The 115,343-nt window shown below is 42.9% G+C and carries 95 protein-coding genes and 1 tRNA gene (2 of these 96 cut by a window edge); 45 read left to right on the top strand and 51 right to left on the bottom strand.

Annotation, left to right across the window (positions count from 1 at the left end; translation table 11 throughout):
- The 8 genes from D1614_RS02490 to D1614_RS02455 form a co-directional block, all read right to left on the bottom strand.
- On the bottom strand, positions 1 to 1,529 hold the 5' portion of the coding sequence (locus tag D1614_RS02490) for a sulfatase-like hydrolase/transferase (RefSeq protein ID WP_119436280.1). Its footprint begins 220 nt before the window's first position; 1,529 of the gene's 1,749 nt are visible here — the first part of the coding sequence; it begins with the start codon at positions 1,527 to 1,529; its stop codon lies beyond the left edge, outside the window.
- A gap of 36 nt (positions 1,530 to 1,565) precedes the next feature.
- Positions 1,566 to 3,026 carry a sulfatase gene (locus D1614_RS02485; protein ID WP_119436279.1) on the bottom strand — a complete coding sequence of 487 codons (1,461 nt, stop codon included), beginning with the start codon at positions 3,024 to 3,026 and terminating at the stop codon, positions 1,566 to 1,568.
- A gap of 7 nt (positions 3,027 to 3,033) precedes the next feature.
- On the bottom strand, positions 3,034 to 4,557 hold the full coding sequence (locus D1614_RS02480; RefSeq protein ID WP_119436278.1) for a sulfatase: 1,524 nt from the start codon (positions 4,555 to 4,557) through the stop codon (positions 3,034 to 3,036).
- A 39-nt stretch (positions 4,558 to 4,596) separates the two neighbouring features.
- Complete coding sequence (locus D1614_RS02475; RefSeq protein WP_119436277.1) at positions 4,597 to 6,174, bottom strand: sulfatase family protein; 1,578 nt, start codon at positions 6,172 to 6,174, stop codon at positions 4,597 to 4,599.
- Positions 6,175 to 6,179: 5 nt separating this feature from the next.
- The gene (locus tag D1614_RS02470) at positions 6,180 to 8,477 is read right to left on the bottom strand and encodes a glycoside hydrolase family 3 N-terminal domain-containing protein (protein WP_119436276.1); all 2,298 of its coding nucleotides are present in this window, start codon (positions 8,475 to 8,477) and stop codon (positions 6,180 to 6,182) included.
- Positions 8,478 to 8,560: 83 nt separating this feature from the next.
- Positions 8,561 to 8,908, bottom strand: coding sequence for a hypothetical protein (locus D1614_RS02465; protein ID WP_119436275.1), 348 nt, complete (start codon positions 8,906 to 8,908; stop codon positions 8,561 to 8,563).
- 120 nt (positions 8,909 to 9,028) lie between these two features.
- Positions 9,029 to 10,570, bottom strand: a complete 1,542-nt coding sequence (locus D1614_RS02460; protein WP_119436274.1) for a RagB/SusD family nutrient uptake outer membrane protein — start codon at positions 10,568 to 10,570, stop codon at positions 9,029 to 9,031.
- Between the two features lie 17 nt (positions 10,571 to 10,587).
- The gene (locus D1614_RS02455) at positions 10,588 to 13,764 is read right to left on the bottom strand and encodes a SusC/RagA family TonB-linked outer membrane protein (RefSeq protein ID WP_119436273.1); all 3,177 of its coding nucleotides are present in this window, start codon (positions 13,762 to 13,764) and stop codon (positions 10,588 to 10,590) included.
- A gap of 333 nt (positions 13,765 to 14,097) precedes the next feature.
- Between D1614_RS02455 and D1614_RS02450 the strand changes: the two genes are divergently transcribed.
- Positions 14,098 to 18,000 (top strand): hybrid sensor histidine kinase/response regulator, encoded by a 3,903-nt coding sequence (locus D1614_RS02450; protein WP_162304382.1) that lies wholly within the window; start codon positions 14,098 to 14,100, stop codon positions 17,998 to 18,000.
- Here D1614_RS02450 and D1614_RS02445 read toward each other — a convergent pair whose 3' ends face one another.
- From D1614_RS02445 to D1614_RS02415, 7 genes are all read right to left on the bottom strand, one after another.
- Complete coding sequence (locus D1614_RS02445) at positions 18,001 to 19,908, bottom strand: sulfatase family protein (protein WP_206609906.1); 1,908 nt, start codon at positions 19,906 to 19,908, stop codon at positions 18,001 to 18,003.
- A gap of 22 nt (positions 19,909 to 19,930) precedes the next feature.
- Entirely contained in the window at positions 19,931 to 21,589 is a 1,659-nt protein-coding gene (locus D1614_RS02440; protein WP_119436271.1) for an arylsulfatase, read from the bottom strand.
- Between the two features lie 230 nt (positions 21,590 to 21,819).
- Complete coding sequence (locus D1614_RS02435; RefSeq protein ID WP_119436270.1) at positions 21,820 to 22,569, bottom strand: class I SAM-dependent methyltransferase; 750 nt, start codon at positions 22,567 to 22,569, stop codon at positions 21,820 to 21,822.
- 92 nt (positions 22,570 to 22,661) lie between these two features.
- Positions 22,662 to 23,861, bottom strand: a complete 1,200-nt coding sequence (locus D1614_RS02430) for a site-specific integrase (RefSeq protein ID WP_119436269.1) — start codon at positions 23,859 to 23,861, stop codon at positions 22,662 to 22,664.
- 292 nt (positions 23,862 to 24,153) lie between these two features.
- A tRNA-Arg gene (locus tag D1614_RS02425) sits at positions 24,154 to 24,227 on the bottom strand.
- Between the two features lie 121 nt (positions 24,228 to 24,348).
- Complete coding sequence (gene asnA / locus D1614_RS02420; RefSeq protein ID WP_119436268.1) at positions 24,349 to 25,383, bottom strand: aspartate--ammonia ligase; 1,035 nt, start codon at positions 25,381 to 25,383, stop codon at positions 24,349 to 24,351.
- Positions 25,384 to 25,639: 256 nt separating this feature from the next.
- Positions 25,640 to 27,091 carry an acyl-CoA dehydrogenase family protein gene (locus tag D1614_RS02415; RefSeq protein ID WP_206609904.1) on the bottom strand — a complete coding sequence of 484 codons (1,452 nt, stop codon included), beginning with the start codon at positions 27,089 to 27,091 and terminating at the stop codon, positions 25,640 to 25,642.
- 331 nt (positions 27,092 to 27,422) lie between these two features.
- Between D1614_RS02415 and D1614_RS02410 the strand changes: the two genes are divergently transcribed.
- The gene (locus D1614_RS02410) at positions 27,423 to 28,622 is read left to right on the top strand and encodes an MFS transporter (RefSeq protein ID WP_206609903.1); all 1,200 of its coding nucleotides are present in this window, start codon (positions 27,423 to 27,425) and stop codon (positions 28,620 to 28,622) included.
- On the opposite strand, the gene D1614_RS02405 is transcribed toward D1614_RS02410, so the two are convergent.
- The gene (locus tag D1614_RS02405) at positions 28,619 to 29,404 is read right to left on the bottom strand and encodes an MBL fold metallo-hydrolase (protein WP_241558064.1); all 786 of its coding nucleotides are present in this window, start codon (positions 29,402 to 29,404) and stop codon (positions 28,619 to 28,621) included. The genes D1614_RS02410 and D1614_RS02405 overlap by 4 nt on opposite strands.
- A gap of 67 nt (positions 29,405 to 29,471) precedes the next feature.
- Here D1614_RS02405 and D1614_RS02400 point away from each other — a divergent pair, with 67 nt between their 5' ends.
- Positions 29,472 to 30,170: an SAM-dependent methyltransferase gene (locus D1614_RS02400; protein WP_119436266.1), complete on the top strand. Its 699-nt coding sequence runs from the start codon at positions 29,472 to 29,474 to the stop codon at positions 30,168 to 30,170.
- A gap of 3 nt (positions 30,171 to 30,173) precedes the next feature.
- On the opposite strand, the gene D1614_RS26035 is transcribed toward D1614_RS02400, so the two are convergent.
- From D1614_RS26035 to D1614_RS02385, 3 genes are all read right to left on the bottom strand, one after another.
- Positions 30,174 to 31,241 (bottom strand): NUDIX domain-containing protein, encoded by a 1,068-nt coding sequence (locus D1614_RS26035; protein ID WP_119436265.1) that lies wholly within the window; start codon positions 31,239 to 31,241, stop codon positions 30,174 to 30,176.
- A 15-nt stretch (positions 31,242 to 31,256) separates the two neighbouring features.
- Positions 31,257 to 31,799 carry an FKBP-type peptidyl-prolyl cis-trans isomerase gene (locus D1614_RS02390; protein ID WP_119436264.1) on the bottom strand — a complete coding sequence of 181 codons (543 nt, stop codon included), beginning with the start codon at positions 31,797 to 31,799 and terminating at the stop codon, positions 31,257 to 31,259.
- 133 nt (positions 31,800 to 31,932) lie between these two features.
- The gene (locus D1614_RS02385; RefSeq protein WP_119436263.1) at positions 31,933 to 32,961 is read right to left on the bottom strand and encodes a DHH family phosphoesterase; all 1,029 of its coding nucleotides are present in this window, start codon (positions 32,959 to 32,961) and stop codon (positions 31,933 to 31,935) included.
- Between the two features lie 251 nt (positions 32,962 to 33,212).
- On the opposite strand from D1614_RS02385, the gene D1614_RS02380 reads away from it, so the two are divergent.
- Positions 33,213 to 33,632: a nucleoside-diphosphate kinase gene (locus tag D1614_RS02380; protein WP_119436363.1), complete on the top strand. Its 420-nt coding sequence runs from the start codon at positions 33,213 to 33,215 to the stop codon at positions 33,630 to 33,632.
- A 1-nt stretch (position 33,633) separates the two neighbouring features.
- Here the strand turns inward: D1614_RS02380 and D1614_RS02375 are convergent, their stop codons facing one another.
- Both D1614_RS02375 and recF read right to left on the bottom strand, forming a co-directional pair.
- Positions 33,634 to 33,924 carry a DciA family protein gene (locus D1614_RS02375; RefSeq protein ID WP_119436262.1) on the bottom strand — a complete coding sequence of 97 codons (291 nt, stop codon included), beginning with the start codon at positions 33,922 to 33,924 and terminating at the stop codon, positions 33,634 to 33,636.
- Complete coding sequence (gene recF / locus D1614_RS02370) at positions 33,921 to 35,021, bottom strand: DNA replication/repair protein RecF (protein WP_241558063.1); 1,101 nt, start codon at positions 35,019 to 35,021, stop codon at positions 33,921 to 33,923. Before recF ends, D1614_RS02375 begins: the two co-directional genes overlap by 4 nt.
- 188 nt (positions 35,022 to 35,209) lie before the next feature.
- Here recF and D1614_RS02365 point away from each other — a divergent pair, with 188 nt between their 5' ends.
- Positions 35,210 to 35,896 (top strand): tetratricopeptide repeat protein, encoded by a 687-nt coding sequence (locus D1614_RS02365; protein ID WP_119436260.1) that lies wholly within the window; start codon positions 35,210 to 35,212, stop codon positions 35,894 to 35,896.
- Positions 35,897 to 35,954: 58 nt separating this feature from the next.
- Positions 35,955 to 36,437, top strand: coding sequence for a 6,7-dimethyl-8-ribityllumazine synthase (ribH, locus tag D1614_RS02360; protein WP_119436259.1), 483 nt, complete (start codon positions 35,955 to 35,957; stop codon positions 36,435 to 36,437).
- Positions 36,438 to 36,524: 87 nt separating this feature from the next.
- Here ribH and D1614_RS02355 read toward each other — a convergent pair whose 3' ends face one another.
- Positions 36,525 to 36,917, bottom strand: coding sequence for a DUF4890 domain-containing protein (locus D1614_RS02355; RefSeq protein WP_119436258.1), 393 nt, complete (start codon positions 36,915 to 36,917; stop codon positions 36,525 to 36,527).
- Between the two features lie 433 nt (positions 36,918 to 37,350).
- On the opposite strand from D1614_RS02355, the gene D1614_RS02350 reads away from it, so the two are divergent.
- Both D1614_RS02350 and D1614_RS02345 read left to right on the top strand, forming a co-directional pair.
- A complete protein-coding gene (locus D1614_RS02350; RefSeq protein ID WP_119436257.1) occupies positions 37,351 to 37,929 on the top strand; it encodes a TetR/AcrR family transcriptional regulator in 579 nt (192 codons plus the stop codon).
- An 80-nt stretch (positions 37,930 to 38,009) separates the two neighbouring features.
- Positions 38,010 to 38,681 carry a porin family protein gene (locus tag D1614_RS02345; RefSeq protein WP_162304381.1) on the top strand — a complete coding sequence of 224 codons (672 nt, stop codon included), beginning with the start codon at positions 38,010 to 38,012 and terminating at the stop codon, positions 38,679 to 38,681.
- Between the two features lie 151 nt (positions 38,682 to 38,832).
- Here the strand turns inward: D1614_RS02345 and rimO are convergent, their stop codons facing one another.
- The 3 genes from rimO to D1614_RS02330 form a co-directional block, all read right to left on the bottom strand.
- Positions 38,833 to 40,128: a 30S ribosomal protein S12 methylthiotransferase RimO gene (gene rimO / locus D1614_RS02340; protein ID WP_119436255.1), complete on the bottom strand. Its 1,296-nt coding sequence runs from the start codon at positions 40,126 to 40,128 to the stop codon at positions 38,833 to 38,835.
- Between the two features lie 146 nt (positions 40,129 to 40,274).
- Positions 40,275 to 40,643 carry a DMT family protein gene (locus D1614_RS02335; protein WP_119436254.1) on the bottom strand — a complete coding sequence of 123 codons (369 nt, stop codon included), beginning with the start codon at positions 40,641 to 40,643 and terminating at the stop codon, positions 40,275 to 40,277.
- Between the two features lie 300 nt (positions 40,644 to 40,943).
- A complete protein-coding gene (locus D1614_RS02330) occupies positions 40,944 to 42,140 on the bottom strand; it encodes a glycoside hydrolase family 18 protein (RefSeq protein ID WP_206609902.1) in 1,197 nt (398 codons plus the stop codon).
- A 94-nt stretch (positions 42,141 to 42,234) separates the two neighbouring features.
- Between D1614_RS02330 and D1614_RS02325 the strand changes: the two genes are divergently transcribed.
- From D1614_RS02325 to creD, 7 genes are all read left to right on the top strand, one after another.
- On the top strand, positions 42,235 to 44,478 hold the full coding sequence (locus D1614_RS02325) for a GH92 family glycosyl hydrolase (protein ID WP_119436253.1): 2,244 nt from the start codon (positions 42,235 to 42,237) through the stop codon (positions 44,476 to 44,478).
- Between the two features lie 33 nt (positions 44,479 to 44,511).
- Positions 44,512 to 46,752 carry a GH92 family glycosyl hydrolase gene (locus D1614_RS02320; RefSeq protein WP_119436252.1) on the top strand — a complete coding sequence of 747 codons (2,241 nt, stop codon included), beginning with the start codon at positions 44,512 to 44,514 and terminating at the stop codon, positions 46,750 to 46,752.
- A 223-nt stretch (positions 46,753 to 46,975) separates the two neighbouring features.
- Positions 46,976 to 47,614 carry a DUF998 domain-containing protein gene (locus D1614_RS02315; RefSeq protein ID WP_119436251.1) on the top strand — a complete coding sequence of 213 codons (639 nt, stop codon included), beginning with the start codon at positions 46,976 to 46,978 and terminating at the stop codon, positions 47,612 to 47,614.
- Positions 47,615 to 47,736: 122 nt separating this feature from the next.
- The gene (gene ilvA / locus D1614_RS02310) at positions 47,737 to 48,996 is read left to right on the top strand and encodes a threonine ammonia-lyase (protein WP_119436250.1); all 1,260 of its coding nucleotides are present in this window, start codon (positions 47,737 to 47,739) and stop codon (positions 48,994 to 48,996) included.
- A 90-nt stretch (positions 48,997 to 49,086) separates the two neighbouring features.
- The gene (locus D1614_RS02305; RefSeq protein ID WP_119436249.1) at positions 49,087 to 49,707 is read left to right on the top strand and encodes a hypothetical protein; all 621 of its coding nucleotides are present in this window, start codon (positions 49,087 to 49,089) and stop codon (positions 49,705 to 49,707) included.
- A 3-nt stretch (positions 49,708 to 49,710) separates the two neighbouring features.
- Entirely contained in the window at positions 49,711 to 50,007 is a 297-nt protein-coding gene (locus D1614_RS02300; RefSeq protein WP_119436248.1) for a winged helix-turn-helix domain-containing protein, read from the top strand.
- 62 nt (positions 50,008 to 50,069) lie between these two features.
- Entirely contained in the window at positions 50,070 to 51,392 is a 1,323-nt protein-coding gene (creD, locus tag D1614_RS02295) for a cell envelope integrity protein CreD (protein ID WP_119436247.1), read from the top strand.
- A gap of 128 nt (positions 51,393 to 51,520) precedes the next feature.
- Here creD and D1614_RS02290 read toward each other — a convergent pair whose 3' ends face one another.
- Positions 51,521 to 53,995 (bottom strand): TonB-dependent receptor, encoded by a 2,475-nt coding sequence (locus D1614_RS02290; protein ID WP_119436246.1) that lies wholly within the window; start codon positions 53,993 to 53,995, stop codon positions 51,521 to 51,523.
- A 270-nt stretch (positions 53,996 to 54,265) separates the two neighbouring features.
- Between D1614_RS02290 and rpsF the strand changes: the two genes are divergently transcribed.
- The 3 genes from rpsF to rplI are packed head-to-tail and all read left to right on the top strand — an operon-like array spanning position 54,266 to position 55,352.
- Entirely contained in the window at positions 54,266 to 54,622 is a 357-nt protein-coding gene (gene rpsF, locus D1614_RS02285; protein ID WP_119436361.1) for a 30S ribosomal protein S6, read from the top strand.
- 3 nt (positions 54,623 to 54,625) lie between these two features.
- The gene (gene rpsR / locus D1614_RS02280; protein WP_119436245.1) at positions 54,626 to 54,889 is read left to right on the top strand and encodes a 30S ribosomal protein S18; all 264 of its coding nucleotides are present in this window, start codon (positions 54,626 to 54,628) and stop codon (positions 54,887 to 54,889) included.
- 16 nt (positions 54,890 to 54,905) lie between these two features.
- Entirely contained in the window at positions 54,906 to 55,352 is a 447-nt protein-coding gene (rplI, locus tag D1614_RS02275; RefSeq protein ID WP_119436244.1) for a 50S ribosomal protein L9, read from the top strand.
- A gap of 195 nt (positions 55,353 to 55,547) precedes the next feature.
- Here the strand turns inward: rplI and D1614_RS02270 are convergent, their stop codons facing one another.
- The 6 genes from D1614_RS02270 to D1614_RS02245 all read right to left on the bottom strand — a co-directional run bounded on the left by D1614_RS02270 (position 55,548) and on the right by D1614_RS02245 (position 59,874).
- Positions 55,548 to 56,957, bottom strand: a complete 1,410-nt coding sequence (locus D1614_RS02270; protein WP_119436243.1) for an FAD-binding oxidoreductase — start codon at positions 56,955 to 56,957, stop codon at positions 55,548 to 55,550.
- Positions 56,958 to 57,243: 286 nt separating this feature from the next.
- Positions 57,244 to 57,666, bottom strand: coding sequence for a thioredoxin (trxA, locus tag D1614_RS02265; RefSeq protein ID WP_206609901.1), 423 nt, complete (start codon positions 57,664 to 57,666; stop codon positions 57,244 to 57,246).
- Positions 57,667 to 57,669: 3 nt separating this feature from the next.
- Entirely contained in the window at positions 57,670 to 58,092 is a 423-nt protein-coding gene (locus tag D1614_RS02260; RefSeq protein WP_119436242.1) for an OsmC family protein, read from the bottom strand.
- A 57-nt stretch (positions 58,093 to 58,149) separates the two neighbouring features.
- On the bottom strand, positions 58,150 to 59,070 hold the full coding sequence (locus tag D1614_RS02255) for an NAD(P)/FAD-dependent oxidoreductase (protein ID WP_119436359.1): 921 nt from the start codon (positions 59,068 to 59,070) through the stop codon (positions 58,150 to 58,152).
- Positions 59,071 to 59,146: 76 nt separating this feature from the next.
- Positions 59,147 to 59,497 (bottom strand): thioredoxin, encoded by a 351-nt coding sequence (locus D1614_RS02250; RefSeq protein ID WP_119436241.1) that lies wholly within the window; start codon positions 59,495 to 59,497, stop codon positions 59,147 to 59,149.
- A gap of 32 nt (positions 59,498 to 59,529) precedes the next feature.
- A complete protein-coding gene (locus tag D1614_RS02245; protein WP_119436240.1) occupies positions 59,530 to 59,874 on the bottom strand; it encodes a NifB/NifX family molybdenum-iron cluster-binding protein in 345 nt (114 codons plus the stop codon).
- A gap of 188 nt (positions 59,875 to 60,062) precedes the next feature.
- Here D1614_RS02245 and D1614_RS02240 point away from each other — a divergent pair, with 188 nt between their 5' ends.
- Together D1614_RS02240 and arfB are read left to right on the top strand one after the other, a co-directional pair.
- Complete coding sequence (locus D1614_RS02240; protein WP_119436239.1) at positions 60,063 to 60,725, top strand: Crp/Fnr family transcriptional regulator; 663 nt, start codon at positions 60,063 to 60,065, stop codon at positions 60,723 to 60,725.
- A 1-nt stretch (position 60,726) separates the two neighbouring features.
- Positions 60,727 to 61,143, top strand: coding sequence for an alternative ribosome rescue aminoacyl-tRNA hydrolase ArfB (gene arfB / locus D1614_RS02235; protein ID WP_119436238.1), 417 nt, complete (start codon positions 60,727 to 60,729; stop codon positions 61,141 to 61,143).
- Positions 61,144 to 61,535: 392 nt separating this feature from the next.
- Here arfB and D1614_RS02230 read toward each other — a convergent pair whose 3' ends face one another.
- Positions 61,536 to 64,688 (bottom strand): glycosyl hydrolase, encoded by a 3,153-nt coding sequence (locus D1614_RS02230; RefSeq protein WP_119436237.1) that lies wholly within the window; start codon positions 64,686 to 64,688, stop codon positions 61,536 to 61,538.
- A gap of 60 nt (positions 64,689 to 64,748) precedes the next feature.
- Positions 64,749 to 66,173, bottom strand: a complete 1,425-nt coding sequence (locus D1614_RS02225; protein ID WP_206609900.1) for an L-fucose/L-arabinose isomerase family protein — start codon at positions 66,171 to 66,173, stop codon at positions 64,749 to 64,751.
- A gap of 50 nt (positions 66,174 to 66,223) precedes the next feature.
- Between D1614_RS02225 and D1614_RS02220 the strand changes: the two genes are divergently transcribed.
- From D1614_RS02220 to D1614_RS02200, 4 genes are all read left to right on the top strand, one after another.
- On the top strand, positions 66,224 to 67,165 hold the full coding sequence (locus D1614_RS02220) for an AraC family transcriptional regulator (protein ID WP_119436235.1): 942 nt from the start codon (positions 66,224 to 66,226) through the stop codon (positions 67,163 to 67,165).
- 701 nt (positions 67,166 to 67,866) lie between these two features.
- Positions 67,867 to 68,388, top strand: a complete 522-nt coding sequence (locus D1614_RS02210; protein ID WP_119436233.1) for a GtrA family protein — start codon at positions 67,867 to 67,869, stop codon at positions 68,386 to 68,388.
- A 54-nt stretch (positions 68,389 to 68,442) separates the two neighbouring features.
- The gene (locus tag D1614_RS02205; RefSeq protein WP_119436232.1) at positions 68,443 to 69,267 is read left to right on the top strand and encodes a CPBP family intramembrane glutamic endopeptidase; all 825 of its coding nucleotides are present in this window, start codon (positions 68,443 to 68,445) and stop codon (positions 69,265 to 69,267) included.
- Positions 69,268 to 69,337: 70 nt separating this feature from the next.
- Positions 69,338 to 69,817 (top strand): DUF456 domain-containing protein, encoded by a 480-nt coding sequence (locus D1614_RS02200; protein ID WP_119436231.1) that lies wholly within the window; start codon positions 69,338 to 69,340, stop codon positions 69,815 to 69,817.
- A 78-nt stretch (positions 69,818 to 69,895) separates the two neighbouring features.
- On the opposite strand, the gene D1614_RS02195 is transcribed toward D1614_RS02200, so the two are convergent.
- Both D1614_RS02195 and D1614_RS02190 read right to left on the bottom strand, forming a co-directional pair.
- Entirely contained in the window at positions 69,896 to 70,282 is a 387-nt protein-coding gene (locus tag D1614_RS02195; RefSeq protein WP_147383970.1) for a hypothetical protein, read from the bottom strand.
- Positions 70,283 to 70,475: 193 nt separating this feature from the next.
- Positions 70,476 to 70,847 carry a hypothetical protein gene (locus tag D1614_RS02190; protein WP_119436229.1) on the bottom strand — a complete coding sequence of 124 codons (372 nt, stop codon included), beginning with the start codon at positions 70,845 to 70,847 and terminating at the stop codon, positions 70,476 to 70,478.
- Positions 70,848 to 71,098: 251 nt separating this feature from the next.
- Between D1614_RS02190 and D1614_RS02185 the strand changes: the two genes are divergently transcribed.
- Positions 71,099 to 73,498, top strand: coding sequence for a penicillin-binding protein 1A (locus D1614_RS02185; protein ID WP_119436228.1), 2,400 nt, complete (start codon positions 71,099 to 71,101; stop codon positions 73,496 to 73,498).
- 147 nt (positions 73,499 to 73,645) lie between these two features.
- Here the strand turns inward: D1614_RS02185 and D1614_RS02180 are convergent, their stop codons facing one another.
- The 5 genes from D1614_RS02180 to D1614_RS02160 form a co-directional block, all read right to left on the bottom strand.
- Positions 73,646 to 74,701 carry a hypothetical protein gene (locus tag D1614_RS02180; RefSeq protein ID WP_119436227.1) on the bottom strand — a complete coding sequence of 352 codons (1,056 nt, stop codon included), beginning with the start codon at positions 74,699 to 74,701 and terminating at the stop codon, positions 73,646 to 73,648.
- A 1-nt stretch (position 74,702) separates the two neighbouring features.
- Positions 74,703 to 76,127, bottom strand: coding sequence for an MBOAT family O-acyltransferase (locus D1614_RS02175; RefSeq protein WP_119436226.1), 1,425 nt, complete (start codon positions 76,125 to 76,127; stop codon positions 74,703 to 74,705).
- Between the two features lie 2 nt (positions 76,128 to 76,129).
- Positions 76,130 to 76,993: a polysaccharide lyase gene (locus D1614_RS02170; RefSeq protein WP_119436225.1), complete on the bottom strand. Its 864-nt coding sequence runs from the start codon at positions 76,991 to 76,993 to the stop codon at positions 76,130 to 76,132.
- A gap of 98 nt (positions 76,994 to 77,091) precedes the next feature.
- Complete coding sequence (locus tag D1614_RS02165; protein ID WP_119436224.1) at positions 77,092 to 77,436, bottom strand: translation initiation factor; 345 nt, start codon at positions 77,434 to 77,436, stop codon at positions 77,092 to 77,094.
- Between the two features lie 3 nt (positions 77,437 to 77,439).
- Positions 77,440 to 77,820 carry a hypothetical protein gene (locus tag D1614_RS02160; protein ID WP_119436223.1) on the bottom strand — a complete coding sequence of 127 codons (381 nt, stop codon included), beginning with the start codon at positions 77,818 to 77,820 and terminating at the stop codon, positions 77,440 to 77,442.
- A 371-nt stretch (positions 77,821 to 78,191) separates the two neighbouring features.
- On the opposite strand from D1614_RS02160, the gene D1614_RS02155 reads away from it, so the two are divergent.
- The 15 genes from D1614_RS02155 to D1614_RS02085 all read left to right on the top strand — a co-directional run bounded on the left by D1614_RS02155 (position 78,192) and on the right by D1614_RS02085 (position 95,999).
- Complete coding sequence (locus D1614_RS02155; protein ID WP_119436222.1) at positions 78,192 to 78,764, top strand: HupE/UreJ family protein; 573 nt, start codon at positions 78,192 to 78,194, stop codon at positions 78,762 to 78,764.
- 80 nt (positions 78,765 to 78,844) lie between these two features.
- Complete coding sequence (locus tag D1614_RS02150) at positions 78,845 to 81,097, top strand: M1 family metallopeptidase (protein WP_119436221.1); 2,253 nt, start codon at positions 78,845 to 78,847, stop codon at positions 81,095 to 81,097.
- A 1,734-nt stretch (positions 81,098 to 82,831) separates the two neighbouring features.
- Positions 82,832 to 83,914, top strand: coding sequence for a sensor histidine kinase (locus tag D1614_RS02140; RefSeq protein ID WP_119436219.1), 1,083 nt, complete (start codon positions 82,832 to 82,834; stop codon positions 83,912 to 83,914).
- Positions 83,911 to 84,282 carry a response regulator gene (locus D1614_RS02135; RefSeq protein ID WP_119436218.1) on the top strand — a complete coding sequence of 124 codons (372 nt, stop codon included), beginning with the start codon at positions 83,911 to 83,913 and terminating at the stop codon, positions 84,280 to 84,282. The genes D1614_RS02140 and D1614_RS02135 overlap by 4 nt, the downstream gene beginning before the upstream one ends.
- Before the next feature lie 325 nt (positions 84,283 to 84,607).
- Positions 84,608 to 84,814: a GldL-related protein gene (locus D1614_RS25520; RefSeq protein WP_147383968.1), complete on the top strand. Its 207-nt coding sequence runs from the start codon at positions 84,608 to 84,610 to the stop codon at positions 84,812 to 84,814.
- A gap of 78 nt (positions 84,815 to 84,892) precedes the next feature.
- Positions 84,893 to 85,222: a hypothetical protein gene (locus D1614_RS02130; protein ID WP_119436217.1), complete on the top strand. Its 330-nt coding sequence runs from the start codon at positions 84,893 to 84,895 to the stop codon at positions 85,220 to 85,222.
- A gap of 40 nt (positions 85,223 to 85,262) precedes the next feature.
- Positions 85,263 to 85,718, top strand: a complete 456-nt coding sequence (locus tag D1614_RS02125; protein WP_119436216.1) for a GNAT family N-acetyltransferase — start codon at positions 85,263 to 85,265, stop codon at positions 85,716 to 85,718.
- A 63-nt stretch (positions 85,719 to 85,781) separates the two neighbouring features.
- On the top strand, positions 85,782 to 86,789 hold the full coding sequence (locus D1614_RS02120) for an SAM-dependent methyltransferase (protein WP_119436215.1): 1,008 nt from the start codon (positions 85,782 to 85,784) through the stop codon (positions 86,787 to 86,789).
- Positions 86,790 to 86,934: 145 nt separating this feature from the next.
- Positions 86,935 to 88,122 (top strand): MFS transporter, encoded by a 1,188-nt coding sequence (locus tag D1614_RS02115; RefSeq protein ID WP_119436214.1) that lies wholly within the window; start codon positions 86,935 to 86,937, stop codon positions 88,120 to 88,122.
- Between the two features lie 105 nt (positions 88,123 to 88,227).
- Positions 88,228 to 88,836, top strand: coding sequence for an SET domain-containing protein (locus tag D1614_RS02110; RefSeq protein ID WP_119436213.1), 609 nt, complete (start codon positions 88,228 to 88,230; stop codon positions 88,834 to 88,836).
- Positions 88,837 to 89,199: 363 nt separating this feature from the next.
- Positions 89,200 to 90,885 (top strand): energy-dependent translational throttle protein EttA, encoded by a 1,686-nt coding sequence (ettA, locus tag D1614_RS02105; protein WP_119436212.1) that lies wholly within the window; start codon positions 89,200 to 89,202, stop codon positions 90,883 to 90,885.
- 168 nt (positions 90,886 to 91,053) lie between these two features.
- Positions 91,054 to 92,382, top strand: coding sequence for a sodium:solute symporter family protein (locus D1614_RS02100; protein ID WP_119436211.1), 1,329 nt, complete (start codon positions 91,054 to 91,056; stop codon positions 92,380 to 92,382).
- A 114-nt stretch (positions 92,383 to 92,496) separates the two neighbouring features.
- On the top strand, positions 92,497 to 94,395 hold the full coding sequence (locus tag D1614_RS02095) for a PAS domain-containing sensor histidine kinase (RefSeq protein WP_119436210.1): 1,899 nt from the start codon (positions 92,497 to 92,499) through the stop codon (positions 94,393 to 94,395).
- 10 nt (positions 94,396 to 94,405) lie between these two features.
- Entirely contained in the window at positions 94,406 to 94,813 is a 408-nt protein-coding gene (locus D1614_RS02090; RefSeq protein ID WP_119436209.1) for a response regulator, read from the top strand.
- 1 nt (position 94,814) lies between these two features.
- Entirely contained in the window at positions 94,815 to 95,999 is a 1,185-nt protein-coding gene (locus D1614_RS02085; protein WP_119436208.1) for a hybrid sensor histidine kinase/response regulator, read from the top strand.
- On the opposite strand, the gene D1614_RS02080 is transcribed toward D1614_RS02085, so the two are convergent.
- The 9 genes from D1614_RS02080 to D1614_RS02040 all read right to left on the bottom strand — a co-directional run bounded on the left by D1614_RS02080 (position 95,996) and on the right by D1614_RS02040 (position 106,899).
- On the bottom strand, positions 95,996 to 97,777 hold the full coding sequence (locus tag D1614_RS02080) for an aminopeptidase P family protein (protein WP_119436358.1): 1,782 nt from the start codon (positions 97,775 to 97,777) through the stop codon (positions 95,996 to 95,998). The two genes, D1614_RS02085 and D1614_RS02080, sit on opposite strands and share 4 nt — an antisense overlap.
- A 48-nt stretch (positions 97,778 to 97,825) precedes the next feature.
- Positions 97,826 to 99,094 (bottom strand): carboxypeptidase-like regulatory domain-containing protein, encoded by a 1,269-nt coding sequence (locus D1614_RS02075; RefSeq protein ID WP_119436207.1) that lies wholly within the window; start codon positions 99,092 to 99,094, stop codon positions 97,826 to 97,828.
- 26 nt (positions 99,095 to 99,120) lie between these two features.
- On the bottom strand, positions 99,121 to 99,657 hold the full coding sequence (locus D1614_RS02070) for an NUDIX hydrolase (protein WP_119436206.1): 537 nt from the start codon (positions 99,655 to 99,657) through the stop codon (positions 99,121 to 99,123).
- A 91-nt stretch (positions 99,658 to 99,748) separates the two neighbouring features.
- Complete coding sequence (locus tag D1614_RS02065; protein ID WP_119436205.1) at positions 99,749 to 100,651, bottom strand: alpha/beta hydrolase; 903 nt, start codon at positions 100,649 to 100,651, stop codon at positions 99,749 to 99,751.
- Between the two features lie 52 nt (positions 100,652 to 100,703).
- The gene (locus D1614_RS02060; RefSeq protein WP_119436204.1) at positions 100,704 to 101,237 is read right to left on the bottom strand and encodes a DUF8685 domain-containing protein; all 534 of its coding nucleotides are present in this window, start codon (positions 101,235 to 101,237) and stop codon (positions 100,704 to 100,706) included.
- Between the two features lie 77 nt (positions 101,238 to 101,314).
- On the bottom strand, positions 101,315 to 103,150 hold the full coding sequence (locus D1614_RS02055) for an MFS transporter (protein WP_119436203.1): 1,836 nt from the start codon (positions 103,148 to 103,150) through the stop codon (positions 101,315 to 101,317).
- Between the two features lie 27 nt (positions 103,151 to 103,177).
- Complete coding sequence (locus D1614_RS02050; protein ID WP_119436202.1) at positions 103,178 to 104,512, bottom strand: SpoIID/LytB domain-containing protein; 1,335 nt, start codon at positions 104,510 to 104,512, stop codon at positions 103,178 to 103,180.
- Entirely contained in the window at positions 104,505 to 105,440 is a 936-nt protein-coding gene (locus D1614_RS02045) for a DUF4922 domain-containing protein (RefSeq protein ID WP_119436201.1), read from the bottom strand. Before D1614_RS02045 ends, D1614_RS02050 begins: the two co-directional genes overlap by 8 nt.
- A 1-nt stretch (position 105,441) precedes the next feature.
- Positions 105,442 to 106,899, bottom strand: coding sequence for a glycosyltransferase family 2 protein (locus D1614_RS02040; RefSeq protein WP_119436200.1), 1,458 nt, complete (start codon positions 106,897 to 106,899; stop codon positions 105,442 to 105,444).
- A gap of 521 nt (positions 106,900 to 107,420) precedes the next feature.
- Between D1614_RS02040 and D1614_RS02035 the strand changes: the two genes are divergently transcribed.
- From D1614_RS02035 to ilvN, 4 genes are all read left to right on the top strand, one after another.
- On the top strand, positions 107,421 to 108,671 hold the full coding sequence (locus D1614_RS02035) for an MFS transporter (RefSeq protein ID WP_119436199.1): 1,251 nt from the start codon (positions 107,421 to 107,423) through the stop codon (positions 108,669 to 108,671).
- Positions 108,672 to 109,100: 429 nt separating this feature from the next.
- A complete protein-coding gene (gene ilvD / locus D1614_RS02030) occupies positions 109,101 to 110,930 on the top strand; it encodes a dihydroxy-acid dehydratase (RefSeq protein ID WP_119436198.1) in 1,830 nt (609 codons plus the stop codon).
- A 101-nt stretch (positions 110,931 to 111,031) separates the two neighbouring features.
- Positions 111,032 to 112,729, top strand: coding sequence for a biosynthetic-type acetolactate synthase large subunit (gene ilvB / locus D1614_RS02025; protein WP_119436197.1), 1,698 nt, complete (start codon positions 111,032 to 111,034; stop codon positions 112,727 to 112,729).
- 112 nt (positions 112,730 to 112,841) lie between these two features.
- Positions 112,842 to 113,384 (top strand): acetolactate synthase small subunit, encoded by a 543-nt coding sequence (gene ilvN, locus D1614_RS02020; RefSeq protein ID WP_119436196.1) that lies wholly within the window; start codon positions 112,842 to 112,844, stop codon positions 113,382 to 113,384.
- A 75-nt stretch (positions 113,385 to 113,459) separates the two neighbouring features.
- Here ilvN and D1614_RS02015 read toward each other — a convergent pair whose 3' ends face one another.
- Entirely contained in the window at positions 113,460 to 114,263 is an 804-nt protein-coding gene (locus tag D1614_RS02015; protein ID WP_119436195.1) for a DUF5602 domain-containing protein, read from the bottom strand.
- Positions 114,264 to 114,562: 299 nt separating this feature from the next.
- On the opposite strand from D1614_RS02015, the gene D1614_RS02010 reads away from it, so the two are divergent.
- Positions 114,563 to 115,343, top strand: the beginning of a protein-coding gene (locus D1614_RS02010) for a family 78 glycoside hydrolase catalytic domain (protein WP_119436194.1). Its footprint extends 2,027 nt past the window's final position; only the first 781 of its 2,808 coding nucleotides appear in the window; its start codon is at positions 114,563 to 114,565; its stop codon lies off the right edge, out of view.

Here is a 115,343-nt window from a genome sequence, read left to right as displayed (position 1 = left end):
ATATAATCAGTTTTTATGCCCCTGTCTCCGGTTATCTCTCCTGCTATTATGGCATATTGGGAATTCCACCATGCTTCTCCCGACTTTAAGAGCGAGTCTGCGATATTCTTATAAACCGGATTTTCAACCAGATTGATTCTTTCCAGTTGATCTGTAGTATAATCGAACAGTTCCTTGGATAAAATCCTATCACTTTTCCATTCCTGCTGATCCGGTCGATCGTCGGCACCTTTCATCCACAGTGTCAGTCTGTTTTTATTATTCCGGAAAGAATAGGATGCATGACCAGAAGAACGGTATTCCGAAACCGCAAGGCATGATTTTAACTGTTGCCCTTCGAGGAGTGGTACAAGACTTTCTCCTGTTGTAGTTTCCGGAGTAGTTTGAAACACCATGTTGGTTAGTGTCGGATACAGGTCTAACAAATCAACAGTTTCATCGCAGACATTTGCTTTCTTACCCGGCTCAAAAATAATAAAAGGTACATGAACTCCATTTTCCAGCTGTGTGTGTTTCCCCCACTGGTTATGATCTCCCAAATGATACCCATGGTCGCTCAAAAAAATCACAATAGTATTATCATCCAGGGCAAGTTCAAGGAGCTTGTCTAACAGTTTACCCACCTGTGCATCTATATACGAAATACAGGCATAATACCCATGAACCAGTTGTTTTTGGAGTGCTGAATCAAGGATTCCGTTTCCTCTGGTCACATCATTGTAGGTCCAAATATTCGGAATATCGTCATATTGTAAGGGTTCTGGTTTCGACAAACTATAATCAGGACTTCCTTTTGCCAACTGCTGAAATTCGGCCAGCGGCATATCTTCGCGGTTGTATAAATCCCAGTATTTTTTAGGAGAAATGAACGGGATATGTGGTTTTTTAAAACCTACTGCCAGAAAAAATGGCTGATCGGGTTTCGATGCAAAGTTTTCCAGTTTGGAAAGTGCGTCGAGGCAAATCTGGCCGTCAAGGTAACCATCATCACCGACACCTTCAGGTCCCATTTCTGTTGCGGTATTGTTCGTTACCCGGTATTGACCTTTAACAAAAGAGCCATATTCCTGAGGATAACCGTAATCAATACTATATGGGATTGTCCAGGACACCTGATCATGTCCATCATCAACGGTTCGCGGATCGAAAATTTTTCCAACTGCAGCAGTTACATATCCTTTGTTTTTGAAAAACTGTGGCAAGGTAACTACATCAGGACTTACATCACGCAACTGGGTACTCAGATTACGAATGCCGGTCTGTGCCGGCATTTGTCCGCATAAAATACTGGCTCTCGAAGGTCCGCAAACCGACCACTGACAATAGGCATGTGTAAAGCGCGTACCCTTTCCGGCAAGTCGGTCGATGTTGGGTGAATGAATCAGGGAATTTCCATAACAGTTCAGCCCCGTGTTCATATCATCAGAAAAGATCAACAAAACATTCTGATGTTTACTTTTGGCTTTCGCCGTTGCCGGCTGATATTGAATTATCAGTAGCGCACTGAAGATTAGAATTAACTTATACATACGACGTTTTGGTAAAATATATGAATCAGAGGTTTTTTAGTGTTCACTTTTTTCTTTCCTAGGCTTATCCTTCTTTTCTACCTTGTTTTTTTCCTTCAGCACAGAAGCACCGACCTCGTTCTTCCAGTCGCTTAACTCTTTATCCATTAATTTAACAACATGTGGCAGTTCTTCTGCAAGGTTGTGCTGCTCAAACGGATCGATATTCAGATCGTACAGTTCAATTCTGTTATCTTCCAGGAAATGCATAAGTTTATAATTTCCTTTACGGATGGTTGAACAAGCATGGTCACCTGTTTGACCGGGACGTGAAGCAGTTTCATGCCAGAAAAACGGGCGAGATTCGTTTATGGTTTTACCTTTAAGCGCGGGTACAAAACTCACCCCATCAAGATGATCCTGAGGCTGGAGTGGAAGGCCGCACATTTCAAGAATCGTTGGATAATAATCCATCCCATCTATTATAGCAGATGATTTCGATTTTTGATCTGCTACACCTGGCCAGCGCACGAAAACAGGAACCTTTATACCGCCTTCATATATATGTCCTTTCCCTGCACGAAGCGGTTTATTGGTGGTAGCCAGTTCGCGATTATTGTCGATCCCCGAATTTGACAGACCTCCATGATCGGAAGTAAAGATGATAATTGTATTATCATACAAACCCAGTTTTTTCAATTCGGCAACAATCCTGCCCAGACTTTCGTCCATACTTTCGACCATCGCGGCATAAATGGCATTATCCTGCCACATTTTTGCCCTACCATCGGGGCCGAAAACATAAGATTCTCCTTCAAAAGTCATTTTCTTCACCTTTTTCTCGTAATAGGCCAAACGATCGGCTTTAGCCTGCAATGGAGTATGCACGGCATAGTGCGCGAGATAAACAAAGAAAGGCTTCCCTGTTTTTTTCGGGTCGTTCTCATGAATGTATCTGATGGTTTCGTCTGTTAACCTGTCGGTGATGTATTCTCCCGGTTTTCCTTCCTCGAGCCCAAAGAAAGGGACATTGTTCTTTGATTTCTTGGTGTCTTGATAAGGGAAAAAGTAGGATCCGGGCGCACCTGCTGCACATCCACCTTTGTTTACATCGAATCCTTGGTTTTGTGGGAATTCCTGCACATCATGTCCAAGATGCCATTTGCCGGCAAAAAAGGTCCCGTAGCCATGTGTTTTCAGCGCTTCTGCTATTGTAACAGTTGACAAAGGCAGGATAGCACCGTCTTTCCGGCCATCGCGGGCTGGATGCTGACCGCTAACCATTGCAAAACGCGATGGAACACAACGAGGATAAGCCGCATAGGCATTTGTAAAATACATGGCTCCATCTGCCAGGGCGTCTATATTCGGCGTTTCGTATAACTCTGAACCGTTGGTGCCAATGTCGTTCCACCCCAAGTCATCAACCAGAAAAAATACTACATTGGGCTTTTCTGTTTGTGCTGCCAGTGTGAGCGAGAACAACACGAATAGACTTAAAACAAAATTTCTTTTCATTTCAGTATCATTTTAGAAATTCGAGTAATTCGTTCAACAATTCCCGGTGAATGTCGACATATTCTTTTTCATTTACATAGTTGGTGGTTTCATACGGATCAATAGAGTAATCGTACAATTCTTCCCCAATCAGATTTTCCTGTGATGGCTTTTCTGTTCCTCGGTAATCATACTGAAACCATGCCGTATAGCGGTAACGATCGTCGCGTAGCGAATAGCCCATGCGGTTGCCACGTGGATATTGACTTACAGCGAAATCTTTCACCTTCTGTTTTTTACCTGAAAGTATGGGTTTCAAAGACACGCCATCGAGATCCGAAGGGATGTCGATTCCAGCCAGATCGCAAAGTGTCGGATAAATATCGACAAACTCAACCGGCGAGGAATTCTGCTGTCTCTTTTCCATTCCGGGAGCACTGAAGATCAGAGGCGAGCGTGTTGCTTGTTCAAAATTTGAATGCTTACACCACAGGCTATGATCACCGAGGTGCCAGCCATGATCTCCCCATAACACAACGATGGTATTCTCCGCAACACCTTGTTTCTTCAGTTCATCCAGCAATTTTCCGATTTGTGCGTCAGTGTACGAAACAGCAGCCATATAACCGTGAATCAGTTCGCGTTGTTTGTCTTCGGCCAAAACGCCACTGGGCATCACATATGCTTCGATGTCTGAATACGATTTGAGTTCACCCCAGTCGTGCATGGCATAATCAGGAGCGCCAATTGGCGCTTTTTGCCATTTAGCTAACTCAATTGTATTACGGTCGTATAAATCCCAGTATTCTTTAGGAGCAACAAAGGGCAAATGAGGTTTTTTAAAGCCGACTGCAATAAAAAACGGTTTTTCTTTATTGGCCAGCTGGTCTATCATTTTTACGGCATTCTGCGCAATCTGTCCGTCCTGGTATGCTTCATCCACTACATCGAGCATTTCGGTGGAAACCTTCAGTTCCTGTAACGTTTTATTTCTTGCAGCCCCCGGCTTTTGTCCCTCAGCAATTAAGCTCTGGAATTTCTTGTTCAAACTGGCCTTCAATTCCGTATCCTGAAAATGTCCCGCAAACGGTTCTCCCAGTTCTGTCGGATAGTTCTCAATATTTACCGACGTATAAGGAATTGACCATGATTCTGTATCATGCTCTTTATCGGCCATGCTAATGTGAAAGATCTTTCCAAAGGCAACTGTTTCGTAACCCTTCTCTTTGAAATACTGTGCTATGGTCTTGTCGTCTTTTGTTGCTGTTCTCAATGGAGTCTGAAGATCCCATATTTTGGTTCTATCTGGTCGAATCCCAAACATGAGGCTTGCACGTGAAGGGGAACATACTGCCTGTTGGCATTGGTTGTTTGTAAATAGTGTTCCAGCATACGCCAGTTTATCAATGTTCGGCGACTTGATGTCTCGAACACCATAGCAGTTTAACAAAGGTTTCAGATCATCAACCGCAATAAAGAGCACGTTTTTCTTTGGTTGCGAAAAAGTACCTAACGAAACCATAATCATTATTACAACAATTATTCTTTTCATATAAATTCTGAATAAAGTTTTATTGAACTATGTTTATAATTAATGACCAACAATGCTTCCAAAGTCTTTATCGGTAATGGCGCGAAGCTCTTCCAATGATTTGCCATTCTTGTAAAGTTCCCGTTTCTCTTCCAATTGATTTTTTAGTGAATCAATCAACGATGCATATTCCGGTGTATCAATAAGATTATTCAATTCATGAGGATCATTCTGAAGGTCATAGAATTCCCAAACATCAACATTGTAATAGAAATGTATGAGTTTGTAGCGATCAGTGCGAATTCCGTAATGCGGTTGTACATGGTGCCAGAACGGGAATTCGTAATAATGATAATACATCGAAGTTTGCCAGTTGTCCGCTTTATTACCTGTCAGGTTGGGAAGGAAACTGTTTCCCTGCACATCATCAGGTTTGACAATACCAGCAGCATCAATAATCGTTGGTGCGAAGTCGATATTGGTAATAATGTCAGTATTTTCTGACCCAGCTTTAATCAATTTAGGATAACGAATCAGGAACGGCATACGAAGTGATTCTTCATACATAAAACGTTTATCGAACCAGCCGTGCTCACCCAGGTAGAACCCCTGATCAGAAGTGTAAATAACGATGGTATTTTCGGCTAAACCATGTTTATCCAAATAATTCAGAACACGTCCTACGTTGTCATCCACCGATTTCACGCAGGCCAGATAATCTTTGATATAAATCTGGTATTTCTTATTCCTGTTTTGCTCCGGAGTCAGCGATTGATCCAAATAAACAACGTCACCACGTTTGTTGCCAAATGTGTACCACCGGTTCAGCTCTTTTCCACTAAGTTCTTCGGGAGGAGTAAGTTTCATATCTTTCCTGTTAAAGTCGTCCATGGTCATATCTGTATCTCCGGCTGTTTTTTCGCGTCCCTTGTAATTGTCGTTATATGTTTCAGGATAAGGCATCTCAATATCTTCCCATAAATCCACATATTTTGTATCCGGTTCCCAGTTACGATGCGGCGCCTTAAACTGAAGCAATAAACAGAAAGGTTGATCTTTTTTTGAGGCCTGATCAAGCCATTGCAAGGCAAAATCAGTGGTAAGATTGGTAGAATAGCCTTTTTCGGTTACAGTTTCACCATTCTGATTATATACCGGATTCCAGTAAAACCCCTGCTGTCCGGCTCCTTCGTGATACTTGTAATAATCAAAACCACGGGGTTCTGATCCTAAATGCCATTTCCCAAACATGGCTGTCTGATAGCCGTTATTGTGCAATTCTTCTGGAAAAGTCCACTGATCAGGATTAAAATGACCTCCACCTTCGTTTTTATAATAGCCGTTAATATGGCTGTATTTTCCGGTGATAATACTCGCCCGGCTGGGACCACATATGCCGTTTGTGCAAAACACGTTACGCATGATCATTCCCTCGTGAGCCAAACGGTCAATATTCGGGGTTTGAGCATACTCATCATAAATTCCACCATAAGCAGTAATCGCCTGCGTGGTGTGATCGTCTGACATGATAAAAAGAATATTCGGACGCATCGGTTTTTCTACTTCTTTAGCTTTTGTGTTGCATGCTACTGTACATGCTACAACTGCAATAATTGCAAGTAACTTTATCGAATTCATAATGATCAGTTTTGAACGTTAATTGTTTCTCGGAGCAGACCCTTGTCGTTGGAGGACCCACCGACCATAAGTGTAAATTCGCCTGGCTCAACCACGTATTTCATATTGCGGTTGTAAAATCCCAATTTGTTGAACGGAATTTCAAATTCGACGGTGCGTTTCTCTCCTGTCTTCAGTGAAATTCTTTTATAATCAGTTAATTCTTTTACAGGTCTGGTTACGCTCGAATAATTATCCCGAATGTAGAGCTGTACAATCTCGTCACCATCCATATTCCCCCGGTTTTCAACGTCAATGGAAAGTTTTACCGCCTCATTTATTGAAATTACCTTGTTCGTTACCAGCAGATTACTATAATCGAAGGTGGTGTAGCTCAATCCATAACCAAATTCCCAAAGTGGTTGCCAGGGCTCATCGCGGTATTTGTGAAAAAAATGCATGGGTTTGTAATTATAAGCCTGTGTAATCTGACCAACAGAATATGGGATAGTCATGGTCAGCTTTCCTGATGGATTCACTTTCCCTGCCAGAATCTCGGCAAGGGCTATACCTCCCATCGCACCCGGTTCCCAGGCTTCAAGCACTGCCGGAATATTTTCCTTTATCCAGGGTTCCGATAATGGACGGCCATTCACCAATACCACTACAGTGTTTGGATTCGCCTGATAAACCTTTTGAACCAGTTTTAGCTGGGTACCTAACAAGTTTATATTAGCGCGGTCGATATTTTCGCCACAGGTTTTCTCTGAATTTTCGTAGCGGAGCGAATTCGACCCAACAACGATCACAACTGCATCATAGGCTTTGGCTTTTTGTGCTGCTTCAGCGGTGCGGTCAACCGGATTCAGCAAACTTTCCCCTGAATCAAAGTAATCGACCTTTGCATTGTTAAACACTTCGTTTATTCCCTCGTAAGGAGTCACCACATTTTCTTCGGGCTGAGGTAAAGTCCAATCGCCAAGCAAACGATGATTAGCGGCATTTGGTCCTGTAACCAGAATTGACTTCACTCCCTTAAGCGGCAGTAGATTGTTCTTATTTTCCAAAAGAATAATGGATTTCCGGGCTGCTTCGAGAGCCAGATGTCTATGTTCATCGTTAAAAAGAATAGCTTTCGATCGTTCGATATCGGCCAAGGGCTCGTCAAACAACCCTACCATAAACTTCGCCTTCAGAATGGCATGGCATGCTTCGTTGATGCGGGCCTCGGGCACTTCTTTTTTTCTTACCAGTTCAGCAAGCGGGACCAGAAAATCAGGACCATGCATGTGCATGTCCATTCCTGCATTCACACTCATTTTAATCGCTTCTTCTTGCGAAGCAGCTACTTTCTGGGTCTGATACAAACGTTCAATGTCCATCCAGTCGCTAACAACAAAGCCTTTGAACCCCCATTCATTGCGCAGGACATCGGTCAGCAGCCACTCATTGCCATGGCACGGAACCCCATTTAGTTCATTGTGTGCTGCCATAAAAGTGTATACCCCTGCTTCAACCTGTGCTTCGTATGGTGGCAACCAGATTTCGCGAAGCTGGTGTTCCGATACATCCATTGGTGCAGCATTGGTTCCGTTAACAGGTTCGCTTCCCGCAATAAAATGTTTGGCACAAGCCAGAATATTATCCTTGCCAAAATCCCCCTGGTAGCCCTTAGTAAAAGCAACGCCCATACGCGATACCATTTGTGGATCTTCGCCAAAGGTTTCTCCTGACCGCCCCCAGCGGGCATCTCGTGCAACATCAACGTTGGGAGAAAACGTCCAGTGCATTCCAGTTGAACGCACTTCTTTTGCAGTGGCTTTAGCTACCCGGTAAACCAGATCGTCGTCCCAGGTTGCAGAAAGTCCCAATTGTGTTGGATAAACTGTACTTCCCTTTATCAATGCATGCCCGTGAATGGCATCAATCCCAATCAGCAAGGGAATTTTCAACCTAGACTGTAAGGCCAGTTTCTGCAATTCGTTGGCTTCTTTCGCATCTTTCACATGCAAGAAAGAACCAATTTTGCCGTCTCGAATCAGTTGTTTTAGCTCATCCGTACTCAAGCCTGGGTACATACCTGCCTGGTCGTCTTCGATCAGGTTTTTACCGTTCATTCTTTTCTTGGTTTCCCTTATATGTTCTATGGCCACATACTGGCACATCTGCCCTATCTTTTCTTCCAGGGTCATTTGTGACATCAACTCATCAACTTTGTGGGTTATCTCTTGTTCGCGTAATGAGTTATTTCCCGATTCTTCTTTGGTATTGCAAGAAAAAAGAAAAACGATCAGCGAAATTCCCCAAACAATATTTTTATTCATCTATCCTGTTTTACTGTGCCAGACGGCAGACCTTCAATGAACATCGAAACCGGCTTACACTATTTACTTTGGTTTTAATGCTTTCAGTTCTGCTTTTTTGCGCGATTGTACCATTTTTTGATTTGTTCCTTGGTACAAATAGCTTTGATTTCTCCCCAAGATGCTTTGTTCAGCTTTTTGACTTTATCGTTGAACTCCGGCGAATTCTTTCCGATCTGTTTCAATATCATCTGTCGCTCGATATATTGATTTTTTTTTATCACGAGAACTTTGGATTCCTGATCTTTATTCAGCTCCATAACATCCACCATTCCCTTTACTTGTTTATTGATACCAGCCATAGCTTTCTTATTAATTTCCTGAGCGTATAATCCAAGGTTAGCAACCATTACAAATAAAACTATGATGAATATTGACCTCTTCGTTTTCATTTATTTCAATACTATGGTATTTATTAATTCTTAATTCTATGCTGAACTATATTCTTTTTAAGTTCCCGGAGAAATCTTTTCCCCGGGAGATCTTTAACAAACCATTAACCATGGTTATAGTTAATAACCAGAATTCTGATCTGATGCACTCATATTAGGATTTGCATTCAATTCATCTTCCGGTATAGGCATAACGATAATGCGCGAATTATCCGGATACATTACATCGCGTGACTTTGAAAAGTCATACATTGGATGGTTGTTGTGAACATCGATCACATTTGTTTTGAAATAATCGTAACCACGGCGTCGAACGTTAAAAAAATCATGTCCTTCACACAACAGTTCGAAATTGTATTCAAACATGATGTTAGTTCTGAATTGATCTTGAGTCAAGCCGCTCCAATCGGCAGGTTGATCAGATGTTTCTCCCCCCGACACACGTGCTCTGGCCATTACTTCGTTCACGTACTGATAGGCATTATCCGGCCCATGAAGTTCATTCTCAATTTCGGCGAGCATCAGTAACAAATCGGCATAACGGAACACCACAAAGTTCATGTCCGTGTTATAGTTTGCAACGTTCAGGTCCTTCATAAAATACTTGTAATTATATGGATAACTTTTTGCTTTATTATTTCTCCCCTTAAATGCCGGATAAGTTTTTTGTATTGCCCCCGCAGTGTTGGAGTACTCTGTCACAAAGGTTAATTTCAATCTCGGATCATTGGGATAAGTACTGACATGACGGTCATAAACTTCGAGGTTAGATTTAAAACGTCCCCAGGTAGTAGAATGGGCTGTACTTGCGGTCCACAACTGCAGCAATCTTAACGTATTTTCGACATTCCCCTGAATTTCAAAAATCGATTCTTTGCTGTTGTTACTGGTAGTTTCCTGCCACAGGTTTTTAAAATCACTAACCAGGCTGTATTTTCCGTATACTTTTATTGCTTCATCATAAGCCCTCTGCCAGTTATCTGTCGATCCGGCAGTTTGGTTTCCGGCCAGTTGCATATACACTTTGGCAAGCAGCATATTGGCGGCATATTTTGCTGGACGACCGGCTACTTCGCTTCCTTGTTCAGGCAAAAGCTGTTCTGCCATTTCAGCATCGTCTATAATCTGCTCATAAATCTTCTCTGGTGTTGACATACCATTGTATGGATTCTCACTGGTAACAGGTTCAGTTATTAGCGGGCATTTGCCATAAATCCGCACAAGATTGAAATACCCTAGAGAACGAATAAAGTATGCCTGTCCCAATATATTACCTTTCTCCGCTGCATCGTTCAATTCAACTTCCGCTAATCCTGCAATGAGGTTATTTGCACGACTGATAGACTCATAAACAGCACTCCAAACTGTTGTAACAAAATTAAGGTTTGCAGGAGGATTAAGTCCTGCGATATCAATCAAACTGGCGTCGCGATCGGTATTGTATAAACCGGACGCCATATTGGTGAGGTGGTGAAAATTAGAGCCATAGTAGTTATAACTAGCCACACTTGAGTACACGCCATTTAACACGGTGTTGGCACCAACTTCATCGGTAAAGAGGTTGTCTGAGGCCAGAAACTTGGGATCCTCATTTAGTTCGCAGGCTGAAAGCATTAGTCCAAGAGCGAAGATTACTGTCAGAAATATTCTTAAATTTTTCATTTTACCGTTTTTAAATATTAGAATGTTACATTAACACCAAACAACACTGTGCGAACATTAGGTGTTCCCACCCAGTCAACCCCCATGATTGTTCCGTCGTACAGGAAGCTGGTTACCTGCGGATTATAACCCGAATAGCTGGTAAAGTAGAGCAAGTTCTGCCCTGAAACATAGAGGTTGATGTTGCTAAGGAACCCATTTGTGAACGGTATATCATAACCGAGGGTCACGTTGTTAAGGCGCAGGTAGCTACCGTCTTCCACGATTACATCCGGGAAACCCTGATTTTGCTGACTATATCCGATGCGGGTATATGCATTGGAAGGTTGGTCAGTACGCCATGCCATATTGTAAGCGTCAGCAAGTAAATTCTTTGACAATCCTTCAGCAAAACCGACCTCAAGATTATATCCGTTGGCTATATCGTTTCCATAAACTCCGTCGAACAAGGCTTTTAGAGTGAAGTTCTTCCATGAAACGGTGAAATCAAACCCGTAGGTAAAGTCAGGATTCGGATTTCCTATAAAGGTCCTGTCTTCAATACTTATGTTTCCATCGCCGTTCTGATCTACAAAAACAAGGTCTCCAGCTTTGTTCGCTGTCCCAAAATAAGTCGGACCTACATCGGCTGCAGGCTGATCCTGATAAACTCCATTGGTCTGGTATCCCCAGAACATGCCAATTGGTTGACCTTCCATGAAAATATTTGCCGGAGCCTTAAAGTAAGTACCGGTTGACACGTTCGCTCCCAAGTAAAATACTTCATCTGATTGTTTTCCGTCAATCCAAACAGGTGAAGGTGTCAAACCAAGTGAGAGAACTTTGTTTCTGTTCACCGAAAAATGTCCACCTGCAGAAAAGGTAAAATCTTTCTTGTTCAGAAGTACACCATCCACAGATATTTCAATACCCTTGTTTTCAATTTTTCCGCGGTTAATGGTCATGCTGTTGAATCCAGATGAAGTAGGCAGAGAAATATCCTGAAGTAGATCTTGGGTGGTTTTGTAATAGCCGTCGATGGTTGCATTAAGTCTGCCGTCGAAAAATGAAATATCTAAGCCGGCATTTAACTGTTCTGTTTTTTCCCAAGTAAGATCGGCATTAGCGATACGTGCCGGAACGTTACCAATTATGGTATTCCCGGAAGCATCAACATAATAGGAGGTATTGTATGTTGAAAGTGTTTGATAGGGCTTAATAGCCTGGTTACCGGTTTGTCCCCAGCCTACCCGCAGTTTAAGATTGTAAAACCACCCCAGATCTTTTATAAAAGATTCTTCGCCCAAACGCCATGCTGCTGCAAGTGAAGGAAAATATCCCCATTTGTTGCCACTGGCAAATTTTGATGATTGGTCGGCCCTGAAACTGGCAGTGAAAATGTACTTATCAGATAGGGTGTAATTTATTCGGCCTAACAACGAGAATATCGCTTCATCAGCATACACAATTGATTGCGGCTGAGTCACGATCTGCCCTAATTGCGGAGCTTCAGAGCGTAAAGTTTTAACCGGGAAATCGGTGATTTCGTACAAACTGTTCTTGAAATTAACTGCATCATAAGTAGCTGCAGCCGTTGCATTAATTCGGTGTCCCTTGGCTATTTTCCCACTGTAGCTAAGTATGTTGTCAATGGTATACGAGTACCTTTTCAGATCGGAATAATTAGCTATACCATTTTCCTTTTCACCCTGGAAAATTTGCAAACCATACCATCTCTGGCGGTCTTTCGTACGGTAATCAACCCCTCCCCTGACTTTGTATTTCAATCCTTTCAAAAATTCATACTCAAGTGAAGATGAAACGTTGATTCTGTTCTCCTCCGTGATATCATCAAAATCCTCAAGAAATCCGTAGGGATTGGAAATTTCAAGGTCGGTGTCATCAAGGTCCTGACTAAGTCCAACCAGAGGACGATAGGTAAGAACCTGCTTGGTAAAACTACGGTTACCTCCGGATTTACTTCCGGCTTGAGCGAATGTTCCTTTTTGATACATGGCAGAAACACGGTTATCCATAGTTAATTTGGGAGTCAGGCTTGAAGTTAGGTTCAACCTGATATCGCCTGATTTGACAGTGGTTGTTTCTACAATCCCTTTCGTGTCGTGGTATCCTGCAGAAAAGTAATAATTCGTTTTTTCGCTATTCCCAGAAATCGTAATACCTTCGCTATGACTCACGGCCAACTCATATACTTCATCCTGCCAGTCGACCTGCTGAAGTGGTGTGGTACCCGGAGTTCCGACAGCTTCTCCTTCTTCGTTGGTCGTATAACTCATCGGATAAATGAGGGAACCATCGACAAGATACCTGGGACTTGATCCGTTTAACACATCGTTTTCATTCATGTAATTGGCATAGCTAATAGCATCCATTACATCAATTTTCTTCAGAATATGACTAAAATCTGTAGTGGCATAGAAGTTAATCTTTGCTTTACCCTTTTCGCTAGATCCTTTTTTGGTGGTAATCAGCACTACACCGTTTGCCCCCCTTGACCCATAAATTGCTGTTGCTGATGCATCTTTTAGTACTTCAATACTTTCTATATCGCGTGGATTCAAACCGGTAAGTCCGTTCTGGTCGGTTTGTAACTCATTAGCGTCGGATGATGCATCCAGTACATCTTCTCCTGCTGAGTTGATGATCACACCATCAATAACATAAAGAGGCTCATTGTTTCCACGAAGGCTATTAGTTCCGCGAATTCGCACGCTCACCGCACCATTAGGTGATCCCGGATTGGAAGTTACCTGTACTCCGGCAGCACGCCCCTGTAACATCGCATCAACGGTATTATACTGACGTGCAATATTTTCTGATTCAGAAACCTTGGCAACTGAACCGGTCAGGTCTCGTTTGGCAACCTCACCATAACCAATTACCACTACCTCGTCCAGGTCCTGAAAAGTCTCGATTAGTTCAACATCCAAACTTGTCCGCCCTTTTAGGTCTATAGTTTGTGTTTGAAAACCAATAAAGGAAAATGTCAATTGTGCGTTTTCAACATCAGGAACCTGAATTATGAATTCTCCGTTCAGGTTAGTTACCGTACCTGTGGTTTTACCACTTATTACAATATTTACGCCTGGAAGAAATTCTCCTGATGTGCTTTTTACTACCCCCGAGACTGATGTCTGTGCAAACAAAAGTGACGGGAATACAATAATTGTCAATAATAGAATTAGCTGTTTCATAAATATGATTTAACAAGTTTTATTCAAAAGTACGGGCATTCTTTTACTACCATCTTGATATTTTTCACATAAATCTCTATAAAAAAACCAAAATACCATCCCACTGAATTTCAACTAATTAGTTTTTCAAAATGAATCAATTTTTAAGATTCTTCCGCTCTATTTTTAAGATTTGAATAGCTCGTATCCTATAAATGAAAACTAAATATGAAAGCGATGATTCTAATCTTAACCGATTTTGTTTATTTTTATGAAAATACAGAAACATCATAGAAAAAAATGCCAGTAAAACAGGTCATAAGAACAATACTATTGATTTTTTTAGGAGTAACAATGAGCTCTGTATTCTCTTTTTCTATTGAGCGCACAAAAGCCATTTATTTCACTGACAAAGAGGGGCTACCGCGTAACATTGCGACTTGCTTTGTTCAGGACAACTATGGTTACAAATGGATAGGAACAGGAAATGGAATTTCGCGTTTTGACGGGTACAAGTTTCGGAATTATGATACATTTCGCGGGCAGTTCATTAATACCATGGAACTCGATCAGAATAACGACCTGTGGGTTGGTACTGATGCCGGACTTTATCGTTATCACCGTTTAAGCGACACTTTCGGCAAAATTATGGAAGGTTACACCAAGCAATTATCTGTTTTTAAAGAAAGCATCTACTTTTTACTTGTAAACCGGCTGATAAAAGTAGCCCCTGACGAAACAATTGCATCCTGGGAAATTGAAGGGATTAATTGCTACCAAATAACATCAGAAGGGATATGGTATGGAGACCGCGACGGATTGCACATGCTTGATACCGGATTGCACGAACTCCGGGGAAGAATAATAGCGCAGTTAACCGAAATTGACGGGGCGTTGTGGATTAGCTGTAGAAATGGTGATGTCTATATCCGTAGAAACGAACAGATTCAAAAAATCGACATTCAAAATCATTACAATGTGATGGATATTGAAAAGATCGATGACAATTATTGGATTGCAACGGACGGCGGAGGTATTTTCATTGTGGATAAAAACCTTACGTTAAAAAGCACTCTGATGAAGAATAAAGGTGATGAAGCCCTTATTCCCAGCAACAGTATTTATGATCTATATTGTGGCATTGACAATGCTGTTTGGATTTCGACCTATGGAGCTGGTATTACTTTACTTGTGCGTGAAGACAATGCCTACCACAATATTGTTCCGGTTCCGGGAAACAACAACTCACTGGTAGACAAGGAAGGTGTTTCGGTTTTAGTCGATAATAACAGTTGCTATTTGGGAACCAATTACGGATTTTCAAAGTGGAACCTAAAAGCCAACAAGTTTACCAACCTAGATGCCAAGAGTCTTGAAAATCAAATTAATGGAAGAAAAGTAACCGCTATCAATAAAGACAGTGACGGCAACCTCTGGATTGGGACCTACGATGGTTTGATTGGCAAATACTCCCCTGATCTTCGCCTGATTAAAACTTTTCATCCCTGCACCAATAATGAGGACGAAATGCAGCAAGTAATCTCTTTGTATAATTATGACGATAAATACATGCTGATAGGAACACACGCACGTAATAAAAGCCTGTTGCGATATAATTTTAAAACACAACAAACAGATGTTGTTCCATTGGATATCAAAATCCAAAACCCTATGAACTACCAAATAAATAATATCCGAAAAAATAAATTTGGAGAAACCATAGTTCTGGTTCGCAACCTGGGAATTTTCTTTTATAACGAAGAAAAGAACACGCTCGAAAGTTTTCTTCCAGAAATCAATAACCGAATTACCTTTAAACTGAACGATTTTTACCACGATAAAACTGGCTCCTACTGGTTTGCCACGCAAACTGATGGATTGGTGAAACTCTCGCCAGATGGTCGGATTTTCGAAAAATGGACAATGAAAGATGGATTGCCAACCAATACCCTGCTTTCCATTGAATCTATAAATGATAAAATACTCTGGATAAGTACGATCGATGGGCTATGTCGGTTCAACACTGAAAACAACCAGTTCCAGATCTTCAATTACCGGCATGGGTTGGCCTCAAACGAATTCCTCGCCCGTACCTCGGCAATAACCGACGACCATAAAATTATTTTTGGCAATTCAGAAGGATTTCTGTTGCTTGAACCGGACAAACTAATCCAGGATACGTCTCGATCAAAAGTGATTATTTCTGATATTGATTTTCATAACCGAAGTATCAAGAGCCTGGAAAAGGAACATTACCTTAAAACACCTCTGGAAGAGACCGATGAACTGCATTTGCCTTTCAGAAGGAATTCTTTCACAATTAGTTTCTTCACCCTCGATAATGATCTTCCGAAATACAGTAACTATGCTTACATGCTTGAGGGACTCGAGAAAAACTGGATTTATCTAGGGGTGAACAACCAGACCACTTATACTAATCTGTCCCCCGGAAAATACACTTTCAAAGTTAAATGTACAAACAAGGCTAATGTATGGAACGAAGTTCCCACCGAATTGAAATTAACTATTCTGCCCCCTTGGTACAGCTCCTGGATTGCCATTATATCATATGTGCTAGTCGTGTCAGGGCTCATGCTTGCGATATTCTACTTTTACAACAAACGTCTGCAATGGAAAAAAGAACTGGAAATATCAGCCTATAAAGTAAGTTCAGAGCACGAACTTACTGAAAAGAAACTGGCTTTTTTCACCAACATATCGCACGATCTGAAAACACCGCTCACATTGATTTCAGCGCCGGTAAACGATCTTCTTAGATCGAGTAATTTTGACCAGGAACAACATAAAAAACTGGAAGTGATTGACCGGAATGCCAGACGACTATATAAACTTATTACTGATCTTATCGAATTCAGAAAAATTACACAAAACCAGTTACCACTGAAAGCCTGTAGTATTGATCTGGCAAAGCCTGTTGAAAATGTTTACGAGGCATTTCACGAAGAATGCCACAAACGCGACATTGAATTCAATTTTCAGCTTGATGTCAATGAACCGGTTTTTGTTGATTTGCGAAAAATTGAAAAGATACTTTGGAACCTGCTATCCAATGCCATCAAATTTACCGGAAATGGTGGAAAAATACGACTCCAGATAAAACTTGAAAAACGCACTGAAGGCAATTACCTGAAAATAATAGTAACAGATACAGGCAAGGGATTCAATGAAAAAGAAAAAGAACGGATCTTCGACCGGTTTTATCAGATTAATAAAACCGAGAATCTGAAATTCGATAGCAGTGGCATAGGTCTTTCAATAGTAAACGATCTGGTTCGAATACATCACGGATCAATCAATGTGGAATCGATACCCGGAACCGGTACTAAGTTTATAATCGAAATTCCTTGTAGTGAAAACTTTTATACGATAGAAGAAAAATGGAGTGAAGACACAATATTGCAAGACCAACCGTCACAAGAACCAGTTAAAAGAAACGATGCATTTGAAGGAGTTACTGGACTTAGGCCTGAATGTAAAAAATATAATCTTCAACGACTTTTAATCGTGGACGACAATGATGAACTTCGCGATTATTTAGCCACTCATTTTAAACCGCGATTTAAGGTGTTGCAGGCATCCGATGGAACTCGGGGATATGCCCAGGCCATTGATAATGAACCTGATATTATACTTACCGATATAAATATGCCGGAGGTAAACGGTCATGAGTTCTGTCGTAAACTTCGCGCAAACTTCAACACCTCTCACATACCAGTGATTATGCTCACAGCAAACAGCGCCATAGAACAAAAGCTGGAAGGACTGATTTCGGGGGTGGATGTTTATGTAACCAAACCTTTTGAGATTGATTACCTGGATGCAGTTATCGATTCGCTTCTCGCAAATAGAAAACGGGTGAGAGAAAAATTATTGGGAATCGAACCATTGGATAAAGTGCATGAAAAAATTACAAATGCAGATACACAATTTGCTAACGACTTGAAGGAATTTATATTGATTAACATAACCAATGAGGGCTTAAATATCGATCTTTTGTCGCAGCATTTTTCAATCAGCCGCACACAACTGAACCGGAAAATTAAAGCACTGACAGGCCTCACTCCAAATAACTACATTAAAACCATCCGCTTAAAAAAGGCTTACGAACTGATTAGGCGGGAAGGCGTCAGGGTGGCCGAAGCAGCTTACCTGACAGGATTCACTGACCCGAATTACTTCACCATATGTTTTAAGAAGGAATTTGGAGAAAATCCGTCAAAACTCAGCAAAACCTGATTACTTCAGTACTCCCCATTTGGTAAGTAAGGTTTGTGCCATTAATGCATCGTAGGCATTATACCTTTCCTTGCCTGTCAAAATACTCTTTCTCTGTTTATACAATTTAAGAATATTCTTTTGTAACTCGAGAGAACGCGCATCAACAGCATCTACACTGTTTAAAGCAAAATTCCGGTCTGCCATTTTAAATGTCGCGGTATCTGTAACAATACGGTTATATGCAGCATAAGCCTCCTCTTTCTGACCTATCCTGAAAAGTGTTTCAGCAGCTATCGTTGCCACTGCCCCTGACTCATCATTTGCAGCATTCTTTATGGCATCAAGCACAGAAATTGCCTCATCCCGGTGAATTAGCAAACCCACCACCCCCCAGTACCGGATGGCAGCATTTTCACTTTGCATATTCTGAACAAATACATCAATATCTGTAGTGTAAGAAGTAGCTGCCTGAGCCGCATCAAATAGTTGCTCAAAAGGGCAGGCATCAGAACGCATGTAATCATATATAGCTCCTTCACCTGCGAAATCAGCGTATTCTGTTTCCGGAATTACACCCACATCACGTACTTCACGCATCCAGTCAGTTTCAGCTTTACGCATTCGTTCCAACACCGTGCTATATTGCGGATCATTAGCCAGGTTGTGAATTTCCCATGGGTCATTTTCGGTATCGTAAAGCTCTTCCAGGGGCTTTTCCAAAAAGAAGCGGCTTTGTACTTCATTGGTTTCCCCTGCTTTAAAAGCGTCTTCCCAGGCTTGTGCTGATGGAGCTTTAAACAGGTAGTCGAGGTGCTGCATTGTAATCCTGAAAGGCATGTAATTTCGAATGTAACGAAACCTGTTATCGCGAACAGCCCTAACCATATCGTAACGTTCATCCATTCGTTGACGGGTCATGAAAGTATATTGCGGATCAACGGTTTTCTGTTCACCCAAAAAAGCATCACCCTGCATATGACCAGGGATTTGAATGCCGGCAACGCTTAGAAATGTAGGAACCAGGTCAACAAAACTTACGATCCGATCCACTTTATCTCCGGGTGCTCCGGTAGGGAAAAGATAGCTGAATTCCTCGGGAATCCTTATAATAAAAGGAACACGGGTTCCGGTTTCGTATACAAAACGTTTGCTGCGGGCTAAAACTCCACCATGATCGCCATAATAAATTACGATGGTATTTTCTGCTTCCCCACTTTCCTCGAGTTCCTTTATAATGGCACCGACTTCAGCATCCATTTTTTGGTGAAGGTCATAATATTGGGCCCAATCATGTCGGATCTCAGGTAAATCAGGATGGTAGGGGGCAATTTCGATTTTGGCCGGATCATGTTTGAGGTCTTCTGTCGGAATCTGATTATGAATTTGGCTTTCATGTGTTGTAAAATTACTGTAAACTGCAAAAAACGGCTGGCCGGGGGCACGGTTTTTATACGTCGCCTGACGGCTGCAGTCATTCCAGATAGCATTCCAATCGCCGCTGTAATTGTAATCGGTTTTTACGTTGTTTGTGCAATAATATCCAGCTTCGCGAAAGTACTCAGGGTACGTTTTAACAACCTCTGACTTGGCATACTTACTGCGCATGTGTTCGTTACCGTTTGAAGCGGCATAAACTCCTGTAAGAATTGTATTCCTTGCCGGTGCACATACCGGACAACTGGCAAAAGCATGGGTAAATAAAAAACCTTCCGAGGCCAATTTGTCCAGATTTGGAGTATTTGCCATTTCGTTACCGTAACAACCCAGAAAGTATGCACTGTTATCCTCTGATGTTATCATTAAAATATTTGGCACCTCTCGGGCTAACATCGCTTTATTCTGACACAAAACCAGAAATGGGGTTGAAAAGACCATTGCAATAAGTACAATAATTTTTCTGTTCCAGGTATTTGTCTGTTTATTCATTAAGGTATTAGTTTTGTATTATCTATTTTCTGTATTGGCTGTAATCTTTTCGATTTTGGTTGCTACTCACCGGATTTCTGTATGGATAATCCACAAAACGAGGCTCATTTTTCAATGTTGAATTGATAGTTTGCTTTGCTTCATGATAGCTCTGGATCATCGAGTTTAGAAGTTCAGAATCTGATTTTGCCAAATCTGTCTCTTCCGACGGATCTGTTTTCAGGTTATACATTTCCCATTCTCCAATATTTTTTACGATCTTATAATCTCCTTTCAGAAACATTCTTTTTGCCTCCGAAAAACCAGAAAGAATAAATTCGGGCTCCTTTCTGTTTTCGCCTTTAAAAACCGGCAGCAAAGAAGTCCCATGTAGAGGGATTGAAGGTTCTCCACCAATTTCGGCAGGATAAGAAATACCCGATAGATCGAGTAGGGTTGGAAATATATCCACAATATGTGTTCGGGCGTCACTTATGGTACCCGGCTTTATCACACCGGGCCATGTTGCAATAAAATGATTGTGCGATCCTCCTTCATGACCATTTTGTTTGTATAATCGAAATGGAGTATTGCCAACATTTGCCCAGGGAGTGGACTGGGTGCGGTAACTGTCGGCTCCACCCGGTGGAATCGACAAATCACGGTTTCGTTCAAAAGGACAAGCTCCGTTATCCGAAAAAAACATGACGATGGTATTATCTTCTTCGCCAGCAGTCTTTATTTTTTCCAGAACCCTGCCTATATTCTGATCCATACGATCGATCATCGCAGCAAAAACTGATTCTTCCAAACTGAATGCATCCTGCTGTTCTGCAGTGAGTTCTTTCCACGGCGTATAAACTGACATTAATTTTCGTACATCGTCGCAACCATCATTTCGTGGTTGAAAAGGTTTTATTTTAAGCGTGGGATCAGGTTCGGGTGTACTTAATTTAATATTTTCAGGAACGACTCCTAGCTTTTGCATTTTGGCAAAACGGGCAGCTCGTATTTTATCCCACCCCTGTCTATATAAATCACGGTACTTTGCTATATCTTCAGGCCAAGCCTGAAGTGGCCAGTGTGCTGCGTTATAAGGTAAAACGAGTAAAAAGGGTTTGTCCTTTCCAAGCACGTCATCCAACCAATTAATTCCCATATCCGTGATAAAATCAGTCATGTAAAACGGCTTACCTGTTATTTTTTCAAGTTCACCCGGATTTATTTCATTCTTATCCAGAAACAAAGGCTGGCTAAATGTGCTGTCGGGTGGAATAAAAAAGTTGGTAGCGGCCCAAAAGGTAAAAGAATGATCACTACAGTTGGCAGCAAAACACCGCTCTGGAACCCAGCTTTCAAAATGCTCTTTCCCTGAATGAATAACCCCATAACCGTTATCGTGTAACAATCCCTCGAATGATATAGCCCGGTCATCTCCATAATACAGGCCGGTAAACAACGAGTTACGCGAGGGTTCACACTTGGCACCATTGTAAAACTGACGGAAACGCATCCCTTTTTCAGCTAGCTTATCCAAGTTGGGAGTTTTAATCTCACTACCATAACAACCTATGTCTGAAAAACCAATGTCATCAGCCAATATAATTAATATGTTAGGTCGTCTTTTCTCACTTGAATCACAAAAAAGATTAAAAAGTAAAAAAATAGTTACTGCAATTATTTTGCCCCCAATAGTATTCATCGTTTAATTCATTAGAATATAATTACGATTTAATCAATCTGATCATTTCGCTTTTATTTACTCTGTATCGTCACTTTCTTGTCAAAATAAGGGTTCCTTTGTGAATAATGCCTTTATAATAGTTCCAAAAATCTTTGTTATACAACTTTGTTTAGCTTAATTCGCCAGTAGTTACCAAAAATTGAAATCTAAATTTTCACGAGTAGCCATAAAGCAAATTATCATTCTACTTAAGAGTTGTCATTTGTTACAAATAGAAAATCATAACAATTATCGTTCGGTTCATCTAGATAATAATCTCTATCACTGATTCCCATCGTTAACTCTTTATTGTCAATTAAAATAAGATGACGACTAATTCGATTGAATAGATCGTATGGAAGACGAAGAAGCCACCTTGGCAATCTCTGGTTTAATTTTAAAATATCAAAAGATAATATTTGATTTACGCTATTCTTACTTTTCTCATAATATAGCTCTACATTATCATTCCCCAAAACGCCGTATCCGGAAACACTAAGAAAAAATAGTTGCAATAAGCTTTTAAATTCATCTCTTGTATATTCCTGAACATGATATGGATTTCGTGTTAAAGAGCGTATCTTATTTGGAGTTGAGATTAACAATTCCCCATCTTTCTTTAACACACGTTTAATTTCTTTCAGAAGCGTTAAAGTATCTTCCACATGTTCAATCAACTGAAAGCAAACAACGTAATCAAAATAGTTATAGGGAATGTTGGTAAGTGGTGGCACCTTGGCCTTTACAAAACGTGTATTCGGGTAATTGCGGTAGTCAATTGTTATATAGTTTTTATCTAGAGTCCAGAATTCGTTAGCGTTGGGGGCAATCTCACGAATTCCATAACCATTTCCGGTCCCTATTCCCAGTACTTTTCTAGATACAATACCAGCTGCCGTTTTATAGGCAATCCAGATGAAGCTACAGCAAAACAAGACCGATAAAAGTGATGCACGCATGATTGCGTTATACGGTCAGGAACAATCCGGTTTATCTCCATGAATCCCTGGCATGATACTTTTTCGTGAACATTCTTTACCCATCGAATGATTTATAATATTGCATTTAATTTCTTCATATCCTTTGATACTTTCGCATCTACAATTTTTGCATAAATCTGAGTAGTTTTAATAGAAGTATGCCCTAACATTTTGGAGACTGTTTCGATCGGAATTCCGTTATTTAAAGTTACTGAAGTAGCAAATGAATGTCTCGCAACATGCATCGTCAGATTCTTTTTAATGTGACAAATATCGGCCAGCCCTTTTAAATAACTATTCATCCGCTGATTAGTTAAAATTGGAAGTAGCAAGCCTTTATTCTCGCAAACCGGATAATCTTTGTATCGTTCCAATATTTCTCTTGGAACATCTAATAAAGGAATCCGACACTCGGTAGTTGTTTTTGTCCTATCTATCACAATCCAATCCCCTCCATCAACTCCTTTCTGAATATGGTCAGGATTCAATTTGGCCATATCCACATATGATAAACCGGTGTAACAGGCAAACAGAAAAATATCCCTGACAATGCTTAGCCTCTTAATGTCAATTTCTTTGGTTCTTATGGTTTTTAATTCATCAAGAGTAAGATATTCTCTTTTTGTCTCCTGCTTTTTAACCTTGAATTTCAGGTATGGATTTTTCAAAACATAGTCTAAAGAAATAGCAATATTGAGTATCTTCTTTAAATGTTTGTGATAGCCCCACACTGTATTTAAATTATTCCCGTATTGTTTCTTCAGATAAGTATCGAAATCTGCAATAAATGAATAATTAACATCCAGAATATTGACATCTTCTTTTTTATATTTCTTTTTTACAAATTCCTTCAATCTGTTTTTTGAAGTTTTATAATGTTTCAATGTGCCGGCAGAAAATCCGGTGCCAAGCTGATCAGAAATAGTTTTAATGTAATAATCGAATAGTTCAAAAAGCGTATGAATGTCAGATACGCCAGTTAACTCCGATTTCAAGTCGTCTAAACTATAATCCTCATTGATGGCTTCAAGACGATAGCAAGCATCCAGGGTCCTGCTATATATCTTACTCAATCGGTTATTGATACTTTTTACATCATTCGATTTCCCCTCTACCTGCTGTTTTACCGAGTTCCAGGATTCTTTATCTACAAAAAATCCTGTAGATAATTCCATCCTTCTTTTTTTATATGTTACTCTTACATAAATAGGACAATTTCCATCTTGCCTGGCTTTGAATGTTTTTAAAAGGAATACAATTGTAACTCTCATTTTAATAATTTTTAAAAACAGGTCTCGCTCGACTGTAAAAAAGCACCTTAAAATTACATTATGAGAGGGCACAAAACAACAGCAAATAAGACCAAATTAAATCAATTAACACTAACTATTTCAAAGAGTTACGCTATTTAGAGAGACCTTTTTTGTTCCAATCAACAATAGGTCTCGCAAAAGTCTCTCTAAATATGACTATGAGAGACCTTTTTCAGTTTTTCACCAAAATAAAAAAGCACTTAAATCATTGATTTTAAGTGCTTTCAACTAAATTTAGTTTGTCTATTAGTACCCCGGACGGGATTCGAACCCATGACCTACTGCTTAGAAGGCAGTTGCTCTATCCAACTGAGCTACCGAGGCAGCCTTATTTTGCGCTGCAAAAGTATAAATCAAATTTCAAACTCCAAATTCAAAACTCCAAATAAATCAGAAAATTCAAAATTTGTCGTTTTAATGTTCACTTTTTGCCGCTTCTTCTCTGCTATAACAAGTGAATTCCGCTGTTTTTGCAGATTTCAATCATTTCATCGGGCCAAATGCTCGACTGAATTTCACCAATGTGCGCCTTTCTTAAAAAGAACATACACAACCTCGACTGGCCAATGCCACCGCCAATGGTTAACGGCAATTCGTCGTTCAACAACATTTTGTGCCAAAGCAGCTCTTTCCGCTCTTCCTGCCCGCTAATCCTGAGTTGCTCCAGCAAAGTGCGTTTGTCGACCCTTATTCCCATCGAAGAAATTTCGAACGACCGTTGCAACACATCGTTCCATAGAATTATGTCGCCATTCAGCCCTTTGTAACCGTTTACAGTAGGCGTACTCCAGTCGTCGTAATCGGGTGCACGGCCATCGTGGGCTTCACCGTTTGGCATTTCGCTGCCAATCCCGATCACAAAAATGGCCCCGTGTTTCTTCGATTCTTCGTTTTCGCGCTCGCGGGGAGTCAACCCCGGGTATTTCTTAGCCAACTCTTCGGCATGCACAAAGGTGATTTCCTCCGGAAGTTGGGGTTCCAAATCCAAATAATTCTCGGTAATAAAATACTCTGTGCGTACCAATACCGAATAAATTTTACGAACAATGTATTTCAGAAAATCCAGGTTTCGCTCTTCCGCCGTAATTACACGTTCCCAGTCCCACTGATCCACATAAAGCGAGTGAATATTGGTAAGTTCTTCATCCGGACGAATCGCGTTCATGTCGGTGTAAATCCCAAAACCATCCTGAAACTGAAGATCGGCCAAGGCCAGTCTTTTCCATTTGGCCAGCGACTGCACAATCTCAGCCATTTCATCGCCCAACTCCTTTATCGGGAACGAAACCGGCCTTTCAATCCCATTCAAATCATCGTTAATACCTGTTCCCTTTTTTACAAAAAGTGGCGCAGTAATTCTTCGCAGGCGCAACTCCGAAGAAAGATTCAACTGAAAGAAATCTTTCAATTGCTTGATTGCCTGCTCTGTCTGATTTACATCCAGTACGGATTTGTAGTTTTTTGGTATGTATAAATTCATGTTGTTTAAAATAGCTGTTTTCTACTGTACAAAACCTGACTTCGCGGCTGGCATTTGGCAAACCGCTTTTCATTTTTCTAAAACACGCTTGTTTTATTTTATAACTTTTTCGTCAGTTTGAACACAAAAATATAATTCTACTTTTACTTTTAAGAATAGATTTCAAAATTCATTCAAAGTAAAAAAAAGAAGTTTGCCTGCATCAGCATTAACCTGCAGAATATTTCAAACGAATTAAGTTGTTAGAATTTGTTTTCTACGCAGTTACAAAATTTAGCCACGAACTGTTTTCTTCATACTCTTGCACTATCTGCGTTTCGTTTTTCATTGAAAAAACGGTCAGTAATCCGGCAATTTCCTGTTGAAGCATGCTGATTCCGCCCTCTGCCAGGTCTTTCCGGAAACCATTTCCCATTAACTCAACAACCTGATTGAGGGAAATAATCCGCCCCACAATTTTTCCCAAATCAACGAGATTACGTTGCGGCATCTGGAAATTGATATTGAAATTGGTTTGCTCTTTAATAAACCCGGCCGCTTTGCTGGTCAGGTCAAAACCTTTCAGGAACTGAAACAGGTTGTTTTCTTTGGCACGTTTCATAAGCTTTACAAGGCCTTCAGAAATTTGTGCATAAAGGATATCGTTCGAGCCTTCAAAAATCTGAAACGGGCGGCTGTCGGTAATGCCTCGCCCCGCAATGTGGGTTAGCTTGTAAGCTTTTGCGCCCACCAGCTGCACCAACGACTGTGCTGCTTCCTGCATTAAATCGGTTACCACACTTTTAACCGCGTTGGCCTCCAACCCGTGAGGCACCAGATCCACTTCAATCCCGGCTTTCTTGCTGCTGTTGGCACACATGGCCGAACAAATGGTATAACTGGCCTGCAGCTTTGACAAACGCTCCTGTACCTGGTCGTACGAAAACAAGCTCTTCCCTCCTACCAACCGTTGCTTACAATGCACAATGGCTTCGTCGAGCATACGCTTAATAAAGCCCATAGCCATTCCAGGAAACTGCATTCGGCTACGGTGCAGCAAATCCAGCATCATTTTTACCCCCGTAGTATGAGGTTCCAGCTTTTGTACCGAAGGCACCTTTACATCAATATGGTTTCGGCCGTACGGAATCATGTAAAGGCCAAGATTTTCGAAATACTCTTCCACCTTAATGCTTTGGTTCGGAGCACTTACATCGCAAATAAAAAAGTCGATATCGCGCTGCAAATTACCAGAATCGGCCTGTTGCCGTGCGGTTAACAGCCAAAAATCGGCCTGGCCGGTTAATCCTGCCCAGTGTTTTTTCCCTTTAATATGAAACCTGCTCTCTTTTTCGGTATAAAATGTTTGCATGTTCAGTGCGTCGCTGCCATAATCGGGTTCGGTGATCATTAAACCACCCATATTTTGTTTTTCAAGAAAACGTTTGAAAACGGGAGCTTTAGCCTCTTCTTTCGCATATTTTGCCACCGGCTGTAGAAACAAAGCCGAATTAATTCCAAAGGTTAAGGAAAGCGGCAACGATTCGTAGGAAGCCGCAGCCAGCAAGGCAATATTTTCGTGCATCAGTCCGCCACGTCCGCCATATTCTTTTGGAATCCCTACCGACAACGGATTAGCTGACATAATTTCCTGAAGAGCTTCAGCCGGAAGCCCTCTGTTTACACTTAATTCATTGATATCATTTTTCTCGTGAAATACGCTTTTCATTTTTGATTTAAGCGTGTCTAAAAAATCTGACAATGAGGGAATTCTGTTCTCCGTCTCCACGGCGTCTGCAACTATTTCTGAATTCATAAAATCACTAATAAGTTGGTTATCAATTTTTTCATTCTCGCAGTAACGAGATGTTATTTTTTTACAGATAGTCAAACAGTTAAAAAACCCGAATGTTTCACCATTCAGGTAAAAAAGATATTAAACTCCGCATAAATAAGGACTTAACTAAATTTAATTAAGCATTTTTAAGGAATGCGGGTTCTCACAAAAACCGTCTTTGTAAATCAGAATAAAGCGGATAATGTAATAATCCACTATTTTTGTGCAAAAGTTGAATTTGGCGCATTTCAGTAAAAATATTCCGCGTTTATACCTCATTAAAATTTCGAAGTGGTTTAACATGGTTATGCCGGTGGTGGTTTTGTTTTACACCGACAACGGCATGGGCATGCACGAGATATTTGTGCTGAAAGCCATTTACTCGGTGGCCATTGTTGCCATGGAAATTCCTTCGGGCTGGATGGCCGATGTTTGGGGACGAAAAAAAACACTGATTCTTGGAAGTATACTCGGAAGCGCCGGGTTTCTGGTGTATAGTTTCTCGTACGGTTTCTGGGCCTTTGTAATCGCCGAAATAATTTTGGGTATCGGGCATTCCTTTGTGTCGGGTGCCGATTCAGCTCTGCTGTACGATAGTTTGAAAGCCGACAATAAAACCGATAAATACGTTCGGGAAGAAGGCCGCATTACTTCGGTGGGCAATTTTGCCGAAGCCATTGCCGGTGTGGTTGGAGGATTTTTGGCAGCCATTAGCTTACGCTCGCCGTTTTACTTTCAGTTTGGAGTGGCTGCTATTGCCATTCCGGCTGCCCTTACTTTAATTGAACCGCGTATACATTCGAAAGAGCACATTCATTCGATGAAAAAGCTGGTTGGCAACATCCGCAAAATGTTTGTTTCCAATCCCGATCTGCGTATTTCCATCCTGTTATCGTCGGTAACCGGAACCGCAACACTTACTTTTGCGTGGTTTGTTCAGCCATTTTTCAAAGCCATTGATCTGCCCGTTGAAATGTTTGGAATATTCTGGACAGCGCTCAACCTAACGGTAGGGGTTTCGTCGGTTTTTGCCTATAAAGTAGAACTGTTTTTGGGTAGGAAATGGTCGATTTTGCTGGTGATTGTACTGCTGGCTGCTGGCTATGTTTTTGCCGGAATTACGATTTCCTACTGGGGGCTTGCTTTTTTGTTCCTGTTTTACCTGGTTCGGGGAATTGCCACGCCAATTTTCAAAAATTACATCAACCAGTACACCGAAAGCGAAGTGCGGGCCACCATGCTTTCAGTGCGAAATTTTGTGATCCGGATTGCTTTTGCCGCAATCGGCCCCTTACTGGGATGGATCACCGATAACATCAGCCTCGATGCTGCACTTTTCCTCTCCGGAATTATTTACCTGGTAAGTTCGCTTCTAATTGTTCTCCCCTGGTTAAAACAGCGTTCAGAAAGAGAATTGGACTAAAGCTCCAGCTTCAGCCCGTCGTAAGCCAGAAACACATTCCCGGGTAACTCTTTTTCAATCTCGCGGTATTTTCCAAGACCATGGCTGATGTGTGTCAGGTAAGCTTTTTCGGGCTGCACTTTTTCAATCACAGTCAAGGCTTCTTCCAGGTTAAAATGCGAAATGTGTTTTTCTTTCCGCAGCGTATTAATAATCAGGACTTTTGTCCCTTTAATTTTTGTCATTTCTTCTTCCGGAATCGAATTGGTGTCTGTGATGTAAGTCAAATCGCCAATCCGGTAGCCATAAACCGGCAGTTGATGATGAAAACAACGAATCGGGATGATTTCAACGTCATCAATTACGAAAGGAAAACCATTTACATCTTTCAGGTGCATCTTGGGTATTCCCGGGTATTTGAATTCAGCAAAAACATAACTAAAAATACGTCGGATGGCTTCCTGCACCCTTTCCTCGGCATAAATCTCCATCGGATGACGCTGAATCCAGTTGTACGAGCGGATGTCGTCGAGTCCGAAGATATGATCCACATGCTCGTGCGTTAATAAAATGGCCCGAAGTGTTGCCACCTTTTCGCGTAACATCTGCTGCCGGAAATCAGGCCCTGCATCGATCACCAGGTTTTGCCCGTTTATGTTCAGCAACAATGAAGACCGCAATCGTTTATCGCGCGGATCATCCGAACGGCACACATCGCAGTCGCACGCTACTACCGGCACTCCCTGCGAAGTTCCGGTACCAAGAAAAGTGGCGGTTATTTTATTGTTTTTGATGGAAGTCATATCGCAAAATTAGCAAAAGCAGCTGTGAAACGGCGAGATTGACTATTTTTGCACAAATCTTTTTACGATGGCTTCACTTTATCTTGTTCCCAATGTTTTGGCCGAAGGCGACTGGCAATCGGTTATGCCTGCTACTGTTTTTAGCGTGCTTACTTCTACTAAATTTTACATTGTTGAAAATATCCGCACGGCCCGCCGTTTTATGAAACAGGTAAACCGCGAGATCGATATTGATTCATGTACTTTTTATGAAATTAACAAACATACGCGGCCACAAGACCTCCCACGTTTTTTAAAGCCACTGGAACAGGGAAACGATGTGGCCGTTATTTCGGAAGCGGGCTGCCCGGGTGTGGCCGATCCCGGTGCCGATGTGGTTCGGCTGGCACACCAAAAAGAATTAAAAGTGGTTCCCATCGTTGGCCCTTCGTCTATTTTGCTGGCATTGATGGCCTCCGGATTAAACGGGCAGAATTTTGCTTTCCGCGGCTACCTGCCGGTAAAACCAAACGAACGCTCGCGAGAATTGGCCAACCTCGAAAGAAAAATAAAAGCGTCGGGGCAAACCCAGATTTTTATAGAAACGCCTTATCGAAACAATCACATGGTGGAGGAAATACTGAGAAGTTGTGCACCTTCTACCCTTTTGTGTATTGCCGCCAACATTACCGGCGAAAATGAATTTATTGCTACCAAAACGGTTCAGCAATGGAAAGGAAAGGTACCTGATTTACACAAGCAGCCTGTGATATTTTTGCTGGGATAGTTTCTAAAATAACTTGAGTTGAGCAAGCATGCGATATTCGTGCTCGAAGTTGGGAGTAAAAGTTCCGTTTCCGATTTCGTTTTCGATCTGCTTTTTGGTCCAGAACCGAAGCTCTTCCACTTCATCCGACTGAATTCCAATGTTTTTGAAATCGTGGGTGGTAAACAAATAAATGAGTTCAGCTTCCACTTCCGACTCCCATTTGTACACCTTTTGCAAACGGGCACTAAAGTCTTTTAAACCGATCTCTTCAAAAGCTTCTTTTTTAAGCGCCACTTCCAGGCTTTCTCCAGCCGAAATGTGGCCACCTACTGCGGTATCCCAGTTCCCGGGTTGGATCTGCTTATTCATCGGGCGTTTTTGGAGCAATATGGAACCATTTCGGTTCAACACATGTAAATGCACCACCGGATGCAGCAACTTGCTCCCATTGTGCACCTGGCTTCGCGGAGCTTGTCCGGTAACTTTTCCCTGCTCGTCAACCAGTGGCACCCACTCTTCGTTCTTAAATCCTTGCTGAATTTTACGCTGGCGCAGCCATTCAAATAAAAAGAAAACAGCAAAAATAATGTAGAACAAACCTCCGCTGATAAAAGCCCAGGCCTCTTTACTCATATAAAAGGCAGAATAAAAAACCAGCAGGGTATGAACAGAAAACAGGTAAAACAGAATTTTAAGGCTACGACGCATTTGCGCCATCTGTGCATCGTTAAACTCAGCACCTTTGAGGTAACGCTGGCCCATTAAGCCAATAATATTTACACGTGAAAAAGCAGAAACTGCCAATACAACAAGGAGAATCAGCTCGATAAGTCCGGGTTTTAACTTGAAGAAAATATCGTTGTCGAGCAAAATGGAAACGCCACCAAGAGCTACGAGCAGCAGCGTATCAAACAACACAAATTTCTCAAAACGTTTTTCTTTTACGGCTATCCAAACCATTTCGGCAACACCTACGCCAATAGCCACAAAAAGCCCGATTTTAGTCCCCCAAATTTCATCGGCAGCGATAAAAACAAAAAGAGGAATAAAACCGGGTAATAATTTCTTTAACAGTTGCGCCCTGTTCATTTTGCTGAGCTGAACCTATTCTTCTTCCGGCACTTCCAGCGGAATCACTTTATAGATCTCAACTTCCATCAAAACCGTTTGAAACATCCCAACCCCACCTGATCCGCTTTGTCCATAAGCTAATTCAGAATTGATAACCAGTCTCGATTTTGTCCCGGGCTGCATATAAGTAACACCTTCTTCCAAACCGGCAATGGTACCACCTGCACCTGCAATGAATTCCAGCGGCTCGTAACGGTGTCCACTCAGGTAACCGCTCGACTGATCCACTAAAACACTATCCAGTTCCTTGTCCTCGTTTCTCTTCAGTACCCAGGTTGCATAGTAGATCTGTACTTCGTCTCCCAATTTAATAGTATCGCCTTCGCCGGTTCCGGGTTCATTGAAATAATAAAGTCCCGATTTTGTTTCTTCGGCACCCGGGTGCTTGGCTGCAATATACTCGTCAAGAAGAGCCAGTTCGTTCCTTCTCAGTTTTTCATAGTCGATGCCATCGCTACACGCAAAAAATCCAACTGCTGAAATAAGAACGAACATCCCTTTTAGTATTTTCTTCATTTCTCTATTCTTGTTAATTGTTATCAATTCTTGTTACTGGTTATTTTGAAAACGTTACAAAGTTAAAAAGCTTATCCAATTATCTTTCTCCTTTGATTAAAACAGAATAATTCTCTGCGTATTCAAAGCGCATTCAGATTACTGTTTCTTCCAGAAGATGTTTATACTCGGGTAAAAGTTGCGTGAATCTTTCAATTGTTTCTTCAAAAGTTAACATCGACTCGCCGCCTGCAGCATTTAAATGCCCGCCGCCATTGAAATGCTCGCTGGAGAATTTGTTGGCCGGAAAATTTCCTTTTGAGCGAAACGATGCTTTCACATAATTCTCTTTCTCAATAAAAAGAGCACTGAATACGATATCATTGATGGAAAGCGGATAGTTTACAAAACCTTCTGTATCGCCCGGTTTAAAGTTAAATCTTTCCAATTCCTCTTTTGTTATGCAAATTACAGCTGCCCTGTATTCGGGAAACACTTTCATCTTTTCATACAAACAATACCCCATCAGTTGCATCCTGTCGGCAGAAAAATTATGAAACACAGCCGATTGAATTTTATCAGTATCAATCCCGTAATTCAACAATTCGGCCACTGTTTTAAATGTATTTTGCGACGTGTTATGGCTAAAACCCCCGGTATCGGTCAGGATTCCGGTAAAAAGCGCTTCTGCAGCCTGGGTATTGATATACTCCGTATAACCTAACTGCCCAATTACGTCATAGACCAACTCGGCCGAGGAACTGTACTGGGTTTCAGATACCGTATAGTGACAAAAGTCGCCCGGATACGGATGGTGGTCGATCAAAATCTTTGTTTTCGAAAAACGGCCGATCATTTTTGCTAGGTGCCCGGCCCTTTTTTCTTCGTTAAAATCCACACAAATCAGCACATCCGAGTCAAAAAGCCACTCTTTGGCGGCCTTCTTGTCCTTCTCGTAAATTGTGATCGGAACATCCGAAGAAAACCATTTTAAAAAATCGGGGTAATCATTTACCGAAATCACTTTCACCTCCAAGCCTTTATTGGCAAGTGTTTGCCCCAACCCAAGTGCCGCTCCTATCGCATCTCCATCCGGATTTTCGTGCGGAATAATGCTTACTTTACCTGCATTTCCCAACACTTCCCCAATGGCACTAAATATCTCTTTTCCAGTATTTTTCAAGACCTAAAATTTTTGAAGGGACAAATATACTAATTCTTAGGCGGGTGAAAAGGTTAAAATATTCTATTTTTTCTTCAGTCAGAACTATTCTATTGAACTAAATACTATCCTCACTGGTTTCATTCGGAAGTGCATTCACCCGTTTGCGGATGCCCGTAAAATTTTTTCAATCAAGAGAGTAAGATATGTGGTGAAAAAATTTTATGTTCGTTAAGTGTTATGTAAAAAGCAACTGGACAAAAACTTTGATTATGACAGGCAACCTTACTTTCACGATGATCAAACCTACCGCGGTTAAGAACAATCACATCGGTGACATTCTAAAAATGATCAACGAAGCCGGTTTTAAAATTGTGGCCATGAAATACACCCGGCTTTCACCCGAGCGGGCGGCAGCGTTTTACGCCGTACACAAAGGCAAACCGTTTTACGAAAACCTGGTCAGTTTTATGTGCTCGGGCCCCATTGTGGCAGCCATTCTTGAAAAAGAAAATGCCGTGGAAGATTACCGCAGTTTTATTGGCGCTACCAATCCGGAAAAAGCAGAGGAAGGCACCGTACGAAAACGGTACGCCACCAGCATGACCGAAAATGCGGTACATGGCTCGGACAGTGATGAAAATGCAGCAATTGAGGCCAACTTTTTCTTTTCAAAACTGGAGCGGTACTAGGTTATTTAAACACAATCCGTTCGACTATTTCAACACCGGCGTTTTGGTTGATTCGCCGGCAAATCTCTTCGCGCATCAGAAAAAGCTCGTTTTTTACTACCGCAGAACTTATTTCGACGTACAAAATACGGTTGCGGATATAGATGTTACGGGTATAATGGGCAATCGTTTTTCCCAGCAAAGCCTCCCAGCCTTCCACCACATCCACCTCTTTCAGCTTGCGCTCAATGCGGTTTTTCTCAATGTATTCCTTTAAAACATCGCTAAGCGATTGTGTATTGCTTCGTCTCATGATACAGGCTTTACTTTTCCGGTTTCAACATTAAAAATACGAAAATCGGTTCCAAGTTTCCGGATTATTGCGTCCAAATGACTGCGATCGGTATCGGTGATAAAAATCTGCCCAAATTGCTCGCCTGCTACCGTGGTTACAATTTGCTCCACGCGATGCTGATCCAGTTTATCAAAAATATCATCAAGCAACAATATCGGCTTAATGCCCGAAATCTCTTTGATGAAATCGAATTGCGCCAGTTTCAAGGCCACCAGGTAGGTTTTTTTCTGCCCCTGCGAGCCAAGCTTTTTCATCGGAAATTCTCCCAGTTTCAACAACAGGTCGTCTTTATGAACACCAACCGTCGTGTATTGCGCAGCACGGTCTTTCATTACCGAATCTTTGAGTAACTGTCCAAAATCGTTTTCATACAAATCGGATTGATGAACCAGCCCCACCTCTTCGTTTCCCTGCGAAATAAAGGTATAGTAACGCTGAAAAACAGGTATCAGTTTCTCCACAAACTCTGTCCGTTCGCGATGGATCCGTGTTCCGTATTCCACCAGCTGATCATCCCAGATCGATAATAAATCGGCATCGAAGCGTCCTTCGGCTGCAAAATGTTTCAGCAAATTGTTTCGCTGCACCACCGCCCGGTTGTATTTCAGCAGATCGTCGAGGTAATTCTGGTTGTATTGCGAAATAACACCGTCCATAAATTTCCTACGTTCATCGCTTCCTCCCAGGATCAATTCAACATCCGAAGGCGAAATCATGACCAAGGGCAACAAACCAATGTGATCCTGGAGTTTCTTATAGATTTTTGAATTTCGCTTAAACTGCTTTTTCTGTCCTTTTTGAATGCCACAGGTGATGGTTTCCGAAGAATCGAGACGGTCGTAACTTCCGTTCAGCATGAAATAACTTTCTTCGTGATTTATGTTCAACAAATCACTGGCATTGAAAAAACTCTTGCAAAACGACAAATAATAAATGGCATCCAGCATATTGGTTTTGCCGGCCCCGTTTTTACCAATAAAACAGTTTAAACGGGGAGAAAATTCAACCGTAGCCTCGTTAATATTTTTAAAATTTACAATTGAAATTTCTTCCATTCGCATGCTTCAAATTCTTTAATAAAGGATGTACAAAACTATTAAAAAAGCCTGCATTTTCCTGAATTGTTTGCAAAAAGCCGATAATAACAAGTAAGTGTTGATTATTCATCAAAATAATGAAGAGATACCTTAATCTGTTATGAAAAAAAAACTATTTTTGCCCCACAATTTTGAAATAGAAAAAGATGGCTAAGAAAAAAACTGAACAAGTCGATAATTTACAAGAACTTGAAAGCGCGTTAACAAAAACCGAACAGTTTATTGAGGATAATCAAAAAATCATCAGTTACGTTGTTACTGGTCTTATCTTGGTAGTTGCTGTTTTCCTTGGATTTAAAAAGTTTTATGTTCAACCACAGGAAAGAGAAGCCAACTCGCAAATGTTTATGGCCGAAAACTATTTCGAAAAAGATTCGTTCAACCTGGCCATCAACGGAGACGGAAACTACTTGGGCTTCCTTGATATCATCGACGATTATGGCATTACCAAAGCCGCCAACCGTGCCAAATACTATACCGGAATTTCCTATTTGCATTTGGGACAGTACGAAGAAGCTTTGGATTACCTGAACGATTTCAAATCTGACGATCTTCTTTTGGCCCCGGTTGCAGAAGGCGCCAAAGGCGATGCCTACCTTGAATTGGGAGACAGCGACAAAGCTTTGAAACAATACAAAAAAGCGTACAGCGAATCGAAAAATGAGCTGACAACGCCGGTTTACATGATGAAAGCTGCAAAATTGCTGGAATCTTCAGACGAACTGGAACAAGCGCTCGCACTTTACCAGGATATTAAAAAGCAATTCCCAACTTCGGCAGAAGCAACCAATGCCGATCGTTACATTGCCCGGGTAAAAATAAAAATGAACTAAGTACCGGAAAATTGATAATTCAACCCCTCTTCGGAGGGGTTTTTTATTTAAAATAGTTATGGCAACAAAAGATTTATCAGCTTACGATATTAATTCGGTTCCATCAGCCGAAAACATGAGTTTCGGAATTGTTGTAGCAGAGTGGAACTGGGAAATAACTTCGGCACTGGCCGGGGGAGCGATCGACACCCTAAAAAAACACGGCGCAGCAGAAGAAAACATCACGGTTAAATACGTTCCCGGAACATTTGAACTTCCGCTGGGAGGCCAGTTTTTTGCCGAAATGGCCAATGTAGATGCGGTTATTCTGTTGGGCTGCGTAATTCAGGGAGAAACCCGTCATTTCGACTACATCTGCGAAGGTGTTACCCAAGGTACAAAAGACCTGAACCTGAAATACAATAAGCCTTTCATATTTGGAGTACTGACGACCAACGACGAGCAACAGGCTTTAGACAGAGCCGGTGGCAAACATGGCAACAAAGGTGACGAAGCTGCCGTTACAGCCATTAAAATGGTAGGACTGCAACGTTCGTTCTAAGAAGAAACTTCGCAAGAATACAAATAAGAAGGGCCTGCAACATCTGCAGGCCCTTTTCTACCTAATTAAACTAAACCGTATGAAACGTTAACGTTGTCCGCCGGGCCTTCCCTGGCCTCTTTGGGCACGACGTTCCTCTAAGTATTTTTCGTATTTCTTGTACTGAGCTTCGGTCAGAATTTTCTTCATCTCAACTTTCTGCTCTTCACGTATTTTCGTCATTTTCTCGCGCATGGCTTCGCGGTCACCGCCGCCATCTCTCATCTCCTCGCGCATCGACGACATTTTCTCGCCTACTTTGGTATTCAACTCCAGTACTTTTGCAGCCTGATCCTTGTTCAGATCCAACGCTTTTGTCAATTCGTCTGTTTGACGCTTGGCCATTTCTTTCGGATCGAAATTTCTTGGTCCTCTATCCTGGGCCATGGTTACCGCGGCAAATACAATTACCGACAGCAATAATAAACCTAATTTCTTCATGTGATCAAAATTGTTTGTTTTTATAAATTCCGAATAACCGGCAGAATTTACAAGAGCTTTTAACTACTTCTTACGATAGTATTAACCCTCATGTTTAACTCTTGATTATCGTTTAAAGACCAACAGTAATCGTTATTACTGAGTGCTTTGACGAATGTCATTTGAAAAGGTTTAATCGGGATGAAAAATTAGCTAAGAAAATGCAGATCGAAGCCCAGCACATCTCCGCAATGCCGCTCTCATACTGATCTTATTCTTGTGAATGGATAATAGATTTTTAGACAAAACGCTTTGTTATAAAGACTTGTCAACCGAGGTTACGCACAAAAGCTACCTGAACTTAATGTTAATTCATTTTCATTTACGACTTATCCATCTGCAATAAGAAGAGTCAAAACAAATAATTTGTACTTTTAAACCAAAATCGTCGAAAATGACAAACAACAAATCGAAACAACAAATAATTGAGGCAGCAGCTTTGACCTTCGACAAATATGGCTTTAAGAAAACAACCATGGACGACATTGCCTATGCCGCCGGGAAAGGGAAAAGTTCGCTTTATTATTATTTCAAAAACAAAGAAGAGGTGTTTGAGGCAGTTGTGGGCCACGAAGCCGAACATTTGAAACGGGAAATTTACCAGGCACTAAATAAGACGGATCATTCGGTTGAAAAGTTGAGAAAATACATTCTGATCAGAATGCGACGCTTCGTGCAACGCGGAAATCTGTACAAAGCCCTGACGGACAACTTTCTGAATACCTTCTCTTTTATCGAAAAAATCAGAGACCGGCACCGGGAATGGGAATTGGAAATGCTGGGAAGCATCCTTCGTTCAGGAATAGAACAGAAAGAGTTTAAACCGGTAGATGTTCAATTTATGAGCAATGCAGTTTTAACTGCTATGATCGGTTTCGAAATGCCCTTGCTAAAAAATGCCGAAACAGAAACCGAGTTTGACCAAAAAATCAACGACGTCGTAAATATGTTGTTCTACGGTATCTGCACCTAATTTTTTTTGGCTCGATGTTCGAATATTTTAGATATATAGTCGAAACAAACAAATATTTCAGAAACATTAAAACAATTATCATGAAAAGAAAAACAGAAAAACAGATCATCTCCCTTACAAACAGATCACGTAATGGTAAAAAATACCCGGTGATTTTGGGGCTGGTCATAGCATTAAGCCTTTTAAATATCAACACCAGCCTAGCACAATTTCAGTATGGAATAAAAGCCGGGATTGGCGGTACCTGTCAATCAGAATTACTTCAGCTGGCCGACAACAACAACATCATGCTGGGCTACAGTTTGGGATTTAATACCAAGTACCGGTTAAGTGATGGATTTGCGATACAATCGGGCCTGGAGTACGCACAAAAAGGACGCAAAATAGATGAAGCAAATCTGGACCTGACAGAAAAACTGCATTACCTGCATTTACCGGTGCGAGCCGAATTTTCTGCAGGAGAAAAAGCCGGGTTCAAAAACGGACAACGAATTTATTTTGCGGCCGGTCCTTATGTAAGCTACCTGATCGACGCTGATGGAAAGAAAGATGGCGCCAACTTTGACCTGAAAGACAACACCAAAGATTTTGATCTGGGACTTTCACTCGAAATTGGTTTTGAATTTCCGGTATTCACCAGCAATTCGTTACAGCTAGGCCTCAATTACGACATGGGCTTTCTGAATGTTTACAAAAACGAAACGGATCTGAACAACAAAATGGCTGTGCTTAGCCTGGGATTTTTCTTTTAAATACCACTCCGCCTAACAGACGACAAAGAGAAGTTCTCAGGAGTTTGTAAACAATAAAAAATCGCAAAGATCGCAAGCGACTTACATAAAGCTTACGGTCTTTGCGACATTTTTGGCGGCACTAAGTACTCAATATCAGGAAATTATTTCGCTAGATCAACTCTGCGTACAAATCATAATCTTCAGCACCTGTGGCCCGCACCTGTACAAACTCTCCTTTACTGAGTTTCCGGTCAGATGTTATCAGCACTTCGCCATCCACTTCGGGTGAATCATACTCGGTTCTGCCAACAAAGAACTCCCCTTCTTCGCGATCCACAATCACTTTGAATTCCTTCCCAACACGCTCACGGTTCAATTCCGCCGAAATGTATTGTTGAATTTCCATGATCTCGTCGGCACGCTCCTGCTTGGTTTCGTCGTCCAGTGAGTCTTTATATTTTTCCGCAGCGTAAGTTCCGTCTTCTTTTGAATAAGCAAAAACGCCCAAACGTCCAAACTTCTGCTCTTCAATAAACGCTTTCAATTCCTCGAAATCATCTTCCGATTCTCCGGGAAATCCCACCAACATGGTGGTACGAATCACCACTTCCGGCACTTCTTCCCTGATTTTGGCCAGTAACGCCTCGGTTTCTTCCCGTGAAACATGCCGAAGCATATTTTTCAGAACCGGGTTGGCAATATGCTGCAAAGGCATATCGAGGTACTTACATACCTTTGGATTCTCGCGCATCACGGGTAAAATATCCATTGGGAATTTGGTTGGGTACAAATAATGCAGCCTGATCCACTCAATGCCATCCACTTTCGAGATTTCCTCGATTAACTCGGCCAAGCGGTTTTTTCCGTAAATATCTATTCCGTAGTACGAAAGATCCTGCGCAATCAGAAGCACCTCTTTCACCCCCCGTTTAGCGAGGTATTTGGCTTCCATTACCAGGCTTTCGATCGTACGCGATTTATGACGTCCCGTCATTTTAGGAATGGCACAAAAAGAACACGAGCGGTTGCAACCTTCCGAAATCTTCAGATACGCAAAATGCGAGGGAGTGGTAAGTTTACGTTCGTAAATGTATTCCGGATGGTAAGCCACTTTCAGTTCTTCCACCATGGCTTTCATATCGAACTTGCCAAAGTATCGGTCTACTTCCGGAAGTTCTGCCTCCAAATCGTGCTGATAGCGTTCAGAAAGACACCCCATTACATACAGTTTGCTGATCTCGCCCCGTTTCTTGGCTTCGGCGTAATCAAGAATCATATTGATAGACTCTTCCTTCGCATCCTGAATAAAACCACAGGTATTAATGAAAACCGCGTCAAAACCGGTTTCGTTGGAGTCGTGCACCACTTCAAACTTTCCCTTCTCCAGCTGGTTCAGCAAAACCTCGGAATCCACCAGGTTTTTCGAACACCCCATCGTCACCACATTTACCCTTTTCTTGCTCATTGTCCAATAATTTGCTGCAAAGTAAACGATTTTTTTGTCCGAATTAAAATAGTAGCGTACACTTAGTGCGAAGTACAAAAGAATATTGAAATACAGTTAAAGAATCTTTCCTGAACGTTAAACGAAAGTCACTTACAATTACATTCCTATTTCTTAAAAATGAAATAAACGGCCAGAATCAAAAATCCAAACCCAATTAAATGGTTCCAGCGAAATGTTTCGGTACGGAAAAGCAAGAGCGTAAAAATGGAAAATACCACCAGCGTTATCACTTCCTGCAATACTTTTAGCTCGATGAGTGAAAACGGGCCGCCATGATCCTTAAAACCAATGCGGTTAGCCGGCACTTGGAAGAAATATTCAAAAAGTGCAATTCCCCAGCTGATCAAGACGATGGACACAATCCCCAATTTGCTGAACCATTTCATTTCAGCAAATTTCAAATGCCCGTACCAGGCAATCGTCATAAATGTATTGGAAAGGATCAGTAATCCGACAGTCAAAAGTGCTTTCATAATTCATCTGAAAAAAACTGCGCAAAACTATTGAAAAGTCCTTTCCGTTGTGCATCTGCCATCTGAAATTAATCATCAAACCAGAAAATCAGATGATGAAGCAATATTCGCTTAAATTATTTGACGGAATGACCATCTTAAATGGTTTTCCCTGCCGATCTTCAAAAAAGATTTACGCCCCAAAAAAGATTATGCAGAGTTAGTAGTGATGACCAACTAAATTTATTCAGTTTTACCTTTAAAATATCCAATTAACTCAAGGCTAATTCAGCTAAAGACACTGAGTGCCATCTACCCAATTCATTCCGAAACCGCCGTCTCAAAAATGGCATCCAGCAAACCACCGGGTTGATTTGTATCGCCGCCTAACTCCCAAAACATAATACCTCCCAGCTTTTTGTCCAAAGCAAATTGAGTTTTAAGACCTACCGACTGCGGATCGTCGTAAGTGATAAAAATACTGTCGCTTGGGCTATAAAGAAACGGAGCCTTTGCGAGCGGATCCCAATGTCTTTCAAAACCGTTCTGATCAATAAATTCCTCCTGAAGTCGCCGGTAATTTCCTCCCCGAACCGGGCCTTTGTTGGGTTGGTACAATCCGTTGTTTTGCGGAGACACGCCTTTCCAGCCTTTGCCATAAAATGCAGCACCGATCACTATTTTCGTTGGATCCACTCCCTGTTCCAGGTAAAAATCAACAATCCCTTCTGCCGATTGAGGTTCCCACAAAGCAGGCTCCTCCCCTTCTTCCGATGTGCGACTTTTCATTTCCTCGCCCAATGGCGTCCCTGCCAAGTCATTTAATGTGACACGTCCCAATGCTGTGTGATGTTGCGTAAATTTATTTCCGCCACCTGCCTGGTCATACGTCATCAGGTTAATGTGGTCAACGTGTTTCATAACCTCACTCAACTCGACGTAATCAAAATAATTCCTCCAGCCAGCCGCTGCAAAAGTCAGTATTTGAGGCCGGTCTATTTTGTCAAGTGCTTCCCTGAGCCCCCGGATCAACTTTGTAAAATTCTGCTTGTCTTCCGGGCGTGCTTTGGTCCCTTCGGCCGGAATGGTCGGGTATTCCCAGTCCATATCAATTCCATCCAAGTGGTATTTCTCTACAAACTCAACCGTACTTTGAATAAATTTCGTGCGGCTTTCGTCGGTAAAAGCTGCATCCGAAAAACCATCGGCCCCCCAACCTCCGCAGGCAACCATCACCTTCAGGTTTGGATATTTTTCTTTCTCTGCCACCAATTGTTTCAAACGAATGTCTGACAATTCGTTTTTAAATGCCATTTCACCATCAATAACGTAGCTGAAACTAAAAATTAAATGAGTCAGTTTCTCCAGTTGAAGTTGATTTACATCAAACTCTTCGCGCGGAAAGTAATAAGCCATGATATGCAACTTTGGGCTTTCAGGAGTGTTGGAAACCTGGTTTCCTGAACCACATCCGAACAAAATCCCAAACACCAGAAAAGGGAAAAAATAACGGATCATAGTAAAAAGTTTTAGTTCATATTGAGTGACCTAAAATTAATGATATATATTTACCCTTTGTAAATTTTTTTAAAAACTTTTAACAATATAAAAAATGCCGCATCCTCTAAAAATCAAGTTCCTATACCTGCTATTGACCGTATTTTCGGCCTCTGTTTGTACGGCACAGGAACCTGGCGAATGGGTAAATCCCTTTATCGGCAGTACCAATTACGGCACCACCAATCCGGGAGCAATTGTTCCGCGCGGAATGGTTTCGGTGGTCCCCTTTAACGTTGCCGGAAACTCAGAACTCAACAAGCACGACAAGGACGCAGGCTGGTGGTCGACGCCTTATTCCTGGGACAACAAGTATTTTACCGGCTACTCGCATGTAAACCTGAGCGGCGTGGGCTGCCCCGAACTGGGCGTGATTCTGCTTATGCCAACTACCGGAAAACTGAATGCCGATTTTCGGGAATATGGTTCCGAAATGAGCGAACAAGTTGCACATCCCGGCTACTACTCTACTTTTCTGAACAAGTACAGTATTTTAACAGAAGTATCTGCCACCGAGCGAAGCGGGATCAGTCGTTTTACCTTTCCGGCCGGTCAATCCAACATTTTGATCGACCTCGGAAACGGGCTTACCAACGAAAGCGGTGCTTCGTTGCGGATTGTGAACGATCGGGAAGTGGAAGGTTCGCGCATGACCGGTACTTTCTGCTACAACGACGGAACCGAACGTCCGGTTTATTTTGTGGCGCGTTTCAGCAAGGCTGCTGAAGAGTTGGGTGCCTGGAAAAAAATGCCAAAAATGGACGCAGAAGCGTCGTGGTCGGCAACAAGCAACAAATTTAAATACTACAAAAACTACCGGGCAGAAATGACCGGCGACAGCATTGGTGCCTGGTTTACTTTCAATACAAAAGAAAACGAACAGATTTTGGTGGAAGTAGGCGTTTCGTATGTCAGCATCGACAATGCCCGGCAAAACCTAAATGCGGAATCCAATCGGTTCGATTTTGAAACCACCCGGAAACAAGCAGAAGAGAAATGGAACAAAGCGCTTTCAACCATTACGGTAAAAGGTGGAACCGACGATCAGAAGACAGTTTTTTACACGGCTTTGTACCACATGCAAATTCATCCGAATATTCTGAGCGATGTAAACGGCCAGTATCCGGCCATGGAATCGTTCGAAATAAAACAACGTGAAAACGGCGAACGCTACACGGTGTTTTCGTTGTGGGATACCTACCGCAACCTGCATCCGTTTTTTAGCCTGGCCTTTCCGGAACAGCAGCTGAACATGGTTAATTCACTGATCGAGATGTACGACGAAAGTGGCTGGCTGCCCCGTTGGGAACTAAACAGTACCGAAACCCACGTAATGGAAGGCGACCCGGTGATTCCGGTGATTGTGGATACCTGGTTTCGCGGCATCCGGAATTTTGATGTGGCGAAAGCGTACGAAGGAATGTATAAATCGGCCACCACTCCCGGGAAAGACAATAAAATACGGCCCGATATCGACGACTACATTTCGCTGGGCTATGTACCGATAAAAGCACAATACGACAACTCGGTTTCGCACGCGCTGGAATATTACATCGCCGACTGGAACCTGGCACAGCTCGCAAAAGACCTGGGAAAAACAGCCGATTACGAACGTTTTCTGAATCAATCAAAAAGCTGGAAAAATTATTACGATCCTGAATTTGGGATTGTACGCCCCAAGCTGGAGAACGGCGATTTCCTGCCTGATTTCGACCCGAAACAAGGCGAAAACTTTGAGCCAAGCCCGGGCTTTCACGAAGGAAATGCCTATCAATACAACTTTTGCGCCCAGCACGATGTAAAAGGAATGATTGAACTCAACGGTGGAAAGAAAAACTTTGTAAAGAAACTGCAAGCCACCTTTGACGAAGGAAATTTTGACATGACCAATGAACCGGACATCCACTATCCCTGGCTTTTTAACTATGTGAAAGGCGAAGAATGGCGTACACAAAAAGAAGTTCGCCGCCTGATCGCCACCTATTTCAAAAACGCTCCCGGCGGGCTTCCCGGAAACGACGACACCGGAACCATGTCGGCCTGGGTGGTATATGCCATGCTGGGAATTTACCCGGTTATTCCGGGCGATATGAATTACGCCCTTTCCTCCCCCGTTTTTGAAGAGGTAAAAATAAAGCTGGATCAAAACTTCTATCCGGGCAAAGAAATTATTATCCGTCAAAGCGGAAATCCGGAATCAAAAATAAAAAGCATAAAATGGAACGAAAAGTCACAAAAATCGTTCTTTTTAAACCACGCCGAGCTGGTGAAAGGCGGCATCCTGGAGGTTATACATTAATGCAACCAACAATAACTTAATAATTTACATGTTATGAGACTATTTTTCAATTTAGCAATTGCTCTCGCCCTCTTGTTTTTAAGCGCGTGTAACAGCGAAAAAACAATGCAGCAGGAAGAGCCAACCGATTTTACAACTTTTGTCGATCCGATGATCGGAAGTGATTACCACGGCCACGTGTTTGTTGGGGCCAGCGTTCCCTTTGGAGCGGTGCAACTGGGTCCCAATAACCCCACACAAGGCTGGGACTGGTGTTCGGGCTACCACTATTCCGACTCGCTAATCATTGGCTTTGCACACACTCAGCTGAGCGGAACCGGTATCGGCGATTTGGGCGATGTGCTTTTTATGCCGCTTTCGGGCGATTACACACCCAATTTCGACGGTGAAAACCCGTACGACTGGCAGGCAAAATATACACACGCCAACGAAAGCGTCAAGCCGGGTTATTATTCCATCGACATCGACCGCTACAAGGTAAAAGCAGAATTAACAGCCACCGAGCGCGTTGGTTTTCATAAATACGATTTCAAGGGAGAAGGCAATTCAAAAGTACTGATCGACCTGAAATACGGAACCGGCTGGGATGCCATTCAAAAAGGTGAACTAAAACAAACGGGCGACCAAAGCATTGCCGGACTAAGATTTTCAAAAGGCTGGGCTGCTGATCAGCGGGTGTTTTTTCATACTGAATTCTCGAAACCCATTGCAAACTTTGAAGTGGTAAGGTCTGATTCGGAAAAAGGCCAGATAACGGCTCTTGTTGAGTTTGAAGGCAATGGCGTTTTAATGGTAAAAACAGCCATTTCGCCCGTAAGCACTGAAAATGCCAAAGGCAACCTGGTAGCCGAACTCAACGACTGGAATTTTGAAAATACGCAAAAAGCTGCTACCGAAAAATGGAACGCGGAATTGGGCAAGATCAAGATTGAAACAGCCAGTATCGCCGATAAAAAGACTTTTTACACATCGCTTTACCACACCATGATCGCACCTTCTCTTTTCGACGATACCAACGGCGATTACAGGGGCACCGACAAAGAAGTTTATACCAACCCGGGATTTAAAAACTATACCACATTCTCGCTGTGGGATACCTACCGTGCGGCCCACCCGCTTTTCACTATTTTTCAACCCGAACGTGTGGATGACTTTGTGAACTCGCTGCTTGCGGCTTTCGAGCAGCAAGGCAAGCTTCCGGTGTGGCACCTGTGGGGAAATGAAACCAACACCATGGTAGGTTACCATTCGGTTCCGGTGATTGCCGATGCCTATTTGAAAGGATTCCGCGGATTTGATGCAGAAAAAGCTTTTCATGCCATGAAAACTTCGGCCCTTTTGGATGAACGCGGCCTGGATTACGTAAAAGAACTGGGCTACATTCCGGCCGATAAAATGGTTGAATCGGTTGCCATGGGACTGGAATACGCCATCGACGACTGGTGCATTGCTGCCATGGCCAAAGCGATGGGCAAAACGGAAGATTACGAACTGTTCTCGAAACGTGCTGAATATTACCGGAATTATTTTGACCCGGCCAGTAAATTTATGCGCGGAAAATTATCCGACGGCAACTGGCGTACACCCTTCGATCCTATTTCTTCGCAGCACCGCAGCGACGATTTTTGCGAAGGCAACAGCTGGCAATATACCTGGCTGGTACCCCAAAACCCGGAAGGACTGATTCAACTGCAAGGTGGTGAGGAAGCCTTCCTCGCCAAACTCGATAGCTTGTTCAGCATTTCTTCGGAACAGGTTGAAGGTGCATCCAACGATATTTCGGGCTTGATTGGCCAGTATGCACATGGCAACGAACCCAGTCACCACACCACTTACCTGTATACTTACGCCGGCGCACAGTGGAAAACCGCCGAAAAAGTACGCGAAATCTGCACCACTATGTACACCGACCAACCCGACGGCTTGTGCGGAAACGAAGACTGTGGCCAGATGTCGGCCTGGTACGTGCTTTCATCCATTGGTTTCTACCCGGTTAACCCGGCCAACGGAGCTTATGTTTTTGGCAGTCCGCTGTTCGACACGGTAGAACTTTCTTTCCCTGAAGGAAAAACCTTCACCCTGTCAACCCAAAACAACAGCAAGGAAAACCTGTATATTCAATCGGTTAGCCTGAACGGAGAACCGTATACAAAAACATACATTACCCACAAGCAACTGCAAGCCGGTGGCGAGCTGGTTTTTACCATGGGTAATACACCGAACAAAGATTTTGGCAGCAAAGCGGAAGACCGCCCCGAATCGGTTGTTTATTAGCAATTAGCCAGAATAGAGATTATTCCGGGACTTTTTGGCCACAGAAATCATACTGAGGCTAAAAAATCCCGGAATTTTTCTTTTAAGTCTGATCAATCCTTTTAATTTTAGGGTTGTGCTACAGTTTGTTTGAGTTATATGAGTTTTACGGCAAAGCAAGGTTTAAGAGTTTCGGAATAATTAATTTGCCAAGAATAAAACCGGATAGAAAATCGGATTTAATATGAACTGGACAAAATTCGGAATACTGTTGATTGGTTATATTACCGTTGGCCTTTTGCCCGATGCGGTAAAAAAATCGTTGCAACATGTAGACATCAACATTAGCGAACAAACACTCAGTTTTTTAAGCAACAAAAGTTTATACGGGAAAGAATTTGAAAGGGGGTACACGCTACTGCTTTTTACCATGGCAATCCTTCTTTATACATTTTTCTGGCTACTTACAAAATACTACAACCTTGGCAAACACGCGCGCCTAATGCGCATCATTACTTATACGTTTGCTTCCCTCGCACTTCTTGCCTTTGTTCCACATAACATACAACCATACAGTTGGCATAGTTTAGCCCCTTCGTTGCAGCGATTTTTACACAATATACTCGCAGTGGTTGTGTTTTTGTCGGTCCCAACACTCATAATAACATTTCAGGTAGCCATACTAAAAAAATTGCCATTTATCGGCATAACAGGAATATGCATCCTGGGGCTGGTAATTCTGATAATGGCTTACTTGCTAGTAAGCAACGGATTGAATGGTATCGCCGAAATCTTTTTTATCGATGGCATTTCGGTATGGATCATATTTGTTTCTGTTGCCACTGTGCTGGGGCGGCAACAACTCGAAAAAGTAAAAAAATAAGACACGATTAGGTCTATAACTTACCAATAATCTCCAATAACGTAGTTTATCAAATTATCATTCATCGGGTTCGGTTGAACTAACCATTAACAATTGATGGTTATCTTTGCAAAAAAGATAAAATGGCATCCGATAAATATTTTCCACAGATACAAAGCATAACCCGCGCCAAACGCCGCATCAACGATATCATCCTTCAAACACCGCTTCAGCTTAATCTAAATCTTTCGGAAGAGTTTCAGGCAAGTATTTACCTGAAACGCGAAGATTTGCAACAGGTGCGTTCCTACAAAATCAGGGGTGCGTACAACAAAATTGCCAAGTTGTCGGCCGAAGAGCGCAAAAAAGGCGTGGTATGCGCAAGCGCCGGAAACCACGCGCAGGGCGTGGCCTATTCGTGCAGCAAATTAGGTATCAAAGGAAAAATTTACATGCCCGCCACAACTCCCAAACAAAAAGTGCGGCAGGTGCAAATGTTTGGAAAAGAAAATGTGGAAGTGATCCTGATTGGTGACACTTACGACGACGCACACAACCTTGCACTGGCCGACTGCCAGAAAACAGGAATGGCTTTTATCCACCCGTTTGACGATCGCGAGATTATTGAAGGCCAGGGAACGGTTGCGCTTGAGATTCTTCAGGATACCAAAGAAGATATCGACTTTGTTTTTATACCCATTGGCGGCGGCGGACTGGCTGCCGGTGTTGGCGCTTATTTCAAACAAATAAGCCCGAACACGAAAATCATTGGAGTGGAGCCTGCCGGAGCGCCTTCGATGCAAAAATCGCTCGATGCCGGACAAGTGGTGACGCTCGAAAAAATCGACAAGTTTGTGGATGGTGCGGCAGTACAACGCGTGGGGAACCTCACATTCGACATTTGCAAAGAACTGCTTGATAAAGTTCAGCCGGTTCCGGAAGGGAAAATCTGTACTAAAATCCTGGAGCTGTACAACCGCGATGCCATTGTGATTGAGCCTGCCGGTGCACTTTCCATTGCAGCACTCGACTATTTCAGGGATGAAATAAAAGGTAAAAACGTGGTTTGCATCGTCAGCGGCAGTAATAACGACATCACCCGAACAGAAGAGATCAAGGAGCGCTCGCTTTTGTACGAAGGCCTTAAACATTATTTTATTGTACGCTTTCCGCAGCGCGCCGGAGCCTTAAAAACCTTTGTAGACGTGGTACTCGGCCCCAACGACGATATTACCCATTTTGAATATTCGAAGAAAACCAACCGCGAAAAAGGCCCGGCCATGATCGGGATCGAACTACAGAAAAAGGAAGACCTGAACGGCCTTATCCAGCGCATGGAAGAAAACGGTTTTGTGTACGAATACCTGAATGACAATCCGGATCTGTTTCAGTTTTTGATTTAAGCTTTTCTTTTTCAATAAAAATTTCCGCTGATCTGCTTTGAAATTCGATTCCTATTTACTTACTTTGAAATTCAAAGTACTTTTAACAACATGAAAACCACAGAAAATTACCTCGCCGAGATTAAGGAAATCCGCAAAATGATGGAAGATTCGAGCCGTTTCTTATCACTCAGCGGTTTATCGGGAATATTGATCGGGATTTATGCACTGGCCGGAGCCATCATTTTCTACCTGAAAATGACCGCTCCCCAAACAATGGAATACCGTGGTTCAACAGAAGTTATCTCGTTAATGCTTTTTATTGCCGTAACGGTGCTGGTGGTTTCACTTATTACTGTTGTATTACTCACCTACAAAAGAGCCAGTAAGGCCGGAAAAAAAATATGGAATCCGGGATCGCGCTTAATGTTGATCAACCTCGCTATTCCGCTGATAAGTGGAGGTTTATTGATACTCATCTTCATTTTCAACGGGGTGTCTGAAATCGTTGCTCCGGGCTGCTTGATTTTCTATGGACTCGCACTTGTAAATGCCGCTAAATTCACCCGACAGGAGATTTTTTACCTTGGCATTTTCCAGGTATCGCTGGGAATACTGGCAGCTTTGATTCCCGCCTGGGGCTTGCTTTTCTGGGCACTTGGATTTGGACTGATGCACATTATTTACGGGACACTGATGTATTTCAGGTACGAACATTCATCAAAAAACTAAACCGTGAAAACCAGTTTTCAAAATTTAAACAAAGCTTTTGACAACAAAATCCGGCTGGGAATTATGTCGGTACTGTCGGTCAATTCACGGGCTTCTTTTAACCAGCTAAAAGAAGTACTGGAAGTAACCGATGGCAACCTGGCAAGTCACCTTAAAGCATTGGAAAGTGCCGGTTACATTGCCGTGAACAAAAGCTTTATTAACCGGAAACCCAACACCAATTATGAAATCACTCCTTCAGGGGCAGCCGCATTTGAGAGCCATTTGCAGGCACTGGAAGAAATACTGAAACAACTTTAATTTTTTTACCCATACACTTTGAATTTCAAAGTTCTTTGAATAACTCATAAAATACAAACAACATGGAAGCAAAAGAATTCTTACAGGAAAAACAAAAATCGGTGAACTGGCAGATCACTTTGAAAGTGTTTATAATCGGCGCCATCACCATTGCTTTGCTCATTCCCAAATTTATGATCCTGGGACTGATCGGCGAGCGGCAAGGTACGGCAGAAATTACCAAACAGGATGTGATGCAAAAATGGTCGCTCGCACAAACCGTCCGCGGACCGGTTTTGATGATTCCTTACATCGAGCGTAGTTTTGATGTGGATGGAAAGGAAATCAGCGAAACAATCCGGCAGACTTACGTTTTGCCAAAAACGCTCAAAATCGGAAGCGAGATCGCCCCAGAAAAACGAAAAATAAGCATTTACGAAGCAGTAGTTTACGAGTCGGGCATTAAAGTGGGAGGAAACTTTGAACTACCTGATTTCAATACACTTAAAATTCCGCAAAACGATGTTCTGTGGGAGAAGGCAAAAATCCTGGTTTCGATCAGCGACCTGCGCGGGATAAACGACAAAGTGGAGCTGAGCTGGAACGACTCTGTTTTTTCCTTTCTTCCGGGAATGGAAAACCGACTGATTGGAAATAACGGAATATCGCTACCACTCACCTCCCTGTCCGCTGAAAGTTTTCCGGCCAATTTTCATTTCACCCTTCATTTAAAGGGTTCGGAATCTTTGAACTTTGCGCCGCTGGGAGAAACCACCGAAGTAAACATGTTATCGCAGTGGAACGATCCGGGGTTCGTGGGCAGTTTTTTGCCGGCCGACCACAACATCGATAAGGATGGTTTTACCGCTGAATGGAAAATCCTGAACTTTAACCGGAATTTCCCTCAACTATGGAAAAACGATGAATACCGCGTTACCGATGCCGATTTTGGGGTGAAACTGGTTACCGTTGCCGACCACTACCAGAAAAGTTCGCGTTCGGCCAAATACGCCATCATGGTCATTTTGTTTGTATTTCTGTCCTTCTTTTTAAACGAGATCATCACCAAACAAAAAGTGCATCCTTTTCAGTACATTTTAGTGGGATTTGCCGTGCTGATTTTTTACCTGCTGCTGCTTTCCATATCCGAGCAACTCGGGTTTAACCTGGCTTACCTTATTTCAGCGGTAGCTGTTATTACCCTGGTGCTTTTCTACTCCCGCACATTCCTGAAAAGCTGGGGCAATGCAATTGTGCAAACCCTGATCCTCACTTTTTCCTTCGGGTTTATCTTTGTTTTAATGCAATTGGAAACTTACGCCCTTTTAGTCGGAAGCATTGGTTTGTTTGTGGTACTGGCTCTTACCATGTTCTTTACCCGGAAGATTAACTGGTACAACGAATAAGTTAGAAGCAGGAAGCACGAAGTCTGAAGTCTGAAGATACTTTTCCATTGAATTTCGCACTTCGAAAAAAAAGGATCCAATCTCATTAAATAGATTGGATCCTTCTGATTTCTTCGAGCTTCCGACTCCTAAAACTCCTTATCACCAAACTCACTGGAAGGAAGTTTTGCTTTTCCGTTTTTCCAGTTAAGTTTGTAGCTCAGATTCAGCACCACAAAATCGGTTTCGTAAATATAGTTGGTGGTGGTATAGAAATTTTCGCCCCAGGTTGAAATACGCTGACGATGCGATTTATTCATTCCCAAATCAATGTTTTGCCACTGAACCGTGGCCGTCAGTCGTTTGTCGAAAAAGGTTCTTTTTAACGATAAATTGGGAATCAGGTAGCGCGAATCTTCTCCCTGCGGTGTTGGCCGTTTCGACTGGTAATTTACATTGGCATTTAAACTTGTTTTGGCCCCCAGATCGAACGTTGTGTTCACATTGAACGAATACACCCACTTCGAGTTATTTACATCAATGGCAGGTTCTCCCAATATTTTCAGATCGCCTTTGTAAGTTTGTTTGAAAAGGTTTCCCCCCACAAACAGCGACCACCATTGCGTTGGATGAAGGTCGGCCCCGAGCTCAAAACCATAAGCTCTCCCCCGCTCCACATTGGTATACACCCGGTTCAGAATTGAATCGTTAAAAACACTGTTTACGCGCTGCACAGGATCTTTGCTCGATTGAATGTAAGCAGTAATAAAGGCAGAACTTCCGCCTTCAAATGACTTCACCAGTCCTACTTCACCCAGGGTTATAAACTCCGGTTTTAAATCCGGATCACCTATTTCGAGTGTTTCAGAATGTTCGCGCTCCGGAATCGGGTTCAACTGGTTATTGGTGGAACGCTGAATCCTCCGGCTAATTCCGGATTTCAGTTTCAGACCGGGAGAAATATTGTACAAAACATTCAGTGTTGGGAAGAAATTCGAAAGTTTCAGCACATGCGGATCGTTATCGAACGACAGTTTTACCGAACGCCGCGAATATTCGTAGCGCAAGCCCACAATGTACTCCAGCTTTTCAGTGCCCGCCGAATACTGGCTGTACACCGAGTTGATCGTATTCTCAGAATAAGCTGTTCCGCTAAACATATCATCAGAAGCCGTCGGATCATCCGGCGTAATGCTGTAATCAAAAACGCCATCCTGGGTATCGTTTCTGAACTGATAACCGGCCTCCAGTTTTCCTCCGCCTATGTTCCTGGCATAATCCAGTTTCAGTCGGTATCCTTCAATCGGCTTTTTATACGGATTCTGTACGTATTGCTGGATGGTGCCTCCGGGCGCAGTAAGGTTGCGGTTATGTGTATTTCCATACAGGTCGTCGTACTCGTAAAGCACCGAGGCTGTTACCGACGATTCGTCTTCAAAAATATGCGTAAAATCGATGTTCCCCAGGGTAAATGTTCCCTGTTTAATCTGCTTGTTGGCATTGTAATAAGGCGCGTCGTAGATCTTTTCGTTGGTATCCAGTGTCCATTGCGAGTTCGAATAGAAAATGTCGGCATCGCGCTCCTGGTAACGTTTTCCGGTGTAAATACCGGCCGACAAAACATTGGATTCGTTCAGCTGGTACCGAACGGATGCCCTGGCCGCATAATCGTAGCGGTTAAAACTTCTTTCCCCTTCCGACGGCATGTAGTTGATCGTATTGTTTTCAGGGTTCTTGATCCACATATCCCCGACACGGTAGCCTTGCAGGTCGTTCCGGTTGTAGTTTCCGCCCAGCGTAATATCCCACTTTCCTTTTTGATAGCTGTAAGTTATGTCGCCACCAAAACGTTTGGCTTCGCGCTTGTTTCCAAAATCGGTGGTGCCCGGCAAACCGTATTTGGCGTTCACAATCACACCCGATCCGCTGTTCCGGGCATTTTTTGTACTGATATTGATAATTCCGGCTTTCCCATCGGGGTCGTATTTGGCCGATGGAGAAGTAATCAGCTCAATGTTTTTGATCGCGTTGGCCGGGATCTGGCTCAGTACCGATTGGGCATCGCTTAAAACCGGTTTTCCGTTTAGCAAAAGCAAAAAACCACCCGAGCCTCTCACAGTAATATCACCTCCGGCATTTACTGCCACCGAAGGCATATTTTTCAGTACGTCCACGGCATTTCCGCCTCGCGCCGACTCAAACTGTTCGGCGCTAAATGTTTGCTTGTCGATTTTACTGATGGTGTTGATGCGGGCACCGGTTACATTCACTTCTTCCACCAAACGGCCTGCAGGATTTAAAACAATGGTTCCCACATTTACCTTTAGGTGGTCGTTCAACTCAAAAGTCGTGGTTTCCTTCATTTCATAACCCAGAAATTGGGCCCGCAGGAAATAGCGCCCCGGCTTTAGTTTTCCGATGTTGAAATTTCCGGCGCTGTTGGTTACGCCCCCTGAAACCAGGGACGAATCGGCCGAAGAATATACCACCACATTGGCATATTCAAGTGGTTGCTTATTGGTTTCGTCGCTCACCACTCCAACAAAACCGGCGTTTTGGGCAAAAGTTACGAACGAAATTATAGCCAGGAAGGCACTCAAAAGGGTCTTTCTTAATTGTCTCATTCCACAATGTATTTCTGATTTTGCTGACGTTTGTCGCTCTACCAAACAGCCATTAAATTGAAAAGTTCAGAGGCACACAGTCAATTCAGAGGTACATTTTCTGAATATTACAATGTGTGGTAAAAGGCAGGGAGAAATGCAACGTGTTGGTTGGTTTGTAATTATCCGACGAAAAAACCGCAAAGTGTTTGATAAATAACAATTTATTTCTACTTTTGCACGTCCAAAAAATTGGATAAATATTTTTAAACATTTAAAAATTAGATGATTATGTTGAATCAGTATGAAACCGTTTTCATTTGTACTCCCGTTTTATCTGAGCCACAGGTAAAGGAAGCGGTAAAAAAATTCAGGGACATCATCACTGAACACGGAGGTGAGATGCTTCACGAAGAAGATTGGGGAATGAAAAAACTGGCTTACCCAATCCAAAAGAAATCTACTGGCTTTTATCACATGTTTGAGTTTAAAGCCGATCCTGTATTTATTACGAAGTTAGAAACTGATTTCCGTCGTGATGAGCGCGTTATTCGTTTCATGACCGTTAGACTCGACAAATATGCAGTAGCATACAGCGAGAAGAGAAGAAAACTTCAGAAAGAAAAAACAGAAAAAAAGGAGGATTAAACCATGGCACAAAGTGAAATCAGATACCTGACTCCCCCGTCAGTAGAAATCAAAAAGAAAAAATATTGCCGTTTCAAGAAAAACGGAATCAAATATGTTGATTACAAAGACCCGGAATTTCTGAAAAAATTCCTGAACGAGCAAGGTAAAATTTTACCACGTCGTATCACCGGAACTTCATTGAAATACCAGCGCAAAGTTGGACAGGCTGTTAAACGTGCCCGTCAGATTGCATTGCTGCCGTTTGTAACCGACATGTTGAAATAAAAAAGGAGGACTTGAAATGGAAATTATTTTGTTACAAGATGTGGAACGTTTAGGAAGCAAAGATGACGTTGTAAGCGTGAAAGACGGTTACGGTCGTAACTTCCTGATTCCTCAGAAAAAAGCAATCGTTGCAACTGAATCAGCTAAGAAAATTCTGGCTGAGAACATCAGACAACGTGCGCACAAAGAAGCAAAACTGAAAGAAGAAGCTACCAAGTTAGCTGAGCAGATTGTTGCCAAAAAGATCAGCATCGGTGCCAAAACAAGTACCTCTGGAAAGATCTTTGGTTCGGTTAACACTATTCAGTTGGCGGAAGCGCTTAGCAAAAAAGGATTTGAGATCGACCGCAAGCAGATCTCTATTCCTGAAGACAGCATCAAAGAAGTGGGTACCCACAAAGCGGTTATCAAATTGCACAAAGAAGTGAAAATTGAGATCGAATTTGAAGTTGTGGCTGAATAAGCAAACATTACCAGAATAGAAAAAGGGTTTACGGTTACGTAAGCCCTTTTTTAGTATCGTAATTTTATGGCCCGAGATAGAGAACAAAGTTCAGGTTATCCTCAATTTCTATAGCGCCTTGCAAGGTGGCGATTGCCTTATCCTCAATATAAGTTTTCAACTTGCTAATCATCCTGACAACAACCAACTGTACAATTAAGGTTTAATATTCTGATTGACTTTAAAGAAGTTGTCCGGATCATATTTTCTTTTGATCTGGACCAGTCGATCATAATTCTCTCCGTAACTCGCTTTTATACGCTCCTGGCCTTCATCCATAATAAAATTAAGATATGCTCCCCCTGAAGAATAGGGATGAAGAGCTTCCCAATAATCCTTCGCCCATTGGGTTATTTTACCGGCATTGGCAGGATCCGGATCGATGCCAACAAATACACCGGCATATTTTGCGTGGCGATAAACCCAGGGTGTATCATTTTTACCAACACGGCCAGCGGCACCACTAATAGGATAGAGATGCATTTGCGAGAGAGGAGTCGGAATTTCGGAGCCAAACTTTTTATGAAGAGCCGAAGCTTCCTTTGGAATATCGTTAAAAAAGTCGGCTTTCCAGTACCATTGCAAACCCGGTGGCATTAATCCGTCGAATAAACTTTGAATAGCGGGAAATGGCATTTCTCCAACCAATTCAAATATTGGGCTCTTGTCTCTGACAGGCTTGAAAACTTCCTCGGCATTTTTTAAATCACCTGTATAGCACCATACAACCGCGCAAAGTTTTTTATTGTGCAGATTTGGAGGAAACGGCGGACCGGGTATTTCCAAGGTGGCCACAAATCCATTTAAATCTTCCGTGGCATTGTGAATAAATTCATGGTACCATTCCATAATTTCTTCTGTTTTTTCGATGGGCCAGAATGTGGGTCCTCCGTAAATTGTTTTTACCGGATGTGCCTGGAATTTAAAGGATGTTACAACTCCGAAATTTCCGCCACCTCCGCGGATCGCCCAATACAGATCAGCATTCTGGTTTTTATTTACGGTAACAAAACTACCATCTGCCAAAACCATATCGGCCTCCAGTAAGTTGTCGATGGTTAGTCCGTATTTACGCGACAAATACCCTACTCCACCGCCAAGTGTTAAGCCTCCAATACCTGTGGTCGAAAGAATTCCCCCGGGAACAGCTAATCCAAACGGATGGGTTGCATGGTCCAATTCATTTAAAGTATTTCCACCACCCACAAAAACCGTATTATCGGCTGTATTTACCTTCACAAACTTGATCCCCGAAAGATCGATCACCATACCGTCATTACAAGAGCCAAGCCCGCCGGCATTGTGACCACCTCCACGAACAGCCGTTAGCAGGTTATTTTCCCTTCCGAAGTTTACCGAATAAATAACGTCGGCAACATCGGCACATTTTACGATAAATCCAGGCTTTTTATCGATCATTCCGTTATATACCTTCCGAACTTCGTTGTAACTCTTATCCGCCGGCGTTATCAACTCGCCTTTCAGTCCATTTTTTAATTCATCCAGTTTGGTCACATCCAGTTCTGATAGTTCTCCCGAACTCAGACACACTTTTAATTTTTCCATCTTTTTGTTTTTTCCAGTTAGCTTTATTTTCTTTCAATACCGGCAAAAGATCTTTCTGTTTTCTTTTGCACACATCAAACTTTTCGACTGGACTCTGGAATTATTTACAAACGTTTCGGGGAATATTGCAGGAGTTTTAAAACCTAAACAAGGTACGACTCATATTTAAGACAGTCAAGTATTTTTATTTTAATATTCTTTAAAACCAACATTTTAGACATAAAAAAGGAGGCTATTGCCTCCTTCTGAAAAATTAAAATATTTCGGTTTTGGTTTTTATTGCGTATCAACTTGCCAGAACTGCTTCCATTTCTTTTAGTATGGCGCGTTTTGTTTTTACACCCACAATACGACCGGCTTCTTTCCCGTCACGAAAAATCAGCATGGTCGGAATGTTTCGTACGTTGTAACGCTGTGCCAGCTGCTGGTTGTGGTCTACATTCACTTTCGCCACTCTAAAATCGTTTTGCGTATCGGCAATTTCATTTAATGTGGGAGCGATAATTTTGCACGGTCCACACCAAGCTGCCCAGAAATCAACCAGTAAAACACCTTTTTTGGTGGCTGTTTTAAAGTTTTTGTTGTTCAGCACCAGTATGTTTTTACTGTTACTTACCGGTTTCGCATTTTTCATTTTGAAGTAGGTATACGTGATCATCCCTACCAAAGCAACTACAATTACTAAAATTACAATGAGTGTTACTGACATAATTTATGATTCAATAATTCTTATTTCTGTGGTTATTTCGATGGCCTTTTTAAACATGGCACTTACCCCACAATATCTTTCTTCCGACAAACTAACGGCTTTTTTCAGTTTTTCCAATGAAAGGTCTTTTCCTGTGAACTCATATATAACGTTCATTTTATAAAACTGCTTGGGGTGCTCTTCTGTAAGGTCTCCTTCAACGATCACATCGAAGTTATCCAGCTCCACCCTCATTTTTTTCAGTATCGACACTACATCCATTCCGGTACATCCGGCCAAAGCGGTTAATAGCAGTGGTTTCGGGCGAGGTCCGCGGTTTTCGCCACCCACTTCTTCGGCCGCATCCAAAATCAACTTGTGCCCGTTTACTTCGGCCTCGAAAGCCATTTTTTCTAACCAGTTTATTTTTACTTGTTGTTTCGACATATTTCTATTTTATCTGTAGTGTTTATTTTAAAATGCAAAATTAATGCTTTGTCAATATCATCCCCTCAGGTATTCAGAAACGCTGAGTGCAGCAATGGTCCCATCGGCAACAGCGGTGGTCACCTGCCGGTAACGCTTGTTGATGCAATCTCCGGCAGCAAAAACGCCCGGCACCTCTGTTTTCATACCGGAATCTACCACAATTTCGTTTCGGTCGTTTAATGGAACAATACCATTCAGGTCTTCGGTATTTGGCTGGTACCCGATAAAAATAAATGTACCGTCGGTTTTCAAAACCGAAAGATTCCCCGAAGGTAAATGCTCAATACTCACTTTTTGCAACTGACCGTTACCATAAAACCCGCGAAGTTCAGACTCCATAATGAACTCAATTTTTGGATTATTCTTCGCCTCATCGATGGCATGCTGAAAAGCCTGAAAATGATCGAACTGATGAACGATGGTTACTTTGGTGGCAAAATTGGTAAGTGCAACCGCTTCTTCCAATGCCGAGTTTCCTCCGCCAACCACCACCACTTCCTTTCCGGTAAAGAAATCACCGTCGCATGTGGCACAGTACGAAATTCCCTTCCCTTTAAACTGATCTTCGCCTTCGATATGCAGCGACCGCGGTCTTCCTCCGGGAGTCAGTATCACTGTTCTTCCCTGAAAGATACGCCCGTCTTCCAATTCAATGGTTTTTACATCGCCTTCCAGTTCGTATTTCGCAATTTTTACATTCGATTTGATTTTGCACCCAAAACTTTTGGCCTGCATTTTCATGTTGTTGGCCAGCATATAACCTTTCGTTGTTGGAACGCCCGGGTAATTGGCAATTTCTTCGGTTAGCACCATCTGTCCGCCCACGGCGCCTTCATTCAGTATTAAAGTCGACAGTTTGGCTCTCGAAGCATAAATTCCGGCTGTTAATCCGGCTGCCCCTGCCCCAACAATAATGGTATCGAAAATTTCATCCATGATCTCTGATTCTGTTTTTTTTGAAAAAAGCCGCTCCCGAAATACCGGGAACGACTTGTCATTTCCCCCCAATCAACTAAGCTCCAAATTGCTTATCCAAAATCCCTGTCACCTGTTGCATGTTTTGAATGCTGCTGGTAGCGTGCGCAACTGCCCCGTTTTTGTAATACATGGTAAACGGCAGTCCCATAAATCCGCGGCATTCAGGTGCACTTCTGATCACTCCTGCCTCCGGATTATCAAATGCCATTACAGCAAATTTTACATTCTCACGCTCTTCTTCCAGCTCTTCCATTATATCGTAAACCGGTAAACACATCGGGCCCATCCGGCCACAGCATACCATTACGTTCTCGTTTTCGTTGATGAATTTATCCAATTCTGCTGCTGTTTCAATCTCGTGTAAACCTGTGCTTAATAGTTTCATATCGTTTTATTTTAAATGATTAATTGTTATTCTTAATTCGTTAACTCTTCAATGATTCGTTTGTCCGATTCCAGCTTTCCGTTTAAGTAAGCTTCAATAATCCGGGCCGGGTCTTCTTGCGGCACTCCCACAAACAGGTTGATTTTCCGGGAAGCAAAAAGACGAATGATCTCTTTTTTTACCTTGTAAGCAATCACATCGGTTATTCCCCTTTTCTCCAGCCAGTCGGGCAGTTCGTTGACGGCTTCCACCTCCGGAATTTCGAAGGTTGTTTTCCGGATGTCATCGTTTTCGATCTCGAAGATTTCGTAATAATTACATCCGCCGAAGTACTCGCTCAAAACATTATTTTCGATTGGAATTGCTACCCGTCTCATTTCATTTTTAATTACGTTACAAAGATATTTTGAACCTGAATACCGTGCCAGAAAAACGGGCTGTGGGGCAACAGGAAGCAAACTGAACTTTTACAGCTTTTTTCCTGTCATACGATAGAATTATACGCAAAGTCCTGATTTTACAGGGAGATTTGATATTTTTGTTTGCAGCGTTAAGCATACCAAATATGAGCACAAACAACTCAGACAGAAAACCGGCGTATCGTTTTGAAGAAATCAGCGCCTTGCACGAGCACAAAACACGGGTGCAGTACCTGAAAGGCGAAAACATTTTCAAACAGGGTGCCTTTGCGCCGTACGTGATTAATGTGGTGCAGGGACTGGTAAAAATCTATCTCCAAACGGGTTTCGACAAACAAATCAATATTGGGGTGGCCAAACCGGGCGACTTTCTGGCTTTTGCTGCCATTTTTGGCGAACCGGTGCATACCTATTCCACGCAGGCCATTACCAACACCGAAATTTGTATGATCGAAAAAGAAAGCCTGAAACAGATATTGCTCGACAACCCGTCGTTTGCCCTGGAAGTGACTTCGAAAAATTACCGAACCGAACGCCATCTGCTGGAAATCATCAAAAATGTGTCGTACAAGCAAATGCGTGGCAAACTCGCTTCAGCACTGCTTTATCTTTCGCACGAAGATTTTCTGAAAGAGGACATCTTCTCTTTTCTTACCCGACAAGATCTGGCTGATTTCGCCTCTATTTCGCCCGAAAGTGCCATTAAATTTCTGAAGGAGTTTGAGAAAGAAGAAATCATCCGCCTCGATGGTAAAAACATTGAAATTACCGACTCAGCCAAGTTGGAAGTGATCAGCAGAAACGGATAAAATGCAGCTCTTAGAAGAAATAAAAAAACAACTGGAAGCCGAGTGTAGCTTTTCGGCCAGCCGCAGCAGTGGCCCCGGCGGACAAAACGTCAACAAAGTAAATACGCGGGTTGAGCTTCGTTTTTCGGTTGAACACTCGCAGGTATTCTCTGACGACGAGAAAAACCTTCTTTTCAAAAAACTAAAAAACCGTATCAATTCGGAAGGTGAACTTATTTTAGCATCCGAAGTAGAACGCAGCCAGTTGCGCAACCGGGCAAAAGTTACTGCACTGTTTTACGAACTGGTTGAAAAAGCACTTACTCCGCCAAAAAAACGTATTAAAACTACTCCTACCAATTCTTCAAGATTAAATCGACTGGAATCTAAAAAGCAAATGGCAGAAAAAAAACAAAGACGCAAGCCTCCAACATTCTAGTAGTTTTAGATTCATCTTTTTAGGATCGATTTTGTTTTAAGGCATAGTTGTAAGTACCGAAAAACTGTCCTTCAATAGTTTGCAACCTATAATAAAACGGAACCGTTAAGAACTAGTTTATTCAGTTTTTCCCTTTAATTGTCAGATTAAATCGAAACTAGTTCAATTTAGGATTTTCAAGCGTTATGCTCAATTGAGCACAAAACCATATCGGGGGGCAATCACTTTTGGTCAAAAGCATATTGTGTTGACTCAATTGACTTTGAAGACCATAGGATAAAATAACATGCTAAATACCAAGAAGAACAGGAACATATTGAAGAGCAACAGCGGCTTCAATTTTGGCTCCTTCTAGGGCCTTCTGATAGTCAATCTTTTTTGAGAGTAGATTCTTATTCAATCTCAACCAATTCAAAAGGTTCAAACATTCCATAATCCATTAAAAAATAATCAGATGCTGATGGTATTCCTTTAGGAGCACTGTTCCAGGAATGTGGCCCATGTATCCAACTATTGTTGTCGTGGTAGAAAAAGCCAAAGGTGTTTTTCAGGCTCCCGGTTACACCTACTGTTATTTCATTTTCGCCATCAGCCAGTAAGGCTGAAACATCCAATTCGTCAGGTGCCCAAGCAATGGTTCCGGCTTGTTCTCCATTTACCCATACTTCAGAAATTGATCCTTCCCAGTTTTTTAACCTTACTTTATAAGTCTTACTTTCGGATTTATTTACGACAAATTTTTGCGAATAAGCCACCTTTTGCGAATAGAACGGCAAACCAAGTTTCTGCCACGATCCCAGTTCAGAAATTGTACCGCCGCTTATTTCAAACCCTTTTTCTGCGGGAGTAACCAGAAAGTCTCCCAGAAGATAAACGGGCATTACCTCTGCAAGAATATGCATTCGCGGAGCTTTTAGTGAAATTGTATTTTTACCCGGCTTTATGAATTTACCAATGGCAAAGCGCGAAAATTCTTTTTCAATCCAATAAGCATCTTTAACCGGCTCAACATCATGTCCGTTAATGCTTACTTCCCATAAACCGGGCCGTTCAACAACCGCACGAATGGATTTCATAGCTTCTGCGCTCAGGTTTTTATTGATATTAAAATGATAACTGGCTTCAAATCCTGAATTATTGCTGAATAAAGAATCCATCTCCAGATAGTTCTTTTTGTATTGAATTTTATGTTGCCATGGATTTCCAATTTCAACACCATTCTCCTGAAACAAGCCAATTAGTGCATCCATAAAATAAACTTCCTTTTTTTCTGACTTACTCGTTCTTAAATCGAGATAGTTGATCATCAGAACATTTTCTGATTCTCTTTTTACTGCCACTATTTCATTGCTTTCAACCAGCTTTTCTGTTTTAGGAACAACATACATTTCAAGTTTACCGGGATTCTTCTTTGTGGCTATAAACAATGCACTACCAGCCGGTTCGAGTTCCACTTTAAACGAAATCTTATCATGTTCAGGTTTCGCAGGATAAACAAATTCTTTCCCTGATACCAGGTCCAGTTTTATTAAGTATTTTCCACGCATTGAAACATCAGCCAAGGCTTTTTCTGATTTGTGAGAATTGACTACAAAAAGTAACTCCCCATCATCAAGAATTCTGCGCTGATGATAAAGCATTCCATTTTGCGACAGGTCATTCATCCCGAAATCGTTTGATTTTAATAATCCCAATATTGCCGGATCATTCAACTCCTCTGCAACAGTCCACTGTTCAGGGTACGCTCCTGCCAGTTCCTTTACTTCGCCAGAAACCGCACCATCTACCCTATTCGTATTTAACTGAAACGAAAGTACTTTTCCACCGTTTTCGAGGTATTTCGTTAAAAGCATAAGTGTGGAGCTGTCGATATTCTCCATTTCCATTGGAAGAACCACCAGCGAATAATTACGTTGGCCCACTGTAAATTTATCCTCATTTATACTTCCCAGGGTCTTTATCACATATTCAGAGCCAAGATCATATTCAATATGCTGCTGTTCCAAACGATACACAAAGTTTTTAAATCCATTACGTATTTTTTGTATCGCCTTATTTTTCACTAAACGAGAAAAATACATCCTGGCTGTTGTAGTAGGCTGTAAAACCAAGGTATTATTTAATTGCTCGCCGGCAGACATGGCCATACTTACGCGACCAATGTAATCCCCCATTAATTTATAGTGTTCCCACCAGGGTTCATGATAGGAAAATGAAGGTGGATAATCAAACTTTCGCACCCCATTTAACGAATAGTAAGAAAGATGCTGGTTTACAAAGTTTACACCCAATACACATTGCCAATCTACAAGACGTTTTTGCTCCTCGAAATCCATTTCCCAGCCACCGCCACCGTAAGTTTCGCTTAGCGTTCGTTTTCTTCCGGCCTGGTTGGCAGCACTGCGTAATTCGCGCACAGCCCTATCATTACCAAACTGGCCCCCTAAACCAAGCGTATCAAGTTTGTTTCCGAGCATATCAACTCCCGGCATCTGGTGCCAGATGTAAAAGGCTGCTTCGTCGAAACCATGTGTGGGTTCGGGCCAGCCGTGTTCCCAGTAATGGCCAGTCCAGTCGAGATTGTTTGCTTCGCAATATTTACTCCATGGTTTTGCCCAACGGTCAATAAACAATTCCATAATAAGCTCATAATAATCGTGTCGGACTTTATACCAATCTCCGGTTTCCTCTGCCAACGCCGGAAGGTTAACTTTTAAATCATAGCCAAACCGCTCCTGAAAAACTTCCCACAAATCAGGTGTCCAACGCATTACAGAACCACTTGCCATGGCTGCTTCCAGGTTAGGTTCGTCGGTAAAAATCCCTGGCAGTGTAATGCCAAAATCAGCTTTATTTTTCTCATATCCTCTTGTCATGGTAATTTCCATGAACTTATCTGTAACACCCGGATATAAAAGATCTACGTAACTAAAACCTCCATACCATGGCGACTCTCCCGGATACGCCTTTTCAAAAATGTAATACTTGCCCGATTTCCCCTTTTCGCGATCAACAGAATTGGTAATATCAATAAACTGATCTCCGTTTTTTTTCAAAACAACTTCCACCTCATCTGAAGGAAGGACATCTATTGTTTCCTGAATATACATTTTCAAACTTGATCCATGGCTATAAGAATCAGGCATTTCGGCCGGAACATGTCCTCCTGCAAAACCCGATGGATAAGAGTTTTCATCGTAGATCCAAACTTTCATATCCAATTCTTTTCCTTTTTGAACGGTATAATCAAACAGGTGAAACCAATCATCAGAAAGATATTCGGTTATCAATCCCGGACGAGGGTGTACAAATACACCCCCAATTCCAGCCTTTTTAAATTCCCTCATCTGAAAATCAATCCCTTCTTCTGTAATCTTTTCATTCCAATCCCAAAGAGGTGCACTTCGGTATTCCGAAGGAGGATTTGAAAAATCAGTTCTCAGCTGCTCCAGCGAGTTATTACCTTTCTCTTCGGTACCCTGAGTGCAGCCTACAATAACAAGAAAAACTAGTCCTATCAGGCTTTTATAGTTGAATTTATCCATGATTTAGTTGTTTGATTTTTATAAAGTTAGCTTTTTAGATGTTGATCAACCCTATATTTCTTAGCAAATTTTCACAACATCAATATTGAGTATTTGTCCCAACTTTTCAATTTTATCGGCAATGTGTCCAACTCCAATTGCACAGTGGTGCGCAGGACCTTGTTTCGACCATAGATTAATAAATTGCTTAGCACCAATCGAAAATTTATATCGACTATTGGTGTTGCCAATTTGTAAGGTTGGTCCTTCTACTGCTTCTCCTTCCGCACAAAGTAAAAAAATGCCATCTTTCCCTTCCACCACTGCAAGCAAAGTTACCGGTCCGTTTTTTACCTGCATCTGAATTGAAAGTCCTTTACCGGGTTTTCCGTGATAAACGGGTAACGGAACCAGTTTTACCTGCTTCGCAGCAATGGCATAATGAGCTGGTCCGTCGTGCCCTAAATAAACCACGTCATCCTTAAAATCTATCAGGTAGAATTCAGAGAAAGAACCTCCCGCTCCAAACTCCGCCATAATTTTCATGGCCTGTGCATTTTTTACTTCACATTCGCCTGCAATTGGAATATTCTTCCCTGTAAGTAAGGTATTCCCGGCTATTACCGAAGTTACAATGTCTTCATATTCATTTCCGGTCTCGCCCTCATAATAATAAGCCATTGATCCCAGATTATGCGTTTCAACCAACCTGTCAAGAGCCACTGAAGTGCGTGCTGCTCTTTCAATTTCGACAGCTTCACATTCATCCGAAACATTGAAAACAGAAGTGAACTCTTTAATTTTTTCCTTAACTCTTTCATCACTGGCTTGATCGCGGTATTTTTTTAATTCACACATTTCAAGCAATTCAATGTGCGTTCCAAATACAGCCGATTGTCTGGTAATATCTGTATATACATCCAACATCCCGTTGTAATAATGTCCCAAAACTCCCAGTCGATTACTTCGTAAAGCTGCAAAAACACGAGCTGCTTCTGTCCAGCCTTTTATTTCTTTCCACGCTTCTTCATCATGTAAATAACCCGTTACAATGTCATAACGAATATCCGAACGGTTGAATACAGAAGCAATTTCAGGAACAGCGCAAGCCTGACAATTTTCCAGCCATGCCCCAGTCATTTTACCGCGGTCGCCCAAAACATTAAATGCCTTATAATTCAACTGAGCAACAGGCTGAAGATTCAGAATAATCACATGACTTTTTAGCCTTTGTACCACAGGTAAGACAGTTGATGAAAGTGCATAAGTAGCAACATAAAGAAAAACAACTTCGACATCCTGCGATTTCAGTAAACTTGCAGCCTCTCCGGCCTTAACGGAATTGTCAACCATTCCGGCATCAACTACTTCGAAACCCCATCCGGCTATTTTATTTTTAATTTCTTCCTGATAACTTTTTAAGTTTTCCAATAATCCATCAAACTGAGGCCAGTAAGTATTGAGACCGACTCCAACCAGTCCAACTTTGATAATCGAGCTCATCATTACATGATTTGATTTATTTTTGTTATTTTATCGCATCAAAATAAAACCATATGACCATGATTTTAAATACATATTCTGACAATTCTATACCACTTTTTGACATTAGTAAAAATCTTGCTTTTAAAAAATATTTACCCACATCGGAGTTGGAGCATAATTGGGGTTTTATTATCAACGACATTGGTCATACCGTTATTCCCAAAAATTCGGTCTATCCTTCAACAGGGCATCCCGGTACACATATGTTTTCGTGGGAAAAAGGAAGAGTATTAAACGAATATCATTTTGTATTAATAACGCATGGGAAAGGAATTTTTGAGAATCGATTTTCCGGAAAGCAAAACATTAATGCCGGCGATGGGTTTGTTGTTTTCCCAGACGAATGGCATCGCTATAAACCGCTTAAAGAAACCGGGTGGACAGAAAACTGGGTTGGATTTTCGGGGCAGATTCCTGATATTATTATGGGAAATGTATTTGTCGACAAAGAACATCCTATTATATCAAAATGTGCAAATATGCTTGTGCTGAATCTTTTAAAATCTCTTTTTCAATTAATTACAGAAGAGCCGTTTGGCTATCAAAGAACAGCGTCTGGCGTTTGCCACCAGTTACTGGCCGAACTGTGTAACATTCAACAAGGATCTGAAACGTCAAAACAAGTAAATTCTCTTATTTCAAAAGCCAAATACATTATGCACGAAAAGATAGACGAAGACATTGACTTTCAGGCATTTTGCAAGAACCATGGTATTAGTTACTCAAAGTTCAGAGCCGATTTCAAAAAACAAACGGGATACGCACCTTTGCAGTTTTTCCTTTTAATGAAAGTTGAAAAGGCCAAAGATTTATTAAACAATACCAATATGCTGGCTAAAGAAATTGCTTTTCAACTTGGGTTTAAGTCGGACCATTACTTTTCCCGGATTTTTAAGATGAAGACAGGTTTAACTCCTGTTGAGTTCAGAATAAGACACAGAATACCGGACTAGTTTGTGTATTCAGTCTTTGATTATCATCTCCCCCATCATTCCATATATAATTGCACGAAATCCACGATGCTCATCTGCTTTGGCTGATAATTATGATAGTCATCAATAGCATTTAATGGCCCCGGTCCTTTACACGAATTATAGACCTGTCCTTTCTCATTTATATAATTTCTCAGGCTTCCTGTCGATCTCAATATTTTTGATTTAAAATCATTTTCAGACAACTGCAGTTTTTTATATAATAGAACTGTCTAGAATATTAACAAAGTAAATACGCGGGTTGAGCTTCGTTTTTCGGTTGAACACTCGCAGGTATTCTCTGACGACGAGAAAAACCTTCTTTTCAAAAAACTAAAAAACCGTATCAACCTGGAAGGTGAACTTATTTTAGCATCCGAAGTAGAACGCAGCCAGTTGCGCAACCGGGCAAAAGTTACTGCACTGTTTTACGAACTGGTTGAAAAAGCAATTACTCCGCCAAAAAAAAGATTCAAAACCAAACCTACGCGGGCTTCGCGTATTAAACGCGTGGAAAGCAAAAAGCAACATTCAGAGAAAAAGAGCATGCGCAGGCGTCCTGATTTTTAAGTTCAGAACATTTCTTTCGCCTAAGCTTTACAGTAGTTTCATTCTTCCAAGAACTTATTTTTTCAATACTTTTCTTTTCTTTGTAGTCAAACTGCACTATTCAACGTTATTGCATGAGGAAATTATTTGAGTCTATCGGGGAGTTCATAACCAGAATTATCGACTGGTTTTATTTTCCTTTTCTGCAGTTTATTCCCCCCGAAATTTTTCGGTATGCGGCCACCGGCGGGGCCAACACCCTGTTCGATCTTCTCCTTTACTTTGTTTTCTACCAGTACATTCTCGATATGCAGGTGGTGGAACTGGGCTTTGTTGCCATCAGTGCGCACATTGCCGCATTTTTGATGGTTTTTCCCATCACTTTTACAACGGGCTTCCTGCTGGCAAAGTACGTTACGTTTACCGCCTCCGAGTTAAAAGGACGCATTCAGCTCTTCCGCTACCTGGTTACAGTGGCCGGCTCCATTTTTCTGAATTATGTATTTCTGAAGTTTTTTGTGGAGTACTGCAAACTGTATGCACCCATTTCAAAACTCATAACCACTTTGCTGGTTGTTATATACAGTTACGTGGCCCAACGGTATTTTAGTTTCCGCACGGCGAACATGCAACTGGCTGCAAGAGGCAACTCATAATTTTTTGGTGGTCGAAGAATGTTCTTTTTCCGAAATACGTATCTTAGTTGACCTATGGAAGAGGCGCGTCAAAAATATTATCCCACGATATTACAGGGCATTCACCTGGTGATCCTGTACATCTTTATCCAAACCATTGTTGATTTTCCGCTGGCTTTGATCGATTATTACACCGGTTCGGAATACTTGTACAACCCCATCAAAAAAATTGCACTGGGCGTTGGCTCGGTGGTGTTTATTCTTTTGTACGGAATCCGCAAATCCAAATCCCCGGTTTTACAGATCTTTCCCTTCAAACTGTTCAACCCGCTTATTTTTCTGCCGATCGTTGCATTTCTCTGGGGCGCCCATAATTTTTTGGATGTGGTAAATGCAAAAGTGGAGCAACTTCTGCCACCACCACCGTGGTTTTGGGAGCTGTTTAACCGCATTTTTGAAGGCGACTATGGTTTTATGGGAGCGTTTATGAAAGTATCGGTAATTGCCCCCGTTGTCGAAGAATTGATTTTCAGAGGCTTGCTTCTGAACGGATTCCGCCGAAACTACAATGGTTTTGTGGCTGTTTTTATGTCGGCATTGCTTTTTTCGCTGTTTCATCTCAACCCGTGGCAAATGCCGGCAACCTTTGTGCTGGGGCTTTTGCTTGGTTGGCTGATGTTGCGGACCAACAACATCCTGGTAGCCATTATCGGGCACTCCATCAACAATACACTGGTGCTTCTTTCGGTAACCTACTGGCAGCAAATAAGGGAGCATGCGATCTATTTGCAGGAAAAGGAACAGTTGCTTTACCAAAGCGGACTGATTATCGGATTATCTGTTTTATTGATGATCCTCACAAGCATTCCGTGGTTGCGCAAAAACCGAAAATTATCGTGAGTTCACCGATTATTTCCGAGCAAGCGAAATCAAAACTTTATCTTTAAACCCGAACAATTAAATTGAGATCATGGATTTTCTACTCGTTTTTTTTGGAGCTCTGTTTATGATAGCCGGTATTGCAGGCTGTGTTTTACCTGTAATTCCGGGCCCACCATTAAGTTACATTGGTTTGCTGATGCTGCACTTTACAACGCGTTACCAGTTTTCCACCACCTTTCTGGTTATTTGGGGAATTGTTACCGTAGTGGTATATGTGATCGACTATCTTATCCCTGTTTGGGGAACCAAGCGCTTTGGCGGCAGTAAAAGAGGTGTCTGGGGCAGCCTTATCGGGCTGGTAATCGGATTGTTCTTTTTCCCGCCTTTCGGAATAATTATTGGCCCTTTTCTGGGTGCGGTAATTGGCGAACTTACGGCCGGAAAAGATCACGGTTCAGCCTTGAAATCAGGTTTTGGTTCTTTTATGGGCTTCTTGCTCGGAACCCTTTTGAAACTCATTGCTTCCGGGTTAATGACCTGGCATTTTATCAAGGTGTTTTTCACGTAAAAATATTTCAGCCGAATGGCTTACAGAACATAGAAAATGCAGAAAAGCACTGTGGAATTCCACAGTGCTTTTCTCTTTTTATCCTTTCAGATAACGGTTAATTTCATGCTCCCACTTCTCAACCGATTGTAACTCTCCGTTGAGCTGCGGATTTTCTTCCGCATTGTAAAACTCCCATGTCACGACAGGCTTATCCTTTTCTTTCGGATAAAAATCCAGGCACAGGCGTTCAATTATTTTGTTGTTCTGTTTCTTGTAAGTAACAATCCGGCCCGTATTGTTGACTTTGCAGGTTTTCACCCCGGCCAGGTTTATATGTTTAACATCGTTTGGTCCGTCTTTTTCTTTTGCGAAAAAAACAAAGCCATTTGTTTTATCCATTCCTACGCAGTAATCACCGCAAAACTCGTGTTCCAAAATTTTACAGTTGTGCTCACTGGCTACATTTGTTAGTAACTGTAACATTCCTTGTCCTTTTTTTGCCCTTTTCCTGTTTAATATGATAATGGGCACAACAGATATCGCGACCAGTACCAGTCCTACGATAGCAGTTCCTGAATCCATAATTATATTCATTAATGATTAATAAACCACACTGCAACCACCTGTTGCAATGCACTTAAAACACACAAAAAATTTCCGTATGAATTTTTATGGATTACCAGAAATAATGAAAGGGGAAAATGATATCCGCTTTTCGGTAGCGTATCAGAAGGTTTTCAGAAGTTCTTTTATACTGAGTATACCCGCTTTCCAGCAGCTGTCCCGACGTTTGGACAAAAGCAAGAAACTGGGCAAACGACGTTTTGAAGGTAAGCGGAGAACCGGTTCGAATATCGGAAATCAGCTTTTCCGATTCGGAAAAATGAAAAGAAAGCTTGTTTGAAACGTCCGACCAGTAAATTTCACTCTGAACATCATCGCCAGGCAAATACGCACTGGCAGTATACGATCCGGAACCCAAACTGATTCCGAAACTATAAACTGCAACCAGTAGCATTGCACCCAATAATTTCAAACTGTTTTCCATGTTTTCCGGCTAAATGCAATTCAAAGCTACAAACATATTGAATCTGTTCTCTGCACGATCAACTAATTGTATCAAAAATGAAATTCCGAGGCTTTTGTGGTAACAAATAATTAAGAATTCGCTCCCGTTCAATCCACCACGAAATATCTTTCATACTATTTTCATACAATAAACATCGTAAAGTTTATAATAAATATTTTTGAATGTGAGTTTAATACATAGAATCATCCATTTAAAACTATTTTTGTCGCGTGGCAAAAAAAAATACACATAGCAGTTCGGCCGGAAATAAGTCAACCGCCAAACCCCAAAAAGCATCAAAAGGGAGATCAAAAAAATCGGGCAAAAAATATCCTGTTCTAAGGTGGATTGGTAAAACAGCCATTGTCCTCTTCTTACTGGCTTGTTTGTTTTTTATCCTCGTATTTTTAGGCGTGCTTGGGCCTGTTCCCTCAAAAGACCAGTTGCAGATTATCAACAACCCGCTGGCATCGGAAGTATATTCTGCCGACGGGAAAATACTGGGACGTTACTACGTGGAAAACCGTAGTTATGCTTCGTTTGATGAAATTTCGCCCAATGTGATCAATGCACTGGTAGCCACCGAAGATGCACGCTTTTACGAACACCGCGGCATCGACGAAATTGCGTTGGTGCGTGTCTTGGTAAAGTCGGTTTTGCTGCGAAACGATCATTCGGGTGGCGGAAGTACCATCAGCCAGCAAATTGCCAAAAACCTTTTCCCCAGAGTAAATTACGGCCCTATGTCGATGCCCGTAAACAAACTGCGTGAGGCCATCATCGCGTACCGCCTGGAGCGGATTTATTCAAAAGACGAAATTCTGGCCCTGTACCTGAATACGGTTCCCTTTGCTGAAAACATTTTTGGGATTGAAGTAGCCGCCGAACGTTTCTTTTCGAAAGCGCCTGCCAAACTCGATGTGCACGAAGCTGCGGTTTTGGTGGGAATGCTAAAGGCTAACAATTACTACAATCCCCGACTCCACCCCGAAAGGGCTTTAGGGCGGCGTAATGTGGTGATCGACCAGATGCTGAAAAACAATTACCTGAGTGCAGAAGAAGCCGCATTTTATAAAGAAAAACCACTGGGTGTCCGCTACCGGATGATTTCGTACAACCAGGGGCCGGCACCGTATTTTGTGGAAATGCTTAAACCCGAGTTGATGGAGTGGTGCTCCAACAATCAAAACGAAAAAGGTGAAAATTACAACCTTTATACCGATGGTTTAAAAATCACGACAACGGTTGATTATAATCTTCAGATTTATGCCCAGCAATCGGTAAAAGAATACATGAAAGACCTTCAGAAGGTTTTTGACAACCACTGGAAAGATCGCGACATGTTTAAAGCCGATCCCGCCATTCTGAAAAGTGCCATACAAAACCAGAACACCAGCGGAAGAAGCTACCAGGAAGAACTGGCAAGCTACAATGCCAAAACGCACACTACCCTTTTTACCTGGGACGGGCTCGAATCAAAGGAAGTAACCCGGCTCGACTCGCTAAAGCATTACCTGAAAATGCTAAACGCCGGCTTTATCGCCATCGATCCGCAGGAAGCTGCATTAAAAGCCTGGGTGGGCGGAATCGACTACCGCTTTTTTAAATACGACCACGTAAAAGCTCCGCGGCAAACCGGCTCAACCTTTAAACCGTTTGTGTACCTGGCAGCCCTCGAAGAAAACATTCCGCCCGATACGTATTTCCCCAATCAGCTAAAGGTGTACAAGGAATACGACGACTGGACGCCGCGAAATTCGCACGACCACTACGAAGGCTATTACAACATGAAAGGCGCCTTGGCCAAGTCGATCAATACGATTTCCGTAGATGTTTTGCTCGAAGCCGGAATTGATGAAACCATTGAAATTGCGCGGGATCTTGGCATTTCAGCCGATCTACCGGAATATCCATCGCTGGCACTGGGTGTAGCCTCCATTTCGTTAAAAGAAATTGTGGAAGCCTTTGCCGGCCTGGTTAACGACGGGATTCCGGTAAAAGCCAATTACCTGGTTCAGATAGCCGATAAAAACGGGAAAGTGCTGAAGACTTTCGAACCTAACATTTCGAGATCGCCCGTGGTAGCACCCGAGAATTGCCGCGCGGTGATTAAAATGATGGAAGCAGTGATTGACGAAGGTACAGGCCGGACCATTCGTACGGTTTACAATATTCCCGGTGAGTTTGCCGGAAAAACGGGCACCACGCAAAATAACTCCGATGGCTGGTTTATCGGGCTTACTCCAAGACTGGTTACCGGTTGCTGGGTAGGTGCCGACGATCCTCGGGTGCATTTCAGAACCACTACCTACGGACAGGGAGCCTACATGGCACTGCCCATTGTTGGAAAATTCTTTTACAAAACCTATCGCGACAGCAAGTACTCAAGCCTCAAAAACAGTTCGTTTGGCTTGCCCGGCGAAGAAATGCTGGCCATGCTCAGCGAACCGGGCTACAAGGAAGTGCTCGATATGCCAAAACACGATTTTAACCTGGCTGATATTTTCAAGCGAAACGAGAAACCATCGGATTTGGGAAAAACCCGCCAACGCGAGGCAAAAGACAAAGACGACGGCCAGCTTTGGAAGAAGATCAAAGGCATTTTCAAGAAAAAGGATAAAAAGAGATAACCTCTATTCATTCGAAATACGCAGTTTTTAATACGAATGAGATTGGGCTAACTAATCGATAGGCAGATAAGCCAAAAACTACTAAAGACTAAGGAACTTTTTAGTTTGAACGACCAGCTTCTTTAAGTTGACTAAGCCAGAAACTGTCTACCAGCTTTTACTTTTAAACAATCGGCTGATGGCTTCTTTTTTAAGATGAACGCCGTCGTAGAAATCCCCACCGCTTAAAGCAAGCTGGTTCGGATCGGAAGAGCCGATAACGCGGAACTGGTATTGAGCGGCCACTTCTGCCACCGCTTCTTCTGCTTTGAAAATACCTTCGTAGCCAGGCGACTTTTGGTAATAATCAAACGCTTTGGGATGATACGGCGGAACAAACACGCTTACCCGGCAACCTCGCTGTTTTAGAAAATGCAGCATGTCGCTCAACTGTTGTATTTTTTCGGGCTGCAAATCGCTGAAGTTTTCATCGGCACTACCGTAACAATATTGCAAGGCCAGCTCTTCGCTTTCGTGCAGCGGAGTATTTTCAATTTTAGCCGGAAGTTTACGCGCGCCATCCGGTAAAATCATCATTTTACCTGCCGCAAGCGAGTCGCTTACAACAAAAGGTTCGCTTTTTCCCCGCAAACGCATGGCGCGCAAGGTGTATCTTCCTGAAAAAATCTTCACAACCCGATCCTTTAGGTAATCGTTTTTCATTTGCCACGGACTCGCGGGCCCTTTCATTCCGGCAGCCTCGCAAAAACGATGAATTTCGTTTCGCAATCCGAGCCACGACCGATCGTTAAACCGATCTCCGAAAAGCCACTGGTCGGCACAAACAATGATTTCTTCCGGAAATTTTCCCTTATCAAGAATAATTCCCAGGAATCCCGCCATATCGTCTACGCTTCCGCTGGTTACCGACGCATTGTAGAAGGTTTTACCCGGGAAAACTTCATGACTGAGGTTCAGGGTACGGCTGGAGCCCAGCACCAAAACTTCAGGCACCTCCATCTCCGCCAGCCATTCCTTTTTTAAAACACGCGAGTTGAGATTCACCGGACCGGCAATGTTTTTCCCCTCCAGCAAAGCACTTACCAGCGGCTTTATATAGCTTCGGTTCAACTGATAATCGGGATCTATTCCGTAGTTAATCATTCCGATCAGAATCAACGGAAACACGATTATCAACCCTATTTTGAACAAGCTTTTCTTCATATCAAAACTGAAAATAGATAAACAACCGGTCGCTGCTAAACGCGTACAACACCGAAAACAAAAGAAAATAATAACCCGCCACTCTTAGCATCACCGGCCATCCTGAAATATCCAGGGCAAAAGCTTTCTCTCGCTGTTTCCATTCGGCCAGAATCAATACAAAAGTGAAAAACGCCGCTTCGAGCCACTGTTTTGTTCCGGCCAGCTCAAAAGGCCCTATACTTCCGGCTTTCAACGAAACCAAGTTCACCAGGTAATGAAAAGCCACCCCGATATTTTCCGCCCTGAATATCACAAATAATAAACTCACCACCAGGAAAGTGACAACCACAGAAAGCATATCTTTTAGCCGAACGCTTGTGTTTTTCCTCGCACCAGTCGCAGGTCTTGAAACCAGGTAAGTAATGCCATGCAAAATACCCCACACGATAAAGGTCCAGTTGGCACCGTGCCAAAGGCCGCTTACCCCAAACGTTACCAGGATATTTACCGCGTGCCGTTTTTTGCTGCAGCGGTTGCCGCCCAGCGGAATGTAAACATAATCGCGAAACCACGTGGAAAGGCTGATGTGCCAGCGCGACCAGAATTCCTGAAGATTACGGGAAAAATAGGGATGCCGGAAGTTGTCCATCAGGCGAAAGCCCAGCAAAGCCGCACTTCCGATGGCGATATTCGAATACCCCGAAAAGTCGCCGTAAATCTGGATCGCAAAAAGAAAGGCTCCCAGCAACAAGGTTCCCCACCCTGCCGACGCGGAATGGCTGAAAATCTGGTCGACCAGTGGCGCCACCGTATCGGCCACGGCCACTTTGGCAAACAATCCCCAGAGAATCCTTCGAAAGCCATCCGCAGCTATCGAATAATCAAACACTTTCTTTTCGTGAAATTGAGGTAGCAAATGAGAAGCCCGTTCAATGGGACCAGCCACCAACTGCGGGAAAAACGCCACAAAAGCAAAAAAGGACACAAGGTCACGCGTCGCGGGGATTTTGCCTTTGTAAATATCGATCGTATAGCTTAAAGTCTGAAAAGTATAGAAGCTGATTCCCACCGGCAGAATAATGTTCAGCGTAAGCGGGTGCAAGGTATACCCGAATTGCTGCACCAGTAGACTCAGTTCTTCGGCAAAAAATCCAAAGTATTTGAAAAAGCCTAAAATCCCGAGATTCATCAGAATGCTGATCAAAAGAAAGCGCTTTTTCTTTTTCCGGTCGTCGGTTTGGTCAATCTGAAGCCCGCAGTTATAATCCACGATCGAACTCAACACAATCAGCCCCAGAAAACGAACATCCCAGCAACTGTAGAAGAAATAACTTACCGCAAGCAAGAATAGGTTTCGCCGCATGATGTTCCGGGCAAAAAATCCCCAGTAGAGAAAAAACACCAGCGTAAGAAATCCTATAAATCCGACGGAATTAAACAGCATTTTCAGTTCTTTTTTAAGGAGTTAAACGCCTGAAAATCGTCGAACCAAATTTGCTGGTCTTTCCCGGGAGCCCAGCTTAGATCGCCGCCGCCCATAAACACGCTAAAGAATACCTGGTCCACTTTCAATGCTTCGGTATCGCGAAAGCGGATGGTATCTGCATCGCACACCAGTTCCCCGTTCAGCCAGCCTTTTACAATCCCGTTCTTTTGCCCGGGATCATTCATTTGAATATATTGTTGGATCGTGTACCATTTTCCTGCTTCCGCCTTCACTATTTCGCCGTCAGAATGTCGCCAAAACAGCGGGTCTCCATACTCGCCGGGTTGATCGGGATAGTACAGGTAAAAACTCAGCTTCCCGTTTTCCCAAAACATCATCCGCGCACTCCAGCCGTCGGTTCCGTTGGGGATATTTCCGCCCGAGTTGGCAGCTCCTCCGGCCAAACCAGGTAATTTCCCGCCCCGCCGGAAATCAAAATCACCGGCAAACTGAACCCGGTACGACAGGTAAAAAGAGTCGCTGCCAGCGAGCGGCGTACTCCACTGCGCTCCAACAATGGGATCAAAACGCCCTTTGTCGATCTGCACCGACAAATAGTTATTAGCTTGTTCTTCACCAATGGTTAAGGGATAAGGAGTGATGCCCAGCTTGTAAAAAACATAGTCTTTTTTGCCGCAAACAATTTGAGTTCCGCGCCATTCGCTTTTTAGTCGTCTTTCGGAATATTTACCGACCGGGCTCTGTTCAAAATCGATGGAAAGCGATTCATTGACTCCGGCCCGGTCTTCGGAAGAAACACAACCTGTGCCTCCCACCAGTAGCAGAAGTGCCAGAATTCCAAGTTGTATTTTAATATGTGACATCCGGATGATTGAGATCTGTGGTTTTTATCCAAAAAAAAAGTAAAATCAGGTACTACTCTGCCCGGGAGTTCAAGATAAGCAAAAAAAAAGCCTGTCGATCAACCGCCTGCACGTTTTACTTTGTATCCTTCGTTTTTCAGAATATCCATCACCCTTGTGCAAAAATCGCCCTGAATCAGTATCTCGCCGTCTTTTACGGTGCCGCCCACGCCACACTTCGATTTCAGCAGCTTGCCCAGTTCTTTCAAATCGTCTTCCGTTCCGACAAACCCCGTTACAAGGGTTACTGATTTTCCTTTGCGCTGTTTCCGGTCGAGCAATACTTTCAGGTTTTGCTGCTGAGCAGGCAGCGTTGTTGCTTCTTCTTCCTGTCCTTTTTCATAATGAAAATCGGGATTGGTGGAGAAAACCACTCCCAGACGTTCTTTCCAATCGTTTGCCATAACTTAAATCCAAATTAATAAAACAATTCCCCAAAGGAAGTTTATCACCCAAACAAAAAAAGCAATTTGAGTATAACGAACCAAGGCCAGACTCACCCGTGAGTCGATACCGTTTTTTAGGTATCTGCCCCAGGCCCACACGGTATCAACCAGCATAATTGTAAACGAGCTAAACATAATCAGCCCGTTGGTTGAAAACAGGGAAGACGGAAAAAACAGGATCATCACCAAAAGTGCAGTGGCATTAAACAAAAATCCCATGCTCAGGAACACCAGCACCAGGGTTCCGATAATTCGGAAACGTTCAAGCGTTACAGTCCCGACTCCAAAAGACAGGAATGCAAGTGTCATAATAAAAGAAATAACCAAAATGATTGGATCCATGTGTAATTTTTACCCTCTGTAAGCAAAGATAAGCTTCCTCTGGTTCATACAAAATAGCAATTATGAAAAAGAAAGTGCTCCCTAAATATTTCTTTTGTTCAGCACGAGGCTTTGGCTGCGAATTTTCTCTCAGAATCGGAATCGGCATAAGTTGTGTCTCCCGCGCTTCGGAAAGCAGGCAGCATCCTCTTTATTGACGAACAATTACACGATCTGCTATTTTCTATTTATTTTCACTTGTCTAAATTTGCAGCTTTGTAAAACAACAAGTGCAACTCATACAAAATTCTACCTTTCAGGTTTATGCCAACAGAAATACAGAATTTGAATGATCGTTTCACTTCAAAATCATTCAGCAAAACGATTAAAACATGAGCACATTTGAGACATACCTGCGGTTGGGTTTCCAGCACATCATTAACTTCCACAACTACGCCCCCTTCGTTTTTGTACTGGTACTTTGCGCCGCATACAGTTCAAAAGAATTTGTCAGGGTGCTGATTCTGGTTACTTTCTTTACCATTGGGTATTCGATAACGCTGGCTCTGTCGACACTCAATATTGTAAGTATACCTTCGCGCACGGTAGCCTTTTTAATTCCGCTCACCATTTTAGTGACTGCCATTGCCAATGTATTGCCGCTGAAAAGAGGAAACCACCGGGTTATATACGTCGTTACGGTATTTTTCGGACTAATACACGGCCTGGGCGTTTCCAATTATGTCGAAAACAAGATCGAAAGAGCATCCAATGTGTTCACACCGCTGCTGGGATTTACGGTGGGCGTCGAAATCGGGCAAATCGTAATCATCAGCGTTTATGCTCTGCTTCTTATGTTAACGGTTAACCTGATGAAAGCCCGCCACGATTTCTGGAGGCTTTATATTTCGGGTGCCGGTTTTGGAATTGCGCTGATATTGCTGATACAAAATAAATTCTGGTAACGGTAACAATAAGCTTTAATGATTGTTACATTGAAAAATGTACGGTCAATTCTAAAAACATTTCGCCACACGTATTCAAAATGAAAAAAATTTGTGCGCTCTTCTTTCTTGTAACCACTGTCGCCTGGTCGGTATTTGGCCAGGAAAACACCAACCTGAATAAATTCCGCCAGTTAAAACAAGAACTTGCCACACCCAATGCTTACCGGACTGCTTCGGGAGCGCCCGGCCACGAATACTGGCAGCAAAAGGTAGATTATAAAATCAGCATCAGGCTCGACGACAAAAAACAAAGGATTGCCGGAGAGGAAAGCATTACCTACCACAACCAGTCGCCCGATGCGTTGAATTACCTGTGGTTGCAGCTCGATCAAAACATACGCGCCAAAGAATCGGATACTTACCAAACAGCCGCCATGGACATGGGCCAACGCGTAAATTATTCGCACCTTGAAAATCTTATTCAGGATTTTGATGGTGGCTTCAAACTTGAACATGTGAAAGACAGCAGCGGAAAAGACCTTCCGGCCACCGTTAATAAAACCATGATGCGGGTTGATTTGCCAGAGCCTCTGCAACCCGGCAACTCGTTTACTTTTTCGGTAAAATGGTGGTACAACATCAACAACCGGATGACAGATGGCGGCCGCTCGGGCTATGAATATTTTGCCGACGACGACAATTACATTTATGCCGTTGCACAGTTTTACCCGCGAATGGCGGTTTACAACGAAGTGGAAGGCTGGCAGCACAAACAGTTTTTGGGTGCCGGTGAGTTTGCACTCCCGTTTGGAGATTTTGAAGTGCAAATAACAGTGCCTTCCGACCACATTGTGGCGGCTACCGGCGAATTGCAAAACCCGGAAACGGTTTTAACCGCGGAACAAATCAGTCGTTTGGAAGCTGCCCGGAAATCGGAAGAGCCGCTTATCATCGTCACACAAGCCGAGGCGGAAAAAGCGGAAAAGCGAAAAGCGAAGGAAGAAAAAACATGGATTTTCAAAGCCACCAAGGTGCGTGATTTTGCCTTTGCGTCTTCGCGTAAATTTATCTGGGATGCAATGGCGGTTCCCTTTGGCGAACGTACCGTTTTAGCCATGTCGTATTACCCGAAAGAAGGAAACCCGCTGTGGGAGCAGTATTCGACGCGGGTAGTTGCACACACGCTTAAAAGCTATTCAAAATATACGTTTGACTATCCCTACCCTGTGGCGATTTCGGTGCACACCGACCGGATTGGCATGGAATACCCGATGATCAGCTTCAACGGAGGCCGCCCCGACAAAGAAGGCAAGTACAGCGAACGCACCAAATACGACATGATTGGTGTAATTGTGCACGAAATCGGACACAATTTTTTCCCGATGATCGTTAACTCCGACGAACGCCAGTGGACCTGGATGGACGAAGGCCTGAACACTTTTCTTGAATGCCTGGCAGAAGAGGCCTGGGATCCTGATTTTCCGTTACGGAAAATTATGCCGTCAAGCATTGTCCCGTACATGAGGGGCAACAAGAAATACATCTCCCCCATTATGACCAATTCGGAATCGGTATGGCAAATAGGAAGCAATGCTTACTACAAACCAGCGGTAGCCCTCAAGATTCTGCGGGAGACAGTGATGGGGCCCGAACTTTTCGATTATGCCTTCAGGGAATATGCGCAGCGCTGGATGTTTAAACACCCCACTCCTGCCGATTTTTTCCGCACCATGGAAGATGCCTCGGGTGTTGACCTCGACTGGTTTTGGCGTGGCTGGTTTTATTCTACCGACCATTGCGATATTTCGATGGAGGATGTAAGATGGTACCACCCGGACTCAAAAGAGGCAGAAATACGTTTGGTGAATAACTCTGTCCCCGATAACCTTACTTCTTTTTCAGACCAGTACGCGGTTACTCAACAGGACGAAAGGGAATACGATCGTTTTCTGTCCACACTTTCCAATGAAGAAAAGAAAATAATGGGCGAAAATGTCCATTTCTGCCAGATCGATTTTAAAAACCTTGGCGGGCTGGTAATGCCGGTTATTCTGAAATTTGAGTTTACCGACGGGACCGAGGAAGTTCAGCGAATTCCGGCAGAAATATGGCGCCGCAACAACGACGAAGTTTCAAAGGTATTCTTCTTCAACAAAGAAGTAAAGCAGATCGTTCTGGATCCGTACCGCGAAACTGCCGACTGCGACATGGACAACAACTTTTGGCCCGACCGTAAACAGCCTGCACGATACGAACGTCAGAAATCACGTTTGGGCAGTGCCCGGAGCAATTCCGACCATTCATCGCAAAAAACACCAGCCAAAAACCAGGAAGAAACTACGGTGGACTAAACAACCACGGTCAAAAACATGGAACGGCACACAGATAACGCAGATGTGCGCAGAAAATATTTTTCAACCAGTTGGGTGAAATAACAAACGGACATTCGACTCCGGCCGGAGTGGAACTGGCAACGGGCTATCCTGTTTTTACCGACATGCAATCCCGGCGGGATTTTGTTATTGGGGCTAAAGCCTGTTCTTCTTACAAACGACAATGTCAGCGGTGCGCTGCACCTTGCGTTTTGTTTTCCGATCTATTCTGACTACAAATATTCCCGGTGCGCTGCACCTCCTTTTTATATTATGCTATTTGTAACTACAAATGCTAGTGGTGCGCGGCACCTTCTTTCTTTTATCTTGTTTTTTTCAAAGCTATGGATGCTAATGGTGCGTTGCACCTTAATATCTGTTTTGGATTAAAAAGCTGGTTTTAGCAGCATCGCTGCGAAATCTTTATAGATCGAAATTGTCGTTGAGAATAAAGGTGCAGCGCACCGAGATGTCCTTTGATAAAATTTAGTTCTCAACCAATGAATATCCCGGTGCGCTGCACCTCCTTTTTATATTATGCTATTTGTAACTACAAATGTTAGTGGTGCGCTGCACCTTCTTCCTTTTATCTTGTTTTTTTCAAAGCTATGGATGCTAATGGTGCGTTGCACCTTAATATCTGTTTAGGATTAAAAAGTTGGATTTAGCAGCATCGCTGCGAAATCTTTATAGATCGAAATTGTCGTTGAGAATAAAGGTGCAGCGCACCGAGATGTCTTTGATAAAATCAAGTTCTCAACCAATGAATATCCCGGTGCGCTGCACCTCCTTTTTATATTATGCTATTTGTAACTACAAATGTTAGTGGTGCGCTGCACCTTCTTCCTTTTATCTTGTTTTTTTTTCAAAGCTATGGATGCTAATGGTGCGTTGCACCTTAATATCTGTTTAGGATTAAAAAGTTGGTTTTAGCAGCATCGCTGCCAAATCTTTATAGACCGAAATTGTCGTTGAGAAAAAAGGTGCGGCGTACCGAAACATAATTCATCAAAAAAACAGAAAAGAATGTCATGGGTGCGCTGCACCCGCTCCAATCGCCGATTTCAGCAATAATCCCGCTTCCAAAAAACACCCAAACAAGATCGGTTAAAGCCATCCTGCAACCGTGTAACTACCCGGCAACCTTTTTTAGAGGCTTGCTGCAAACCTGTAAAGGGCAAAAAAATTTATTGATGGCTTCCCGCAGTCCTGCAACAGGCGAAAAAATGTTGTGAGACCCCTCCCGCAGCTGTGTAATTATCAATAATTATTCTGATTGCCTCCCCGCAATTCTGCAAGTGGCAAAAAATTTTAGGGAGACCCCCTTCGCAGCAGTGCAACAGGGGTATAATTTTTCCTGGCCGGGTGTCGCACAACTGCGGCAGGCCAGTAAAGTTCCTGGCTCCCGGTCCGCAAAATTATTACGGGGTAATTTCTACTGAGGCTTCCCTCGATTTATTTTCCCGGGCTAAAGTCACGTATTCTTTTGCTAAGACCGTCGATTCCCTGAAGTCGGAACAATCAACTTTTAAAGAATGCCAGCCTTTACTCAAGCTCCGTTTATTTTTGGGAATTAAATTTTTGTTTCAGCTAAACAAAATACCACTATATATTTGTTAATGACAGAGTAACAAACAACTGCATATGTGTCGAGATATGCACATTTGAACAATTAGTAGTATTTTTGTAGCGAAAACAGACACATAAAACAGAATGATAAAAAAAATAAGGTTTGAACATAGTCTGGCGGCGGCTTATATACTGGCCGGAGGACTTTGGATCATTTTTTCTGACCGTTTTCTGAACAGTGTAATTTCCAATCCGGAAGTAATGACACAAATACAAACCTACAAAGGTTGGTTTTATGTGTTTATTACCGGTATCTTTTTTTTCCTGATTCTTCACAAACACCTGAAAAAACTTCGCGATGCGGAAATCGAAATTCAGCAACACCGCGACAACCTGCACGAAATGGTAGTGGAGAAAACCCGAAGACTGGATAAAGTGGTTGAGGAGCTTTCGTTAAAAAACGAAACCATTAACCGGCAAAACGAGGACCTGAAACATGTGCTGGAAAACCTGAATAACATGCAGGCACAATTGTTTCAGGCCGAAAAAATGGCTTCGCTTGGCGTGCTTACCGCCGGAATTGCGCACGAAATCAACAACCCGCTGAATTACATGCTGGGAGGACTTACCGGCCTGGAGCACTATTTCGAAGAGAACAAACTTCAGCACGAAAATACCGACCTTTTTCTGAAAGGCATTCGCACCGGTATTGAGCGGATTAACGCCATTGTTTCGGGTTTGAACCAGATGAGCCGTACCAACACCACGTACGACGAGAATTGCGATCTGCACGAGATTATCGGGAATTGCCTGATGATATTAAGCAACGAATTAAAGTACCGGGTGAAAGTGGAAGAAAATTACGCTGATCATGCCATCATCATTCCGGGAAATGTGGGTAAAATGCACCAGATTTTCCTTAATATTCTGATGAATGCCAGCCAGTCGATCGGCACCGAAGGGGAAATAAGTATTCGTACCACCAACAGCGGCTCCAGCGTTATTACCGAGATCACCGACACCGGCTGTGGCATTGAAGAAGTAGACCTGGCAAAAATTACAGAACCATTTTATACCACCAAAGACCCTGGAAAAGGTACCGGCCTGGGTTTGTCTATTACCTACAGCATTATCAAAGAGCACAACGGAGAGTTGCGTTTTAACTCCGTTCCGGGGAAAGGCACCACTGTAACCGTTGAATTACCAGTAAAAAAACACACATTATGAGTAAGCCAAAAATCTTGTACGTCGACGACGAACCGCTAAACCTTATGTTGTTAAAGGTCAATTTTTCAAAGCAATACGAAGTTTTAACCGCTCCCGATGGCCCCAGTGGTTTGGAAATATTAAAAAACAACCACGACATCAGGGTAGTTCTGAGCGATATGAAAATGCCTTACATGAGTGGCATCGAATTTATCAGGCTGGCAAGCGATATCTCCCCCCAAAGTTCCTACTTTATTGTTACCGGTTTCGACTTTAACGCTGAAATTCAGGAAGCACAGCAACAAGGCCTCATCCGAAAATATTTCAGCAAACCCTTTAAATTGAACGAAATTGACTTTGAGATCCAGCAATCGCTGCAGCTGAATTAAATTTTATATTTCGCCCAGCCTTCTCTTTCTTTACAAAAGATTGCTATTTTTAAACATGAGTGTCCGGTTAATCTTAAAGATTGCTTCGCGATGCTCGCAATGACGCACAATTCAAGGTTTTTTATATGTGGAGGGGTTGGTTGGCGGCATTGGAGCCAACCAACCCCTCCACACACCTAACTGTCTCGCAACATCGTCATTGCGAACGGAGTGAAGCAATCTGCTGTTCTGTAATTATTTTAATGGGACAACAGTGATTTTTAAATAGCTGTAAAAGGATGAAAAGCTGGAACACAAAAAACAACTACATAAAACACCATCAACTATGAAAAAAACAATAACCTTATTGACCGCTATTCCAGCCATCGTAATTTTAGTAGGTGCACTCTTTAAACTGCAACATTATCCCTACGGAGACCTTTTGTTTTGGACAGGCATTTTAACAAACATTATCGGCTCTGCAATCGCCATTACTCTCTTAAGGAAAAGAGTGAAGGAACTTGAGAGCCAAATTGAAAACAACCGGAAATAGATTATTACCATGAAACGAGTCCCGAGCACTCGGGACGAGTTACATGAGTTACCATTGAATAATTAAAAATATAAACGAATGAAAAAATGTCCCAACTGCTCAGCCGATGTGGAAGAAGTTTTCGAATTGTGCTGGAACTGCAATTACAGTTTTTCCGAACAAAAAGTAATTGAAATAAAAGATTACACCATCCAGGAAGGAAACCGGGAAGTTAATTGCCTGAGATGCGATATTCCGCTGATTTTTTCGGGACGCTACGATTTTCACGAAGGAGCCAGATTGGGTGCCTGGGGAAACCTGTTCGAACTTTTTGTAAACTCTGAACGCTTCGACTTGTACATGTGCCCCAAATGCGGGAAAGTGGAATTCTTTATTCCGCTTAATGATTCAGAGTATAAAAAATCATAAACCGCTCCAAACAGCATCAAAAACAACTTAAAACACAAATATGGAGATTATCATAAGAGAGGCCCAAACAGATGATAGCGCGATAATTCTGGAATGCATCCGCGGGCTGGCGGTACATGTGAACCAGCTGGAAATGCTAACGGCTACCGAACAGGACATCCGCAATTCGGTGTTTAGACCCGGCAGCCATGTAAAAGTTTTTGTGGCCGAAACAGGCGAAAAGAAAATATGTGGGTTTACCCTTATTTTTAAAACTTTCTCTACGTTTAAAGCCAGCACCAATTACCACATCGAAGATCTGTTTGTTTTTCCGGAATACCGAAAACTGGGAGTCGGGCTAAAACTGCTGAAGCACGTAAAAGCTTTTGCTCAAAAAGAAGGTGCCAAAACAGTTGATTGGTACGTCAACAACCGAAATACAAGCGCCATTGAATTTTACAGGAAAGCAGGTACCAAAAAACTTGACTATAAATCCATTTATTACATGGACGTGTAAAACCTGGCCACGTTTGCTTTGTTTGACAACAACAACGGAACATAAAAAGTCTCCGAAACTGATATGCAGGAACAAAAAGACCTCATCCGGATTACTGAAGAATTTCTGGCAGATACCATCGACTACCCAAAACTTCGGAAAGCAGCAGAAGAATACAAAACCTTTCTGTACCAGCTGAGCGGCTGTGATTTGGACAATGAAACCGGAAGAAGCGATATCCAGCTCTCCAGCGGAAAAGCTTTGGGAACTTTTTGGGCCGCACTTTGCATTGATGATTTTATCCGGACCCGGCAGTTTATCCGGGGCATCGATCAGGCCATTCGGGAAAAGCTGCAACACAATGATTCCATCCACGTGCTTTACGCCGGTTCTGGACCGTTTGCCACTCTCCTGCTTCCGCTTATCCTCCGGCATTCCAGAGAAAGGGTGAAATACACTTTACTGGACATCAACCCCTTTAGTCTGGAAATTCTGAACCGATTGATTGCGCGCCTTGAACTTCAGGAGTACAAGCTGGAAGTCATTTGCGCGGATGCCACTCAGTACCGGCTGCCAAACGATACTCCGGACATAATCGTAAGTGAAACCATGCAAAACGCGCTGGCCAAAGAACAACAAGTGCCTATTTTTATTCAACTGATGAGACAGGCTAAGCCCGATACGGTTTTTATTCCTGAAAAAATTCAATTATCCATAGGCCTCCGAAAAGACGGCGACTTATTGGAGCTCCCCTTCCACGAACGGTACAAAAAAGTTGATACCGTTTTTGAAGTCAGTAAAGAAGCCCTGCACTTTGCGCTTCAATCGAAAGCAACAGCGCCCGGTGAAATCATTTTTCCGGAAAACAGCCTTACGCTGGAAAAACATGCCTTGAAAGATTACAGCCAACTGGTTCTGCTTACCGAAATTAAAGTGTTCCGAAACGAAAGGATCAATCTAAATGAAAGTGGCTTAACTACTCCACTTATCATCAACAACATTCCTGAAAATGTTAAGCAGTCAATTACTGTACTTAGTCAATATAAAATCAGCACGGAACCAAAACTCGACAATCAAATAGTAGTCGGATAAGATCGTATGCGAACGCTACGTTCCGCTTATCGTTCAACAAATTAGTTTTCGACTGATCAAAAACACCTCGGAGCTGTTTATCTTTAAAATTTCATTGAGATAAGTATGAATCTGTTTTCTCGCAAAATCTGAAATCCCTGATTGAATGAGCAAAAAGAAAATATTCGGGCTGGATAGAAATGTTTTCTACATCGGGTTAACGAGCTTTCTCACCGATACTTCGTCGAAGATGGTTTACAGTGTCATGCCACTGTTCCTACTTTCGATCGGGGCATCCAAAACCTCCATTTCGCTGATCGAAGGAATTGCCGAAAGCACGGCGTCGCTGTTCAAAGCATTTTCGGGTTACTGGAGCGACAGAGTTGGAAAGAACAAACCTTTTATGATTTTTGGCTACGGAATAACAGCCCTTGTTACGCCGGTTTATGCAGCCGTAACAACACCGCTGCAAGTGCTGTTACTTCGCTTTTTCGAGCGCATCGGAAAAGGGCTTCGTACGGCACCGCGCGACAGCCTGATCAGCGGTTCGGCTCCCAAAAACCAGGCAGGAAAAAACTTTGGCTTTCACAAAGCCATGGACAACAGCGGAGCCATTCTCGGGCCGCTTGGTGCCTTTATTCTTTTGTCGGTGTTTCCGCTTAATTACAAATACATTTTCCTGCTTGCCACCATCCCGGCGGTTTTGGGCGTTCTGGCCATTGTAGTTTTTATTAAAGAAGCCAAGGCACGCCCTACAGCTGTTCGAAAGAAATTTCACCTGAACCTGCTTCCCAAAAAATTCTACTTTTTCCTGCTCATCATTTTTGTTTTTACCCTGGGCAATTCGGCCGACGCCCTGTTGTTGGTGAAAACCGCCGAAACCGGTATTGATCCGTCGTACGTGCCATTTGTGTACATGATTTTTAACACGGTTTCCGTGTTGCTGGCAGTTCCTGTCGGCAAAATTTCAGACAAAATCGGACGCGAGCGATTAATCATTCCGGGCTTTCTGATATACGCCATAGTTTATTTTCTGTTTGGACGCTTCAACAGCATCAACATATTCATTTTTTTATTCATTTTGTACGGTCTTTACAGTGCCCTTACCGACACTGCCCAGAAAGCGCTGGTATCGGACATTGTGAGCAACGATTTAAAAGGAACTGGTTATGGATTATATCATGCAGTACTGGGGATTACTTTACTCCCTGCGAGTTTAATTGCCGGCATTATGTACGATAAAATAAATGCCAACGCGCCCTTCTACTTTGGTTCGGCAATGGCGCTGCTGGCCACTTTATTAATGATCATTTTTGTTTTTAAATACCGTAACGAAAAGCAAGTTGAAGAATAATTCAATCTCATCCATCCATTCAATCATTTCAATCCAAAACCAAGTAAAACCTTTGGTGAAAAATACACGAATATTAAATAGATACGCACGAATCAATCAGCCAAAATGATACATCCACATACCGAAATAAAGTTCATCAGTGCCGAAATCGGCTACGGAGTTTTTGCCACTCAATTAATACCTACCGGAACCATTACCTGGGTGAAAGATATGCTCGACCAGGAATTAAGTCCTGCCGAATTTGAAAAACTGGCCCCCATTTGCCGCCCGGTAGTTGAAACCTATACCTACCGCAACAACAAGGGAAATTACGTGCTTTGCTGGGACATTGCGCGCTATACCAACCACAGTTTCCGTCCCAACAGCATGGCTACCGCCTATGGTTTTGAAATAGCTGTTTCGGATATTAAACCGGGCGAACAACTCACCAACGATTACGGCTTTCTGAACATCATCGAACCATTTCGCCCAAGCGACGAAGGAACACGACGAAAAACCGTTTATCCCGACGACCTGCTGAAATACCACAAACAATGGGACAACACGCTGAAAAAGGCTTTATTTAAAAGTGAACGCCAGGAGCAACTCCTGAAGCCGCTGCTAAGCGACCACCAATGGGAAACCATCCTGAAGATTGCCAGCGGAGAATGCGAGCCAGAATCAATCCGCAACAATTATTTTGACGCACAAAAAAGTCCTGATCTACACGGGTAAATCGTTCTGCAATATTTTCAGAAGAAAGAGTGATGCTGTGATGCAGTGTTGCTGTTTTACTTGCAGGGATTGAAGGATTGAAGAGCTGAAATGCTAGAATGCATGAATGCAAGAATAAGCTACGAGTCGCTAGCTGCGAGTCGCAAGCTATTGATTATTGAAGATTGAAAATTCAATCCTTCAATCCATCTGTCCTTCAATCCCTCAATCCATCAGTCCCTAAGAACTACGACTGATCACTGAACTCTGAACATTAAACTCTAAACTCTGCCCCCCTCCATTCACCCTGCAACTATTTCCGGCGTTTCCATTCCTTGATACCGCTTTCTGTTGTATTTTAGCCCCGGAATTAAAATTTGCAAAATGAGCGACGACAAGAAGATAATTTTTTCGATGTACAAGGTGAGTAAAGTTTACCCACCTAACAAAACAGTGATTAAAGACATTTCACTTTCGTTTTTCCTGGGTGCCAAAATCGGCATCATCGGGTTAAACGGCTCAGGTAAATCAACTTTGCTAAAGATCATTGCCGGCCAGGACAAAGCCTTTAACGGCGAGCTGGTTTTTGCACCGGGTTATTCGGTGGGCTTGCTCGACCAAGAGCCGAAGCTGGATGAAAGCAAAACCGTGATTGAAGTGGTGAAAGAAGGCATGCAGGAAACAGTGGATGTACTGAACCGCTACGAAGAAATCAACCAATTGTTTGGATTACCCGAGGTGTACGAAAATCCGGACAAAATGGATGAGCTGATGAGCGAACAGGCACAGCTTCAGGAAAAAATGGATGCACTGGATGCCTGGAACCTCGACAGCAAACTGGAACGTGCAATGGATGCGCTGCAATGTCCGCCGGATGATCAGCCCATCAGCGAACTTTCGGGTGGCGAACGCCGCCGCGTGGCCTTGTGTCGCCTGTTGTTGCAGGAACCCGATGTGTTGCTGCTTGACGAACCTACCAACCACCTCGATGCCGAAAGTATCCAGTGGCTGGAAGCTCACCTCGACCAATACAAGGGAACCGTAATCTGCATCACGCACGACCGTTACTTCCTCGACAATGTGGCCGGTTGGATTCTGGAACTGGATCGTGGCATGGGCATTCCGTGGAAAGGAAATTACAGCTCGTGGCTGGAACAAAAAGCGGCCCGTTTGGAACAGGAAGAAAAAGGCAGCCAGAAACGCAGGAAAACACTGGAGCGCGAGTTAGAATGGGTTCGAATGGCACCCAAAGCGCGTCAAGCCAAAAGCAAAGCCCGTTTAAATGCTTACGATAAAATGCTGAACGAAGACAGCCGCCAGAAAGAGGAACGACTGGAAATCTATATTCCAAACGGTCCGCGCCTCGGTGACAAAGTGGTGGAAATGGAAGGCGTTAAAAAAGGCTTTGGCGATCGCATCCTGTTCGAAGACCTGAGCTTTAAACTGCCTCCTGCCGGGATTATCGGGGTTATCGGCCCGAACGGCGCAGGTAAAACCACGCTCTTCAAACTGATTATGAAACAACTGGACGCCGACACCGGAAGCATTGCGATTGGCGAAACCGTGAAAGTTAGTTACGTCGACCAAACGCACAAAGCCATCGATCCGAACAAATCGGTGTACGAAGTAATTTCCGGAGGAACCGAAACCATTATGCTTGGAAACAAGCAGGCCAATGCGCGTGCCTATGTTTCGCGCTTTAATTTCTCAGGATCAGACCAGGAGAAAAAATGCGGGGTGCTTTCGGGTGGAGAACGCAACCGACTGCACCTGGCGCTGGCGCTAAAATCGGAAGGAAACCTCTTGCTGCTCGATGAGCCTACCAACGACATTGACGTAAATACCCTTCGGGCGCTGGAGGAAGGCCTGGAAAGCTTTGCGGGCTGTGCCGTTGTTATTTCGCACGACCGTTGGTTCCTCGACCGTATTGCCACGCATATTCTGGCTTTCGAGGGAGAAGGACACGTTCACTTTTTTGAAGGTTCGTTTTCTGAATACGAAGAAAACCGGAAAAAACGCCTGGGCGCTGAAGCTCCGAAACGCTTTAAATACAAAAAACTGAAAGCATAAGCGCTTCCGGTTAACGTTTATATTTGAAGATTCACCCGATGACTTATCGTCACCGGGTGAATTTATTTAAGGAGCACTCTTCAACACCCCACATCCGCAAACGAAAGTTTTATCGAAGCATTGTAAGCCAATTTGTTTCAGATTTTCGATATTTGCAGTCATCACATTATGTTAGTAGAAGGAATCATCATCGCATATTTTGTTTTTATCGTTGGGATTGGCGTTTACTCGGCCTTCAAGATAAAAAAGCCCGAAGACTACTATGTGGCCGGTAAAAAAGCAGGTTTACTCCCGGTCTCGGGCAGTTTGCTGGCTACCATTCTGGGTGGTTCGGCCGTGCTGGGCACCATCGAATTAAGCCAGAAAACCGGGTGGGCGGCACTGTGGTTTTTATTTAGTGCGGCCATCGGATTGTTTACGCTGGTCCCCATTTCGAAATATGTGAAGCGTTACGGGAATTTTACTTTGCCCGAGTTACTGGGAACGTTTTACGGGAAAAAAGCAGAAACCATCGCGTCGCTGATTATCCCCATGGCCTGGCTCGGAATTGTAGCCGCACAGATTATTGCAGCCGCCAAAATCCTTTCGGGGCTAAATTCGATTGATTACCCGCAAGCCGCTGTTATCTCGGGTATTGTGTTTATCGTTTACACTTTGCTGGGAGGACAAATGAGTATTTTAAAAACAGATACCCTGCAATCGGTACTTATCCTTGCCGGAATAATCGCGTTACTGGTATTCACCTTGCCTGCCCCCGAAAGCATGCAACTTGAAGCCCTGACTCCATCGGCCTTGTTTAATGAATCTTTTGACCTGCTCGACCTCGTGATTCTGCTACTTACCTACTCGGTTACTTTTGTGGTAGGCCCCGATATTTACTCGCGTGTATTTTGTGCCCGGAACGAAAAAACAGCCGCCCGCAGTGTTTTAATAGTGGCTTTTATTTTAATCCCGGTTTCATTTGCGCTTACCTGGCTGGGCATTTACTCGAAAGGTTCGGGCGAAGCGATTGTTTCCTTTGCACAACATTTGCTTCCTACCTGGGCGTACGGGCTGTTTCTGGCGGCCCTGTTATCGGCGGTTATGTCATCGGCCGATACAACCTTGCTTACCTCTTCAATTATTCTGAGCGAACTAATTACCGGCAACCTGAATCAAAAAAGATCTCTTCTGCTGACGCGTATCCTAATTGTCGGACTCGGAATTGTCAGTTTGCTGATTGCCGTGTTTGTCACCTCCATTATTCAGGCCTTGCTTTTAGCCCTTACGTTTTTCTCCGGGGCTTTTGTAGTTCCTACGCTGGCGGGGCTTCTTCGGCTTAGGGTAAACAAAAACAATGTTATTCTTTCCATGATTTTAGGGGGTGTTATTGCCCTTGCCGGGAAGATCATTTTCCTGAGTGGCTACCAGCTAACAGGAAACATCGTTATCATTTTAAGCTACCTCGTTAATTCCATCTTATTGTTTAGTCGGGTTCGGTTAAAAACAAGTGATTAAGTTGGATAACTAATTGTAAATTAAACCATCAGGTTAACTAAAAATTTTTTACATTCGCCATTTATTAATAAAAACCAAAACTTTAAACCTATCTGGAAATAAGGGGCGAAAAAAATGGAAAATTCCAACAAGTATAAACGCTTAATTGAAAGCCTGGAGAACGAGTATTTTTTCTATTCCCACAACCTCAACGGGGAATACCTTTATATGAGTCCATCGGTGGAGAAGGTGCTGGGATATACCGTGGACGAAGCCAAACAAGGGCTCGTAAAACATATGACAAACAGCGAAGCCAATAAACAAACCATTGAAACGCTGAAAAAAAGTGCCACCGGAGAAAAACAACAAACCTTCGAATTCGAACTTTACACGAAATCAAGAGAGATAAAAATTATTGAGATTACCGAATCTCCTAATTACAACAATAAGGGTGAAATCGTTTCGATTGATGGAGTTGCGCATGACATTACGGAACGCACTAAATATGAACGGATTATACAGCAACAAAATCAGGAATTAAAAAGGCAGGATGAGAAACTGAGAAAACAATTGGAAGAACTCATCGTTAAAAATGAAAATATTGATAATTTGAAAAAAGAGCTGGAGGATCGTTCACAGTTGTTGATTAACATTATAAACGAAATCCCTGAAAAGATTTTTTTAAAAGACAGTAATGGGAAGTTTCTGCTCGCAAACAATAACGCTGCTGCGAGCTACGGTCTCAAACCATCTGAAATAATCGGAAAGTCGGATACCGATATTTATCCTCCAGAAAAGGCAAGTGAAAAAATAAATCGTATAAGAGAAATTTTAAAGAGTGGTATTCCACATTCATATGAGGAGGGAGACTTTGGTAAAAAAGACGGGCTAATAGTAAGCACCCGGATGAAGCCTTTCAAGCTTAATGATGGCAGTACCGGAGTTTTAGGCATTCAGGTCGATATCACCCAAGTCAAAAAGAACGAAATTGAACTAAAAAAAATGAATGTTGAGCTTACCTCACGCACTGATGAGTTAAATCAGACTCTTGAAAATTTAAAGGAAACCCAATCGCAACTGGTTCAGTCGGAAAAAATGCGCGCTTTGGGAAATCTGATTGCCGGAATTGCCCATGAAGTAAATACTCCGATTGGAGCAATTAACGCTTCGGTAAGCAATATTTCGGCAGCGCTCGATTCGTCCATGAGTAACCTTTTTAACCTTTTTACAAAACTCACCCAAAAAGAACTGCTTATTTTCCTAAGAATCATGAATTTAATGGAAAAGAGCAAACCAGCACCAACCTCAAAAGAAAGACGTCAATATAAAAAAGAAGTACAACAAAAATTAGAGAAAGCCGGATGTATACATGTATATTCCGTGACCGATCTGATTATGTATCTTAATCTTTACGATGAAACAGATAAGGTGATCTCGATGCTGGACGTAAAAAATCCCGAATTCATTTTAAAGTCGATAAAGGATATTTATTCGGTTCGAAAAAATACAGAAAACATAAAACTGGCAGTCGACAAGGCATCTAAATTGGTATTTGCATTAAAAAAGTTTGCGCATAAAGAACAAAATCTGGAAAAAGATCAGGCTGATTTGATTGAAAACATTGAAACAGTGCTGATTCTGCACCACAACCAGTTAAAACAGGCAATAGAGGTTGTAAAAGACTACGATCCCGTTCCACTGATCGCTTGTTATCCCGATGAACTTGTTCAGGTTTGGACCAACCTGATATCAAATGCCATTCATGCCATGAATTATGCGGGAACACTTAGGATCAGTATTAAAAACCAAAAAACACATATTAAAGTGAGCATTCAGGATTCCGGACACGGAATTCCGAAAGAAATCAGAGAGCGGATTTTTGAGCCTTTCTTTACCACCAAGAAATCAGGTGAGGGCACCGGAATTGGGCTCGACATTGTGAAACGAATTCTGGATAAACACCAGGCAAAACTGGAACTGGAAAGTGAAATCGGAGGGGGAACAACTTTCCATGTATTACTTCCGGTAAACTAAAAAAAATTGTATGAAACAAGCGATTGTGTGTGTTGATGACGAAAGCATCATTCTGGATAGTTTGGGAGAACAAATCGAAAACCTTTTTGGCAATCGATTCATGTACGAGTATGCTGAAAATGCCGAAGAGGGAATGGAAGTGCTGGAAGAACTGACCGACGAAGGAATTGATGTAATGGTGATTGTTTCAGACTGGCTGATGCCCGGGAAAAAAGGCGATGAGTTCTTAATAGAAGTGCATAAAAAATTCCCCAACATTGTAAAAGTTTTGCTTACAGGCCAAGCTGATGAATCAGCAATTCACAATGCACAAAAAAACGCAGATCTGTTTGCCTACATTCAAAAACCCTGGACCGCAGAACAATTGGAAACAGTAATCAAATCAGGGATATCAACGATTGATAAAGAAGGGAAATAAAATGGGGAAACCGGTTATTTTATGTATTGACGACGAGGAAATTATATTGCAGGCACTTGAAGAACAACTTGTAAATATTTTCGGGGAAGAATACGACATTGAAACATCAGACAGTGGAGCTGATGCCATCGGTTTTTTTAAGGAATTAAAAGAAAATGGCATCCGGGTTCCCGTGGTAATTTCAGACTACATTATGCCTGGAATGAAGGGCGATGAAGTACTAAAGGAAATTCACAACCTTTCACCGGGATCATTAAAAATCCTCCTTACCGGACATGCCGATATTGAAGGGATAAGCAACGCCATTAACCATGCAAAGTTGTACCGTTACATTGCCAAGCCATGGGACAAAGACGACCTGGTTTTAACAGTAAGAGAAGCCATTAAAAGTTTTTTACAGGAAATAAAAATCCGAAAACAAAACGAAGAGTTACTCCTGCTGAATGCGTCTTTGGAAGAAAAAGTAAAGGAACGCACGGCCGAACTTGAAATTGCGAACGCCGCAAAGGATAAATTTTTCTCCATTATTGCCCACGACCTCAGAAACCCGTTTAACGCGCTGTTTGGCCTCACCGATTTTTTGATCGATAACTGGCAGGATATAGACGAAGTGACCAAAATCGAACTGATAAAAGACCTGCAGAGTTCTTCAAAATTGACTTTTAACCTGCTGCAAAACCTGCTGGATTGGTCGCGTTCACAAACCGGGCAAATTACCGTACGCGCCGTTGCTATAGATGCAAACAAATTGGTGACCGAAACAATCGGAGTACTGAAAAAGCAGGCGGGAAACAAGTGTATTAACGTTAAAAACTTTGTTCCGGAAACCACCCTCTGCTTTGCCGACCCAAACATGGTTTCAACCGTTTTCAGAAATCTTATCTCCAATTCAATCAAGTTTTCCAACCATGGTGGTAAAATTGAGGTAAGTGCTGCGGCTGTTGACGGACACTATGAGTTTAGCGTAGAAGATAACGGCATTGGAATGGACAAAGATACCCGAGATAAGCTTTTCCGAATTACCGAAAAAGTAAAACGACCGGGAACTGAAAACGAGGAAGGAACCGGACTTGGATTAATTCTGTGCAAAGAGTTTGTGGAAAAAAACGGAGGTTCCATTCGCGTGGAAAGCGAACAGAACTCCGGGAGTAAATTCTTTTTCACCTTGCCGATAAGCCAGTCTTAGATTGCATTCGTTAACTCATCAAGAAAGGAATGCAGGCTTGTATTCAGAACGGGTTTAAGTCTGCGTTTAACTTCTGCATGGTATTCGTTTACCCAGTTTTTTTCGCGGTCGCTTAATAAACCGGATTTGATCAGCGAAGTATCGATCGGGCAAAGTGTCAGGGTTTCAAAGCCCAGAAAACGGCCGTATCCGGTTTCTTCGCATTCCACACATACGATCATGTTTTCGGTACGGATTCCATACTCTCCCTCGCGATAAAATGCGGGCTCGTTCGACAATACATTACCCGGAAGAATCGGATTTTCGTTGTATTCCTGACGAATGGCCATCGGTCCTTCGTGCACGTTCAGGAAATGCCCCACTCCATGGCCCGTACCGTGACCGTAATTCATTCCGTTTTCCCACAGTGCCTGCCGCGCCAGAATATCGATATGGCAGCCTTTTGTACCGTACGGAAATTTAGCCAGCGTAAGACCAATCATTCCTTTTAACACCAGGGTATAATCGGTTTTAAACTGCTCGGAAACCGGCCCAAGTGCAACGGTTCGCGTGACATCTGTGGTCCCGTCCAGGTATTGCCCCCCCGAATCGAAAAGCAAAGCTCCGTCGGCTTCCAACGGCAAGCCATCGTTGGGACCGATGTGTAAATGAACGATTGCACCACGCCCTTTGTAGCCCACAATCGGAGGGAAACTTTCCCCCTTAAAACCTTCCTGCTTCGAACGAAATTCAGCCAGTTTCACCCCCGCGTCATAATCAGTAACAGGCTTCTCTCCCACTGTTTCTTTCAACCAGTACAGAAATTCTACCAGGGCAACGCCGTCTTTTACCATAGCTCTTCGGAAACCCTCAATTTCGGTGGCATTTTTCTGCGCTTTTAACAGCGCCACAACTGAGGTCCCCTCCAGTATTTCGTTCTTTTCAGACAACAAGCTGTACGCCGCATAATTCAGCGTTCCGGGATCAACAAATATCTTTTTACCATTTATTTCGGAAAGGAAACGATAAAAGTCGGTATAGGCTTTTAGCTGAACGCCATCGGCTTCGAGCTTTAATTTTAGTGCTGAATCTATCTTTTGGGCATCCACAAAAAGGATGCTTTCTGTGGCTCCAACCACCGCAAAACCTGTAAACACCGGATTGTAAGATACATCAGAACCCCGTAGGTTATACAACCACGCCAGTTCGTCGAGCATTGAAACAATTTGCAGCTCGGCTCCTTTTTTTGCCAGTTTGCTGGCAACTGTCTGCTGCTTTTCGGTTCCCGGCAATCCGGCATACTGAAGCTCCAACTCAAAAGCTTTATCAGAAGGAATAGCGGGACGGTCTTTCCAAACAGGCTCCAGCAAGTCGGGCGTTTCCACCAGTTCAATACCTGTTTTAACCAATGTTCTTTGAAGATTGCGAAACTCCGCAACACTCACGGTTTGCGTATCTATCCCCAGTTTGCTGCCGGCCGACAGGTTTTGTGCCAGCCACTCCGCTGGCGGAACTGCATCCGGCACGCGCAACTTCATCATTTCAATACCCGTTCCTTCCAACTCACCGGCTGCCTGCAAAAAATACCGCGAATCGGTCCACAAAGCGGCTTTGTTCTTCGTAACCGCCACCACACCGTACGAACCGGTAAATCCCGAGATAAATTCACGGGTTTCCCACCGTTTGGGCAGGTATTCGCTTGAGTGAGGATCAGTGCCCGAAATATACCAGGCATCCACTTCTGCTTTACTCATTTCTGCACGAAGGGCAGTTAGCCGTTGCTGAATTATATCTTTCATGTTTGTATTTATTTGCACTTTCAACCTTATCCCGGATTGAATCTTTAATCAAAAGTTACTTTTTAATGTTTGAATTATTTTCCGAGCTGTTTCATTTCCTTTTTTACCGGAAAACCAACGTCCGGAATAAGACACAAATTGTGCTTCAAGGTTTTTAACTCCGGAACTTAAGTCATTTGCGATTTTCGAATAATCCAATTCTTTGGGAATATTGTAATTCATCCAGTCTCCCTCAAAATACTGAATGTATGGATTGTTATCGTAGCTATTTAAGCTCCAGTATTCATCTTTGTTAAGTTCGAAATTGAAATACTTCTGCACTAATATCTCCAGATTGATAGAATGTTTTAGGCCCTTATGTTCATAGGTACTGGAAATCGCTGAAATATAAGGAGTATCGTTAAAATAGTTGAAACGAATACAGGCATTGGTCCCCACCCTTTTATGAAAAGCAGTGCTCCACAAACCACCGGTATTACAATCAATTTTAACTACCTGCTTGCTATCTGCATAAATATCAATTGTTCCGATTTCATCTTTTCCTTTGTACGCAACCGAATAAACAGCATTATTTCCAATGTAGTAAGTTGAATCTAATTGAAAGCTAAACTTCCCAACATATTTTGGAGAAAGAATTCCGTTTAGTTCCATCATTCGAAACAAGTTCAGGTTAGAACCTCCGGAAGGAGGTACTACCCGGATGTCATGACCAGGAATATTTTCCGTATACTTTACCCACTCCGGATTTGTGACCAAACATTTTGAGTTTTCACAAAAGAACTTATAGTTCGACAAGGGTGCTGCATCGCTCATAGTACCGGCGTATACTGAATAACCTATGCTTTCCATATACATTATGTAACGGTTATTCTCTTCTGCTTTTTCCCGATAATGTGCAATGGCAATATGAGGCGAATCGGGCTTCGATTTATTGTAAATCGTAATCGTTTCTTTCAGAAATAGCTTCAGATTGAATTTTTGTGCTTTTACAACCACCTCATCAATTTCAGTTACAAGCGGTATAAGTTTAATAATTTCCTCTTGCGCGCACAGAGATACGGTTGTTTTGAAAGATTCGTAACCAATATAGGAGACCACAATACTATCTGATTCCTTCATCATGACAAGCGGTAGCGAATAATTCCCATTCAAGTCGGAAATAGTACCGATCGATTTGTCAGGATAAGCAACTGTTGCATACGGAAGAGGTTCCTTTGTATTTGAATCTATAACTTTCCCCGATAAAACAAACCTCTCCTGCCCGTTAGAGTACAGCACAAATAATATCAAATAAAAAATCAGCTGTGTTTGTTTCATCCTTTGTCTTTTAACGAACCTACTCCCTATTTCTTTTTGTTTAAGCTTTCAAAATACCTTCTGACAAAGCCATTGATCGACGGAGCCGGGATATCGTTGTAATCGAACTCATTTTCAGCATAAAAACGGTAAGCCAGAATATCATCCATCGCCTTCAAGTTTTCCACCGATTCTACACGCACTTTAAAGGCAAGATCCAGCGTAAAAACCTTGAACTCGGAGAAGATGTACTCGTTCGGAGCCGAAAATAAATACCCGAGGCTTGTAACCTTCAAACCGAGTTCTTCCGATAGCTCTCTTGTTACAGCTTCTTCGGCTGTTTCCATCGGATCGACAAAGCCACCGGGCAGGTCCAGTTTTCCGTAATCGGGTTCCACGCCCCGCGTTACCAGCATTAATTTCCCTTCGTCGTCAGTAATTAGTGCTGCCACAGCAGCCGCAGAATTTACAAAATAATGAAAACCACAGTTCCCGCATTTTAGCGATCGTTCGCCCGACGGCGCAAACTTTTCGGAACCACATTTAGGACAATATTTTAAAACCTTTAGAGGATGTGTGCTCATTTTTATTTGATTTTAGAATGTTGATTAACGAATGCAGACGACAGATTTTCCCTCAATTAGATAAACTTCTGAAATCGTTAATCTTCAATCATCATTCAATTACTTCTCTTGCTTTTAACCAGTCAACAAACAAATTGGGCCAGTTATTGGCGGGCAATCCTTCCTGCCGCATGCCAAATCCGTGACCACCTTTTTGAAAAATATGCATCTCGGCCGGTACATTATTACGTTTCAGCGCCGAGTAAAACTCAATCGAATTTCGAGGAGGCACTGCCTTGTCATCGTCAGCCAAAATCAAAAACGTGGGCGGCGTTTGTGCGTTCACATTTAACTCGTTGGAATATTTCCGAACCAATTTTAGCTTATGCTCGCTACCTATCAGGTTTCCCCTCGATCCCATGTGCGTAAATTCTTCGTTCATGGTAATAACCGGGTACAAAAGCAGCATGAAATCGGGGCGGCAGCTCATTTTCTCCACCGCGTCATTGCTTTGAGCATTTCCTTCGTCAAATACAGTTCCGGCCGTGGAAGCCAGATGCCCCCCCGCCGATGAACCGGCAATTCCGACTTTCTCCGGGTTGATTCCCCATTTTTCGGCATTGGCACGGACAATGCGCATGGCCCGGCGTGCATCGCTCGACGGCACCTCATCGTGCCCGTATGGAAGACGGTATTTCAGCACAATCCCTGCAATCCCTTTTTCCTGGAAAAAACGGGCCATATCGTACCCTTCGTGGTCCATCGCCTCAATAACATAGCCTCCACCCGGGCAAATTAAAACGGCTGCCCCGGTGTTTATTTCCTTTTCGGGGAGAAAAACATACATCTCGGCTTCCGATACATTTTTTACACGAACTCCGTCGTATTTTTCTTCCGGCTCTCTCATTCCGTTATCGTTGGGTGCACCGTTGGGCCAAACTTTCAATACTTCGTTTTGGGCATCAACACCCACACAAATTAACATGGTCATTACAAATAATAAAATTGGTCTCATTGGTTTATATTTTAAGCAAAAAAGCGGGTGGTTCTGCACCTCCCGCCTTTTGTTATTTCGATTTAACTCCTACAAAATAATGGTCTTTTTCTGAGAAAAGAACGTTAAAAGTCGTCAGCGAGCCATACACACGCGTAATGTATTGCTGGAGGTTCACTTTTTCCTCGTCGGAAAGCACATTGCTGCTGTTGATGTTTTGTTCGAGTACCCTCAAACGATCGCGCAGCATCACAATTTTGTGGAAAAAAGTTTCGATCGGGATTTCTTTTGGCTGAAGTGCAGGATTTGCCGGCTGCATCAACAATGTTCCTCCCTGCCACTTTTCGCCCAGCGGTACAATTTCACTCAATGCCCCGTATTGATCCAACACGTAAGTCATCACTTTTTCAAAATCCCTGATTGACAAACCCGACTTGGCTCCTGTTTGATTCAGGTTTAGCACCTTCAGGTCGGTATTTCGTTTGGTGATCTCAATTTTACCGCCGCGCTCAAAAAAAATCTCGTAAGCGGTAATATTGTCCTTGCTAACAATTCCTTCGCCATATCTTGGGTGTTCCACCCTTGTTCCAACGGTTAATTCTTCCATGTTTTACTGATTTTATGAAAAGCTAAATGTAAAATATTTTGGGCAAAATCTACCTGCCACCGGCACGAAGAAGCGGTTTATTTGTTCTCGCGAATCCCAAAACTGCGATCTATTTTCAGGAAAGGGATCACGGCAAAAATGGGCAGTGTACAAATCATCACCCAGACAAAAAAGTGCTGATACCCCAAAATCTCCTGCAACCAGCCACTCATCATCCCCGGAATCATCATCCCGAGTGCCATAAATCCGGTGGCAATGGCATAATGGGCGGTTTGGTATTTTCCCTGTGCAATGTAAATCAGGTACAACATATAGGCTGTAAACCCAAAGCCGTAGCCAAACTGTTCGACCACTACCGCCGCCATTACATACCACAGCGAATCGGGCGTAAATACCGACAACAAAAGGTAGCCCAGGTTGGGCAGGTTAATGGCCAGTGCCATCCACCAAATCCAGTATTTCAGGCCGTTTCTGGAAGCTACTACCCCACCGAGAATTCCCCCGACGGTAAGCGCAATCATTCCGGCAGTGCCGTAAACAAGACCCAGGTCGCCTGTGGTAAGCCCCAGGCCTCCGGCTTCTTTTGCATCCAGTAAAAACGGTGAAGCCATTTTTACGAGTTGCGATTCAGCCAAGCGGTAAAGCAGCATAAACAACAAGGCCGCACCAAGCTGCTTCATTCGGAAGAAGCTGGCAAAAGTCTCCAGAAACTCGCCCCAAATTCCCTTTCCGTTTGATTTTGCTGCCACATCGCTGGCCGGCCGCGGCAATATAAAGCGGTGGTACAGGTGAAACACCACAAAAAGAGTGGCGATTACAACAAAAACCACCAGCCACGCAAAGCGAATATTTCCTGAACGCCCAACAAAACTGGCCTGCGTAGGCTTGTTCAGTTTCGAATCGAGCTGAACCACAGCAAAAGCCGGTTTATTCCAGTTACTTTCATTAAACTCGTAACGGTATTCATGAATCAGCCGAATGCTGTTGTCGCCTTTGTCAAAACCAAAATTCAAAACCAGCCGGTCTCCGGCATCCGGTTTTTGGGACAACTGAATCGGGAGTATGGCATAATTCCCGGCTTCGGCACTTACTCTTTTCTCTTCAGAATTAAAGAGCCTTTTCAACGATGTCTCCAAAGGAATTACCACGTATTTTTTCCAAAGTCCCGGTTTCTTATCCTTTGAAACCTTTTCTTCCTTCGAATAAAATCCCTGTCCGATGTTCCACTCTTCAACCAACTTAATCACCGAGTCAGCATCCGCAGTAGCGATTGTTCCAATAGGAATTGCCAGCGATTCGGGAGAAACAAAGTAGGTTTCACCCGTTTCATTTAATGCAGAAAACTGGGTTGGATTGAAAGCAACCTGCTCAATTGAGTTGCGCTGAGCTTCCACCTCCACTTTCAAGGGAGGCAAGCCCGTGGCTGTTTCCAGAGTACCGGCCAGAATTACCAGGAGGCCCTGCCCGGTTAACATGGCAAAACGGTAGAAAGTACTTCTGATACCCACAAAAAATGCCTGGTCGCCCGACGATAATTCGAGCATGTAATAACCATCTGCGGCAATGTCGTGCGTAGCCGAGCTAAAAGCCAGCAGCCAAAAGAAAGCCATGGTGTAGCGGAAAAAATTATCGGCCGGAATAGTAAAGGCCACGCCCGCCAAACCGGCACCGATCAGCAATTGCATGATCACGATCCAGTAGCGTTTGGTTTTGAACAGGTCGACAACCGGGCTCCACAAAGGTTTAATTACCCAAGGCAGGTACAACCAGCTGGTGTAAAGTGCAAATTGTGCATTTGATATTCCGAGGCGTTTGTACATGATTACCGAGAGGGTCATTACCATCACATACGGAAGTCCTTCGGCAAAATAAAGTGTGGGAACCCAAAACCAGGGCGAACGCTTTTTAGTCATTTTTTATGGTTTGATGTTGAAATTGGTTTAATATCTTTTTTCCAGGCTTGCGTTTTTAAAATAGTGTGTCAGAATTTCATCGTATTTGTATCCTTTGTGTCCCATTACCGCCGCGCCAATCTGGCAAAGTCCTGCACCGTGTCCCCAGCCGGCTCCTTTCAATACAAATTTTTCGGGCAGATCGTTTTCACCCTGCACTTTCTCCACCAGAAAAGCCGAACTGTACAAATGCGATTCACTCAGCCAACGACGGATTTCCAGTTCTTTTCCAACCGTAACAGTCCGTTTCGTACCCACAATTTTCAGGCGAACAAGGCGGCCGGAAGTGCCCCTTTGCACCGGGATCAAATCCAGGATATCGCCAAAATCGATTCCAGAACGGCGCCGGATCAGATCGCTCAATTCTGCCTGTGAATATTCCACGGTCCAGCGGTAAAAATCTTTTGCCGACCAGTCGTAGTCGTTCAATACCTGTTTCAACACCACCTCATCGTGCGTATTGCAAAAAGCTTCGGGTTCGGCAGCGATCCATTTTTCGGCATTCTTTTCAATGGTCAGGTCCTGTTCGAAACCGGCCGGAAGTTGCGGATTATCCACCACCGCAGTCAGGTATGGGTGATGAACCGGCTCCCAGCAATTTTCGAAAAGCTCGGCAATTCCGCCACACGACTTTGAAAAACGGGCATCACACACTTTTCCGTCGTAGGAAAGAATTACCCCTGAAGTTTCGTTAACCGCCCTTACCACATTGGGATTATGAGCCCGGGTAACGCCTTGGTAGCGCTGGCAATGGTCGTCGGCACACACATGAAAATTCACATGGTCTTCGCGGTCGTACCATTTTATGTATTCGCTTTCTGAGATGAAGGTACTTTCATACTTCGCCGTTGTTTCGGTCAGCTGCTCCTGCTTTTCGATTTGTGCAATCAGCCAGCTTCGGGAAATAATGGCATGCGCTTTTAGCAACTCGAGTGAGCTGTTGGCGCTCATTTCAGACGAAATCACTGAAATCAAATAACTCTCGAGCGGCAAAACATTGATCGCGGTTATCTTTTCATTTTCAATGATCAGTTTTAAGGCACCTTTAAATTGCTGGTTTTCCTTTTGTTCCCAATGAAAATTCACTCCAATAATAACGTCTTTCAGCTCAAATGCTGCGTTCTCTGCATCAAGCGGAGTAAACAGCAATTCAGACGCAGCAATACCGGCAGCCTCAAGTTTTAGCATTCCGTTCTCGATTCTCACCACTTGTTCACCCTCCATTTCTTTTGGGCCATTGCTTAACTGAAACAAGTCATTGAAGCAAAACTGTATTTGGTCGGCACTCATAATGCCTACGTCAATTGTCGGTATTTTATGCATTATCTAAATTTTGTATGAATTGATTAAACACAGGCTCTGAATAAAGTACCTGCTGAAAAATTGTATAAATATCGGATGACTGAAGCTTTTCAAAATCCTTCTCCAGCGGAGTGATCAACACTCCTCCCATATCCACCGATGCAGGACTGATCAGAATGTTCTTTTCCCCTTCTTCGAAATACTGCGAAGGACGGTGCAGGACTCTTGGAAACACGACTACTTTCCATGCATTGCTTTCATAAAACGCAAGAATGTTCATCATCGGTTCTTCATCCGCAGCCTCCAGTGCATCGTATATTTTCATGAAATCTTTTTCCACGGATTCTTTTACCGGCGATTCCAGCAAAAGGAAATTGCGCAATCCGTCTTTTACCGCCCAGGCATCCGAAGTAAAAGAACGAAGCTTTATGCTGTGTTGCTCTTTCAGTTTTTCCAGCTCATTTTCAAGCGGCATAAACCCACGGTTTCCGGCCTGAAAATGAAAATGATCGGGGGCCGAAGCTCCGCATTTTGGGCCATTGTAAAAGAGTGTAAACCCAGGCAATGAGGCAGCTAAATCGAGCAGGTCACAAAAGCGCCCTTTTATTTGCTGCGGAAGGTGTTCTTCGCCCACAATCGTAAAATGCTGCGAAAAGATCGGGAAAGGGTTAACCAGCACCGAATACGCTCCAATTTTCACTCCCTGCTGTTCTTTCGGACGATTTTTACTGCACAGAAAACACGGGCGGGCCTCAATGGATTTGGCATCCACTTTTGCAGCCGACGACACAATGCGTTCCGGGTTAAACTGGACCTTGATCTCCACTTCATCAAAATTGAACACCCGTGTGCGTACTTTCTCCAAGCCAGCAAAGTTCTTTGCAGCCAAGGGCCATTCTTTTTTTTGCCCGGTCAGCAACTGTAATACCTGTTCAGAATACTGTTGCATGCTAAGCATTTTTTTGTTGACGCGCTTTTAATTCGATGGTACGAATACGGTCTTTATAGGTGTTGTGTGCGTTTACTTTTACAATGTCGAGTGCCGCATCGGAGTTATCGTCCCAACGGCGGCACAGATACAGATTTTCGTAAATCCTGCCGATCGAATAATCTCTCGAAATGGCCAAACCAACGGCATAATCTTCGCCATAACTCACATTCGGAATTTTTACGTCGCGCAAAACCGGGGTATAAAATGCGCGTGGCGCTCCCAGTCCGTTTATGCGTAAAGCGTTGTTTTTACCGTTGTCAGGTGTCCACTCGCGGTGATCGATAATACCGGGAGGGATTTCTTCGAGTTTGAAATTCACCAATTGATAAGTTCCTACCACCATCGCGCATTTCTCCTGTTCAAATACCTCCACTATTTTTTGCAGCGTATTCTCGTCTTTGTAAATATCATCGCTGTCGAGCTGAACGGCAAACATTCCGCAACGCGCATCGTGAACGGCCAGGTTCCAGCAGCCACCAATTCCCAAATCATTTTGCGTAGGAATGATGTGTATGATTCTGTTGTCTTTTTCTGCAAACGAACGGATAATTTCGCTTGTTTTATCCGTAGAATGATTATCCACAATAATCAGGTTAAAAGCAAAGCTTGTTTTTTGCGCCAGAACAGATTCAATCGCATCAGCAATTGTTTTTTCCCGGTTCCGCACCGGAATCACCACCGACGCTTTTTTGTCAAACGCCGAATCATCAAATTCCAGCGCCCCCGTTTCTGGTGCCAGCCAGGCGCCTACATCTTCCAAATGCTCGGTAACCGCCTGTTCCATTTCAATTTGCACCTTGCGGTTTTTGGGGTCCACATAGTCAAACAATTTCTGTCCGCTTTTTCGCAAATCGGTTTCATCAATTGTATAAAGAAACTCAGGAATACGAACAAACGCCCCCAGTTGCGACATTTTCAAACGCAGGTAATACAAACCGGCGCTGTCAAAATCCATTGTCATATTATCAATGGCCTTTCGGAGTGCATCCGCACGGTATAACACCAGTGGTCCAAAGTTAAAGTCGTCGCGCAAACTGCCTTCCTGGTAGTCGATTACCGGATGTGCAGAAAGCTGTCCTTCCTTTATTTCATAATAATCGGAATATACTTTCGCGGCGTTTGTAGCCTCAGCAACCGAAATCATGCGTTCAATTGCAAACTGGCCAAAAGAAAGTGCCGTATTTTTGGTTAACAGCAATACGTAATCAACGCCGGTAACCGTTGCTGCCAGAGCTTTTACCCATTGAGTACTGCCAAATCCGTTGTACGAAAACGGTTTAGCCTTGCCGCCCGCTTTTGTTGCCGTTTCTTCAGGAAGATAAATATTTTGAATCACTGCATTCGCCTGTAATCCACTGATTAGCTTTGCCGCACTCTCGTAGTTATGAATGGGCAGATAACAATTTATTCGGATCATGTTTATTTCTGATTTTGGAATTTTCTATTGCCTTCGTTTATCTCTCAGCAAATTTAAAAGAAACTTTTAACCTCTCTGCAATTTGGGGAGTTTACGCTGTAATGTTCAAGCTTTTATATAGAACCTAAAGTTTCGGAATTACTTTTTTTCCTAATAATAGGTTCGAGACGATTAACATTAACCAAATAAGCAGGTTACACTAAGCCGTATTCAGACCGGTATGATTGTACTCAATTGTCCCTACCAAAAGACAAGCCTGCCAGATGAATCCCAACAACTTCAGCCTGATATCATATACCACTAAAAACAAGCACCTTAGACCACAGTAACGATATGTACCTTTTCACAATACTGTTTTACAACAGGTAGGTATTGGTAGGGAATAATACCCAACCCTCTTATTTTAGGCCCTATTGAATGACTAACAATACTTTAAGAACGAAGACGGGAAATAAAAGCCCTGTCTTTTGTATAAAAGGACCTTAATATTAAACACTACTTACTTTATAAAGACCTTACTTATGACTGATAATACCATGGTTATCCCCCGGGAAAAAACGGGAAAAATAAGACTCAAACTTTCGTTGATGCTGTTCCTTCAGTATATGATGTATGCTGTTTGGTGGGTTCCGCTTGCAGCCTACCTGACCAACCTGGAGGTTAGCAGCCTTGAAAAATCACTGATTGTAAGCTCCATGGCCATCGGTTGTATTTTTTCGCCGGTAGTTGGAATGCTTGCCGACCGTTTTTTTGCCGGACAAAAAGTATTGGCTGTACTAAACACCATCAATGCTGTTATGCTTTTTTTGGCAGGAAGCACCAATAACCATGATATTCTGTTTATCTGCTTGTTGATTGCCATGTTGGGCTACATGCCCAGCTGGAGCCTTACCAGTTCGATTGCCATGGCACATCTCGACTCGGAACAATTTCCGAGGGTACGCATCTTCGGATCAATCGGTTGGGTGGCTTCCGGAATTTTCAGCGTCGTTTTCATAAGAGTGCTGAACATTGATTTCGACGGTACCAACCTCCCTTTTTATTGCGGGGCCGCTGTTAGCTTTATTGCCATACTTGCCAACCTCTCACTTCCTGACACTCCTCCACCCGCCAAAGGACAAAAAGGCTCACTGATTGACACCTTTGGATTACGCACTATAGAACTGATGAAAGACCGTAATTTCGCGGTATTTATCCTCTTTTCCTTTTTATCCATGATTCCGTTTGCAATGTATTTTTCGTTCTTTTCAGAGTTCCTCTTACACATTAAAACCAAATACATTTCAGTAACCATGAACTGGGGAGTACTGGCCGAAATGGGTTTCTTACTCCTGGTAACACCGGCCATCAAAAAATTCGGATTACGGAAGGTGATGATACTGGGTTTGGTGGCATTGTTCATCCGTTACCTTTCGTTTTGGGCAGGTGGTGTGATTCACCAAAGCTGGATGTTTTACATCGGGATTTTAATACACGGGCTGATTTTTGGTTTCTTTTACGTGGGAGGCCAAATCTACATCGACAAAAAAGCACCGGCCCAATTAAAATCTCAGGCGCAGGGTTTTATATTCCTGGTAACTTTTGGAGCTGGTTTATTGGTTGGTAATTTTATTTGCGCTCATATTATCGATCTTTTCAGAACCGCTGAAGGCTACAACTGGGATGCAATCTGGGGAATAATAACCCTAAGCTCAGCGCTATTACTGCTTGTGTTTATCGTATTCTTTAAGAACAACGATCCTACATTAACCAATAAACAGAAGTTAACTTAACAAATAAAATCTTCTATTTACAGTTCGTGAATGATTCCACCGGCTTTTATCCCGACAAATGATTTTTACGGCACAAATAAAGCAGAAATCCGTAATAACCAAATCGATAGAGTATTTTTTCAAATCATAAACTGAGCCCGAAATAAGTTACCATCTCGAAGTAAAAGTGTCGTTAAATTTTAATTTTTATTTAAAATGACCGATTTTAATTTCAAATCATTTTGGATATTGATTTAAATTTTTACATTTGCTTCATCTTTAAAAAAGCGATATGCGTTTAGCTATTAACATTCTAGTCATTCTCGTTGTCATTCTTGGAATTTCTGAGAGGGGCTAGATTATGTGATAGTTTAAAAGATATTTACAGGCCTTTCTCAGAAACGAGGAAGGCTTTTTTAATGTTCAACAGATAGATAAAGACAAATAAGTATGCAAATTCCGTTACGAAGTAATACCACTACCCAGGGACGAAGAATGGCCGGCGCAAGAAGCCTTTGGAGAGCCAATGGAATGAAAGAAGAACATTTCGGGAAGCCACTGATTGCCGTAGTAAACTCATTTACACAGTTTGTGCCCGGTCATGCACATTTACACAACATTGGCCAGCACATTAAAGGCTTAATTGAAAAGCAAGGCTATTTTGCTGCCGAATTTAACACCATTGCCATCGACGACGGAATTGCCATGGGGCACGACGGAATGTTGTATTCACTCCCTTCGCGCGATGTAATTGCCGACAGTGTGGAATACATGTGCAATGCGCACAAGGTAGATGCCATAGTTTGCATTTCGAACTGCGACAAAATTACTCCCGGAATGCTGATGGCTGCCATGCGTTTGAATATCCCTGCGGTTTTTGTTTCGGGCGGACCAATGGAAGCCGGCGAAGTTGATGATCGTCACCTCGACCTGGTAGACGCCATGGTAATGGCTGCCGACTCCAATATTAGCGATGAATACCTGGCCAAAGTGGAAGAAAATGCCTGCCCCACTTGCGGATCCTGTTCGGGAATGTTTACTGCCAATTCGATGAACTGTCTGGCAGAAGCAATTGGACTGGCGCTGCCCGGTAACGGAACCATTGTGGCCACGCATGCCAACCGCAAACGGCTGTTTGAAGAAGCCGTTGAAAAAATTATCGCAGCCACCCAAACTTATTATTACGAAGGAAACGACAAAGTTCTTCCCCGGAGCATTGCTACCCGCGATGCCTTTTTAAATGCCATGAAACTTGACATTGCCATGGGAGGATCGACCAATACTGTTTTGCACCTGTTGGCCATTGCGCACGAAGCGGGTGTAGATTTTACGATGTCGGACATCGACCGGCTTTCGCGCCAAACACCTAACCTGTGCAAGGTAGCGCCCAATTCGCACTACCACATTCAGGATGTAAACCGTGCCGGAGGTATTCTTTCGATCATGGGAGAAATGGAGCGCGGAGGACTGTTGGAAACCAACGTTAACCGCATTGACGGAAAAACATTGGCCGAAGCCATTTCGGAATACGATATTAAACGTGAAACCGTAACTGAAGATGCTTTCAGGCGATTTAAATCGGCACCGGGCGGAGGAAGAAACCTGGTAATGGGATCGCAGGAAAGCACATTTAAAGTGCTCGACGACGATCGTGAAAAAGGATGTATCCGTAGCATTGAACACGCCTACAACAAAGACGGCGGGCTCGCAGTTTTATTTGGCAACATTGCTGAAAAAGGCTGTATTGTAAAAACAGCCGGCGTAGATTCGTCCATCTTTCAGTTTAAGGGAAAAGCACGGGTTTTTAACTCGCAGGAAGATGCTGTTAACGGAATCCTGGGAGATGCCGTTCAAAAAGGAGACGTAATCGTCATCCGCTACGAAGGCCCCAAAGGCGGCCCGGGAATGCAGGAGATGCTCTACCCTACTTCGTACCTGAAATCGATGCAACTCGATAAATATTGTGCGCTGATCACCGACGGACGTTTTTCAGGAGGGACTTCGGGACTTTCTATCGGACACGTTTCACCGGAAGCAGCTGGTGGTGGCGCCATCGGACTGATTCGCGACAACGATGACATTGAAATAGATATCACCAGGCGTTCCATTAATCTGCTGATTTCAGAAGAAGAACTCGCCGAACGCCGGAAAGCAGAAGATGCAAAAGGCAAAGATGCCTGGCAGGCGGGAGAAAGAGAACGCAATGTTTCAAAAGCATTGAAAGCGTATGCAAGTTTTGTCTCCTCTGCAGATTTAGGCGCTGTTCGATTAATTGACTAAAACAAAAGACAAAGTAACCAATACTTTATCTGACAAATAATTAAACTATATATTTTGAAATAGGTTGTCCGAAAAACAACCATCGCTAAAAAGCAAAAAGTATGACAACAAAAAGAGTTACCGGTTCTGAAGCACTGATTCTTTCGTTACTGGAAGAAGGGGTAGATACCATATTCGGGTATCCCGGAGGTGCCATCATGCCCGTTTACGATGCATTGTACGATTACGACAAACGGGTAAATCATATTTTAACACGTCACGAACAGGGAGCAATCCACGGTGCACAGGGTTATGCACGAGTCACTGGAAAACCAGGTATTTGCTTCGCAACTTCAGGTCCGGGTGCTACCAACCTAATGACAGGTATTGCTGACGCAATGATCGACTCAACTCCCTTGGTGTGCATAACCGGACAGGTGGCTTCTCCGCTACTTGGAACCGATGCTTTCCAGGAATCAGACATCGTGGGCATGTCGATTCCGGTCACAAAATGGAACTACCAAATAACCTCGCCCGAAGAAATTCCGCAAGCCATCGCCCAGGCATTCTACATTGCCAACAGCGGTCGTCCGGGACCTGTTCTTATCGACCTGACCAAAGATGCACAGTTCGGTGAACTTGATTTTGAATACAAAAAATGCACAAAAATTCGGTCGTATGTGCCCGAAAAACCAGTTGACCCGCATGCCGTAAAAGAAGCTGTTGATTTGATTGATGCAGCCAAAAAACCGATGATCCTTTTTGGGCACGGAATTATCATTGGCCGCGCAGAACAGGAGCTTAAAGAATTTATTGAAAAAGCCGGAATTCCGGCAGCATGGACCATCATGGGTCTTTCAGCACTTCCTACCGATCATCCGCTGAACGTGGGAATGCTGGGCATGCACGGCAATTACGGCCCCAATGTATTGACCAACGAAGCCGACCTGATCATCGCCGTTGGAATGCGTTTCGACGACCGTGTTACCGGAAAAGTAAGTGAATACGCCAAGAAAGCAAAAATCATTCACATCGAAATCGACCCTGCTGAGATCAATAAAATCATCAAAACAGATGTAAGAATTCTGGGCGATGCCAAGAAAGCGTTAAAAATGCTTACTGCAAATGTAAAGGAAAACAGTCATCCTGAATGGATGGAAGAGTTCCACAAATACATGAAAGTTGAGCAGGAAAAAGTAATCGACAAAGACCTTCGCCCAACCAAACCGGGATTGACCATGGGAGAAGTAATCAGCCTTGCTTCGGAAAAAACCAATCATGAGGCGATTTTGGTGACTGATGTGGGCCAGCACCAAATGGTTGCGCAGCGTTACTTCAAATTTAAACATTCGCGCAGCAATGTTACCTCGGGTGGTCTGGGAACCATGGGTTTTTGTTTGCCTGCCAGTATGGGAGCACAACTTGGAGCACCCGACAGAACGGTAATTGCGGTAATCGGCGACGGTGGTTTTCAAATGACCATCCAGGAATTGGGAACCATTGCACAAAACAAACTGCCGGTAAAAATAATTGTACTGAACAACCACTTCTTGGGCATGGTACGCCAGTGGCAACAGTTGTTCTTTGAAAAACGCTATTCTTTCACCGAGCTGCAGAACCCCGATTTCATTATGATTGGAAAGGGATTTGGAATTGAAGGGCACAGGGTAGACAAACGCGAAGATTTGGCAAACGGCATTCAGCAAATGCTGGATCACGACGGTCCTTACCTGTTGGAAGTTACCATTGAAAAAGAAGACAACGTATTCCCGATGGTGCCAACCGGAGCGTCTGTTTCAGATATTATCCTGGAACCATGATTCGGGAAAGAGTAATGCGGAATTAAATCAAAAATTGTATAAGATGAAACGAGTCCCGGGCACTCGGGACGAGTTACATGAGTTGCGATAAAAAACAAACAATTATAAACGAATGAAAAAAGAGTTCATAATAACCATATTCTCTGAAAACCACATCGGTTTGCTGACACGTATCACCATCGTGTTTACCCGGAGAAAGATCAACATCGACAGCTTAACTGTTTCTGAATCGGCATTGCAGGGAATTTACAAATTCACGATTGTAATAAGAGAAACAGAAGCGCAAACGCAAAAAGTGGTAAACCAACTGGAAAAACTGATAGATGTACTAAAAGCCTTCTATCATACCAACGAAGAAATGATTTACCAGGAAATTGCTTTGTACAAGGTTCCGATCGAACCCATTTACGAGAGCGACGCCATCGAAAAAATTGTTCGTAAGGCCGGGGCTCGTATTCTGGAAATCACCAAAGACTATGTAGTGGTTGAAAAAACCGGGCATAAAGAAGATACACAGGCTTTGTTTGAAGAGTTGAATAAATTTCACGTGATGCAGTTTATTCGCTCCGGCAGGGTGGCCATTACCCGTGACCCGATCGAACGCCTCTCTGAGTTCCTGAAAGAAAGGGATGCCTTTTTAAATAGTTTGGATTAAATAATAAGAAAGCCTGTTGATTACGACAGGCTTTTTTGTTATACTTAAATCAATATTTCGCTGAATAAATTCTATTTACTGTGCCTCCTGGTGCACCAGGTTAACCAATGAAATAGTGTATTGCTTTTTAACCGACGAATAGGATATTTTATAATCAGTTGCATACCAACCAGCCTTCTGGTAAGCCTCGGGTTGTGGAATCGGGATGATTTCATCGGGCATGGTAAGCAAATAATCCCGGGTAATCATTGGTTCCCAAAAAATAAATTCGCCCTGGTAAGATCCCCAGATAAAAGTACGGGTAAAGGTTGCTCCCCCCAATTCCGGAGAAGTTAGATCAACCCAATGCGCTCCCATCTGCGGTACCAGTCCCTCCAGTTCCATGTGCATAGGAGGAATATACATAGCATCCGGGGCAGGGTCCAAATACGGCGGAGCCATTGGAGGAATTTCCATTCTGTGCTCGTTTGAAATGGTGTAAAAATGAATATCGAAATGAGGCAAGTCGTATATACCCGGAGGCTCATGTCCCATTGGGTTCCAGTCAAACAAAACATGTGTGTAAAAATTGTTTCCCTTACCTCGGGGTAATTCCAACACGTATTGCATCATTTCGTTGGGCAATTTTTCGAGCGCTTTCGCCGAAACATTTATGCCCACTTCTATGGGGTCGCCATTTTTACTCTGAGTAACGAAAGCCCTAACCACGCCATTTCCCACAGGAACAGTTGAGCTGTAAAAAGTATTCATTGAAGCACTCTTCAATTCAAGCAAACCTTCCTCTTCCGATGAAATTAGTTCATCTTTTTGGCATGATTGCAAACCCCATAAGGAAATTACCAACAGTAAAATCCAACTCTTTCTAATTGTTTTATTCATAACCTTTTATTTTTTTTGACGATGTAATTTACGACAAACCGCTGCGAAATAAAATACCTTTAAGTGTTTTATTGATTCAAATCAATTTTATGCTGAAGGACATTCTGCACCCTAAAATATCTTAAGCACAGAAACCAGGAATGCGAACCGGCGGCTGCCCCAAATAATCCTCACTCAGTTGCCAAAGTGATCGTAGTGGCACATACTTCCCAGTTCGGGGCTTACAGAATTTTATGTTATATTGAAGCGCTGAAAAACCTGCAACAAAATACCAGCAAATTATACCTAAAACAACAAATATGAACATCCTTTCTGCCCGGCAAAAACAATTCTGTTTTAAGCCGCTCACCTTGCTATTCTTTTGGTTGATAGTTTCCTGCACTACAGGAAGTACCAACCTCAACGAGCTAACCTGCGAATACGAGCGTAAACCTCTGGGGATTGATACTCCCAATCCGCGTTTCTCCTGGAAAATTGAATCAGTAGAACGAGGCGTTTATCAAACCTCATTCCGTATTATTGTTGGCGAAAACGAAAAAGAAGTACTTCGAAAAGCTGGAGGCGTATGGGATTCAGGAGAAATACAATCCGGAAATTCCGTCAATATCACGTATGAGGGGAAACCACTGCAAAGCAACCAAAACTACTACTGGCGCGTGTGCATTCAAACAAAAAACGGAGAAGAAATATGGAGTGAACCGGCTTTTTTCCACACCGCGCTTTTTAATGCGTCGGATTGGAAAGCCAACTGGATTACCACCTCTGAAGAAATCATTCATCAAAGTCCGGTTTTCAGAAAAGATTTTGAAATCAGCAAAAAGATCAAACAGGCTTATGCTTTTGTCACGGCCTGCGGCTTTTATGAGTTTACATTAAACGGACAAAAAGTAGGTGACCACGTTTTGGATCCTTCCGTCACCGATTACCGGAAACGGATTTTGTACTCTACTTACGATGTCACAGACCACCTGAATTCAGGAATAAATGTGGCCGGGCTGATGCTGGCAAACGGCGCCTACAACATGCGAAAAGTTGACGACCGGTACAGCTGGGGAGGTGGCGGAAGCGTGCTCGGAAATC

The organism is Maribellus luteus (genome assembly GCF_003576475.1).
In the GTDB taxonomy this organism is placed as follows: domain Bacteria; phylum Bacteroidota; class Bacteroidia; order Bacteroidales; family Prolixibacteraceae; genus Draconibacterium; species Draconibacterium luteum.
The sequence above is the reverse complement of the archived record's forward strand: the minus strand, read 5'-3'. Positions and strand labels throughout refer to the sequence as shown.

What these genes read in the sequence shown, in the direction of transcription:
- D1614_RS02040 (WP_119436200.1), bottom strand. Translation starts at nt 106,899, where the DNA reads ATGATCCGAATAAATTGTTATCTGCCCATTCATAACTACGAGAGTGCG.
- rplI (WP_119436244.1), top strand. Translation starts at nt 54,906, where the DNA reads ATGGAAATTATTTTGTTACAAGATGTGGAACGTTTAGGAAGCAAAGAT.
- D1614_RS02330 (WP_206609902.1), bottom strand. Translation starts at nt 42,140, where the DNA reads ATGATCCGTTATTTTTTCCCTTTTCTGGTGTTTGGGATTTTGTTCGGA.
- D1614_RS02050 (WP_119436202.1), bottom strand. Translation starts at nt 104,512, where the DNA reads ATGCATAAAATACCGACAATTGACGTAGGCATTATGAGTGCCGACCAA.
- D1614_RS02260 (WP_119436242.1), bottom strand. Translation starts at nt 58,092, where the DNA reads ATGTCGAAACAACAAGTAAAAATAAACTGGTTAGAAAAAATGGCTTTC.
- D1614_RS02195 (WP_147383970.1), bottom strand. Translation starts at nt 70,282, where the DNA reads ATGTTACAGTTACTAACAAATGTAGCCAGTGAGCACAACTGTAAAATT.
- D1614_RS02155 (WP_119436222.1), top strand. Translation starts at nt 78,192, where the DNA reads ATGAGCACATTTGAGACATACCTGCGGTTGGGTTTCCAGCACATCATT.
- D1614_RS02095 (WP_119436210.1), top strand. Translation starts at nt 92,497, where the DNA reads ATGGAAAATTCCAACAAGTATAAACGCTTAATTGAAAGCCTGGAGAAC.
- D1614_RS02450 (WP_162304382.1), top strand. Translation starts at nt 14,098, where the DNA reads ATGAGCTCTGTATTCTCTTTTTCTATTGAGCGCACAAAAGCCATTTAT.
- D1614_RS02115 (WP_119436214.1), top strand. Translation starts at nt 86,935, where the DNA reads ATGAGCAAAAAGAAAATATTCGGGCTGGATAGAAATGTTTTCTACATC.
- D1614_RS02110 (WP_119436213.1), top strand. Translation starts at nt 88,228, where the DNA reads ATGATACATCCACATACCGAAATAAAGTTCATCAGTGCCGAAATCGGC.
- D1614_RS02345 (WP_162304381.1), top strand. Translation starts at nt 38,010, where the DNA reads ATGAAAAGAAAAACAGAAAAACAGATCATCTCCCTTACAAACAGATCA.
- D1614_RS02150 (WP_119436221.1), top strand. Translation starts at nt 78,845, where the DNA reads ATGAAAAAAATTTGTGCGCTCTTCTTTCTTGTAACCACTGTCGCCTGG.
- D1614_RS02190 (WP_119436229.1), bottom strand. Translation starts at nt 70,847, where the DNA reads ATGGAAAACAGTTTGAAATTATTGGGTGCAATGCTACTGGTTGCAGTT.
- asnA (WP_119436268.1), bottom strand. Translation starts at nt 25,383, where the DNA reads ATGAATTTATACATACCAAAAAACTACAAATCCGTACTGGATGTAAAT.
- D1614_RS02200 (WP_119436231.1), top strand. Translation starts at nt 69,338, where the DNA reads ATGGATTTTCTACTCGTTTTTTTTGGAGCTCTGTTTATGATAGCCGGT.
- D1614_RS02230 (WP_119436237.1), bottom strand. Translation starts at nt 64,688, where the DNA reads ATGGATAAATTCAACTATAAAAGCCTGATAGGACTAGTTTTTCTTGTT.
- D1614_RS02090 (WP_119436209.1), top strand. Translation starts at nt 94,406, where the DNA reads ATGAAACAAGCGATTGTGTGTGTTGATGACGAAAGCATCATTCTGGAT.
- D1614_RS02355 (WP_119436258.1), bottom strand. Translation starts at nt 36,917, where the DNA reads ATGAAGAAATTAGGTTTATTATTGCTGTCGGTAATTGTATTTGCCGCG.
- trxA (WP_206609901.1), bottom strand. Translation starts at nt 57,666, where the DNA reads ATGTCAGTAACACTCATTGTAATTTTAGTAATTGTAGTTGCTTTGGTA.
- D1614_RS02380 (WP_119436363.1), top strand. Translation starts at nt 33,213, where the DNA reads ATGACAGGCAACCTTACTTTCACGATGATCAAACCTACCGCGGTTAAG.
- D1614_RS02175 (WP_119436226.1), bottom strand. Translation starts at nt 76,127, where the DNA reads ATGCTGTTTAATTCCGTCGGATTTATAGGATTTCTTACGCTGGTGTTT.
- D1614_RS02035 (WP_119436199.1), top strand. Translation starts at nt 107,421, where the DNA reads ATGACTGATAATACCATGGTTATCCCCCGGGAAAAAACGGGAAAAATA.
- D1614_RS02430 (WP_119436269.1), bottom strand. Translation starts at nt 23,861, where the DNA reads ATGAGAGTTACAATTGTATTCCTTTTAAAAACATTCAAAGCCAGGCAA.
- D1614_RS02325 (WP_119436253.1), top strand. Translation starts at nt 42,235, where the DNA reads ATGCCGCATCCTCTAAAAATCAAGTTCCTATACCTGCTATTGACCGTA.
- D1614_RS02075 (WP_119436207.1), bottom strand. Translation starts at nt 99,094, where the DNA reads ATGAAACAAACACAGCTGATTTTTTATTTGATATTATTTGTGCTGTAC.
- D1614_RS02315 (WP_119436251.1), top strand. Translation starts at nt 46,976, where the DNA reads ATGAACTGGACAAAATTCGGAATACTGTTGATTGGTTATATTACCGTT.
- D1614_RS02130 (WP_119436217.1), top strand. Translation starts at nt 84,893, where the DNA reads ATGAAAAAATGTCCCAACTGCTCAGCCGATGTGGAAGAAGTTTTCGAA.
- ilvN (WP_119436196.1), top strand. Translation starts at nt 112,842, where the DNA reads ATGAAAAAAGAGTTCATAATAACCATATTCTCTGAAAACCACATCGGT.
- D1614_RS02125 (WP_119436216.1), top strand. Translation starts at nt 85,263, where the DNA reads ATGGAGATTATCATAAGAGAGGCCCAAACAGATGATAGCGCGATAATT.
- D1614_RS02480 (WP_119436278.1), bottom strand. Translation starts at nt 4,557, where the DNA reads ATGAAAAGAATAATTGTTGTAATAATGATTATGGTTTCGTTAGGTACT.
- D1614_RS02165 (WP_119436224.1), bottom strand. Translation starts at nt 77,436, where the DNA reads ATGGCAAACGATTGGAAAGAACGTCTGGGAGTGGTTTTCTCCACCAAT.
- D1614_RS02210 (WP_119436233.1), top strand. Translation starts at nt 67,867, where the DNA reads ATGAGGAAATTATTTGAGTCTATCGGGGAGTTCATAACCAGAATTATC.
- D1614_RS02160 (WP_119436223.1), bottom strand. Translation starts at nt 77,820, where the DNA reads ATGGATCCAATCATTTTGGTTATTTCTTTTATTATGACACTTGCATTC.
- arfB (WP_119436238.1), top strand. Translation starts at nt 60,727, where the DNA reads ATGCAGCTCTTAGAAGAAATAAAAAAACAACTGGAAGCCGAGTGTAGC.
- D1614_RS02375 (WP_119436262.1), bottom strand. Translation starts at nt 33,924, where the DNA reads ATGAGACGAAGCAATACACAATCGCTTAGCGATGTTTTAAAGGAATAC.
- D1614_RS02015 (WP_119436195.1), bottom strand. Translation starts at nt 114,263, where the DNA reads ATGAATAAAACAATTAGAAAGAGTTGGATTTTACTGTTGGTAATTTCC.
- ribH (WP_119436259.1), top strand. Translation starts at nt 35,955, where the DNA reads ATGGCAACAAAAGATTTATCAGCTTACGATATTAATTCGGTTCCATCA.
- D1614_RS02250 (WP_119436241.1), bottom strand. Translation starts at nt 59,497, where the DNA reads ATGAAACTATTAAGCACAGGTTTACACGAGATTGAAACAGCAGCAGAA.
- ilvA (WP_119436250.1), top strand. Translation starts at nt 47,737, where the DNA reads ATGGCATCCGATAAATATTTTCCACAGATACAAAGCATAACCCGCGCC.
- D1614_RS02245 (WP_119436240.1), bottom strand. Translation starts at nt 59,874, where the DNA reads ATGAGACGGGTAGCAATTCCAATCGAAAATAATGTTTTGAGCGAGTAC.
- D1614_RS02055 (WP_119436203.1), bottom strand. Translation starts at nt 103,150, where the DNA reads ATGACTAAAAAGCGTTCGCCCTGGTTTTGGGTTCCCACACTTTATTTT.
- D1614_RS02205 (WP_119436232.1), top strand. Translation starts at nt 68,443, where the DNA reads ATGGAAGAGGCGCGTCAAAAATATTATCCCACGATATTACAGGGCATT.
- D1614_RS02320 (WP_119436252.1), top strand. Translation starts at nt 44,512, where the DNA reads ATGAGACTATTTTTCAATTTAGCAATTGCTCTCGCCCTCTTGTTTTTA.
- D1614_RS02435 (WP_119436270.1), bottom strand. Translation starts at nt 22,569, where the DNA reads ATGCGTGCATCACTTTTATCGGTCTTGTTTTGCTGTAGCTTCATCTGG.
- D1614_RS02120 (WP_119436215.1), top strand. Translation starts at nt 85,782, where the DNA reads ATGCAGGAACAAAAAGACCTCATCCGGATTACTGAAGAATTTCTGGCA.
- D1614_RS02460 (WP_119436274.1), bottom strand. Translation starts at nt 10,570, where the DNA reads ATGAAAAATTTAAGAATATTTCTGACAGTAATCTTCGCTCTTGGACTA.
- D1614_RS02475 (WP_119436277.1), bottom strand. Translation starts at nt 6,174, where the DNA reads ATGAATTCGATAAAGTTACTTGCAATTATTGCAGTTGTAGCATGTACA.
- ettA (WP_119436212.1), top strand. Translation starts at nt 89,200, where the DNA reads ATGAGCGACGACAAGAAGATAATTTTTTCGATGTACAAGGTGAGTAAA.
- D1614_RS02065 (WP_119436205.1), bottom strand. Translation starts at nt 100,651, where the DNA reads ATGAGACCAATTTTATTATTTGTAATGACCATGTTAATTTGTGTGGGT.
- D1614_RS02415 (WP_206609904.1), bottom strand. Translation starts at nt 27,091, where the DNA reads ATGAAAAGCGTATTTCACGAGAAAAATGATATCAATGAATTAAGTGTA.
- rpsF (WP_119436361.1), top strand. Translation starts at nt 54,266, where the DNA reads ATGTTGAATCAGTATGAAACCGTTTTCATTTGTACTCCCGTTTTATCT.
- D1614_RS02290 (WP_119436246.1), bottom strand. Translation starts at nt 53,995, where the DNA reads ATGAGACAATTAAGAAAGACCCTTTTGAGTGCCTTCCTGGCTATAATT.
- D1614_RS02085 (WP_119436208.1), top strand. Translation starts at nt 94,815, where the DNA reads ATGGGGAAACCGGTTATTTTATGTATTGACGACGAGGAAATTATATTG.
- D1614_RS25520 (WP_147383968.1), top strand. Translation starts at nt 84,608, where the DNA reads ATGAAAAAAACAATAACCTTATTGACCGCTATTCCAGCCATCGTAATT.
- D1614_RS02485 (WP_119436279.1), bottom strand. Translation starts at nt 3,026, where the DNA reads ATGAAAAGAAATTTTGTTTTAAGTCTATTCGTGTTGTTCTCGCTCACA.
- rimO (WP_119436255.1), bottom strand. Translation starts at nt 40,128, where the DNA reads ATGAGCAAGAAAAGGGTAAATGTGGTGACGATGGGGTGTTCGAAAAAC.
- D1614_RS02170 (WP_119436225.1), bottom strand. Translation starts at nt 76,993, where the DNA reads ATGTCACATATTAAAATACAACTTGGAATTCTGGCACTTCTGCTACTG.
- D1614_RS02440 (WP_119436271.1), bottom strand. Translation starts at nt 21,589, where the DNA reads ATGAATACTATTGGGGGCAAAATAATTGCAGTAACTATTTTTTTACTT.
- D1614_RS02390 (WP_119436264.1), bottom strand. Translation starts at nt 31,799, where the DNA reads ATGAAGAAAATACTAAAAGGGATGTTCGTTCTTATTTCAGCAGTTGGA.
- recF (WP_241558063.1), bottom strand. Translation starts at nt 35,021, where the DNA reads ATGGAAGAAATTTCAATTGTAAATTTTAAAAATATTAACGAGGCTACG.
- D1614_RS02060 (WP_119436204.1), bottom strand. Translation starts at nt 101,237, where the DNA reads ATGGAAGAATTAACCGTTGGAACAAGGGTGGAACACCCAAGATATGGC.
- D1614_RS02455 (WP_119436273.1), bottom strand. Translation starts at nt 13,764, where the DNA reads ATGAAACAGCTAATTCTATTATTGACAATTATTGTATTCCCGTCACTT.
- D1614_RS02070 (WP_119436206.1), bottom strand. Translation starts at nt 99,657, where the DNA reads ATGAGCACACATCCTCTAAAGGTTTTAAAATATTGTCCTAAATGTGGT.
- D1614_RS02405 (WP_241558064.1), bottom strand. Translation starts at nt 29,404, where the DNA reads ATGACTTCCATCAAAAACAATAAAATAACCGCCACTTTTCTTGGTACC.
- D1614_RS02180 (WP_119436227.1), bottom strand. Translation starts at nt 74,701, where the DNA reads ATGAAGAAAAGCTTGTTCAAAATAGGGTTGATAATCGTGTTTCCGTTG.
- D1614_RS02080 (WP_119436358.1), bottom strand. Translation starts at nt 97,777, where the DNA reads ATGAAAGATATAATTCAGCAACGGCTAACTGCCCTTCGTGCAGAAATG.
- D1614_RS02305 (WP_119436249.1), top strand. Translation starts at nt 49,087, where the DNA reads ATGAAAACCACAGAAAATTACCTCGCCGAGATTAAGGAAATCCGCAAA.
- ilvB (WP_119436197.1), top strand. Translation starts at nt 111,032, where the DNA reads ATGACAACAAAAAGAGTTACCGGTTCTGAAGCACTGATTCTTTCGTTA.
- D1614_RS02240 (WP_119436239.1), top strand. Translation starts at nt 60,063, where the DNA reads ATGAGCACAAACAACTCAGACAGAAAACCGGCGTATCGTTTTGAAGAA.
- ilvD (WP_119436198.1), top strand. Translation starts at nt 109,101, where the DNA reads ATGCAAATTCCGTTACGAAGTAATACCACTACCCAGGGACGAAGAATG.
- D1614_RS02465 (WP_119436275.1), bottom strand. Translation starts at nt 8,908, where the DNA reads ATGAAAACGAAGAGGTCAATATTCATCATAGTTTTATTTGTAATGGTT.
- D1614_RS02400 (WP_119436266.1), top strand. Translation starts at nt 29,472, where the DNA reads ATGGCTTCACTTTATCTTGTTCCCAATGTTTTGGCCGAAGGCGACTGG.
- D1614_RS26035 (WP_119436265.1), bottom strand. Translation starts at nt 31,241, where the DNA reads ATGAACAGGGCGCAACTGTTAAAGAAATTATTACCCGGTTTTATTCCT.
- D1614_RS02445 (WP_206609906.1), bottom strand. Translation starts at nt 19,908, where the DNA reads ATGAATAAACAGACAAATACCTGGAACAGAAAAATTATTGTACTTATT.
- rpsR (WP_119436245.1), top strand. Translation starts at nt 54,626, where the DNA reads ATGGCACAAAGTGAAATCAGATACCTGACTCCCCCGTCAGTAGAAATC.
- D1614_RS02100 (WP_119436211.1), top strand. Translation starts at nt 91,054, where the DNA reads ATGTTAGTAGAAGGAATCATCATCGCATATTTTGTTTTTATCGTTGGG.
- D1614_RS02135 (WP_119436218.1), top strand. Translation starts at nt 83,911, where the DNA reads ATGAGTAAGCCAAAAATCTTGTACGTCGACGACGAACCGCTAAACCTT.
- D1614_RS02335 (WP_119436254.1), bottom strand. Translation starts at nt 40,643, where the DNA reads ATGAAAGCACTTTTGACTGTCGGATTACTGATCCTTTCCAATACATTT.
- D1614_RS02140 (WP_119436219.1), top strand. Translation starts at nt 82,832, where the DNA reads ATGATAAAAAAAATAAGGTTTGAACATAGTCTGGCGGCGGCTTATATA.
- D1614_RS02350 (WP_119436257.1), top strand. Translation starts at nt 37,351, where the DNA reads ATGACAAACAACAAATCGAAACAACAAATAATTGAGGCAGCAGCTTTG.
- creD (WP_119436247.1), top strand. Translation starts at nt 50,070, where the DNA reads ATGGAAGCAAAAGAATTCTTACAGGAAAAACAAAAATCGGTGAACTGG.
- D1614_RS02255 (WP_119436359.1), bottom strand. Translation starts at nt 59,070, where the DNA reads ATGGATGAAATTTTCGATACCATTATTGTTGGGGCAGGGGCAGCCGGA.
- D1614_RS02270 (WP_119436243.1), bottom strand. Translation starts at nt 56,957, where the DNA reads ATGGAAAAATTAAAAGTGTGTCTGAGTTCGGGAGAACTATCAGAACTG.
- D1614_RS02365 (WP_119436260.1), top strand. Translation starts at nt 35,210, where the DNA reads ATGGCTAAGAAAAAAACTGAACAAGTCGATAATTTACAAGAACTTGAA.
- D1614_RS02470 (WP_119436276.1), bottom strand. Translation starts at nt 8,477, where the DNA reads ATGAATAAAAATATTGTTTGGGGAATTTCGCTGATCGTTTTTCTTTTT.
- D1614_RS02225 (WP_206609900.1), bottom strand. Translation starts at nt 66,173, where the DNA reads ATGATGAGCTCGATTATCAAAGTTGGACTGGTTGGAGTCGGTCTCAAT.
- D1614_RS02220 (WP_119436235.1), top strand. Translation starts at nt 66,224, where the DNA reads ATGACCATGATTTTAAATACATATTCTGACAATTCTATACCACTTTTT.
- D1614_RS02045 (WP_119436201.1), bottom strand. Translation starts at nt 105,440, where the DNA reads ATGCAACAGTATTCTGAACAGGTATTACAGTTGCTGACCGGGCAAAAA.